We start from the raw sequence: 100,614 nt of genomic DNA, 5'->3' as shown, positions 1-100,614 counted from the left end.
CGGGTGGAGCGATGATGCCGCGAGCTCGCCCGCGAGGGCTAGGAGTTGAGCGCGGGGATGACCGACGTGCCGTACGCGTCGATCACGGCTTCCTGCGCGTCGTGCATGTCGTAGACGGCGAACTGGTCGACGCCCAGCTCACGCAGGGCGTTCAGCTTCTCGATGTGCTTCTCGACCGGGCCGATGAGACAGAACCGGTCGACGATCTCGTCGGGCACGAACGCGGTGTCGGGGTTGTCGGCGCGTCCGTGGTGGGAGTAGTCGTACCCCTCACGGGCCTTGATGTATTCGGTGAGTTCGTCCGGTACGGCGGCGGAGTGCTGGCCGTACTTGCTGACCAGGTCGGCCACGTGGTTGCCGACCATCCCGCCGAACCACCGGCACTGCTCGCGCGCGTGGGCGAGCGCTTCGGGTGAGTCGTCCTCGGTGACGTACGCCGGGGCGGCCACGCAGATCTTCACCTCGGACGGGTCACGGCCGGCCGCGACCGCCGCGTCCTTCACGGCCTTGACCATGTACTCGGTCAGATAGAGGTCCGCGAGCTGAAGGATGAACCCGTCGGCCTCCTCGCCGGTCATCTTCAGGGCCTTCGGACCGTACGCCGCCATCCACACGGGGAGTTCGGCGCCTTCCTTGATCCAGGGGAACCTGACGACCGTTCCCCCGCCCAGGTCGGCCTCCCGGCCGCTGCCGAGGGCCCGGATGACCTTCATGGCCTCGCTGATCCGGGCCAGGGTGTTGGGCTTGCGGCCGGCGACGCGCATGGCCGAGTCACCGCGTCCGATGCCGCAGACCGTGCGGTTGCCGAACATGTCGTTGAGGGTGGCGAACGTGGAGGCGGTGACCTCCCAGGTTCGGGTGCCCGGGTTGGTCACCATCGGGCCGACCGTCAGCTTCTGCGTGTTGGCCAGGATCTGGCTGTAGATGACGAACGGCTCCTGCCACAGCACGGCCGAGTCGAAGGTCCAGCCGTAGCTGAACCCGCTGCGCTCGGCGCGTTTCATCAGGCTGACGACCCGCGAGGCCGGCGGGTCGGTCTGCAGGACGAGTCCGAAGTCCATGTGCTCCGCTCCTAGTTGAGGTACTGACAGGTGGAGCGGGGCGTGTAGACACCGTGCCCGGCGTGACCGGTGTACTCCCGCTCGGTGATGACGAGTTCGCCGCGCGAGAGGACCGTCTCGACCCGGCCGGTGGTCTGCTTGCCCTCGTAGGCCGAGTAGTCGACGTTCATGTGGTGCGTGTCGGCCGACATGACCTGCTGGGCCCCCGGGTCGTAGATCACGACGTCGGCGTCGGCGCCCGGAGCGATGGTGCCCTTCTTCGGGTACATGCCGAACATCCGGGCCGGGGTCGCGCAGGCGATCTCGATCCAGCGGCGGCGCGTGATGTGCCCGTCGACGACGGCCTGGTGGAGCAGGTCCATGCGGTTCTCGACGCCCGGCAGACCGTTGGGGATCTTGGAGAAGTCGCCCCGGCCGAGCTCTTTCTGGCCCACGAAACAGAACGGGCAGTGGTCGGTGGAGACGACCTGGAGGTCGTTCGTCCTGAGGCCCTTCCACAGCTGCGCCTGGTGCTCGCGCGGTCGAAGCGGCGTCGAGCACACGTACTTCGAGCCCTCGAAGTCCGGCTCGGCGAGGTTGTCGGTGGACAGGAACAGGTACTGCGGGCAGGTCTCGCCGAACACGTTCAGACCCTCGTCGCGCGCCCGTGTCAGCTCGGCCACCGCCTCCATGGCCGAGACGTGCACGACGTACAGGGGCGCGCCCGCGACCTGGGCCAGCCGGATGGCCCGGTGGGTGGCCTCGGCTTCGAGGAGCGCCTTGCGTACCTCACCGTGGAAGCGGGGGTCGGTCTCCCCCCTTGCCAGCGCCTGCTCCACCAGAACGTCGATCGCGATGCCGTTCTCGGCGTGCATCATGATCAGACCGCCGTTCTCGGCGGAGCGCTGCATGGCGCGCAGGATCTGGCCGTCGTCGGAGTAGAAGACGCCGGGGTAGGCCATGAACTGCTTGAAGGAGGTGACGCCTTCCTCGACGAGGTGGTCCATCTCCTTGAGCGTCCCCTCGTTCACATCGGAGACGATCATGTGGAAGCCGTAGTCGATGGCGCAGTTGCCCTCGGCCTTGGAGTGCCAGGCATCGAGGCCCTCGCGCAGTGAGTGGCCCACGCTCTGCACCGCGAAGTCGACGATCGTGGTGGTACCGCCCCAGGCGGCGGCCCGGGTGCCGGTCTCGAAGGTGTCGGAGGCGAAGGTGCCGCCGAACGGCAGCTCCATATGGGTATGGACGTCGACGCCGCCCGGGATGACGTACTTCCCGGTGGCCTCGATGGTCCGCTCGGCCGTCCAGGCCTCGGCGGCCGGGGTGCCGCTGGCGGCGAGGGCGGCGATACGGCCGTCCTCGATCAGGACGTCGGCGTGCATCTCGTCGGACGCGGTGATGACGAGACCGCCGCGGATGACGGTACGGCTGGTCATGGTCCCTCTTCTCGCAGTGTGACTCGCGATGTGAACGGTGCGGTCGATGCGATCAGGGTGCCGTCAGCGGCGTGTAGGCCCCCGGCGCCCGGTCGCGGTAGAACTGCCAGCGGTCGCGGACCTCGCGGAGCTTGGCCAGGTCCAGGTCGCGCACGACGAGTTCGGTCTCCTTGTCGCTCGCCACCTCCCCGACGAACTGGGCCTCCGGGTCCACGAAGTAGGTGGTGCCGTAGAAGTCGTTGTCGCCGAGGTCCTCCACACCGACCCGGTTGATCGCGCCCACGAAGTACTCGTTGGCGACGGCCGCCGCCGGCTGCTCCAGCTGCCACAGGTAGCGGGAGAGCCCGCGCGAGGTGGCCGAGGGGTTGAACACGATCTCGGCGCCGCCCAGGCCCAGTGCCCGCCAGCCCTCCGGGAAGTGACGGTCGTAGCAGATGTAGACGCCGATCTTCCCGACGGCCGTCTCGAAGATCGGCCAGCCGCTGTTCCCCGGACGGAAGTAGAACTTCTCCCAGAATCCCTCGACCTGGGGGATGTGGGTCTTGCGGTACTTGCCCAGGTAGGAGCCGTCCGCGTCGATCACGGCCGCGGTGTTGTACAGGACGCCCGGCTGCTCCTCCTCGTACATCGGCAGCACGAGGACGATGCCCAGTTCCTTGGCGAGCGCCTGGAAGCGGCGGACGGTCGGGCCCTCGGGGATCTGTTCGGCGTACTCGTAGAACGCCTTGTCCTGCACTTGGCAGAAGTAGGGCCCGTAGAACAGCTCCTGGAAGCACAGCACTTGAGCACCTTGCGCGGCCGCGTCGCGGGCCGCCTGCTCGTGTACCTGGATCATCGATTCCTTGTCGCCCGTCCACGCGGTCTGGAAAAGGGCGGCACGGATCACTCGGCTCATCGGGACCTCCGGTCGCTCGGTGTTCGAGGAGCCTAAGAAGTCCGTGGCGGCGGATTGAGTGGCACGGTGTCACGTCTGAGGGCGTGCGGCGTGCCACGGTGTCACCCTGTCGTGGTCCCATGTTTCACCGCCGTTTTCCCAGGTCGTGGCAGGTTTCAGCTCTGTTGCGCGTCGTGCGCGAGGAGTGCGATGTGCACGGATGCGGCCTGTTCGAAGTCGTCGAGGTCGACGCCGAGCCGCGTCTGTATCGCCTCCAGGCGGCGGTAGAGCGCGGGCCGCGAGACATGGTGGAGCTGGGCGGTGCGGGACTTGTTCCGGCCGGTCGCGAGGTAGGTGCGCAGCACGGACAGCATGTCCTCGTCGGCCGCGCACAGCAGCCCGTCCAACTCCCGCTCCGCGAACGACTGGACATGCGGGTCGTCGCGCAACAGCCGGATCAGGCCGCGCAGATGGACGTCCCTGAGGCGTACGACGGCCGGGAGGTCGAGCACGGCCGAGGAGTCGGCGACGGCGTCGGCGACATGCCGGGCCTCGCGCAGTCCGGTGGGCACGTCGTCCCAGGCGGTACGGGGGTCGGCGGCGGCCACGACGGTGCGGGCGGCCTCCGAGTGCACCCGGGCCGCGAAGTTCGCCGTCAGCACCGAGGCGTCCTGGTCCCGGGCGAGGCTCAGCAGCACCGCCACGGCCCCTTCGGCCAGCTCGGCGACGAGCCCGGACAGCCCCACCATCCGCAGTACGCGGTCGAGTTGGTCGGGTTCGACGTCCCGCACGACCAGCGGGACGAACGTCCGCCGGTTGACGGGCAGCCCGGCCGCCCGCGCCCGCGGCAGCAGTTGCCGTGCCGGTACGACCCCGCTGACGAGGTCGGTCAGCAGGCTCTGCGCGGACTGCTCCTCCCAGGTGTGCGCGGAGTTCCCGCCGAGCATGCGGTGCAGGACGAGGGCTTCGGCGGCGCGGTCGGCCAGCAGCCGCCCGGTGGCGGTGTCGCCGCGGTACCCGCACAGCACGATCTGGCCCCAGCGCTCCCCGCGCCCGTCGAGTTCGGCGCGGATCCAGCCGTCGCCCTCGCTGCCGCCGGCCTGCCGGGAGATGCGCTCCCAGTCGCGCAGCACGTCGTCCACCGCCGGCCGCTCGCCGGCAGTGGCGAGGACGCGGTGGGCGAGGTTGGTGACGACGACGGGGCAGGCGCTGTGCGAGGCGACCTCGTCGAGCAGCCGTTGCAGCGGGGCGCCGGCGGTGATGAGTCCGGTCAGCGCGGTCCGTACCGCCTCCGAGAGGCTGACGGCGGCGAACTTGCGGCGCACGAGCCGGCACTGGACCTCTTCGGTCAGTTCGGCGAAGGGGAAGGGCCGGTGCAGGACGACCATGGGCAGCCCGCACCGCTCGGCCGCCCGGCGCATCACGTCCGGCGGGGTGGGGAACGCCCGGCCGAGTCCGAGCACGACGGCCGCCGCCTCGGCCCGGTGCAGGGAGCGGATGTACTCGGCCTGCTTGTCCTCGTCCCCGGCGAGCAGCACCCCGGTGGTGAGCACCATCTCGCCGCCAGTGAGCATCACGCCGACGTCCGGCGCCTCGGCGACGTGCACCCAGCGCACCGGCCGGTCGAGCTGACCGGCGCCGGCCACCACCTCGGGCTCCCCGGCCAGCACCCGCTCCAGGGTGAGGACCTGCCGGACCGACAGAGCGGGTTCCAGGGTGTGCGTGGGCTCCGAGGTGGTGGTCATGGCGGCGTTCCTTACTCAGGCACCAGGTACTCAGGTGGTCCCTGCTAGATGCTCCTCAGAGCGTTCTCGAGGATCGCGGCGCCTTCCTCGGCCTCCGCGACGGTGAGGGACAGGGGCGGGGCGATACGCAGGGACGTGGTGTTGTGGCCGCCGCCCTTGCCGATGAGGAGGCCGCCCTCGCGGGCCGCCTCCAGGACGGCGGACGCGGCGGCGGGGTCGGCCTCGTCGGTGCCGGGGCGGGTCAGCTCGATGCCCAGCATCAGGCCCCGGCCGCGCACCTCCCGTACGTGCGGCACCTGCGCGGCGACGGCCCGCAGTCGCTCCAGGAGCAGCCCGCCGACGCGCCGGGCGTTGCCCTGGAGGTCGTGTTCCAGCAGGTAGGAGAGGTTGGCGAGGCCGGCCGCCATGGTGATCTGGGTGCCGCCGAAGGTCGAGATGCTGTTGGAGTCGAGGCAGTTCATGATCTCGGCGCGGGCGACGACGCCGCCGATGGACATGCCGTTTCCGATGCCCTTGGCGAAGGTCAGTATGTCCGGCGGGCCGGAGCGCGCGTGCGCCTGCCAGCCCCAGAAGTGGTCGCCGGTGCGGCCCCAGCCGGTCTGCACCTCGTCGGCGATCCACAGGATGCCGCGCTCGGCGAGCACGTCACGGAAGGCGGCGTACAGCCCGTCCGGACCGGAGGTGAAGCCGCCGACGCCCTGGATGGGCTCGGCGATCAGCGCGGCCGGCGGGCGGGTGTGGCCGAGGAGGTCCACCAGGTCGTCGACGCAGGCGGCGATGAAGTCGTCGTCGGAGAGATGGGCGTAGGGGCCCCGGGTGCGGACGCCGCCGTGGACGTACAGCGTCTGGAGCGGCGACAGCGAGGTCGGCGACCAGCCGCGGTTGCCGGTGATACCGACGGCGCTGAAGGAGCGGCCGTGGTAGCTGTTGCGCATCGCGAGGATCGAGTTGCTCTGCCGGTGGGTCGTCGCGAGCAGCAGGGCGGTGTCGTTGGCCTCGGTGCCGGAGGTGGTGAAGAAGACGCGGGCATCCGGGATGCCGCTCAACTGGGCGATGCGCTCGGCGAGTTCGACCATGGGCCGGTTGAGGTACAGGGTCGAGGAGTGGATGATCCGTCCGGCCTGCTCGCTCACCGCCTTGGTGACCTCGGGCAGCGCGTGCGCGGTCATCGTGGTGAGGATGCCGCCGAAGAAGTCGAGGTAGCGGTTGCCGGCGGCGTCCCAGACGTGGCGGCCCTCGCCGTGGGTGATCTCCAGCGGCTCCTCGTAGTACAGGGCGAGCCAGTCCGGCATGACGGCTCGGTGGCGTCCCATCAGGTCCTTGGTCACGGCTGCACCAGTCCTTCGTACGCGTCGGGGCGGCGGTCGCGGTAGAAGGCCCACTGCTGCCGCACCTCGTCGATCAGGTCGAAGTCGAGGTCGCGCACGACGAGCTCCTCGCTCTTGTCGCTGGCGATCTCCCCGACAACCTGCCCACGCGGATCGACGAAATAGCTCGTCCCGTAGAAGTCGTTGTCGCCGTACGGCTCCTGTCCCACCCGGTTGATCGCGGCGATGAAGTACTCGTTGGCGACGGCCGCCGCGGGCTGCTCCAGCTGCCACAGGTAGGAGGACAGGCCGCGCGAGGTGGCCGACGGGTTGTACACCAACTGGGCGCCGTTCAGACCGAGTTGCCGCCAGCCCTCCGGGAAGTGACGGTCGTAGCAGATATAGACACCCACCTTCCCGACGGCGGTGTCGAAGACGGGCCAGCCGATGTTTCCCGGCTTGAAGTAGTACTTCTCCCAGAAGCCCTTGACCTGCGGGATGTGGTGCTTGCGGTACTTGCCGAGGAAGGTGCCGTCGGAGTCGATGACGGCGGCGGTGTTGTAGTAGAAGCCGGCCCCCTCGACTTCGAACACCGGTACGACGATGACCATCCCGGTCTCGCGGGCCAGCTCCTGCATACGACGCACGGTCGGCCCGTCGGGGACGGGCTCGGCCCAGCTGTAGTGCTCGGGTTCCTGGACCTGGCAGAAGTACGGGGCGTTGAAGACTTCCTGGAAGCCAATGATCTTGGCGCCCTGCCGGGCCGCCTCGCGTGCGTGCTCCTCGTGTTTCGCCACCATGGACTCGGTGTCGCCGGTCCAGGTGGCCTGGACCAGAGCGGCGCGTACGACGTTGGCCATGAGCTGCTCCTTCGACGGGACGTCAGAGCCTCTACGCCCGTAGAGGGGGGCCGTAGAGGCTCGAAAGTAAGCCCCCGGGAGAGCCTTGCCAAGACCATCGTCGTTAACCCGCTGAGTCGATCAGGTTTCACCCTCCTGTGGGTGATGGATGGGGCCGGTGGGAGGGGTGTGACGCCGTGACACAAGGGGTCACGCGGTGAAGCCGGCCACCCTCAGGGCGTGCACGAGATCCCACTGGCACTCGTCGGAGACCCCCTGGGCGGCCTCCAGCAGGAGGGGTACGAGCGTCCTCGGGTCGGGCGCGACGCTGCGGGCCGCCTCCTCCGGGGTGCGCACGCGGACGTACGCGTCGAGCAGCGCGCGGACCTCGCGGCGGCGCCCCTCGCCGGCCAGCCCCAGCACGGCCTGCCCGATCTCGGGCGCGGGCCGCGACACGCCCTGCCGCAGGATCTGCTCCCCGTCCTCGGCCCGCCCCGCCGCGGTCAGCGCGTCGGCGGCGGCGACCAGCCGCTCGGCGGGCAGCGAGGCGGCCTCCCACAGCAGCGTCGCCCAGTCGGCCCCGAGCCCGGCGCGCTGCATCTCCGCGGCGAGCAGCGGAAAGCGCGCGGCGGGCCAGTACGCGGCCTCGACGAGCAGCACATGCGCCTCGCCACTGCGCCCCTCGCCCCGCAGTCGTACCAGCGCCCCCACGGTGGCGGCGACCTCCTGCCGGGCGACCGGGTCCAGGGGTTCGGCCCACGACTGCGCCGACGCCGCGCTCCCCCCGTCCTCGGCCCCGGCGAACCGGGCCCCACGCGGGGTGCGTCCCGTACGGTCGGCCTGCGCAGGCAGGGTAGGCAGCACGGGCGCCTCGGTCGGGGGTACGACGACGGGGGCGGACTCCTCCTCGACCATCCCGGCGAACCGGGCACCGCCTCGACGGCGTTTGCGCTGCTTGGGGGTGGGGGCGCTGGTACGACTGCGGGGCGAGGGGCGCAGTGGCGAGGCGCATGTGCTGCTCGTCGAGGCCGCGTACTGGCCGCCCTCGCCGCGTACGACGCCCGTCCCGGCGCGCGCGAGGCCCTCGGTGACCGCCTCGACGGCATGCTCCGCGAACAGCGCTACGCCACCGAACGGCAGACGGAACTGGGCCGGTTGCTCGCCTCCGCCATGAGCTCGGAAGCCGTCCCCATCCCCCACCCGATCCCGCAGTACCGCCTGCCCCCGTGCCCTCGCTGCCCGGTGGTCCAGGTCGGCCGCGCGGGTTCGGAGTTCGGCGCAGCGGGACGTCGCGCGTTCGTGGTCGTCGCGAGCCCAGGCGAGGTCGAGGCGGATGGCGTCGGCCTCCTCCCTGCTGGTGGCGGAGGCGAGCAACCGGCCCAGTTCCGTCTGCCGTTCGGTGGCGTAGCGCTGTTCGCGGAGCATGCCGTCGAGGCGGTCACCGAGGGCCTCGCGCGCGCCGGGACGGGCGTCGTACGCGGCGAGGGCGGCGGCGTGCAGAGCGCGGGCGCGTTCCGTCTCGGGGTCGGCGCCGCCGGGGCCGTACTGGGCGGCGAGGTCGTGCAGCAGGGACTCGACCACGTCCCAGGGCGGCATCTCGCGGCCGTCGAGGCAGGCCCGCATGCCTTCCGGGTCACGCTGCCAGAACACCCCGCACCAGCCGTCGCCCTGATCCAGGCGCGCCATCAGGCCGTCCAGGTAGTTCACGAACTCCCGAACCCGTGCCGGAAGTTGATCCACTGACATGCCAACTCCCACCAGACCGGAGCACTCCGGTCCGTTAGGCAACACCAGCCGTGTTACGGGCGCGCTACGGGAAGTTTTCCGACTGAACGCAGAGTACGCCGCAGCTGCCGGAACGTGACGTGCGTGCCGCTCAGGCGGCGGCCTCGACAACCGGCGCACACCGGCTGTGGAGTTCGTCCATCGACAGCCCGAGGGCGTCCGCCAGCGCGGCGACGGTGAAGAAGGCGGGTGTCGGCGCCCGGCCGGTCTCGATCTTGCGCAGCGTCTCGGCGGAGACGCCGGCGCTCGCCGCGACGTCCGTCATGCTGCGGCCGCCGCGGGCCTCGCGGAGCAGCCGGCCGAGCCGCTCGCCGCGTTCACGTTCTTCGGGAGTGAGAGGGGTGCGCACCATGGCGCCCATTCTAATACCGGTATAGTAATTGGCATGGTGGAGCTGAAGACGGACACGTCGATCAAGGCGATGTACGCGGCCGGGCAGGTCGTGGGCCAGGCCCTCACGGCCGTACGCAAGGCGGCTGACGTGGGGGTTTCCCTGCAAGAGCTGGACGAGGTGGCGCGCGAGGTGCTGCGCGGGGCCGGTGCGACGTCCCCGTTCCTCGGCTATCGCCCCTCCTTCGCGCCCGTCCCGTTCCCCGCCGTCATCTGCGCCTCGGTGAACGACGCGATCGTGCACGGCATCCCCACCGGCTACCGCCTGCGCGACGGCGACCTGGTCTCCATCGACTGCGGCGCCGAACTGGACGGCTGGGTGGGCGACTCGGCGATCAGTTTCACCGTGGGCAGGGCCCGCCCGGCCGACGTACGCCTCATCGAGACGGCGGAGCGGGCGCTGGCCGCGGGCATCGGGGCGGCCGTCGTCGGCAACCGCATCGGCGACATCGCGCATGCGATCGGCTCGGTGTGCCGCACGGCCGGTTACGGCATCCCGGACGGTTTCGGCGGGCACGGCGTGGGCCGCAAGATGCACGAGGACCCCTCGGTGCCCAACGAGGGCCGCCCGGGCCGGGGCCTGCCACTGCGGCACGGCATGGTCCTCGCCATCGAGCCGATGCTCGTGGCGAGCGGCAAGGACGGCTACCACGCGGCCTCCGACGGCTGGACCCTGCGCACGAACGACGGTTCCCGCGCGGCCCACACCGAGCACACGGTGGCGATCACCCGGGCGGGGCCGCGGATCCTGACGGCCCGCTGAGCCCGGGGCGCGGTGGGGCTGCGTCCCTCGTCCCCGGCCGTCGTGACGTCGGGACGGCATCGCGACGGAGGCGACGTCGGCAGCCGCGTGCCGCATGCCTCGGCCCGGCTGCCGGTGCCCGCATCCATGTCCGGCGCGCCGTCCGCCTGTCCGCAACGACGCTCCCGCGGACCGCCCTGCTCGACGACCGCTGATCGAGCAGGAGCGGCGCGGTCGTCCCCCGGCGTTCCTTGAGGTGCCCCCGGCCACCGTTCGTGCGAAGGTGTTTTACGAACGCGGCCAGGTGTAACCGGCTTCCGCCCGGGTTACCCGACTCCGGCACGTCGATCAGCGAGGGTGACCCTGCCCGCGCAGGGACGCCGGATGGGAACGCCATGACCAGCGGCTTCACTGGTGGTCCGGAGGACTACGACCCCTTCGGAGAATTCCTCGCCCGCTTCTTCGGCGGCCCGCGCCCCGGCCCCCGGCAGATCGACATCGGCCGCCTGCTCAGTCAGCCGGCCCGGGAACTGGTGCGGGGCGCCGCGCAGTACGCCGCCGAGCACGGCAGCCGCGACCTGGACACCCAGCACCTGCTGCGCGCCGCGCTGTCCGCCGAGCCGACCCGGAGTCTGCTCACCCGGGCGGGTGCGGACCCGGACTCGCTGGCGACGGAGATCGACGAGCGTTCGGGCCCGGTCCAGCACCCGCCGGGCGAGGCCCCGCCGCCGACCTCGCTGTCCCTGACCCCGGCCGCCAAGCGGGCCCTGCTGGACGCGCACGACCTGGCCAGGACGCGGGGAGCCGGTTACATCGGCCCGGAGCACGTGCTCAGCGCCCTCGCCGCAAACCCCGACTCGGCGGCCGGGCACATCCTGAACGCGGCCCGGTTCGCCTCCTCGGGCATGCCGCCCGAGGCCCCGGACGCGGCCCAGCCCAGGCCGGGCGTCGATCAGCGGCCACGCGTCGACAGCGGTACGCCCACCCTCGACAAGTACGGCCGCGACCTCACCGAACTGGCCCGCCAGGGCCGTATCGACCCGGTGATCGGCCGTGACGAGGAGATCGAGCAGACCATCGAGGTGCTCTCCCGGCGCGGCAAGAACAACCCGGTGCTGATCGGCGACGCGGGCGTCGGCAAGACCGCGATCGTGGAGGGCCTGGCCCAGCGGATCACCGACGGCGACGTGCCCGACGTGCTCAGCGGCCGCCGGGTCATCGCGCTGGACCTGACGGGCGTGGTCGCAGGCACCCGCTACCGGGGTGACTTCGAGGAGCGGCTCACCAACATCGTGGACGAGATCCGCGCGCACTCCGACCGGCTGATCGTCTTCATCGACGAGTTGCACACCGTCGTGGGCGCCGGAGGCGGCGGCGAGGGCGGGTCCATGGACGCCGGGAACATCCTCAAGCCGGCCCTCGCGCGCGGCGAACTGCACGTCGTGGGCGCGACCACGCTGGAGGAGTACCGCCGCATCGAGAAGGACGCGGCGCTCTCCCGCCGCTTCCAGCCGATCCTGGTTCCCGAGCCGACGACCGCCGACACGATCGAGATCCTGCGCGGCCTGCGCGACCGCTACGAGGCCCACCACCAGGTCCGCTACAGCGACGAGGCGCTCGTCGCCGCCGTGGAGCTGTCCGACCGCTACCTCACCGACCGGCGTCTGCCGGACAAGGCCATCGACCTGATCGACCAGGCGGGCGCCAGGGTACGACTGGGCGCCCGCTCCAAGGGCACGGACGTACGGGCCATGGAGCGCGAGGTCGAGCAGCTGACCCGGGACAAGGACCAGGCGGTCGCCGACGAGAGCTACGAGCAGGCGACCCAACTGCGTGACCGGATCGTCGATCTGAAGCAGCGCATCGCGGACGCCTCCGGCGACGAGGAGGTCGACGAGGGCATCGACCTGACGGTCACCGCCGAGGCCATCGCGGAGGTCGTGTCCCGGCAGACCGGCATCCCGGTGAGCAGCCTCACCGAGGAGGAGAAGGACCGGCTGCTCGGCCTGGAGGAGCATCTGCACGAGCGGGTCGTCGGGCAGGAGGAGGCGGTGCGCGTGGTCTCCGACGCGGTGCTGCGCTCCCGGGCCGGACTCGCCAGCCCCGACCGGCCGATCGGCAGTTTCCTGTTCCTCGGCCCGACCGGGGTCGGCAAGACCGAGCTGGCCCGGGCGCTCGCCGAGGCGCTGTTCGGCAGCGAGGAGCGCATGGTCCGCCTCGACATGAGCGAGTACCAGGAGCGCCACACGGTCAGCCGGCTGATCGGCGCCCCGCCCGGCTACGTCGGCCACGAGGAGGCCGGCCAGCTCACCGAGGTGGTGCGCCGGCACCCGTACTCGCTGCTCCTGCTCGACGAGATCGAGAAGGCCCACCCGGACGTCTTCAACATCCTGCTCCAGGTGCTGGACGACGGGCGACTGACCGACTCACAGGGCCGCACCGTGGACTTCACCAACGCGGTCGTCGTGATGACCAGCAACCTCGGCTCGGAGGCGATCGGCCGCGGCGGCACCGGCATCGGGTTCGGCTCGGGCGACGAGGTGGCCGAGGAGGAGGCTCGCAGCGAGCGGATCCTGCGGCCGCTGCGCCAGCAGTTCCGGCCCGAGTTCCTCAACCGCATCGACGAGATCGTCGTCTTCCGCCGGCTGACTCCCGACCAGTTGGAGCGGATCACGAACCTGCTGCTGGACAGGACCCGCCGTCTGCTGCACGCCCAGGGCGTCGCGGTCGAGTTCACCGGCGCGGCCGTCGACTGGCTCTCCGAGCGCGGCTACCAGCCCGAGTACGGCGCCCGCCCGCTGCGCCGCACCATTCAGCGGGAGGTCGACAACCAGCTGTCCCGGCTGCTCCTGGACGGCCGGATCGGCGAGGGCGGCCGGGTCACGGTGGACGTGGCGGACGGGCGGCTCGCCTTCCGCACGGAAGACCTGCCGCCCGCCCCCGAGTTGTGAACCAGGTGGGCCCAGGCGCTACGACGCCGGGCGCACCACCATCGCCGAGCCGCCGCCGCGCCGTACCTTCTCGGCGGCGGCGAGCCACTGGCCGTTCGGAAGTCGCTGCACGCCGGTGGCCGCGCCGATCTCGGGGTTGAGCCGGAAGCCGTGCCCGATGGCCTCCAGCTGAGCCCTCAACGGACTGTTGTACAGGCCCGGTTCGAGCTCGGTGGTGGTCTGGTTGCGCTGGCTGGCGCGCGGCGCGGCGATCGCGTCGACCAGCGGCAGCCCCCGGTCGAGGAATCCGGTCAGCGACTGGAGCACGGTGGTGATGATCGTGGCCCCGCCGGGCGAACCGAGCGCCACCACAGGCCTGTTGTGCTGGTCCAGGACGATCGTCGGGGACATCGAGGAGCGCGGACGCTTGCCCGGACCCGGCAGGTTCGGGTCGTGGACGGCCGGGCTGGCGGGGGTGAAGGAGAAGTCCGTCAGCTCGTTGTTGAGGAGGAAGCCGCGGCCCGGCACGGTGATGCCGCTGCCGCCGGTCTGCTCGATGGTGAGGGTGTACGAGACGACGTTGCCCCACTTGTCGGCCACGGTGAGGTGGGTGGTGCTGTCGCCCTCGTAGGTGGTCGGGGCCGCCGTACCGCTCGCGTCACAGGCCGCCGGATCGCGCGGGTCGCCCGGCGCGACCGGGCTCGTCAGCACCGCGTCGTCCTTGATCAGGCACGTCCGGGAGTCGGCGTAGCGCTGCGACAGCAGCTCCTTGGTCGGTACGTCCTCGAAGGCGGGGTCGCCGACCCAGCGCCCGCGGTCGGCGAACGCGATGCGGCTGGCCTCGATGTAGCGGTGCAGGTACTGGGCCTCGCTCGCCTTCGAGAGGTCGGTACTCTCCAGGATGTTGAGGGCCTCGCCGACGGTCGTGCCGCCGGAGGAGGAGGGCGCCATGGAGTAGACGCCGAGACCGTGGTACGAGGTCTTGGAGGGTGCCTGGGACTTGACCCGGTAGGCGGCCAGGTCCTTGGCGGTCACATCGCCGCGGCGGGCGTTCCAGCCGGAGGCCGGGTCCACGGGCGGGTTGTCGACCGTGTCGACGATGTCGTCGGCGATGTCGCCCCGGTAGAGCGCGCCGACGCCCTCGCGTGCCAGCTCGGCGTAGGTGCGGGCGAGGTCGGGGTTCTTGAAGGTGGAGCCGACGACCGGGAGCGATCCGCCCGGCAGGAACAGCTTCGCGGTGTCCGGGAAGTAGCGGAACCGGGTCTCGTTGGCCGCGGTCTGCGAGCGGAAGGTGTCGTCGACGGTGAAGCCGTCGCGGGCGAGGCGCTCGGCGGGCTTCAGCACCGACCCGAGGCTCCTGCTCCCCCACTTGTCGAGCGCCTGCTGCCAGGTGGCGGGCGTGCCCGGGGTCCCGACGCTCAGACCGCTGCTGACGGCCTCGGCGAACGGAATCGCCGTGCCGTTCTCCAGGAACAGGTCGGCGTCGGCGCTCAGCGGCGCGGTCTCCCGGCCGTCGAGGGTGCGCACCGTACGGGACTTGGCGGCGTAGTAGACGAAGTAGCCGCCACCGCCGACGCCGGCGGAGTAGGGCTCGGTGACGCCGAGCGCGGCGGCCGTGGCGACGGCGGCGTCGACGGCGTTGCCGCCCTTGCGCAGGACCTCGATGCCGGCGGCGGAGGCGTCCGCGTCGACGCTGGAGACGGCGCCGCCGTATCCGACGGCCACGGGAACCTTTTCGACGGGGCTGCCGTGCGCCGTGGGCGGCGCCGCTCCCACCGACACCACAGCAGCCGAGATCGCCAGGATCGACAGTTTCCGCGCGACAGGGCGACGCATCCGCACCTCCAGCCAGGGACCGTCCGCGCAGCCTATTCGATCGGCATGCCCCCGTCAGCCCGCCCTCGGCAAGCTCTCATCGAACGCGGGTTTGCGTTGGCCCGCTAGCATGCGCGCCCATGAATGACGACGTGCGCAACATAGTCCTGGGCGTGGTCGCGGCGGCCATCAGCGCCGGACTGGGCTGGCTCGCCCGTACCTATCTGTGGAAGCGCAAGCTGCGGCGCAAGCAGGCGTTCTTCGGGCTGCCCGACAATGCCGAGTCCTTGCTGGTGGTCAACCGCGGGGCGGGCGGGCCCGAGTTGACGGTGATGCGCTACGACGTGTTCGCGCTGCTGGAGCTCGCCGCTCTGATCAAGGACTGCAACGCCCACGCGCAGATCATCCCGCACGACGCGGCGCGCCAGGGCTTCGGTGAGCGCACCGAGTTCTGCGTGGGCGGCCCGGCGTCGAACCGCCGCATGATGGCGCACCTGGCGTCCCTGCTGCCCGGGGTCGGAGTGAACGTCGACGCCGACCCCGGCCCCGACCGGGGCGCCCTCCAGATCGGCTCCGAGCGCTATCGGGTGGAGGTCGGCAAGGAGGAGTACGCGCTCCTCGCCCGGCTCACCGTCGGCGAGAGCCAGGGCCCGCGCCCCGTCTTCCTCTTCTGCGGGCAGACCGCGATCACCAACCAGGCCGCCACCCGCTACCTCGCCCGCAACCACGAGCGGCTGACCCGCAAGCACGGCACCGGCTCCTTCGTGCTGTTGCTGAAGGTGGTCAACTCGCAGGCGTACGGCCCGGATGTGGTGGAGCTGGTCGCGGACGTGACACGGGCGGCGCAGGCACCCCTGCCGACACCGGCGGCTCCGCGCAACGCACACCGAGCCTCCTGAGGTCCGTTACATTCCGGTAATCGTTACTGCCACGTAACTTACCGACGGGTTACTTGCGGTAAGGAGCCGAGGTTACCGTCGGGTCACTTTGCATTGACACGAGTGAGGAGTGACCCGTGGGACTCCATCGCAAGGCCCTGCGTACGACCGCCGTGGGCGCCGTCTCCGCGACTCTGGTCGCCGGTAGCGCCCTCGGGCTCGCCCCCGCCGCCCAAGCCGCCCCGAACAGCGTGCGCTTCGTCGACATCACCGGCGACGGCGGCACGACCCTCAAGGCGAACGTCGTCACGCCGGCCGGCGCCGACGGCAAGCGCAGCTACCCGCTGCTCGTCATGCCCACGAGCTGGGGCCTGCCCCAGGTCGAGTATTTCGCGCAGGCCCAGAAGCTCGCGAACTCGGGCTATGTCGTGGTCAGTTACAACGTGCGCGGCTTCTGGCAGTCGGGCGGCGAGATAGAAGTGGCCGGACCGCCCGACATAGCCGACGCGTCCAAGGTCATCGACTGGGCGCTCGCCAACACCCCGGCCGACGCGCGGCACATCGGCATGGCGGGCGTCTCGTACGGCGCCGGCATCAGCCTGCTGACCGCCGCGCACGACAAGCGGGTCAGGGCGGTCGCCTCGCTCAGCGGCTGGGCCGACCTGATCGACTCGATCTACTCCGGCCGCACCCAGCACGTCCAGGCGGCCGCACTGCTCGACGGCGCGGGCCTCGTCACCGGCCGCCAGAGCGCCGAACTCCGGCAGATCTTCAACGACCTCTACGCCTCCAACCTGTCCAAGGAACAGGACATGATCAATTGGGGGAAGAAACGTTCGGTCGCTACATACCTGGACCAACTCAACGACAGTGGCTCCGCGGTCATGATGGCCAACGCCTGGGGCGACACGATCTTCCCGCCCAACCAGTACGCGGACTTCTACGAGAAGCTCACCGGCCCCAAGCGGCTGGAGTTCCGCCCCGGCGACCACGCCACCGCCGAACTGACCGGGCTGTTCGGCCTGCCCAACGACGTGTGGACGGACACCGAACGCTGGTTCGACCACTACCTCAAGGGCGAGGACAACGGCATCAACCGCGAGCTGCCGGTCCAGCTCAAGTCCCGGGCCGGCGGCGGCTACGAGGGCTACCCGGACTGGAAGTCGGTCGGCGCGGCGAACCGGAAGATCGACCTCGCGGGCACGACCACGATCCGCACGAACGTCGACTCGGGCGCGAACGGCGGGGTCGTCTTCCTGTCCAGCATCCTCGACCAGGTGGCCCAACTGCCCCCGATGGCCTCGATCCCGCTGATCCCCCGGATCTGGGCGGGCGTCTGGCAGTCGGAGAAGTACGCCACGGCCCAGCACGTACGCGGCACCGCGAAGTTGCACACCACCGTCACCCCGACCAAGGAGAGCGGCACCCTCGTCGCCTATCTCTACGACGTGGGCCCGCTCGGCCTCGGCAAGCTGGTCAGCAACGCGCCGTACACCTTCCACGGACGCACGCCCGGACAGCCGTTCGGCGTCGACCTGGAGCTGTACTCCACGGCCTACGACGTCCCGGCAGGGCACCGTCTCGCCCTGGTCGTCGACACGGTCGACCCGCTCTACATCGAGCACAACCCGTCCGGCGCGCGGCTGACCTTCTCCTCGCCGGCGAACGACCCGTCGTACGTGTCGATTCCACTGCGCGAACAGTGATCTCCGGCCGGCGCCGGACGGGTATGGCTCTGTGACTGCTGCCCCCTGCTGCCCCTGTCCCCAGGGGCCGTGGGGGGATCCCCACCCGGCAGCAGCGTCCCTGGGGACGGACGGAACATCGTAGTCGAGGTCGGACACGGCGAGGATTTCGGCGTAGCGATGGCCGCAAGCTACCCAGGCGAGAGCGGACTTAATACGCGACACGCACTTTTCGGACATAAGCCGTATTTACTCGGTTCTTATGTCATTCCATACGCCAGGAGCTCAGGCTTCCGAGACCTCCGCGTACAGCTGCGACAGCTCCGGCACCCCGCTCGCGGCCCACTCCCGCCCCGAGGTCACGACGTCGAACTCCCGTCCGGAGGCGAGCCGGACGACCGGCTGACCGTCCGGCCAGATCTCCCAGGCGGCTCCGGGTACGGTGCGCACGATGACGGTGCCGAGGTACAGCCCGGCGTCGTTGCCCAGCCAGGGCAGGCTCTCCTCGTCGTCCCGCCAGCGCGGCAGCAGCTGGTCGAGGGCCTCCAACGAGGCCACGGTGTCATCGAGTTGGATCCCCGCCCGGGACGCGTGTGAGCGCAGGAGTTCGCACTCGGCGAGCAGATCGGCGATGCCCTCGGCGTCGGGGGCCCCGCGCTTCTCGGGCCGGTGGCCCAGAAAAGGGATCTTCATACCCACAGCGTGTCATTCGCACGGCCGAACGCACCACAGGCGCGCTGGCCGTCGATTCCGGTCGAGTTCACGCCGACTTGTGGCATGGCTCGTTGACGGGTCACGGGTGCCTCTCTACGTTCGCGGTGCGTCCTGCGTCTCGTCTGAACGGCTCATCTCACCCGAACTTGTCATGCGCGGTCATACGCAGTCCTGAACGGTCGTGAACGGGAGGAGTCGGCCGTGCGCCGATGTGTGTGGATTTCAGCGGTCGTCCTTGCCCTTTTCGCGGCCCTGGTGCCGGCGGCCTCCGCACACGCGGCCGGCGAGCGCAGAGCCACGCCGCTCCCGCTGGAGCGGCTCTTCGACAACACGGCCGTCAGCGACGACGCCCGGCCGGCCGAGGCGGACTTCGACGGGGCGGGCGCCTCTCTGTCGGCGCAGGACCTCGCGGCCGCCGGGTGGACGCCCGGCCGTGCGCTGACCGTGCAGGGCGCCCGGCTGACCTGGCCGAACCGGCAGTCCGGCGAGCCGGACAACGTCCTGGCCGCCGGGCAGGACGTGCGGGTGCGCGGCCGCGGCGACGCGCTGGCCTTCCTGGTGGCGGGCACGGCCGACATCGACGTCGGCGCGGCGGGGACGGTGCTGTACGCCGACGGCACCCGGTCCGCCTACCGGCTGACCGCCCCCGACTGGCGTACCGGCCCGCTCGCCACCAAGGCGGTCGCCCTGCCACACCTCAACACACCCGGCGGCCAACTCGCCGAGCGAGCGCGGCTGTACGTCGTGACCGTGCCGATCGTGGCGGGCCGCGCGGTCGCCTCCGTACGGCTGCCGCAGGCGGCCGGACTGCATGTGTTCGCGGTGACGGTACGGGCCGCGACCACGGGCTGGACGGGGAGTTGGGCGACGGCGACGGGCGGCTATCCGACCGTGGGGCCGTGGACCGACCGGACGCTGCGCCTGGTGGTGCACACCTCGGCGGGCGGGCCGCGGGTGCGGCTGCGGTTCGACAACACCTTCGCGGCGGGGCCGGTGCGGATCGGGAGCGCCACGGTGGCCGTGCAGCAGTCGGGCGCGGCGGCGAAGGCGACGCCGGTCCGGGTCTCCTTCCGGGGTGCGGCCGGCGTCGAGATCCCGGCGGGAGCGCAGGCGTACAGCGATCCGCTCGGCTTCGCCGTGCCGGCTGACGCCAACCTGCTGGTGAGCTTCCACCTGCCGGGGACCGTGCCGGCGGCGCCCGTGCACCGGCTCGCGCAGCAGCGTTCGTACGTGAGCGGGCCGGGCGACCATACGGCGGACGCCTCCGCGACACCGTACGGCACCATCCTGACCAGCTGGCCGCTGCTGACGGGCGTCGACGTGGGCGGTGGGCCGGGGTCCGTGGTGCTGCTGGGGGACTCGATCACCGACGGCGACAAGTCCACGACGGACGCGAACCGGCGGTGGCCCAACGTGCTGGCCACCCGGCTGCTGAACCAGAGTGCGGTCCCGCGCTACGGGGTGCTCAACCAGGGGATCTCCGGCAACCGTGTGGTCTCCGACCGCTATCCCGGGGACGGCGTCTCCACGGACACGGCCGGGGTGAGCGCCCTGTACCGGTTCGACCGGGATGTCGTGGCCCAGACGTCGGTGCGGACGGCGGTGGTGTTCGAGGGCATCAACGATGTGCGGGCGGGCACGACCGCAGAGCAGGTGATCGCCGGGCTGCGCGCGATCGCGGACCGTGGGCATGCCCGGGGGCTGCGGATGCTGGCGGCGACGGTACTGCCGTGTGAGGGGGAGGTGCGGTGCACGGCGGCCGTGGACGTGGAGCGGGCCGAGATCAATGCCTGGATCCGCGGTGCCGGGGTGTACGACGGGGTGCTCGACTTCGATGCCGTGGTGCGGGACCCGGCGCGGCCGTCCCGGATGCTGCCCGCGTACGACAGCGGGGACCACCTGCATCCGGGCGACACGGGACTCGCGGCGCTGGCCGAGTCGGTGGACCTGCGGCTGCTCGGCAGCTGAGCGGACCGGTGACTACACGTCGAGATCCACGACCACCGGCGCATGGTCCGACGCGCCCTTGCCCTTGCGCTCCTCGCGGTCCACGTAGGCGTCGGTGACCGCCTTCGCGAACGGCTCGTTGCCGTAGACCAGGTCGATGCGCATGCCACGGTTCTTGGGGAAGGCGAGCTGGCGGTAGTCCCAGTACGTGTACGGGTGGTCGTACTTCAAGGGGCGCGGAACCACGTCGGACAGGCCGGACTCGCGCAGGGACGTGAGGGCGGCGCGCTCGGCGGGGGTGACGTGGGTGAGGCCCTCGAAGGCGGCCACGTCGTAGACGTCGTCGTCGGTCGGGGCCACGTTGTAGTCCCCCATCACCGCGAAGGGGCGGCTGCCGCCCGCGTCGCCGGCGACGGCCGCCTTGAGGGCCTCGAACCACTGGAGCTTGTAGGCGTAGTGGGGGTGGTCCACCTCGCGGCCGTTCGGCACGTACACCGACCAGACGCGGACCGGGCCGCAGGTCGCGGAGATGGCGCGGGGCTCCTCGGCGCCGTCGTAGCCGGGGTCGCCCGGCAGGCCCTTGACGACGTCCTTGAGGCCGACGCGGGAGAGCACCGCCACGCCGTTCCACCGGCCGGTCGCGTTGACCGCCGCCTCGTAGCCGAGGTCGCGCAGCGGGTCGAACGGGAAAGCGTCCTCGGCGACCTTGGCCTCCTGGAGGCAGAGCACGTCGGTGCCACTGCTCTCCAGCCAGGCAAGGAGCCTCGGCAGGCGGGCGGTGATCGAGTTCACGTTCCAGGTCGCGATGCGCATGCCTGACAACCTACCGGGCGGGACTGACAACCCGGCCCCGCCCGGGGTGGGACCGGTCACAGCTCCGCGGAGTCCCCCGGCGTCAGACGCAGGTGCTCCGAGCCGCCCAGGCCGCCGATCTGGCGGTCGTAGATCGGCCGGGCCAGGTCGGTGAGGAGGGCGTCGTGGATGTCGTAGGCGCGCTGCGGCTTGACCTCGCGGACGTAGTCGATGACTTCCGCGATCTTGTTCCACGGCGCCATCACGGGGAGCATCAGCGTCTCGACGGGGCGGTCCGGCACGGTGAATGCGTCGCCGGGGTGGAAGACGCGCCCGCGGTCGATGAGGTAGCCGACGTTGGTGATGCGCGGGATGTCCGGGTGGATGACGGCGTGCAGTTCCCCGTGGACCTGGACGTCGAAGCCGGCGGCGGTGAAGGTGTCGCCGTGGCCGACGGTGTGCACACGGCCCGGGAACGCCGCCGAGATCTTCTCGGCGACGGACTTCAGCGTCCAGATCCGCGCGGCCGGGTTGGCCTCCATGGCCGCCCGCAGCCGGGCCTCGTCGAAGTGGTCGGGGTGCTCGTGTGTGACGAGGATCGCGTCCGCGCCGAGGGCGGCGTCCTCCTCGCTGAACCCGCCGGGATCGAGAACGAGCGTCTGTCCGTCCTTTTCGAGCCGGACGCAGGCGTGCGACTTCTTCGTGAGCTTCATGGCTCCATCCTGGCGCGCACCCACTGCGGATGCTCCCCCACCCCGGATGCTCACTCCTGCGGAGTGGTCTCCTCGCGTATGACCTGCTGGGCGACCTTGAACGCGCTGTTGGCCGCCGGTACACCGCAGTAGACGGCCGCCTGGAGCAGCACTTCCTTGATCTCGTCCGGGGTGAGGCCGTTGCGCAGGGCGGCGCGGGTGTGGAAGGCGAGTTCGTCGAGGTGACCGCCCGCGACCAGGGCGGTGAGGGTGACACAGCTGCGGGCGCGCCGGTCGAGGCCGGGTCTGTCCCAGATCTCGCCCCACGCGTAGCGGGTGATGAACTCCTGGAAGTCGCCGGAGAACTCGTCCGCCTGCGCCAGCGCCCGGTCGACGTGCGCGTCGCCGAGTACCTCGCGACGGACCTTGATGCCGGCGTCGTACGGGTCCGGCCGTCCGGTGGTCCGCGGCGACACGACAGCCGGGGCGATCTCGGCGATGGGCGTGGGCTGGGGCGGTGCGGCAGCCAGGACCGGCTTGGCGGGGGCGGCGACGATGGCCATCTGGCCGGTGGTGGAGTCGTAGGCGGGCTGCCAGGCGGTGGAGAAGTGCCGGACCAGCAGGTCGGTGACGGCGGCGGGCTGCTCGACCGGGACGAGGTGGGAGGCGCCGGGGACGACGGCGAGGCGGGCGTCCGGTATGCCCGCGACCAGGGTGCGGGCCTCTGCGGGGCCGGTGACCTGGTCGTCCGAGCCGACGAGGACGAGCGTCGGCACGGCGACGCCGGAGAGCTGCGACCGTACGTCGAAGGAGGCGAGGGCCTCGCAGGCGGCGATGTAGCAGCCGGGGTCGGTGGTGCGCACCATCTGCACGGCCCACTCGGTGATGGCGGGCTGGGCGGCGGCGAAGCCGGTGGTGAACCAACGGTCGGGCGAGGTGCGGGCGATGGGGTCGAGGCCGTTCGTGCGCACGATCACGCCCCGCTGGCGGAACTCGTCGGCCGTGCCGAAGCGGGGCGACGCGGCGATCAGCGCCAGCGAGGCGATGCGCTCGGGGTGGCGCAGCGCGAGTTCGATGCCGAGGGCACCGCCGAACGCGCAGCCCGCGTAGCCGAAGCGCTGCACGCCGAGGCTGTCGAGGGTGGCGAGCAGCCGTGCGGCGAGGTCGCTGACGGAGCCGGCCGGGTAGGCGGGCGCGCCGCCGTGTCCGGGCAGGTCGAACCGGAAGACACGCCACTGCTGGGTCAGCTCGGGGACCTGGCGGTCCCACATGTGCCAGGTGGTACCCAGGGAGGGGCCCAGGATCAGGACGGGAGCCTCTTCTGGCCCGTCAAAGCGGTATTGCAAGGTGTTCGGGGGCGTCTCACTCACCCGTCAGACCCTCTCATCTCTCACGGGATCTCACATGGCCGGTCCTTAACCTAACGGCTCTTGTCCCTGTCGCTGCGACAGGCCCGGCATGGCCGGAATCCTCGAGGGTCCAAATATGTGTTCTCCGGCGTGTACGCGTGGCCGTGCCGACAGTAGGTCCTCTGGGCGCGCGCCCGCTTCCAGTCCCTGCGCCCAAGAGCTTCCTCCCTCCTCACCGCTTCCAAGTGGACCGGGTTGCAGCATCGCGTGTGGTGAGGCCGGCGAGACTCGGCACGACTCACCTGGAAACCTTCCGGAATCTCGCCCACCAGCAGCCTGAACACCACACGATGAACCAGGTCGGTCTTCCCCTCGTAAGAGACTAGGCAAATCGCTCGGCTGATAGGCCGCCGCGCTCACGCTTGCCCCTCCATGGCGTCTTCCGAAGATCCGCGCAATCCGTCCCACGTTGTGGCGGCTTCGCGAAGATTCTCGACATCCGGCTTCACATACCACTTCTTCGTGGTCTTCACGTTCGTGTGCCCGGCCCACCGCGCAAGGATGTGATCTGGCACACCATTGTTTGCCAGGTACGTGAGGCACGACGAACGAGCGTCGTAGAGACGAACGCGGCGAAGACCGAGGATTTCCATGAGCCGGTACGCACGTCGCCGGAGCTGCTTGATCGTGAAGGCTTCTCCGGTCTCGTGCACCAGGACATAGCCGGAGTCCGCGTAAGCCTCACCCAGAGCCAGCTTCTCCTTGGCCTGGACAGCCTTGAACGACTTGAGAGCAGCCAGCACCGGAGCCGGCAACGGGAGCACCGGCTGCCCATCATGGTGCGCGTGTTGGCAATGGTGATCGTGGCGTTGTCCGGGTCGACGTCTTCCCACCGGAGTCCGCAGACTTCAGCCGGACGCAGACCCATGAGGGACAGCAGAAGCGGAGCGTAGAGCCGTTTATCGCTGACGCCACGGACGAACGTCTGAACCTCCAGGACGTTCCAGGGCTTCACCTCCTGCTTGTTCTTCCGCTCTGCCTTGCGTGCCCTACGCGGAATGGTCACGTGCTGGGCCACGTTCATGGGCACCAACCGACGCGTCACGGCTCGGTTCAGAGCGTCCTTCAGCCGAGCCAGGCTCATGTCCACACTGGTCACTCCGAGCGGAGTGCCGGCCTTACCACCCTGTACGCGCCCGTGCTTCAGAGCCCAGTGCATCCACTCTTCTACGTCCTCTTCAGTGAGTTCCTGAAGACGGATATTGCCCAGCCTCCCCCGCACCCGGTCCAGGGTGTTCTGGTAGTTGTAGATGGTGGTCTCTTCCAGGTCCTCCGCCTTCATGGCTAGCCACTGCTCGAGCCACTTATTCACGGTGCCCTTATTCGGCGATACCAACGTCCCTTCCTGGCGACGGTTGGTGATGCGCGCGGTATTCGGCCTTCGCTTCCTTCAGCGTGCCGAACGTACGGGTTAGCTGCTTTCGCTTCCCGGTGGTGGGGTCAATGCCCACATCGACCACGAACCGGTACCGGACTTGCCCCTTTGCGTGGGGTGGCAACTTCTTGATCGGGTCGGGCAGGATTACTCACTCTCCTTCAGGACGTGAAAACGTCAAATCCGACGGGCGGCGCTCGCGGCGCGGGCGATCCCGGATACGGTGACCTCCGCATCGCCTCGCAGGGCAGGGCAGCATCGAAATCTTGGAGGACGCGTTCGCGACCGCGTCGGGGGGCGGCTGGTAGAACCGACGCCACCACTGGTCCAGGGCCCTTCACACCGGAGGGCCCTGCACCATGCCCGCAGCGGACAACGGACAGAACAAAACCCCATCCATAATTTCGGCTCACCCGCCCATCCCGGCAGCAGAGCCGGGTCGGACACAGGGGCGGCGAGCATCGGTTCCGGCAGCGCCCGCGTCACAGCCCCATGCCTTCCACCCAGCCCGCCCGTCGGCAAAGCGAGCGTACGCACCCGACTATCGGCCCGACCATGGCAGGTCAGCGCACTACAACACCTCGCCGGGGACTGTGTGTTGAGCTCCTGGAGCACGTCCAGGTAGCAGTGCAGCCGGACACCGGGCTGTCCCGGATCCCGTGTCGTACGGCCTAAGTCGCGGTTGCCCACCATCCGCACGGATCTCACCGAACCCGGCGGTGCCGCCGGTACGGCCGAAAGATCTGAGCCAATACCGGGAATCAGGCCGCGACGAGCTCCTGCTCGCGGGCCGGCGTTTTGACCTTGGGCTTCCTGTTCGGCAGCGAGAGCCGGAAGACCTTGTGCCACGCGGAGAACACCTGCTTGGGCAGCGGGCCGGTGACGTACTCCAGCTCGTACTTTTCGAACAGCGCGCGCACCTTCACCGCGACCTCGGCGTACCGGTTGCTCGGCAGGTCCGGGAACAGGTGGTGCTCGATCTGGTGCGACAGGTTGCCGGTCATGAAGTGCATGGCTCTGCTGCCGCTGATGTTCGCCGAGCCCATCATCTGGCGCAGGTACCACTGGCCGCGCGTCTCGCCCTTGATCGACCGGCGCTCGAAGACCTGCACGCCCTCGGGGAAGTGCCCGCACATGATCACCGAGTGGGACCAGATGTTGCGGACCAGGTTCGCGGTAAACGTGGCGGCGAGCGTGGTGAGGAACGACGGGCCTGCCAGCAGCGGGTGGATCACGTAGTCCTTGAGCACCTGCTTGCGGATCTTGCGGCCCACGGCCTTGGCCCGCGCGCGGAACTCCGGGTTCTTGCGGCGGCGTTTGTGCAGGTTCTTGCCGAGCTCCAGGTCGTACGCTGCGATGCCGTACTCGAAGAAGCAGGCGTTGATGAAGTTCCACAGGGGCTGGCCGAGGTGGATCGGGTGCCACTTCTGGTCCTCGTCGACGCGCATGATGCCGTAGCCGAGGTCGTTGTCCTTGCCGATCACGTTGGTGTACGTGTGGTGCAGCTCGTTGTGCGAGTGCTTCCACTGGTCGGACGGCGAGACGTGATCCCATTCCCACGTGGTGGAGTGAATCTTCGGGTCTCGCATCCAGTCCCACTGGCCGTGCAGGACGTTGTGACCGATCTCCATGTTGTCCATGATCTTCGCCACGGACAGCCCGGCGGTGCCGAGCAGCCACGCGGGCGGGAAGAACGAGAACAGCAGCACGCCCCTGCTGACCAACTCGAGCTTGCGCTGCGCCGAGATGACCTTGCGGATGTAGGCGGCGTCCTTCTCGCCACGGCTGGCGATCACCTCGTCGCGGATCGCGTCCAGCTCTCGGCCGAGCTCCTCGATCTGCTCCGCTGTCAGGTGGGCGGTGCGGACGGCTCGGCGGATGGTGGCGCCCATGTGGCCCGAGAGGGCGTTGGCGTAGGGAGGGACGCCCTGCTGGACAAGGAGATGCCGCAGTCCCTCGCCGAGTGTGGCGTGCCACTGTTGCCGGGACCGGGCGACCTGGAGTCGACGGTCCGGGGTGAGGGCGTCGGTGGCCCGCACGCCCGCCAGGGGCGCCGGCTCCTGTTCCTGTGCGGCACGGGCCGCGCGGGCGGCGCTCAGGCGGGACAGCGAGTCGAGCAACTCGCGCTCACCGCGGCCGCGCAGCAGAAGCAGGACGAAGGGGTCGGCGTCCAGCAGGCGTGCGGTCTGATAGCAGAGGGCGGCGGCGTGTTTGCAGGGGTGGCCGCGGTCGGGGCAGCTGCAACGGGGCTCCAGGTCGCCCGGTCCCGGCAACAGTGGCACGCCACACTCGGCGAGGGACTGCGGCATCTCCTTGTCCAGCAGGGCCGCGATGTGCCCCGGCCGCTCCGCGACGGCGTCGAGGAACCGCGCCCAGTCCGCGTCGTCCAGCGTCCGCAGCCGCACCTGCACGCGATACGGCCGCGGCCGGCTGCCGCGCACATACGCCAGCACGAGGCCCGGCGTCACGGTGATGGCATCGACATGCCCCTCCTGCGCGTAACCTCGGCCCCGCACAAGCCGCTTGGCATCGAGGGCGCCCTCCTCCAACGCGGTCACCCAGGCGTCGCCCCACCAACTCTCGGCGATGCGGTCGTCGTCGGACGGGCGGGGCGCGAAGGCGGGGAAGGTACGCCGGAGTTCACCGTCTCGGGCGGGGACGGCCATGGAGCGGGGTACTTGGGGTGCCGCAGGAGCGGGTGAGTGATCGCTGCCGGCCCATGAGGACGGCGCCGTGGGAGGCGTAACGGCCGAAGACGCGGCGTCGGTGGGTGCCGGGTGCCGGTCGGTCGGATCGGGCGGCCCCGAGTCGTCCCCCTGGGGCGCGTCCGACGGCGAGTCCGACGACGGCATCCGGAAGGCACCGGCGAGCAGGCTCTGTACGTCACGGACACGCATGCTCTCGGCACGACCACGCAGGCTGTCGGTACGCCCCTCCCCTCCACGTCGGCCATCGGAACCGGTCGTCACCGCGGGCCGACGCACCCGTCGCGCGCCCTGAGCACCCCGGTCGGGTTCCTCCGCCTCGGCCCGTCGCCGGTCCTCCATGGCAGCGCGCAACGCCTCTCGGGCGACATCCGCGGGGCGCGCCCCTCGCCGGTCGGACGCGGGGTCGGGTACGTCGGCGGCCGAACCCGCCCCCGCACCGGGCCGGTCCGAGTCCTCGCCCCCGCCGGCGGTGCGGGGTACCGCGGGCCGTGTCACGCCACGGTCGCCCTCCGCATCGTCCTCGTCCGCAGCACTCCGCGCCGCGACGGAACCACCCTCGGAAACGGCCTTCTCACCGTCCGAGGCAGCCCCCGGCTCAGCTCCCTTGCTGTCCTCCCCGGCCTCCTCCTCGGCGCCCTCACTCCCACCCCGCCTGGCAACTACCGCCCGCCGCAGTGCCGCACGTGCGGCGTCACCCGGCCGGGCTCCCCGGCGCTCGTACTCACCCGCCGCCAACTCCTCACTCGCAGGCGCCCCTCGCTCCGAATCCCGCCCGTCGGAGGGCTCCGCCAGGCCCTGGTCCCCCGCTGCGCCCGGAGCCGCCTCCCGCCGCTCCCGGGCAGCCCGCAGCGCTCGGCGTACCGCGTCGGCCGGGCTGGGCTCAGGCTCGCCGCCCGCCGCACGCCCCGGCTCGGCCGGCCCCGTCACGACTCCCTCCTCAGCGACACGAGGTCGGACAGCTCACGGTCCGTCAGTTCCGTGAGGGCCGACTCGCCGGAGCCGAGGATCGCGTCGGCCAGGGCCCGCTTGGATTCGAGCATCTCGGCGATGCGGTCCTCGACCGTGCCCTCGGTGATGAGGCGGTGGACCTGGACGGGCTGGGTCTGGCCGATGCGGTAGGCGCGGTCGGTGGCCTGCTCCTCGACGGCCGGGTTCCACCAGCGGTCGAAGTGGACGACATGGCCCGCGCGGGTCAGGTTCAGACCGGTGCCGGCGGCCTTCAGGGACAGGACCAGGACTGGCGTCGCGCCCGCCTGGAAGCGGTCCACCATCCGCTCGCGCTCCGGGACGGGCGTACCGCCGTGGAGCAGCTCCACCGGGACCGCCCGGGCCTCGAGGTGCGCGGCGATCATGCGGGCCATGCCCACGTACTGCGTGAACACCAGCGCCGAACCGTCCTCGGCCAGCAAGGTGTCCAGCAGTTCGTCGAGCAGGGTCAACTTCCCTGAGCGGACGGCGAGTCGCTCGGTCGCCGCTGTCTCCTCCTTCAGGTAGAGCGCAGGGTGGTCGCAGACCTGTTTCAGGGACGTGAGGAGCTTCAGGACCAGGCCCCGGCGGGCCATGCCGTCCGCCGTCTCGATGGCGTACATCGACTCGCGCACCACCGCCTCGTAGAGCGCCGCCTGTTCACGGGTGAGCGGGACCGGGTGGTCCGTCTCGGTCTTGGGCGGCAGCTCCGGGACGATGCCGGGGTCGGACTTCTTGCGGCGCAGGAGGAAGGGGCGCACGAGGCGGGCCAGCCGGGTCACCGCTTCCTCGTCCTCGCCGTTCTCCACGGCGCGCGCGTGCCGGGCGCGGAAGGACTTCAGGGGGCCGAGCAGACCCGGGGTCGTCCAGTCGAGCAGGGCCCACAGCTCGGAGAGGTTGTTCTCCACCGGTGTGCCGGTCAGCGCCACGCGCGCGGGCGTCGGGATCGTGCGCAGGGCCTTCGCGGTCGCCGAGTACGGGTTCTTGACGTGCTGTGCCTCGTCGGCGACGACCATGCCCCAGGTGTGCTGGGCCAGCGTCGGCGCCGTCGACCGCATGGTGCCGTACGTCGTGAGGACGAAGCCGTCGTCCGGGTCCTCCAGGGTGCGGTCCGGGCCGTGGAAGCGGCGGACGGGGACGCCGGGCGCGAAACGGGTGATCTCCCGCTGCCAGTTGCCGAGCAGCGAGGCCGGGCAGACCACCAGGGTCGGGGCCGTGCGGGCGCGCTTGAGGTGCAGGGCGATGACCGTGATCGTCTTGCCCAGTCCCATGTCGTCGGCAAGGCAGCCGCCGAGTCCCAGGGACGTCATGAGCTCCAGCCAGGCCAGGCCGCGCAGTTGGTAGTCCCGCAGGGTCGCCCGCAGTCCCGGTGGCGGCTGTGCCGGTCCTACGCCCACCGTCAGCCGGTCGCGCAGGGTGGCCAGGGCGCCGACCGGCACCGCCTCGACCGTCTCGCCGTCGACCTCCGCGGTGCCGGTGAGGGCGACGGACAGCGCGTCGACCGGGTCGAGCAGGCCCAGTTCGCGCTTGCGGGCCTTGCGGACCAGGGCCGGGTCGACCAGGACCCAGCGGTCCCGCAGCCGGACGACCGGGCGGTGCGCCTCGGCGAGCGCGTCCATCTCACCCTCGCTGAGCGGGTCGCCGCCGATCGCCAACTGCCAGCAGAACTGCAGCAGTTCCTCGCTCTCGAAGAACCCGGTGCCGTCGGTCGCCGAGCCCGGCGCGGGCCGTACGACCGCCGCCGCGCTGAGGTCCTGCGCCAGGTCGCGGGGCCAGTGCACCGCCACCCCGGCCGCCGCGAGCCGGGTCGTGGCCACCCCCAGCAGGTCGCCCAACTCCTCGTCGGACAGGGCCAGCACATCGGGCACGTCCTGCTCGGCCAGCCGGTCGAGCGGCCCCCACACCCGGGCCGCGCGCCGCACGGCCAGCGCCGCGTCGACCCGCGCGCGGGGCCCGAAGGCCGCGTCCGCCTCACCGGACCACAGGGCGGCCGCGTCGGCCACCAGGGTGGGGTCGGCGAGGCTGTGCACCTGGACGATGGCCGCTCCCGCGCTGCGTGCGCCGTCGTCGCGGTCGTCGAAGAGGTCGTACGCCGACAGGTCCAGGCGCAGCGAGATCCGCACGCCCGCGTCCATGCCGGCGGCGACCTCGGCCGCCCAGTCCTGGGCGTCGGGCAGGCGCTGGGCCTCGCGCGCGGCGAAGGGCTTTCCCGAGACGTGCGGTGCGGCGGGGGTGCGGGGCAGGGTGTCGGCGACCGCGTCCAGGAAGGCGCGCATCAGCGCCTCCGGCTCGGGCAGCCGCAGGGGCCCCGGACCGGGCAGGGGGACCGCATGGCCCTCGTACGGCAGGGCCGCGGCGACCGCGCGCAGATGCGCGATGTCGTCCGGGTCGAGAGGGCCGGCCCGCCAGGCGTCGTGGCCGGTGGGGGTCAGGCCGGGCAGCAGCCGGCCGCGCGCGGTGAGCCGCAGGGCGTGCAGCGCGGCCGCGCCCCAGCAGGCGGTGGCGGGATGGGCGGCCGGGTCGCGCCGGGCCCGCACGAGCAGCGGCAGCGCCTCGCCGACCGGCAGGGACAGCGCGGGGGCGGTCCTGCGGCGCACTCCCGCTCCATGGCGTCGTACGACAGTGAGCTCCGTGTCCTCGGCGGGCAGCGGGCCGCCCTCCGGGTCCCAGAAGGCGATCCGGCCTTCGCGCGGGAGGGGCGCGGGCAGGAAGACGGCCGCGAGCCGCACGGGGACGCTCTCCCCCGCTCGCTCGGCCACCGCGGCCCTGTCGCTCATACGCCCTGTCACCTCCCGCCCTCGAATCGGATCAACCGTCTTCGACTCTACGGGCGGGGTCTGACAATCGGTCGCGGCGACCGGCGTGGGCCGCGGCACCTCATGGAGTCGTCAAGGGGTCGTGCGCGAGACGACGTAGACGAACGGGTGGTCCGGGTCGGAAAGGTTGACCACGACGTCCTTCGTGGGCGCCGGGTCCTTCTGCTTGTGGACGAGGCCGTACCACGGACCGGATCCGGTGAAGTCCCAGCCGGTGATCTTCTGGTCGCGGGCGTTGATGGTGATGTCGTCCTTCTTCAGGCCGTCCCGGTGGACGCCCATGGACTTCAGGAAGGGGTCCAGGTTCTCGCCGGTCGTCTCGAACTGGACGTAGAGACGGCTGGTGCGCCAGTTGTTCGTCTCGTAGTACGCGACCTTGTACGACGGCACCGGGATCGGGATCTGGTAGATCCGGCGCTGGACCCTGGACGGCCAGCCCTCGGACAGGCCGGTCGCGGAGTACTTCTCCTCCTTGTCCTTGCCGCTGTTGCGGCTCTGGTTGGCGGAGATCACCAGGTAGCCGGCGGGGACGCCGATGAGCAGCACGATGATGAGCAGGGTGAGCGCCCTGCGCCGGATCTTGTGGCGACGGTCCTCGCCCGGCTGGGACTGCTCGCCCGGGGAGTCGGTCTGGCGGGGTACGGACACGGTCACGCCGACCCCTGGGACGTCCGGCGGGCTTCTGCGAAGCGCGCGTAGCGCTCGTAGCGCTCCACCCGGCGCCGGTTGGCGCGCCGGAAGCGGCGGGCGACCAGGCGGGCCAGGTCGGCGGCGCCGACCATGCCGGCCTCGGGGCCGAGCTGGGCGCGGGTGATGCGGGCCTCGGGACGGTAGCCGCGGCCGGTGAGGTGGCGCTTGAAGGCGTCCCGCGCGGGGACGATCAGCAGGTCGTCGGCGGCCGACACACCGCCGCCGATCACGAAGCAGGACGGGTCCAGGGCGGCCGCGAGGTTGGCGATGCCGACGCCGAGCCACTGGCCGATGTCCTGCAGCAGCTCGATGCACATGGCGTCGCCGTCGCGGGCCAGTTCGGTGATCATCGGGCCGGTGATGTCGGAGATCTGTCCCTTGACGTGCTCGATGATCCCGTACGCCACCGGCGAGTCGGCGGCGGCCAGCTCGCGTGCCTCCCTGACCAGCGCGTTGCCCGAGCTGTACTGCTCCCAGCAGCCGCGGTTGCCGCACGGGCAGCGGTGGCCGCCGGGCACGACCTGCATATGGCCGAACTCACCGGCGACGCCGTACTTGCCGCGCTTGACCTGGCCGTCCTCCAGGATCGCGCCGCCGATGCCGGTGCCCAGCGTGATCATGACGAGGTGGTCCTCGCCGCGGCCGGCGCCGAAGCGCCACTCGGCCCAGGCGGCGGTGTTGGCGTCGTTGTCGACCAGGACGGGGACCGCGAGGCGGCCGGCGATGCGGTCCCGCAGGGGCTCGTTGCGCCAGGACAGGTGGGGCGCGAACAGGACGCGGTTGCGATCGGCGTCGACCCAGCCGGCCGCGCCGATGCCGACGGCGTGCACGTCGTGGCGGTCGGACAGGTCCAGGACCAGTTCGACGATGGTGTCCTCGACGACCTTGGGGCTCTTGGACTTGTCCGGGGTCTCGGTGCGGACCTTCTCGAGGATGTTGCCGTCGGCGTCCACGACGCCCGCCATCACCTTGGTGCCGCCGATGTCGATGCCCACGGTGGGGACTCTGGGCGCCGACAGGTGTGACCGGCGCTCCCGGGGGCCGACCGTTCGGAGCACGGGGGCTCGGCGGGAGCCGATGGGGGCGGTGAGGTCGCGGTAGGTGCTCATCAGGCCCGATTCTGCCGCACGCTCACGCTGGGTGCCGAACGGGGCGACAAATGGGGGTGCGCGTCACACGCCGGGTGCCGGTTCGCCGTGGCGGGTCGGGCCCAGACGGCGGAGCCGCGCATCGATACGGCCCCGCACCCCTGCGGCACGTTGCGGTTCAGGGCGTTACTTTGTCCTGACATTGCAACCTACCGGCCGGTCCGTCGGTGTCCTCACGACCGTACGAGCAGCTGGAACTCGAACGAGTAGCGCGTCGGGCGATATGTATGCGTGCCGTACTCCACCGCCCGGCCCGTGTCGTCGAACGTCACGCGCTGCATCGTGAGCAGCGGGGCGCCCTCCTCCTCGGCCAGGCGCTCGGCCTCGGCGGCGGACGCGGCGCGGGCGCCGATGGTCTGGCGGGCGCTGTGCAGGGTGATGCCGGCGGCGCGCATCAGCCGGTACAGGCCGGTGGACTCCAGTTGCGCGGTGTCCAGACCCAGCAGGCCGGGCGGCAGGAAGTTGCACAGGTACGCCATCGGCTCGCCGTGCGCGAGGCGCAGCCGCTCGATGCGGTGCACGTCGCTGTCCTCGGCCACCCCGAGCGCCGCCGCGACCTCGGCGGACGCCGGGACGACGGTGTTGACGATCACCCTGGTCGCCGGGCGCTGGCCGGCCGACTCCAGGTCGTCGTAGAGGCTGCTGAGTTCCAGCGGGCGCTTGACCTGGCTGTGCACGACCTGGGTGCCGACGCCCCGGCGGCGCACCAGCAGGCCCTTGTCCACCAGCGACTGAATGGCCTGGCGGACGGTAGGCCGGGACAGGCCGAGGCGTGCGGCGAGTTCGATCTCGTTGCCCAGCAGGCTGCCGGGCGTGAGCGCCCCGTGCTCGATCGCGGCTTCGAGCTGTTGGGACAGCTGGAAGTACAAGGGCACCGGACTGCTCCGGTCCACGCTGAGCTCGAGTTCCACGGTCGGGTCCACTTCTGGTTTCGGCACGGGCCGACTGTAGCTCTACGCGTTGTTGACGGGAAGTCGTGTAGTTTGATTGTCCGGACATTTGCATTGACAGCTTACGCACTGAACCCGCACTTTGTTTCCATGCGCATCGGGGTCATCGGTACGGGCCGCATCGGCACCATCCACGCCAACACACTCAGCCGCCATCGCGACGTCGGCTCCTTGATCCTCACGGACGCGGACGTCTCGCGTGCCCAGGAGCTGGCCAACCGGCTGGGCGAGACGGCCGCGCCCGGGGTGGACGAGATCTTCAGGTGGGGCGTGGACGCCGTGGTGATCACGACGGCGACATCGGCCCACGCCGAACTGATCGGTCGGGCAGCACGGGCGGGGCTTCCGGTGTTCTGCGAGAAGCCCATAGCGCTCGACCTGCCGGGCACGCTGCACGCGATCGGGGAGGTGGAGACCGCCGGGACGATCCTCCAGATGGGCTTCCAGCGGCGCTTCGACGCGGGCTACGAGGGCGCGCGCGAGGCAGTGCGCTCCGGCCGGCTCGGGCGGCTGCACACGGTGCGGGCGCTGACCAGCGACCAGGCACCGCCGCCGGTCGCCTGGCTGCCGCTGTCCGGCGGGCTGTACCGGGACACGCTGATCCACGACTTCGACATGCTGCGCTGGGTGACCGGGCGCGAGGTCGTCGACGTCTACGCGGCCGGGTCGGACGCCGGGCCCGCGATGTTCCGTGAGGCCGGTGACGTGGACACGGCCGCTGTGGTGCTCACCCTGGACGACGGCATGCTCGCCACGGCCACGGCGACACGGCTGAACGGCGCCGGGTACGACGTACGCATGGAGCTGGCCGGGGAGTTGGACCAGGTCGTGGTGGGCCTGGACGACCGGACGCCGATCGCGTCCACGGAGCCGACCGGGCCGCCCGCGGCGGACAAGCCCTGGGCCGGGTTCCTGGAGCGGTTCGGACCCGCGTACGAGGCGGAGCTGAACGCGTTCGTGGAGGTCGTGCGGGGCGAGCGGGCCAACCCCTGTGACGGCCGGGAGGCCTTGCAGGCGCTGCGGATCTCGGAGGCGTGCGAGCTGTCGAGACGCGACCGAAGACCGGTCGCGATCGCCGAACTGCTGGGCGGGACCCAGAACGCGGCGCTGTGAGGAGGGCGCCCGAAGGGCCTCGGCACTTACGCCGCTACCAGCGCACCGGCAGACTCCGCATCCCGCGTATCAGCATCCCCGGCAGCCACTCCCCCGGTGGGCCGTCCAGCGCCAGGCCGGGAGCGCGTTCCAGGAGGGAGCGCAGGGCCGTGCGGGCCTCCAGGCGGGCCAAGGGAGCGCCCAGGCAGTAGTGGATGCCGTGGCCGAAGGCGAGGTGGCCCCGGGTGTCGCGGTGGATGTCGAAGGTGTCCGGCGCGGCATAGCGGCCGGCGTCCCGGTTGGCCGCCGTGAGACCGACCATCACCGCTTCGCCCTTCTCGATGTGATTGCCCGCGATCTCCAGGGGCTCGGCGGCATACCGGAACGTCGCCGTCTCCACCGGGCCCTCGTGGCGCAGCATCTCCTCGACGGCGCCGTCCACAAGGGTCATGTCGGCTCGCAGGGCGGCGAGTTGGTCCGGGTGGGTGAGCAGGGCGTGGACGCCGCTGGTGATGAGGTTGACCGTCGTCTCGTGACCGGCGATCAGCAGGATGAAGGCCATGCCCCGCAGTTCGTCCGGGGAGAGCCTGTCGCCGTCCTCGGCCGTGGTGCGGATCAGGTCGCTGAGCAGGTCACCGGTGGGCCCGGCGCACCTCTTGTCCTCGATCAGGTCGGTGAAGTACGCACCGAGGCTGGTGAAAGCCTCGACCTCACTGCCCGGGCTGGTCGGTGCGATCGCCTCCGTCGACATCCTGCGGAACTGGCCGCGGTCCATCTCGGGCACCCCGAGCAGTTCGCAGATGACGGTGAGCGGCAGCGGGTAGGCGAGCGACTCCACGAGGTCGGCGTGGCCCCGCGGCAGCATGGCGTCGAGCAGGTCGTCGGTGATCTGCTGGATTCTCGGTCGCAGCTCCTCCACGCGGCGCATGGTGAAGGCGCGTGAGATCAGCCCGCGCAGTCGGGTGTGCTGGGGCGGATCGGTGGCCAGCAGGCTCTTCCCGATCATCCCCTCTTCGAGCGACTTCAGGCCGATCTTGGATCCGTCCTTGGACAGCCGCTGATCGGCGAGCGCCGCGCGTGCCTCGTCATGCCCGACGACGAGCCAGACCTCGGACTGCCAGTCGGGCAGCAGGACCCGGTGGACCGGGCCCCGTTCGCGCAGGCGCGCGTACACAGGATGCGGGTTGACCCGGAACCCGTCTCCGAACTCCCCCAGGTCGATGACTTCCACCATGACGCTCCCCCTTCCGTCACACCGACAACGCGCGGGCATCCCGACTAGTGCCCGCCGTCCTCCAGTTCCTCCAGGAGTCCCGCGTCGTACGCCAACAGGGCGATCTGCACCCGGTTGTTGAGGTCGAGCTTGGCCAGGACGCGGGAGACGTGGGTCTTGACGGTGGCGACGCTCATGAACAGTCCGGCGGCGATGTCGGCGTTGGACAGGCCACGGCCCACCGCGACGGCGACCTCGCGCTCGCGGTCGTTCAGGGCGGTGAGCCGCGCGCGTGCGCGCGTGCGGCGGGTGTCGGCGGCGGAGCCGGCCGCGTGGTCCATCAACTGCCGTGTGACGGTGGGCGACAGGACCGGGTCGCCGGCCGCGACGCGGCAGACCGCGGCGACGATCTCGGCGGGCGGGGTGTCCTTGAGCACGAACCCGGCGGCTCCGGCGCGCAGGGCCCGCAGCACCTGGTCGTCGGCGTGGAAGGTGGTCAGCAGCACGACCTGCGGGGCGTCCTTCCTGGCGCGCAGCCGCTCCGTGGCGGTGAGGCCGTCGACCGACGGCATCCGGATGTCCATCAGGACCACGTCCGGCCGGGTGCGGTCGACCAGCGCCTCGACCTCCGCGCCGTCCGCCGCCTCGCCGACGATCTCGATGTCGTCGGCGCCGCCCAGCATGAAGGACAGACCGGCCCTGACCAACGGGTCGTCGTCGACGAGGAGGAGTCTGATCGCAGTCATGTGCCTCACGTAATCACGGTTGCACGGCGTTCAGGTGCCGGACGGCGTGGAGTGCCCGATCTCCGCGGCGCACAACAGGGCGCATCGGGGCGGCCGTTGGGTGCCATGGCGCCGACCCGGCGGGCGTCACCCCCACGGCAGCCGGCCCCGTACCTCGAACCCCCCGTCCGCCGCGGGCCCGTGCTCCAGGGTTCCGCCCGTCAGCGTCGCCCGTTCCGTCAGGCCGATCAGGCCCTGTCCCGAGCCGGGAACGTGCGGTACCGGGCCCTCGGGCGCGGGGTTGCGCACCGACACGGACAGGCCCTCGCCCGGCGCCCCGGTCACCGTCACCGTGACCTCGGTGCCGGGGGCGTGCTTGCGGGCGTTGGTGAGGCCCTCCTGGGCGATGCGGTAGGCGGTGCGGCCGACGGAGGCGGGCACGGCGCCCGGGTCGGTGACGCGCTGGTCGAGAGTGACCTTCATGCCGGCCTCCCGGGACTCGGTGACCAGCGCCTCCAGCCCGCCGAGGGTCGGCTGCGGTCGGCCGCCGTCATCGGGCTCGCCCGCCCGCAGTACGCCGATGATCTCCCGCAGGTCCTGGAGGGCCTCGTGGGCGCTCTCCCGGATCACGCCCGCCGCCCGCTGGATCTCCTCGCGGGGTGCGTCGGGCCGGAACTCCAGTGCGCCCGCATGCACGCTGAGCAGCGTCAGCCGGTGGGCGAGGACGTCGTGCATCTCCCGGGCGATGGCCTCGCGGGCGAGCCGCTGCGCCTGCTCGGCCCGCAGCTGCGCCTCCGTCTCGGCGCGCCGGGCCCGGTCGCGCAGGCTCACCATGAGCTGGCGCTTGGACCGTGCGAGCATGCCCCAGCCGACCACCGCGGCGGTCAGCAGCGTGGCCAGGAAGACCGACCAGCCGTAGGACATGTCGGGCTCGGGGCGGACCAGGAAGTACAGCGGATTCAGCACCGCGTACGTCCCGGCCATCCAGGCCACGTACCGGAAGGGCCGGTGCACGGCCAGCGTGAACAGGGCGACCAGGCTCGCGCCGCCCGCGGTGTTGGACACGAGGGCGGCCGGGACCATCGCTGCGGCGAGCCCGACCGGCCAGCGGCGGCGCAGCCACACCGCGGCGCAGGAGAGGGCGCCGACCAGCTGGTCGAAGACGGCGTAGCCGTCGGGGAGGTTCTCGTCCTGCAGCGTGTCGGCGGCCAGCAGGCCGATGAACACGGCCACCAGGAAGCAGGAGAAGTCGACCACCCAGTCGCGCGCGGTGCGCCGGGGCCGTCCGGAACGCTCGGGGTCGAGCTCGAACTCCTTCACCAGGGCGGAGGGCAGCAGCCAGCGCCGCCCCTCGAACGCCGGCTGTGCGAACTCCGGCTTGTCACCACTCACGGTCGACAAATCTACGCAGGGACGGGCGCCGATGCGCTTCCTTGGGCGCGATCGCCGACCAAAGTCGCGCCACCATCGACTTTGGACGTACCGGCCCGCACGGAATTTGGACTTCCGTCGGCCATGGCTCGCCCCGCGGCCGATGGGCGTGGGGGGTCCGCGGGGCGAGAGTCATGGCATGAAGCAGTTCCTGGAGATCCTCGGATTCATCGCCCTCGTACAGGGCATCGCCGGCCTGGTGCACGAGTTCACCGACTGGGACTGGGGTCTCGTACAGCGGATCGGGTTCCTCGACGGCTTCGAGATCTACGCGAGCATCGCCTTGATCGTGCTGGCGATCGCGCTGTTCGCCGCCGCCGAGAGCCGGAAGTCCGGCTGAGCGCGGACCGGACTCCCGGCTGGTCGCACCGTTCCTGGGCGTCAACCTCGGCCGGCAGGCTCAGCAGCCGTAGTCGACCAGGTCGAACGACGCGTAGTGGTCGGCCGTGTAGTAGTCCTCCTGGTTCTCCTCACCGGTGACGATCCGGCGCGCGCCTCGCGTGGGGGAACCAGGCGTGATGACCGTGTACTCGTGGTAATCCGACCGCACCCCTCTGACCTGGACTCATGGAGGCCGAAACGGCTGTGACCTGCTAGGACGGGTTGCAGAGGCGATCCCTCTGCGACTTGCCTCTGCGCGACCTGAGTTGGCAGGTGTCGATCAGGAGCGGCGACCTCGATGGCTCTCTGGTCCCGCCTTGGTCGAGTTGCGATGGGGACGCCTGCCTCCGGATGGGAGCCAGGCATACGAGAGCCTCCGGGACGGCAATCCTGGAAGCTTCGCTGGCACCGATTGGAGGTCGGTTCCGGGCATCACCCGTGGTTTTAGCGGGCCTGGGTGGCGCCCTTGACCTTGCGAGACGACCCCACGGTGCCACACCACAGCCACCAGGCAGAACCACAGCGTCAGACCCCTCACACGTTCGGCCGACTGGGCCTTCACCAGCTTCACCCGGCTGCGGCCGAGCTCGTCCTACTCGGCGACCTCACCGGCCGGTATGCGACGGGCAGTTACAGCAGGCTCGGCTCCGACGGCCGCACCGTAACCCTGCGCCAGGACCGGCAGGGCGCGGCCGAGCACGGGCACCGCATCACTGCGGCCATCTCCTGCCACGTCGCTCGGGCCGGCGGCTCCGGCGACGAGCTGACCCGGCTACTACTGCACCCCGACCACGAGGGCGGTCGGCACGCCCGGCACATCGCGCTGCGCTCGGGGCAGGCGCGCGCCCTGGACTACATCCGACGGGTGTGGGACAGCGCCTCAGCGGCGGTCGCCGGATCGCGGGTGCTGGAGTCGCGTCCCCACGCGTACGAGGTCCTTGCCGCGCTTCGGGACCGTATCGAGACCACGCCCTGGCGCGGTGAGCGGGGGCGGACCGCGCTGCGGGTGCTACGGGCGCATCTCAACTTCGCCGAGACAGCGGGCGGCCCTTTGCACCACGCCAGCGAGCGGCAGACCGCGGAGGAAGCCGGTGTCTCGCGGACAACGCTGCGGGTGGTCTACGCGACCGTCCTCAAGCCACAGGGCTGGCTGCGTCGGCTGCGGGTCGGTCACGGCCGGGAGGGCTCCACCTGGTACCTCGACCACGGCAGCTCCTGCGGCCGTCCTGCCCCGGCTTCGCTGTCCCGTTTCCGGACCACTCAGTACCCCCCCGACCTGGCACTTGAGGAGTGGGCCACGTCTGAGACAGGCATGACGGCCGACATCGACTCCACCGGCATCGGCCGGTTGATGGGCCAGGATGCCTTCGCCCACCGCGGCCTCGGCAGCTCCGCCCTCATGATCATCGGAGCGCTGCACGTCCGGCCTGCCCAGACGGTCAGCGAGCTCGTCGGTACGGCCTCGGTGTCCCGGGCCAGTGCTTATCGGACCTTGGGGCGTCTGGCCGACCACGGTCTCGTCCACCAYGACGGCGAGACCTGGAGCCTCGCTGCTCGTGCGGTGGATGGCTTCGGTGACAGCCTGCTGGATGCCGTTCCCGAACCGGACACACGGCTTGCCCAGGGCTGGGACGACATAGCCCAGCTATACGGGACGGTCGGCGTCGTGGTTCGGCGCAAGACCCGGCACGCGGCCGAGCGGGCGGTGTACCGGGAAGCACTGGACCGGCGTGCGGAGCACCGCAGCAAGGCCGTGGTGATCGTCCGCGACGGCCGCCGGGTCCTGGTCCCTGCCCCCCGCCCCGATGAGATCCCGTGCGGTTGGCAAGCCCCTGGCGGGAGCGTCCTTGACCCGGTCGCTGGCCGTCCTGCCACCGACTGGCGTATCGCCACCGACGGCCGGCTCATCCTCATCACCCCTGCCGACCAGCGCAGTTACGACGAGCTGGCCGCCGCCCATGCCGAAGCCCTCAACGAATGGAACTCCGCCGCATGAATCCAGAACCGCCAGTTACCTCCGACGCGAGTGCGGTGACCCCCGAGGCCCTGCGCAAGCGGTCTGATGCAGGAGCCGGTAGACCGTGGCGAGGGAGTAATTGCACTCCTTGGCGAGCTCTTGTCGGTCTGGCGGTCCACGTCATCTGCAACAACCTCTCCGCCCACAAGGCGCCCGTGGTGCACAAGTGGCTGCTCGCGCACCCCCGCTTCCAGCTCCACTTCACCCCGACCTACTCGTCCTGGATAAACCAGGTCGAACGGTGGTTCGCCGAGCTGGAACGACGCTGCCTCACACGCGGGGTGTTCTGCTCACTCGACGACTTCAAGACCGCACTCGAAGAGTGGATCAAGACCTGGAACGAACAGGCTCGGCCCTTCAAATGGACCAAGACCGCCGACCAGATCCTCGACCGCATCTGCCGCTACTGCGACAGGATCTCCGAACCAGATCACTAGCTGGTGACATGCGTCAGCGCGTCGCCAACTGGGCTCCGCGCGAGCGGAGGTGAACCGGACCGGACGCGGGGGGATCTGAGCAGTACGCACGTGAGCGTGGACTCTACTGTGTGCCGTGCTCACCAGCACGCTGCTGGCGCACGCAAGCAGGCGCCGCGCAATGTTGGGAAGCGCGCCCAGCCCGCCCAGCACCGTTCAGATGAAGCCCTTGGCCGCTCACGCGGTGGGCTGACGACGAAGATCCACCTGGCCGGTGAGGGCGGGTTACGACCGTTGGCCATGCTGATCACGCCCGGACAATGGGGCGACGCCCCGCAGATGATCCCGGTCCTGGAGCGCATTCGTGTGGCCCGTCCGGCTAGCGGCCGTCCTCGCACCCGGCCGGACCACCTGAGCGGAGACAAGGCGTACTCATCACGCCGAAATCGCCGGTACCTGCGGCGTCGACAGATCAAACACACCATCCCCGAACGCCGTGATCAACAGGCTCACCGCCAACGCCGTGGCAGCTGCGGTGGCAGGCCCATCGGCTTTGACCCGGCACGCTATGCCCGCAGGAACGAGGTCGAGCGCCCGATCAACCGCTTGAAGATCTACCGGGCCGTCGCCACACGCTTTGACAAGAGGGCGTACGTCTTTCACGGCACCGTGACCGTCGCCGCCGTACGTCTCTGGCTCCGCTCCTGACTCGCTGCAACTCCAGCAGCACTTYCGTATCTGCCCGTCAGAGGCGTCGTCGGGAGTGACGCTCGTTGATGGTGCGTCAGGGGCGATCCTGCGGAAACGCCCCGCTAGCGGTGAGGGCGTAGTGGTCGCTGAGGTCGGTGGTGTCGGTTTGGCGCCCGCCGGCTGTGAGCCTGATCGGCTGACTGCCGCGGGGACGGACAACCTGGCTCGCCCAGCCGGTCAGCCTGGTGTGGCTGGTGCGCTGGAGGGCGAAGTCGAGATCCTCGGCTGCATCGGTGGAGTAGCGCAGTCGTGCGATGTCATTGTTGTGCGTGTCAAAGGAGTATCGCTCGCCGCTGCGGCTGCCGTCGCCAGCCTGGAGGAGCCGGAGCATGTCCTCGTATTCRGCGGTACTGCGGTCGACGTTCATGTCGCCGAGCAGGAGGACCGGTTCGTCCTGGGAGATCTGGTTCTTCCTTTCTTTGTAGGTGAGGAATTCGTCGATCTCACGGAACTGCTTGGCGCGGATGTCGGCTGCGTCCTTGCTGCTTCCACAGCCGGAGTCGGTGGACTGCGGGTGCGTGCCGATGATGCTGAACTGCCGCCCGTTCTTGTTGATTTTTGTATAGGCAAAGCCGGCAGCGTGTTTGTCTGAGCCACAGCCGTCCTTGAACACTGTCTGTTCCGCGACCTGGATCGGGTACCTGCTGACGATGGCCACGCCGCCGTTATCCGGCTCGGTCCCGGTGCTGTGCCAGTGCTCTGCGTCCCAGTCCTCTGCATAGGTTCCGCCCCACTCAGAGGCACCGACCACCCTGGTCTGGTAGATGTAGCCGAGGTCGTGAAGGCCATTCAGGAGCTGCTTGGAGGAATCGATGTGGAACAAACCCTCCAAGACGATGACGTCGACGTCCTCGTCCCGGAGGAAGTCCTGGCTGAGCATTTCCTTGACCCGCGCGGTGTTCATGGAGTTGGTCCCGGTGCCCATCTGCATCAGATTTGACAGCAGCATCGTGTCGTAGTTGACAGCCTTGAAACTGTCGGCTGAAGCATGTGCGGGTTCCGAGACTGCGACGGCGTGTTGGGGGGCAGCCGCCATACCCGTCATCAGGGCGACTGCGGCGATACCAGTACGTACGAGCATGGGTTCCTCCTGCTGCGCAGAGATGTCTGTCCTGAGCATGGGCCGCAGGAGGATCATGAAAACCACCCTCACAGGGGCGCAGGAGGCGCACGCAGTGTCCGGTCGTGATCCCCGCGCGGCTTTCCTGGCACGAACGCGTCCTATCAGACACGTCCTAGAGGGCACGGCATCGATCTGCCCGGACCAGACGGTTACGTACGAACCCGCTCCCTGAGACCGCCATCGCTCAGAGCCGAAATCATCAGAGGGAGGGGAACAGAGCGGCCCTGACGTAGCTCGGCRGCTGTGGGGAGAGGGCGGCCGCGATGTCTGGCGGTCCAGAAGGCTGCCGCCGACCGCGGTGGCGGCGTGCGGCTTCCTGAGCGCCGCGTCCCGCAGGACAACGTAGGGAGCCTTTTCCATCCTCACTCTGAGCTGGTCAGATGAAGGGTCAGGACGGCCTGGACGAGTTCGGTGATCCGGGTGGTCGAGAACCGTGGTTTGCGGAGGAGTCGCCAAGACTTGAGGGTGGCGATTGCCTGCTCGACGAGGGCCCGGATCTTTGCGTGGGACCGGTTCACCGCCTTCTGGCCTGGGGACAGGGTCTCCCACCGTCCCCAGCGAGGCGGCGGCCCAGCTCGGTGACGTGCGGGGCGTACGGAGGCTTGACGGGGCGGCGGCGTCATGCCGGCTCGGCCGACGCTATGAAGCTTTCCGTCCGGTCCGGTCGCGAAGGTTCGCGCGGGACTCGTGCATGAGCTCGCGGGCACGCCCGGCGATGGCCCCCGTGAGCATGCCGTCGGCTTTGACGACCTGTCCGCCGACGACGACCATCTCGATATCCGCGGTGCCCGCCCCCATCACGAGTGTGGTGACCGGGTCACCGAAACCGTCGAGATGCGGCGGCCGCATGTCGACCACGGCCACATCTGCCCGCTTGCCGGGCGTGAGACTGCCGACCTCGTCCTCCAGATGCCACACGCGTGCCGCGTCGAGCGTCGCCAGTCTGAGCATGTCGCGCTGGTTCAGTTCGACTGACTCGACTGCCTCGTTGCGGCTCACCGCGCTGGCGTTGGCGCGAGACCGCTCGGCCGCCAGTGCCAGGCGCATCTCTGTGAACAGGTCGGTTCCGCTGCCGGTCGTCGTGTCGACGCTCAAACCGGCAGGAATGCCTCGGGCGAGCGCATGGCCCGTGGCCGGGTAGGTGCCCAGCGCCATCAGCATGTCCACCGACGGGCTCAGAGAGATGGAACCGCCGCTGTCCGCGATCAGGCCGAACTCGCGGTCACTGAGCTGCGCGGCGTGGGCATGATTGACGTCCGGCCCGAGCAGGCCGAGCTTGTCCAGGGCCACTACCGCACCGGGGAATCCGGCCATACCCACGTGAACAGAGATCGGGAGCCCGAGGTCGCGGGCGAACGCAAAGTCGTCCCTGGTGGCCTCGGGCGTGGTGAACGAGGGGCCGCGCAGCGCCAGTCCCATGCGCAGCCGGCCGTTGATCCCGCGGGGGAAGTGCTCTGCCTGCAGGCGCCGGGCGTCGGCGGGGTGCCGCGGCGCGGGGGCACCGAAGAACCCCAGGCCGTCAGGGCCCGGTCCGCCATAGAGGAATACAGCGCGGATCCCGGAGTCATGGAGTGCGCGCACGTTCGCGTCGGCGTGCTCGGGTGTGGACAGGTTGTGTGCCCAGTCCGCGACGGTCGTGATCCCGGCGTTGAGTGCCTGCAGCGCGCCCCACAGCGTTCCCGCGTAGAGGTCTTCGGGCGTGTAGCGGGGCGCCAGGTCTGCGATCACCGCACCGGAGTACCCGGTAAGTGAGACCTGGCCGGTGTGGCCACCGAGCGCTCCCTGCCAGAGGTGGCGGTGCGTGTCGACCAGGCCGGGGATCACCAGGCGCCCGCGCGCGTCCACCACACGCGTGCCCGGCACCTGGGGCGCGAGAGCGGGACCGACCGCCGTGATGATGCCGTCGCGGATGAGTACGTCGCCCTGCGGGAGGTCGCCGATCCCGGGGTCGAGCGTCACGACGTGCCCGCCACTGATCAGAAGGTCGTGCCCGTGCATGTGGATGTCGCTTTCATCAGACCCACGCCGAACCAACCGACGCAAGAAGCCTCTAGGTATACGATGAATACCGCCGATTTCATGGTCGACCGGTGGCTCGGCATCGGCAAGGAGGCACTTTCAACTGCCCACGTTCCCTGGAGGGAACCGGTGACAACCTCGACAAACGCTGACAACGGCGCACTGCTGCGGGACGTGCTCGCCCGGATCGGTGACAAGTGGTCGGTGATCGTGATCTGCCGCCTGCACGGCCAGCCTCGTCGCTTCAACGAGCTCCGTCGCCTGACCGAGGCCATCACACAGCGCATGCTGAGCGCCACCCTGCGCAACCTTGAACGTGACGGCCTGGTGACGCGAACCGTCTACCCGACTGTCCCGCCACAGGTCGAATACGCCCTCACCGAGCGCGGCGGCAGTCTCCATGCCGTCCTGTACCAGCTGGTCGACTGGACCGATGCCCACCTACCCGGCATCCAAGCTTCGCGTGCCGACTACGACTCGACTCACGCGACCGTGCCGGCCGGCCCGGCAGCAAGTGGGCCGGACGGCCGCTAGGTGTATTGATCACAAGCGCTGTTGACGCCGGCTGGGCTTGATCATGGCGAAGACCTCCGGTGCGGTGGAGGCGCCAAAGCGTGTAGCAGAAGGCCCGGACGCTCTCTCACGTGCCCGTATCGAGCACTCCGAAGCAACTTCCCCATCGAAAGAAGCGGCCACACAGCAGGGCCGTTGACCCGACCGTCAGTGAGTTGACTTCAGCCTGAACGTGCAGGYCACGGGGGTGGCGTGGGCGGGTGATGTCGTACGCGTGCTGCCCGTCGGGGATTGTCTGCGGTGAAGATCGTCGGCCACCGGGCGATTCGGTGCTGGTTGAGGATCATCAGCGCGCGTATGAGCCGGGCGGCCCACTTCACATCGAGACCTAGCTCGGCTGGCACCCGCCAGCTCTTCACTGTGCGAACGCGTGCTCGCCCGTATGTTCCGCCACGATCAGCTGGTTGACCAGCCTCTTCGCAAGTGGGAGCTCCTTGCCAGTCAGGAGTAACGGCGCAGAAGAGACGGAGCCCGACGCGGAGTTCTGCAGTTACCCCGCGATCGGAGAGGATACGAGGTCGTGRCGGAACATGCAGTAGACCCCTGGTGGACGGTGCTTGCCCAGTCAGTGTCTCTGGCAACGGCTCCTGTGATTCAGGTTGCCGCCGACGGCAGGTGGGAGACGGCGGAAGTGGTCAGCCCGGTGAAGCATCGGGCCCACGCTCTGGGCGTGGTCGAGCAGGCCGCTCGAACGGCTCGGCATGACGTCGCCGTAGAAGTACTGTGGCCGGCTAACGCCTTCTGCGGCGTGCGCTGGGGTGTCGATCAGTGGGACGAGGCCGTCGCCGGTACTGCCCGGGCGTATGACGCACTGGCCGGGGGGAACGCCGCGGTGACACTGGTGTCCGCATTGCTAGGCGATGCACCGAGTTCGGTTGTGGAGTTCGCTGAACTGGGCGCGGTAAACGCCTGGACGTCAGTCGGTTCGGAGGTTCTGTGGCGTCACGGGGAGGGGTTCACGCAGGAGGCGCTCGACGCCACGTTGCTTCGGCGCCCTGAGCTCACGGTGTGTGAACATCCGCTGGCGGTCGAACTTGCGGTGACCATACCTCGCCCCTGCTGGGTCGGTATCTACGTCTCATCGCAACGTGGCTCGCTGCACCACCTCGACCCACGAGCCATCACCAGCCTCCTCGGCCAGGTCGTCCGGTGAGGCACTAGCAATACCGCTGAGATCGCCCGCTGACGGACAATCTTCACGACAGACAAACSCCGACGACCAGCACGAGCACGGCATCACCCATCCCACGCCACCCCGTGRCCTGCACGTTCAGGTCGAACAACACAACTCAGTGGCCAGACCCAAGCGTGATCACCGTTCCGCGACACGCTTCAGGCTCAGGAAAGCCGGGGGCCGCCTTTCAGATCTCCCTGCCGTTGCGGCGAGCCAGCCGATCCCACCTCCCTGCCACCCTGACGAGCACCGCCCGCAGTGGAATGGAACCTTCACCTACGCCGGAGGGTCCACGCCAAGGCGGACGGGTCCTCGGGTGATCTCCGCAGGCCAGTAGCCACCCATCCGCTACGCTGAACGATCTGTTCAATAAATAGTTGATTGCGTGCAACGGGGAGCACTCATGGGCATGGCAGGCGAGCGAGACGAGACAGTCGGCGGCACTCCCGTGCGCCCGGGACGCCCCCGCAGCGAGAAACGACGTGCCGCGATCCTGGCGGCCGCCGGCGACCTCATGATCGAGGGTGGCCTGCGGGCGGCCACCATGGAGGCGATCGCCTCCCGAGCAGGGGTGGGCAAGGCCACGGTCTACAAGTGGTGGCCTTCGCGCGGGGCGGTCGCCCTGGAGGGGTTCATGCTCCGGGCGGCCAGCTCCTGGTCCCTTCCTGAAGGCGCCTCTGCGCCGGAGGCGTTGCGGATTCTCGCGGTCGCCGCGGTGCATCTGTTTACCCGCTCACCCGCGGGCCCCCTCATGCGCGCGTTGGCCGCGGACGCCCAGTCGGACCCCGAGATCGCCCAGGCACTGCGCGAGCAGTGGTTCGGGCCGCGTCGCGCCGTGGCCGCCGAGATCATCCGCGAGGGCATCGAACGCGGCGAACTGCGCGCGAACCTGGACCTGGCCGCCACCTTGGACCTGGTCTTCGCCCCCGTCTACTACCGACTGCTGTTCAGCCACGAGCCTCTGGACGAGGCCTTCGCCGAACACTGCATCGATCAGGTACTGACGGGGATCGCCCTGAGCGGGAATACCCGGGCACAGTAGCCGCCTTATTCTGAACGCAATGTTCAGTAACTAGCTGCGGAGTGCTCATATGCGGCCTCACACCACGCCTGGCACCGCGRCGACCGACACCGAGCCGCCGGGCGGACCGGTGCGACTTCGCTCGCTGCGATGGATCACGATCACCCTGGCGTTCGCCTGCGGGGCGAGCGTGGCCAATCTCTACTACGCCCAGCCCCTGCTCAGTCTCATCGGCCGCGCCTTCGATGTCGGTCAGGGCACGGCGACCATGGTCGTCACGGCAACCCAGGTCGGATACGCACTGGGCTTGGCCCTCCTGCTGCCCCTGGGTGACTTGCTGGAGAACCGGCGGCTTGCCTCGCGCACGCTTGTGCTGACCGCGGCCGCCTTGGCGGTGGCCGCTTTCGCGCCCACCTTCTGGGTCTTCCTCGCCATGTCAGCCATGATCGGCGTGACCTCGGTGGTCGCGCAGATCCTGATCCCCCTCGCTGCGCACCTGGCGCCGCCGAAGGAACGCGGGAAGCTCGTCGGGCAGGTCACCAGCGGACTATTGCTGGGCATCATGCTCGCCCGATCGGTGTCCAGCTTCGCCGCAGCGGCCTGGGGCTGGCGCAGCATCTATGCCATCTCCGCAGTCGCCATGCTGATCACTTCCTTCGCGCTGGCCAAGATGCTGCCGGTCCGCGAACCTGCCCACACCGCCCGCTACGGGGCGCTTCTGGCGTCGGTCATCGAGCTGGCCCGCACGGAACGGGTCCTCAGGCGGCGGGCGCTCACTCAGGCGTGCCTGTTCGGGGCCTTCACCGCGTACTGGACCGGCGTCTCCTACGAACTGGTCGGACGCCACCATCTGTCCCAGACAGGCGTCGCCGTCTTCGCGCTCGTCGGCGCGGCAGGAGCCGCCGCAGCCCCGATCGCCGGACGCCTGGGGGACGCCGGACACGGAACGGGGGCCCGCGCAACTGCCCTCGTCCTGGGCCTGGCGTCCATGCTCGTGGCCGGCTTGGGCGCATCAAGCCTGATTGCGCTGGCCCTGGGCGGAGTGCTGCTGGACTTCGCCGTGCAGAGCCACCAGGTCCTCAGCCAGCGGGACATCTACGCCCTGCGCCCGGACGCGCGCGCACGGATCAACTCGGTCTACATGACCAGCGTCTTCCTCGGCGGAGCCGTCTCCTCGGCAGTAACCGGAGCCGTCCTGACGCTCTGGGGCTGGAGCGGCGTCACCGTCATGGCGGCCGCACTGATCGCCGTGGGCCTGGTGATCTGGGTCTGGGAGCGACGAACTGCACGACAGACGACGAACTCCCCCGCTCGGAGTGTGGCCGAGGTCAGCCCAGAAGCCGCCACCGGCGTCGGCGCCGCCGAGGACGCGACCTACGTCAGCTCGCCAAGGTAGTCGGGGAGGTGATCATCCGGGCGTTGCGCTGTCCACGTGCCCGCAGCCGGTACCGGGATCCGGAACAGCGGCTGTGAGCGTGACGCCTTCGCGTACCCGCTTTTGAGGCATGACCCAGATACGCCAGAGCGTGTCGGCGAGAGTGGTGATGAGCGGCTCGTCGACGTTGTCAAAGAGGACGACGGGCTCGACGGCCAGTTGGCCATCGGTTCGGCGCATGCCGTCAACGGGGGTAGCCCAGCCGACGATTGGCACCACCAGATTCAGGCCGTCGTCGGGGGCATTTGATCGCCACTCGCCACCCGTCCGGGGCAGCAGCAAAGGGGAACGGGAACGCGGTCATGACGGCAGACTCTCGCCCCGCGGTTCGGGCATCTGCCCGGGCGTGACGGGCACGATGTCCACGCCGCTGCACCCGTCGGCCTCGATCTTCTCCTCACGCAGCCAACTGACCGCGCCGCAGTTGCTCCGCTGGGCAGCGGAGCAACTGCCTCAATCGAGCGCGGCCGTGGCACCAATGTCATGAGATGGCACAGCTAGCACGGTGAACACGATGCCGGAGGGATCATGCGAGCCCTTCAGCTCCCCGGTGAGGAACTCCAGGCCGCCGTCGCTCGCTTTCAGTTCCTCTGCGAGCACGGCTAGTTCGATGCCGCGGCCGAGCCATTTGTGTTGGGTGCGGCAACTCGCAGCGTCGACATGGCGCAAGTATGGACTTGCGAGTCCAATTTTGTCGGCGCACAGTGGCACTCCGTCCTGGCCGTCCAGGGCCCCGCTCGGCCGAAACGTCGCATGTGGCTCGGTCCTGCGGGTTCGCAGCAGAGAACCAAACAACGGAGTGGACCATGTCGAGGCGCCTAGAGGGCAAGACCGCCCTGGTGACTGGAGCAACCAGCAACATCGGGTGGGCCATCGCGGAGGCGTTCGCAGCCGAGGGAGCGCATGTCGTCGTCACAGGCCGCAGCGCCGGGCGCGGCCTGGAGGTCGTCGAAGGCATCCGCACGCGCGGCGGCCACGCCGACTTTGTACAGGCGGCCCTGGACGGGAGTGCAACCGCCTCGCAGGCACTGGCTCAGGAGGCGACGCGGATCCTCGGCGGCCGTATCGACGTCCTGGTCAACAATGCGGGGATCTACCCCGGAGACACCACGGCAGCCACCGATGAGAAGACCTTTGACCAGGTATACGCAGTCAACGTGAAGGCGCCGTTCTTCCTCACCGCTGCGGTCGCCCCCGCCATGGCGCAGGCCGGCAGCGGAGCGATCATCAACCTGGGCTCGTGGATCGCGCGTCTGGGCATTCCGGTCGGTGCCCTCTACAGCTCCACCAAGGGAGCCGTCGAAACCCTGACCCGGGCCTGGGCGGCAGAGTTCGGGCCGCAGGGCGTACGCGTGAACGCGATCTCCCCGGGTGTCGTGCAGACACCTGTCCCCGGTGAAACCCATCCCGGCGAGGTCATGATGAAGGGCACCCCCGCAGGCCGGATGGGCACCCCCGACGCCATCGCGAACGCCGCGGTGTACCTCGCCAGCGACGAGTCGGTTTTTGTGCACGGCATCGTGCTCGACGTCGACGGGGGTCGCACCACCGCTGCCGTCATCGCCGGCTGAATCGCTCAGGAGGGTCACGGCACCGCGCTGCCCACGCGGCGCAGGTCCGTGATCCCTTGGTCGAGAGCCGCGCGCAGGTGGGTGGTCTGCCCCGTCGACAGAAGGATCGACACGCCCCCTTGAGTCGCGGCCAACAGCGCGGCAGCCCTGGCATCGACATCGAGGTCGGCGGGAAGCCGGCCAGCCGCCTGTAGCGACCGGATGCCCACCGCCAGGCTCTCCTGCCAACGGCGCATCAACTCGATCACGATCGCGCGCGCTCCTGGCGTCGAGCGCCCGATCTGCAGAAACAGCGACCCGAGCGGACATTCGTCCCCTTGGGCTTCGTAACGAGTGATCACCACATCCCGCCACTGCTCCCAGGCTTCCCAGGAGTCCAGGCGCCCCAGATAGGGCTGTTGGTCCTCCAGCACCTGATCCGCCTCGAACTGGGCGACCGCGAGCAGCAGTTCATCCTTGCCGGCCGGGAAGTAGTGGAACAGCTGGCTCTTGCTGGTGCTCGTCCGCGCCATGACGTCGTCCAGGGTTACCGAATTGACCCCCTTCTCCCGCAGTACTGCCGCAGCACCCTCGATGATCCGGCTCCGCGTCGCCTTCCCCTTCGCCGTCAGTTCCCCGCGCACGACCCGCCTCCTCAAAATGGACTACTGAGTCCACTGTACTTGGGGCCCCTGTCGCGATCGTTCACAGTGGGCGCCGGCAGAGAACCAGCTCAGGTGCACCCGCGGCGGCCACCACGCCCCAAGCGCACCCGGAGCCCCCTGACGACTCCGGATGACCTTCTCCGCTCTCCAGAGATCGGCCTGCCGTGCCTGCTGCCTCCGCGCGCCCCGTCGTCCCGACCGCCACGGAACGGCACCGGCTGAAGGACGCCGCCTGGGGGCACAGGACCGAGCACCAGGCCAGGGTGCGTGCGCGGATCCTGCTCCTGGCGGCCCAGGGCAGGTCCAACGCTCGGATCGCCGTCGAGCGAACGGTGAGCGGGGGCCGTCACTGTCTCTTCGTCGCTGCGTGCGACCCGCCGGCGAAACCGTCAAGGAATCGTCAGGTTGAGCGGGGCTGGACCGTCAAGCCGCCGAGGTCCGATGGGGCTTCGTTGCTGTCGTTGACGGAAGTGGGCTGGGAATCATGGCTGTGCTGTTGCATCGATGGGGGGTGTTCGCGGTACGCCGCCGCCGTACGGTCGTGACGGTTTGGCTGTTCATCGTCGCCGTGATCGCCGCTGTGGGAGTCACCTTCGCGGGGAGCTTCGACTCCAAGTCGGACATCCCCGGATCCGCTGCCCAGAGCGCCCTGACCAAGATGGACCATCACTTCGGATCGTCCGACCACCAGAGCGCAGAAATCGTCTTCGAGGCGCCGGCGGGCACCTCGTTCAAGGACCCGGCCAAGGCCACCGCGCTGAAGGAGTCGCTGACCGCTGCGGCCACCGTGCCCGGGGTCACGTCGGTCAGTGACCCGATGCGCAGCCGCACCGTGTCGCCGGACGGAAAGACGGCGCTCGCCCAGGTCGAGTTCTCCACGGCCAAGGACCAGGACGTTCCCCAAGCCGGCCTGGACGCCCTCAAGGACACCGGCGCCAGCAGCCGCGCCGCGGGCATCGACGTGCTCTTCGGCGGTGACGCCTACAAGGCGTCCAAGCCGCCGGTCGGTCCGATGGAAGGGATCGGCGTGCTGGTGGCTCTCGCGGTCCTGGCCATCACCTTCGGCTCCCTGCTCTCCGCCGGAATGCCCCTGCTCACGGCCCTGATCGCGGTGGTGACGAGCATGGCCGCCCTGATGGGCCTGTCGTCCGCCGTCGGCATTTCCGACAAGGCGCCGACCCTCGCCATCATGCTGGGCCTTGCGGTCGGCATCGACTACGCCCTGTTCATCGTCTCGCGGCACCGCGCCGAGCTGGCGCAGGGCCGCAGCGTGAAGGAGGCGGCTGCGCGAGCGGCCGCGACCGCAGGGAGCGCCGTGGCGTTCGCCGGGCTGACCGTGATCATTGCGCTGGCCGGACTGACGGTCGCCGGAGTCCCTGTCCTCACCTCTATGGGGCTGAGCGCGGCAGGCGCCGTCGCTGTCGCGGTGGCCATGTCCCTGGGCCTGCTGCCGGCACTGCTGGCCATGGCCGGCGAACGGCTGCGCCCCAGGCCCGGCACACGCGCGGCGCGCCGGGCGCAGCATGCGGACGACCCTGCCGCCAAGCCGTCGATGGGAGCGCGGTGGGTCGGGGCCGTGGTGCGCCGTCCGTGGCGGGCGGTCATCACCGTCACTCTGGCTCTGGCCGCGCTCGCCCTTCCCGCCAGCCAGCTCCAGCTCGCGCTGAGCGACGACGGCAGCGAACCCACGTCGACCGCTGTGCGGCAGGTCTACGACAAGATCGGTGACGCCTTCGGCCCCGGCGCCAACGGCCCGCTGGTCGTCCTGGTCACCGGCGCGCCGGAGGGCACCCTCAAGACCACCAGCCAGGATGTCGCCAAGGATCTGTCCGGGGTCAGCGGCATCGGGCGCATCAGCCCTGTCGACTACTCCCCGGACGGAGCCGCCGCCCGGGTACAGGTGATCCCGACGACGGGGCCCCGCGATCCGGCGACCAGCACCCTGGTCACCCAGCTGCAGGACCGTGTGGCGCCCCTGGCCCAGGACAGCGGCAGCGACATCGCCGTCACCGGCCAGACCGCCGTCAGCATCGAGGTCTCCAACAAGCTCAGTGCCTCCCTGCTGCCTTTCGCCCTCGTCGTGGTCGGACTCTCTCTCCTGCTGCTGATGGCCGCATTCCGCTCCATCGCCGTCCCCATCAAGGCCACCGTCGGCTTCCTGCTGTCGGTCGGCGCGTCGTTCGGCGCGATCGTCGCCGTCTTCCAGTGGGGCTGGCTCGCCGGAGCGCTCGGTGTGCCCTCCACCGGGCCGGTCGCCAGCTTCGTGCCCATCATCGTGATGGCCGTCCTGTTCGGCCTGGCCATGGACTACGAGGTGTTCATGGTCTCGGCCATGCGCGAGGAGTACGTGAAGACCGGGCGGCCCCACACTTCGATCATCGGCGGCGCCCGGCACGCCGCCCGGGTCGTCACCGCCGCCGCACTGATCATGGTGGCCGTGTTCGCGAGTTTCCTGTTCAGCCACGATCCGGCGATCATGCCGATCGCCCTTGCCCTGGCGGTCGGTGTCCTCATCGACGCGTTCGCGGTCCGGATGACACTGGTCCCGGCCGTCATGTCGCTGCTGGGCCATCGCGCGTGGTGGCTGCCGCGCCGGCTGGACAAGTGGCTGCCCGACATGGATGTTGAAGGGGCACGCCTGGACACGAATGAACCGGCACCCGCCCCCATGGCATACCACCACAGTCCCCGGCAGGACGTCTCCTCATGAACCCCCCGGACACGGTCCTCGTCGTCGAAGACGACGCCGGCATCCGCGACCTGATGGCCTCAGCCCTCAACTTCGCCGGATTCGACGTCCAGCTCGCCGAAGACGTGCCCCAGGCCCTCACCCGTCTCGCGCAGCACACTCCGGACGTCATCGTCCTGGACGTGGGCCTGCCCGGAGGCGACGGCTTCGAGGTCCTGCAGCTGATCCGCTCGCGCGGCGTCACCGTGCCGGTGCTGTTCCTGACCTCCAGGGATGCCATCGAGGACCGTGTCCGGGGATTCAAGCTCGGCGGCGACGACTACGTCACCAAGCCCTTCAGCGTCGYCGAAGTCGCCGCCCGCCTCCAGGCCCTGATCCGCCGCTCCCGCGGCAGCGYCGGCCCCGCGGCCGACGAGGGCATCCTGCGCTACGCCGACCTGGAACTCGACGACAAACGCCACACCGTCACCCGCGCCGGCGACCCGGTCGACCTGTCACCCACCGAATTCCGGCTCCTGCGCTTCCTGCTCTCCCACCCCGGCCACGTGATGACCCGCTCCCAGATCCTGGAGGCGGTCTGGCAGTACGACTTCGGCGGTGACTCCGTCGTCGTGGAACGCTTCGTGTCCAACCTGCGCCGCAAACTCGACCACGGCCGCGAACCCCTCATCCACACCGTCCGCGGCATCGGCTACAGCCTCCGCCGCCCCACCTCATGAACCGGCCCCGCCTGTCCGCCCTCCGGCCTCGCCTGCTCGCCACCATCCGCGGGCGGATCCTCATCGGCGTCCTCGTACTGCTGGCCGCCGGGCTCATCGGCAACTCCGTCGCCAGCGCCATCACCCTGCGCCACTACCTCGACCACCGGGCAGAGGCGTCCCTGCGCGAATCCGGCGACCGCGTCCACCAGATGCTCGCCACCGGCCCCCAGACGGTCAACGGAAGCCAACTGGCGGCCCTGATCTCGCCCATCCTCGGCATGACCGTGATCAGCCCCGACGGCACGGTCGCCGACCAGGCAGGCAACGGCGTTCCCGAGGCGATCAACGGCCTGACCGCCGACCGACTCGACCAGGTCGTCACCATCAAGGACGACCCAGCGGTGCCCGACCTGATCGCACTGCGCATCCCCACCAACGGCCTGACCGTGAAGACCTCCGAAGGGGAGATGACCGCCTCCGCTGTCATCCTCACCGTGCGCACCGACCTCGACCGGGTCACCGTCACCGACTTCGTCTCCAGCCAGGCCACCATCGTCGGCGTCACCCTCGTCCTGGCTTTCGCCACCGCGCTGCTGATACTCAAGTTCGGTCTGCGGCCGCTGGGGCGTATGGCCAATGCCGCCGCCGCCATCGCCTCCGGCGCCCGTAAGGAGCGCCTGCCCACCTACGGGGACCACAGTGAGACCGACCGTCTGGCCACAGCCGTCAACGACGCCTTCGACGCCCAGTCCCGCGCGGAGGACAACATCCGCGCATTCGCGGCCGACGCCTCCCACGAACTGCGCACGCCCCTTGCGACCATCTCCGGCTGGCTCGACCTCTACCACCAGGGCGGCCTCACCACCCCCGCCGAGCTCGACCGGGCCCTGGAACGGGTCGACGGCGAGGTCGGCCGCATGCGACTGCTCGTCGAGGAACTCTCCCTGCTCGCCCGCCTGGACGCCGGACGCCCCCTGGAAGCACAACCCGTCGACCTGCGGCGCCTGGCCACCGATGTGGTCGACGACGCCGGAGTCGTCGCCGCGGACCGCACCATCCGCCTGCACGCCGACGCGCCCGTCCACGTACGCGGAGACGCCCCACGGCTCCAGCAGATCCTCAACAACCTCGTCGGCAACGCCATCCAGCACACTCCGGCCGGCACCCCGATCGACGTCTCCCTCGAGGCGTCCGGCGGTATGGCCGTCATCCGGGTGGCCGACCAGGGGCCCGGGATCGCACAGCAAGACCTCTCCCGCGTGTTCGACCGGTTCTGGCGGGCCGAGGCCAGCCGCAACCGGGCCCGCGGCGGCTCCGGACTCGGCCTGGCCATCGTCCAGGCGGTCGTCCACGCGCACCACGGCACCGTGCGCATCACCTCGCACACCGGCTCAGGGACCACCGTCACCGTTACGCTCCCCGCCCTGCCGCCGGCACGCTAACCACGTGAAGCCGTGGTGACCAGGGAGGAGTCGCGGCACCCTCCCGGAGAAAGGAATCAGCGATGAACCCATTGACTGTTTGCTATAGCAGGAGTCAGTCTTGGCAACATGACCAAGGACACCCTCGGCCCCATGGAGACGACCTCGCTGGCCGACCAGGCTTACCGGCGGCTGCGCGACGCGATCCGCGGGGGCGCCCTGCGGCCTGGCGAGAAGATCACCGAGCGGGATCTCGCGGCTCGTCTGGGAGTGAGCCCCACCCCGATCCGGGAGGCGCTGCGCCAGCTGGTCCACGAGAAGGTCGTCGAGCGGGTCGGCCCGCGCTCGCTGCGGATCGCCGACCACTCCGCCGCCGCCCGCAGCGAGATCGTCGAGGCCGAGGTCCGCCTGTCCGCCCTGATGGCCAGGCTCGCGGCCCGCAACGCCACGGCCGCCCAGCTGACCGAGCTCGTCGGCCTGCTGGACCACGCCGACCACCTGGTCGCGGGGATCGAGCAGACACTGGCCGACCAGGGGATCGACGCTCCGGTGGCCGACCAGGTCACCGCCGTGTTCCGGCTGCTGCGCGAATTCCACCACCAGGTCGAGGCATGCGTGGCCAATCCGGTGCTGGAGGGCCTGCTGGCCCAGGCCCGCGCCTTCAGCGACGAGGAGCGCCTCGACCTGACCATGAAACTCGCCGCTGATCGGGCCGAGAGTTTCCGCAGCCGCTATCGCGAGCACCGCGCGCTACTGGACGCCCTTCTGGAGCGCGACGAGGACCGCGCCGAACAGCTCGCCGCCGCCCACCACCGCGCAGCACTCGTCCAGCTGTCCACCGCCTAACCCCTTCCTTCAGCTGTCTGCGCGTCGGCCCCTCGGGAGGTCGCCGGCACGCAGACGCCACAATGTTGCTATAGCATATGGCATAGGAGCCGCCATGCTGCACGACGAACCACCCCAGCCCCCCGCCTCGGCGGCTGCACCGGCCGCGCTCGAGGCCGCCCCCGCGGCCGAACGGCCAGAGCGCATGAGCGGAAGCGCCGTCCTGTGGGTCGCCCTCGCGATCTTCGCCCAGGAATCGGTGTGGAACTTCTACGACGCCCAAGTCCCCGCCCAGCTGCGTCACTTCATGTCCTCCGCCACTGTCATCGGCCTGATCATGGGCCTGGACACCGGGCTCGGCGTCATCATCCAGCCCTGGATGGGCCTGATCTCCGACCGGCTGGCCATGCGCCGCACCGGACGCTGGCCCATCGTGGTAGCCGGGGCGTGCGTGGCGGCCGTGCCCTTCGCGCTGATCCCGTGGGCCACCAGCCTGCCGATGCTCATGCTCTGCATCTTCGCGTTCGGCCTGACTGCCAACTCCTTCAAGGGCGTCACCGAAACCCTGGTCTCCGACTATGTCGCACCCCAACAGCGCGGCAAGGCCCAGGGGTTCATCAAGGCCGGCGTCAGCCTCACCATCATCGTCTCGGCCCTCATCAGCCTGCTGGTGGTGGACCACAGCCTCAAGGCCGCCTTCGCCATCCCACCGGTCCTGATGATCGTCATGGTGGCCCTGTCCTACCGCTTCCTGGGTCGCCGCCACCCCACAGCGCWGCGCCGCGAGGACACTGCCGACGAACAGGCCGACCCGTTCTCCTCACCGTGGGCGATCCTCAAGGACCTCGCACTGGAACCGAGCCGAGCCCGCCTGCTGCTCATGGCCGGCATCTTCTGCTTCGCCGGCATGTGGGCGGCGCTGCGCTCGCTGACCACCCCGTACGGCACCGAGGTCCTCGGCATGACCCGGGGCGCGGCGGGCGGCATCGCCCTGCCCGGCGCGATCGCCTTCCTCATCTGCGTCGTCCCACTCGCCTACCTCTCGCACCGCCTCGGCGAGCTCCGCATGATCCGCTACGGCATCGCCCTGTTCGTCGCGGGCCTGCTCGTCGGCTTCGCCGAACCCACCCCAGCCTTCACCGCCGCCTCCGTGGCCATCGCCTCGATCGGCTACGCCGTCTTTTCCGTCAACGGCCTGATCGCCCTGTGGAGCCTGGCGCCCAACAACCGTGTCCTGGGCGCCTACACCGGCCTCTACACGGTGGCCTCCGCCTCCGGCATGGCGCTCGGCCCCGCCCTGCTCGGCGCCACCGTCGACCTCACCGGCTGGCGCTACATGCTCCTGAACGCCGCCGTGTTCGGCGCGGTCACCTTCGCCGTCTTCACCCTCGTGGGCCGCCGCGCCGAGCGGCCGCTCGAAACCGCTTCCTGACCCTCACCCGCACAACAGAAGGCCGCCCTCATGGACCTGCGTATCCTCGCCCCGACCGGAGCCCTCGGCGCCGGTTTCGAGACCGATGCCCTCGGCCGCGGAGTCGCCGCCCGCCCACACGTGATCGCCTGCGACGCCGGCTCCACCGACTCCGGTCCCGCAGCGCTCGGCTCCGGCACCCCCAAACTCTCCGCCCAGGCCGTCACACGTGACCTGCGCCTGCTCCTCCAGGCCCGCGAAACCCTCCAAGTGCCGCTGATCATCGGCTCCTGCGGCACCAGCGGACGCGACGACGGCGTCGACCTGGTCGCCGACCTGGCCCGTGCCATCGCGGCCGAGGACAACCTGCACTTCAAGCTCGGCCTCATCTACAGCGACCAACCGGCAGAACGCCTCCAACACCTGTACGACCAGGGCCGCATCAGGGCGCTCACCAACGCCCCCGTCATCGAGCGGGAGTTGTTCCAGCGCAGCCACACCGTCGCCATGATGGGCGTGGAACCCATCCAGGAAGCCCTGCGCGACGGCTGCGACGTCATCCTTGCCGGACGGGCCAGCGACACCGCTCTGTTCGCCGCCCTGCCCCACCTGAACGGCGCCGACCCCGGCCTGACCTGGCACATGGCCAAGACCATCGAATGCGGCGCCGCCTGCGCGATCCCGCCGGACGCCAACGGCCTCCTGGTAACCCTGCGAGACGACCACTTCGACGTCACCACGCTCGCCGAGGGCAGCCGCCTCACCCCGCGCTCGGTCGCCGCCCACACGCTGTACGAGAACGCCGACCCATTCCACATCACCGAGCCCTCCGGCATCCTCGACACCACCCACGCCACCTACGAGGCCGTCGACGAACGGACCGTCCGCGTCCAAGGCTCCCGCTACATCGAGGCCGACGGCTACACCAACAAGCTCGAAGGCGCCGAACTCGTCGGCTACCAGACCGTCATCGTCGGCGGCGTCCGCGACAAGGTCGTCATCAAACGCCTCCCCGAGCTCCTGCCCATGGCCAAGAAATACTTCGACGCCAAGATCCTCGACGTGTTCGACGGCCGGGTCGACCCGGACACCATCGACATCAACTACCGCCTCTACGGCACCGGGACGGTCCTGGCCGGCATCGAACCCACCCCCCTGCAGCCCCAGGAACTCGGCGTGCTGATCACCATCACCGCACCCGACCAGGACACCGCCCACGCCATCTCCACGTTCGTCGCCCACGCCTCCTCGCACCTGCCCATCCCCGAGTACGACGGCCTGGTCTCCACCCTCGCCTACCCCTACTCGCCTCCCGAAATGGACCGCGGCCCGCTCTACCGCTTCACCCTCAACCACGTCGCCACCGGCATCACCCCCACCGAACKGTTCCGCACCACCACCGAAGAGGTCTGACCATGGCCACCCTGCTCGACTACTGCTCCCTCGTCCGCTCCAAGAACGCCGGACCCTTCACCCTCACCTTCGACTTCATGTGCCGCGACCAGCACACCTACGAGGCGCTCACCAACACCGGAATCCTCAACCGGACCCTGTTCGCCACACTGTTCAACGCCAGCGAGAACGAGATCCTCGTGGTCAACCACCCCCGCGCCCTCGCGGTCAAAGTCTCCCTGCCACGCCCCTCCATACAAGGCGACCAGCACGACGCCGACTGCTACGCCGGCCAGCAGTACGCCCCCCTGATGGAACTCCAACTGCCCGAACTCCCATGAGCCTGTTCATCGTGCGATCAGGCGCACACCGAGCGAGGTCGCCGAAGCTTGGCTCTGGACCAGCCGACGGGCGTCGTGCCGGCCCAAACCCTCGTCGTGAGACCTGGCGTTCGGAGCCATCGGCCGGTGCGGAATTGACACCGGTCTGACACTGGTGCGCACCGGCAACCGCAGGGTGGAGATCCTCGTTGGGGGGTGATCCGACGTACGAGCGCATTCCAGCCTCGGAGGAGCTGTTCCTTGTGCTGGAGCACGCGCAGACGGGATCAAGCATCGGGAACCGTTCAGGCCATTCGCCCCGGCGGTCCTCGCCGACCACACCGACGCCTGGTTCGATCTGGACGTGCCCAGCCCGTTGATGCTGCTCGCCCCGCCTGTCCGCCCCGACCACGCCGACAAGATCGCCGGAGTCGTGCACATCGACGGCACCGCCCGCGTCCAGACCGTCGACCCCGCCGTGGCACGCGCGTACGGGGCGCTCATCGAGCACTTCCACCAGCTCACCGGCCTGCCCGTCATCCTGAACACCAGCTACAACGACCGCGAGTCCATCGTCGAGACGCCCGCCCACGCACTCGCCACGCCCCAGGCCTGCGACCTGGACGCGGCATGCATAGGCGAATACCTCGTCGAACGGTCCTGACCACCTCCGGGGGCTGCCACACTGGGAACATGCCGACCGCCACTCCGCCGCTGCGGGAACTCGCCGTCGACCCGCCCAGGCCCGGCTCAGCATCCTCGGCCTGCGGCCCGCCGTGGGGCGTCCAGCGAGGGCTGTGGTGAACCACGTCTTGAGGTGACGTCGTGACCATGGCCTGGTGTTACCTGCTGCGCCTCCGCCGCCGGGAGGAGACCCCAGCACCGGAGACGAATCGCAGCTCGTAAGCGCTGTCCGACAAATGATCTTCGGCGGGCTGGGTGACCTAGCCGTTTACCTGTTGTCCCAATGAGCAAGGGACATTGCCGAGCGCCGGGAGACAGTCGAGGCCCAAGGAACCGGTCAGACCTTGGAGGTTGACAGGGATCAGGCCACTTAGCAGGTTGCTCGCAGGGGCTGAGGCACCCGAGGATCCGTCGCCGACGGCGGCTCCTGCGCTGGTCGCGCCCCCGAGGGCCGCTGTGGCGGCAAGGGCGATGGCGGCGAGAAGGGTGCGTACGCGCATAGCGCACTCCTTTGCGTTAAAGGGATCAGACGCATCAGGAGCTGTCCACCAGGCAGTCTGGAAAAACTGACCGGGGTTGAAGATCACTCGATGGGTATTGCACGCGCACCGCACGGGCGGCGGTCCTACGGGCCCGCGCCTGCTCCGGCGTCCGGGAGGGTCGCAGCCCGGCCCTGGTTGGAGCACGAGTATCGCCGTCGCAGGCCCGTGTGCCGGCGTCGCGGTCGTTCGATTCATCAATCTGCGCCAGTGCCTCCCGAAGTCGTGAACAAACGCTGCTCCTGCTCGTGAACAAAGCCAGGGTGTCGGTAAGAGCCGTGTCACCAGCCGTAAATGGTGACTGACCGACCCCGTGAGCTGCGGGTCAGGTGAAGGTGCGAGCGCGTCCATCCGGGGTGTACCGCCACTCGCGGCTCGGAGTGGCGCCACAATCTCGCCGCGGCTTCCCCTAGGCAGGAAGTGTGATGATTGCGCTCCATCAGCGGCGGGCCCAGGCACGTCGCATGCGGCGACTGAGCCGGATTGGGACCTGGGTGCTCGCTCTGGGGGGTGCCCTAGTGCTCGCGGTCGGTTTGCCCTGGCTGGTGTGGCGAGGTCCGTACCTGCTCGATAAGGGGTACATCAACACGGCCACGCTGGGTGAAGCCAGCGGTTCGGCCACGCTGATCACTGGCCTGCGCACCGCCCTCGTGGCGTGCGCGGCCGCGATCGGGGCCGGAGTAGCCCTGGTGTACACGATCCGTAACTACCGGCTGACTCGGCGCGGGCAGGTCACCGACCGGTTTACCAAAGCCCTGGAGCGCCTCGGGTCCGACCACAGGTATGTGCGGATCGGCGGAGTGTTGGCGCTAGAGCAGATCGTCCAGGATGCCCCCGAGCAGGCCACCCACGCTGCCCAAGTACTGGGCCACTTCGTGCGCGACCGCGCTCCGGCCCGCCCAGGCTCACCGAATGGCCCGGACGGCCCGCCAACTACGACGGACACTTCGCTCCCCATGCTTCTGGAGGCAGACGTCCAGGTGGCCTTGACTGCTCTAACGCGTCCCCAATCGCGCACGCACGTCGACGATTTCGAAAGGCTCTACCTCGAAACCCTTCACCTTCCCCGCGCTCTCCTGGACGGGGCCGACCTCACCGGCGCCAAGCTGGTCGGGACGAACCTCACCGACGCCAGACTGTTCACGGCGAACCTCATGGGCGCCGACCTGAGCCAGGCGGACCTTACCCGCGCCTACATGTCCGGGGTGAACCTCACCAGCGACCCCACCAATCCCGAACTGTTCACGGCGAACCTCACCGGCCCCAACCTGAGCCAGGCGGACCTCACCCGCGCTTACCGGTCCGGGGTGAACATCACCGGCGACCTCACCAGGGACATGGCCAGGGCAAAGCTGGTCGGGACGAACCTCACTGGCGCCGACCTGAGCCAGGCGGACCTCACTGGCGCCGACCTGAGCCAGGCAGACCTCACCGACGCCAACCTGAGGCAGGCAGACCTCACCGACGCCAACCTGCGCGAGGCTAACCTCACCCACGCCAACCTGGGCGACGCTATCCTCACCCGCGCCAAGCTGGTGGGGGCGCACCTCACCGACGCCCACCTGGCCCAGGCGAACCTCACCGGCGCGGACCTGAGCCAGGCAGACCTCACCCGCGCCGACTTGCTCCATGCGAACCTCACCGGTACCTCCCTGCCCGGGGCGAATCTCACCGGTGCCTCCCTGCTCGGGGCGAATCTCGTCGGGGTGTACCTCGGAAATGTCGTGGGATTGACAACGGAGCAAGTCAGGTATGCGTATGTCAGTGCGGAGACGGTGCTGCCGCCCGGCCTCAGGATGGATGGGGGGCCGTCCACCACCTGAGGAGCAGATCCCGGCGCCTCCGGGCAGTCCCACACGTGGACGACGATTCCGCCAGGCGGCCGCCGACGTCGACGCGCTGCACCCTTCACGCCCACCGATCGGAGTTGTCCGCCGTCGGCGCCTCCCGCTTCAGCGGCGTCGTGGGCACCTGGTCGTAGTTGACGCCCGGGATGGGGTGCGCCTGGTCCGGCGTCAGCCATACCCGGTACTCGCGGGGTTCGACGGTCTCCGTCTCCGGGACGTCGGCCCACATCGGCAGCCCGACTCAATACGTCCACCCGGCCCGGGGGAACTGCGCCCGGGCGTGGAGGAGGCCGCGGAGCTCCTGGCCGTCCGGGAGCACTACGCGCACCGGGGGCGGGGCGGGACGGCGGAGGGCACGCACGCCACCGTACGAGACGGCTCCCGGGTGCCGGCGCCTGCCCGGGCTGTACGTCAWCGCGWTGACGTACAGCGGCCGCCAATGACGTACGCGGCGGCCCCGGCCGGGACCGCGCTCGAGGTACCGCCGCCGTGGCGCTCGGCAGGGTGGGGCCAGAATCTCCGTCATGTCAGAGACCTTCTGGACCGCCGTCGGCTCGATCGGCACGGCGCTCGCCCTGGGCTTCGTCGCGTGGCAGGCGTACCTCACCCGCGCCGCGCTCAGGGTCAGCCAGCTCATGACTGCGGGCGCGATCCGCAGTCGGCTCGACTCCCAGGCCCCGGGCGTCACCCTCAAGCTGACCGCCCCGCGTTGGGAGCCGCTGGCCGCGGTCCCCGCCAGCTTTGTGAAGTGAGCGGTCCAGCAGCCCCGACCGCGTTGCCGAGCCCGAGCCACTGGCACGGGTCAGGAACTGTGAAACAGGCACTTAAAGGTGGTTTCAGAAAGGCGGATCGTCGGCAAAGCCTTCAGCGTGCGCGCGGACGTCAGCGGGTGTGTGCCTGTGCTGCTGGAAGGGCGTGATGTCCTCGCCCCATCTGGCGAGTGTGTCGATCGCGCGCTGCCGGTAAGGGGCGCTGTTGGCGGCGAGAGCCCACACGTCATCACGCAGGCCTTCAGCCTGGTGGGCGAGCTCTGGTGAGGTAAGCAACGGAAGTACAGCGGCTAGGGCGGCATCGCGGATCTTTAGCTCTTCGGCTGTGAGGAAGGGCTGGATGGCGTCGTAGAGGGTCGGCCGAAGGGCGTGGAACGCTTCAATGTCGGCGTCGTACCCGTCAGRTGCCTCTTCGTTGGCGTCCCAGGCAGTGCTGCCGAGCCAGTTCAGGAGACCGACACGAAGGAGAAGTCGTGGTTCCTCACCGAAGTCAGCGGCCTCCCATGGCCTCTGGTCAGTGACTTCGGCGAGAGTCCGCGGGTGCCCGAGAATGGCCGCCACGAACGATGCCGCAGGGGCCGTGGCACTGTAGAAGGTGTTCGAATGCGTGACAGCTTGTTGCAGGTCGCGGAGAGCAGCGCCCTGCTTGCCCGCGTCGTTGTCGAGAAGTTGTCGCAAGATCTCAGGCGTCGCTGGCGCAACGTTCGGGCAGCAGTGCTCCACCGAGCCCCAGTCTGTCCGCAGCAGCAGCTCTTCCGGATCAGCGGAATGACCTTGCTGACTGTTCATGCTCATCGGGCGAGTGTGACAGCTGGCCAGTGCATCACTGCACTCAGGTCCGGACAGCCTGCTCATGGGGCAGGTGCTTGGACAGTTGGAGCAGGCAGATGACGCAGCACGCAAGTTGCAGAAGTCCTAGATGCAAGTCAGCGCGGCGCTCGTAGCGCGTTCGCAGTCGCTTGAACTGATGGAGCCAGGCAAAAGTGCGCTCGACCACCCACCGGGTCTTGCCCAGGCCTGAACCGTGGGCGACACCGCGCCGGGCGATGAGGGGCTTGATGCCACGCTTCCACAGCAGGCGGCGGTACTTGTCGTAGTCGTATCCGCGGTCGGCGTACAACCGCTTTGGCTTGTTCCGGGGTCGGCCTCGCAGTCCTCGTATGCGGGGAACCGCATCGAGAAGAGGGATCAGCTGGGTGACGTCGTGCCGGTTCCCACCGGTCAGCAAGACAGCGAGTGGGGTGCCGCGGCGATCGACGAGCACATGGTGCTTGGAGCCGGGACGGCCTCGGTCGACCGGCGACGGTCCAACATGGTCCCCCCTTTGAGAGACCTGACATGGGAGCCGTCGACCGCGCAGTCGTCCATCTCCGCAGCGAAGTACAGCAACCTCGCCGACCAGCCCTGCCTCTCACCGTTCGTCTGACCAGCCCGGCGGACCTCAGCAACCGCCCCGCCCGTAGTTCGCATCGAGGGGCAGTTCGACGCAAGGTCTGCCAGGGGAGCCGTTCTTAGCTCATGGACGGCGCCCCGCCGGCTTGACTCGGTCGTCGAGACTCCGTCGACCTCATGCGGCATCCGCGCGCGAACCACGGCGCCACTGTCAGTGCCAGTCATTAGCATGCCGCCATGAGCGAGCGACCTGCCATCCCGCGTGAGCTACGACGCCGTGTCCTCCTTGAGGCTGGCCATCGTTGCGCAATTCCCACATGCCGAACCACGCCAGTGGAAGTCGCACACATAATCCCTTGGTCCAAAGTGAAGAAGCATGAATTCAAGAATTTGATTGCCTTATGCCCTACATGCCACACGCGATTCGATGATCCGCACAACCCGCTGGATCGCAAGGCCATGCGGCAATACAAGGCAAACCTGAACCCCCTTCTTTCGCTCAGTGTCAGCAAAAAGGGCGACCAGATCATGCGGATCGCTGCATACCAAGATTTTCGCATGAAGGTCGGCACGTGGCTGCGCAGCGCTCAGGCGCTCGGTTTGGTGAAGTCTAAGCGCCGCTCCACTGCACAGGGAATTGCAAGCGCCGAGAAAGAAGTCAACGAAAGGTTTGCCGATGCGCTAATTTCGGGACTGGATTTCAACTCCAGCTGGAAAGGGACCTACGCCGAAGCAATCGCGGGCGCAATCTTCTATCACATAGCAGATTGGGTTGACGAACTCTTCGATAGCGAGTTCCCTGCACCCCGGAAGCTGGCCAAACGGGACGTCGTTGATGAGCTTTCGGAGGCGTCGATCAATTTGCATCTTGCAGTGTGTGAAGAGGTTGGCATCCTGGAAGCGGAAGACACTGATGCAGCGGCGAGGTAGAGCGGGCGACGAGACCCCTCCTGTGATCGAACTCCCAAGGCTGTGGTCGGCACACCGTGGACTATCTGTGGACGGAACCGCCCTAAACAAAGTACCCATAAGGCCCTGACCAGCTGCCTTTCCTGGGAGTGAAAGGCCCTCCGGATCCGTTTCGCTACCTCGGAAAAACTCGACCACCTAGTGGTAAAGCGTGAGATCATGCCTATCAGGAATTCTGCCATATAGCCAAGGAGCAGCACGTGCATAATTCCGGGGGAACGCCACAGGAAGAAGCAGCGGCGACTGAGAGTCGAGAGGGTCCGTTGGATTCGCGTGAGAGGTTCCTGGCGCGAGTGCAGGCCGTGGAAGACTTTCTTGAGCTCGCCGATCGCCTGATCGTGGTGGGCGAGCTCAAGTGGTCGAATGTTGACGCCGACTATCGACTGCTTGCAGTGAATTCATGCCTGCGGCGGCAGATTGAGAGCATGAAGGCGGCCACTCTTCTCGCACGGCAGGACCTTGGACATCTGGCGGTTTCCTTTGTTCGCGCCTCGCTTGAGGACGTCTTGTACCTTGGTTTCTTTGGGTCACTGCCGCTTGAGGAATCGCAGGAACTTTTCCTGCTGCTCAGTAACTGGGATACCGTGCGGTCCCTGCTCGCTCAGCGTGCCTATGTTGGCGACGACGTGATGAGGAATCTCTGGTACCCGGCGGGGTTCCTTGACGCAGTGGAGATCAAGCGAGATGAGGTGCGATCCGCCCTGATGGATCTCCAAAAGAAGTACAGGTGGCCAGGAGGTGTCATTCCGTCCGCCGATTGGATTGCAGAGAGGGCAGGAAAGGGAGAGCTGTACCGATATCTTCACGCTGCTACGAGTCGAGCATTGCACTTTTCTGCCGGCGAAATTATGCGCCGAGGCTGGGGGCACCCGGCCGGAAAGATGGTCACGGACAAGGCGGAGTTCAGAGACCACCTAGCATCTTTCGCGCTTGACCAACTTTGGCGACTCCACGTGGAGTCTTGGGAAGTTACATCGCCTTTTTGGGAAGGTGCAGCCGTTAGCGGTGACGACACGTTGAGCTTTGCCGATACGGAACCTGTACTGAATCGGCTGCTGGCTCTAGGGAAAGTTCCACTCGTACATGCTCATGAGTGGAACCTGACTCCCAACGGGCCCCTGCGCTGAGGTCTCTGACTCAACAGTGACCAAGACAAGCTGCGTAGTAGCCATGAGTATCTAACTGCGTGACAACGCCCACGAACAGCGGGGGACGAGCGCGGACGCCTGCGGACCATCAGCGCAGGTGGGAGCCACACCAGCCCAGAGCACCGCCCCCACCCAGGTTGCTTCGGGACGAAGAGGTCCAACCGTGTTTGTCCGCACGGACGTGCCAGACTTCCGCGCAGGGAACGAGGCAACCAGCCCATCGGGGGACGACCATGTCGACATCGTTTGCGGGTCTCCTGCTGCCGCCACTGATTCTGGTCGGGACCCTCTGGCTCGCGTGTGTTGTTCTCGGCCTGCATGGCCTGCTGCTCGGACGTATGCCGGGCCGATGGCTGCAGCGCCACGTTCGACAGCCGAGACTCTGGGGAGCGGACGCTCTACTCGTTGCAGGCGGCGGGTTTGAGCATCCATCAGTGACAGCGGTCGGAATCGGCCTTGTCGCCTTGGGCCATGCAGTGAAACCATCGTGATCAAGCCCGTGCAGATGCGTGCCAGGTCGTCCGGGGAACCACAGGGAACACCCGGGAACCAATCGACCATCCACCAGGCGTCTGTGCCTCTCCGTCGCAGGTCAGGCCCAGAGCAAGGGCCAGATGCCCTTAGCTTCCCAAGCTCAGGGCTCGTCTACGTGACCGTTCAGATGGAAGAGAAGCCACTCAAGCCAGTCCGCGGTGACTTCCAGAGACGAGGCCCAGCGGTGCATGGAACTGACGTAGGTGGCGTATCGGGCGGGCCAATGACGAGTGCCGGCCGCCTTCCAACTGGACCACCCGAGGGCGTTCAGTGAACGAAAGACCCGGTCGTCGAGGATCAAGGCCCGGTCGCACGTGGCGTTTTCTCAGCAACTGCTGGTCATTGAGGTCAGCGAGAGCAGCCAGGTACGCAGCGGGCTTGCTTCCAAGATCGAAAATGCTGTTGTAGTCAGCGAAGAGCGCGCGAACATCTGTGGTGCTCCTGACCTGCAACGATGTGACTTGTCTAGGGTCCTGTTGGCTGCACGGAAAGAAGCACTTTGCGTCGAGGGCGGTAGCAGCGGGGTGGTCTCGCAGGCCGGGGCGGTGCTGCTGGTCGAGACGGTCCGCAAGTCCGGTCTGGATACCGCGATATCGACGGCACTAGCGCCGTGGCGCAAGCGGCGGCTGTGCACGATCCGGGCAAGACCCTGCTGGATGTGGCGCTGTCCGTTGCGCTCGGCGGCGACTGTCTGGCCGACGTCGGCATGCTGCGTGCTGCCTGGTTCGGGTGAAGCCCAACAGACCTGCCACTTACGGGGCGAATGCCAGACCGTGGTGAGTGCAGCTAGCCGGGCTGCCTCATTGTTGCCTTGTTCCCTGACGAAGGGGCAGCCCGCCGGCGCGATAGATGTCGTCGAGGATCCCCATGGTCACCACGGCGTCCGCCGCCGACGTGATCACCGGTCCGTGGTCGAGGACCGCGTCCGTGAACGCCGACAGTTGCGCGGCATAGCTCGACGGGTGCCCGGACATCCGCTCGCGACGCACGACACGGCCATCAGCACCGCGGATCGTCAGGCGGTGGAAGAGCTGGGGCATCACGAAGTTGGTCACGTGCATCTCGCCGGCCGTGCCCACCGCCCCGGCCCGGATCGATAGCAGGCGGCGTGACCACATCGAGGCGCGGACCCTGCCGGTGGCCCCGCCCGGGAAGAGGAGTTGAGCGCTCATCGCGCGGTCGATCCGACGGTCCCTGCGCAGGGTCTGCAGTTCTGCTTCCGTTACCGCGGGGATCGAACCACCGAGCAGGCGGGCGACGTGCACGGCGTAGCATCCGGCGTCCGCTGTCCCCGATGCGCCATCGGCGGTCCCTGGACCGCATCGGCGCGTGGCCGACCGATCGCCGCACTGGGCCCGGCCCGAAAACCCGGCGGGCGGTGGAGGTGGACGGCAAGAGCCTGCGCGGCGCCGCCAGAGCCGACACACCATGGTCGTCACGGGGGTGGGTGAGTCGGCGATGTCGTGCCTGTGGAGCCGGAAAACCTGAGGTCAGCTGCTACGGATCAAGGTGACGGGCACTGGTGCGGCACGGTCATGGTCCGGTCACATTCGCCGCACGGAACGGTCATGGGCCTCTGTGAGCCTCCTGTGTGGCCCCGCGACAGGTCGGGGGAGAAGGAAAGGCTCAGACTGTGTCAGCGCTGCTCGTTCTGCCCCTGCCACGTGCGCCATGCAGGGAACCGGGGTGTGGTCCTGCGAACTATCACCGCGGAGACGCACCGCGCCTTCCTCGCGTTCCCCGACGGCGCCGCCCTCGGCGCCATTTGGTATGCGTAGCTGCGAGGGTCCAGCCGTTAATGATCAACATCTGGGGGATTCCATGCTGAAGTCAATTCGCCTGTTGCTGCTCACTTCACTGGCAGTGGGCACGCTGATGACCACCTCCGTCGGGCCGGCCAGCGCCGCGCCGGAGAAGATCAACCGGGATCAGGTGCTTTCGATCTCGGACAAAAAGACGGCCGAGTGGACGTCGATCGGCGGGTTCCAGGTTCAGCTGCGCTATGGCACCTACGACGGTTCCCAGTACGGCTGGGCCAAGTTGGACAGCTTCCCGGCGGACCGGCAGGGTGGCATCTGGCTGGAGACCAGTTCCGACGGCGGCGCGAACTGGGTCACCCGGTCCATCTACAGCACGACGGTGAGTGTGTTTACCGAAGGAGTCCAAACCAGGTCGGACAGCAGCTTCGTGATGCGTGCCTGCTACCGGGGCCCGGAAACGAACAAGTGGTGCACCGACAAGTGGTGACCGGCTAGCCTCGATCGTTCATGAGGGGCCGTCAGCTTGCTGACGGCCCTTTGTGGTGGGTGTTGTTGGGGATTTCGGGCTCTGGCACAGATCTTGGGCTCTGTCGCTGATTTGGGGGTGCGTGACGATCAAGAGCAGGTGGGCATCACCTCTGCGTGGGGGATGTGGTTCGCCTCGCCGACCTTCTTCTTCCGGGGGTTGGGGTGGCGGTAGAAGGAGTGGTTCTCGGGGACGCTGAGGTTCGTCTTACTGTGCGGTCCACTGTGGGGTCGGCCGCCTGCCCGGGATGCGGATGGAGATCCTCGCGTGTGCACTGCTACTACCAGCGGTCTCTGGCGGACCGTCCCGTCGCCGGCCGACAGGTGCGACTCGATGTGGGCACGCCGTCTTGTGTGCGGCACGGCAGTTGCGGGCGTCGGACGTTCGGCGAGCAGGTACCGGACCTGACGCGTCGACACGCACGCCGCACGAATTCCCTCACCGCCTTGCTCACGGACATCGCACTGTTCCTGGGCGGACGTGCCGGAGCCAATCTGTGCGGACGCACGGCCGTCACCACCGGCAAGGACACCCTGCTCCGCCTCCTTCGCGCACTGCCCGTCCCCGCAGCGAGCACCTGGCCCTCGACGTCTGGCTCGCCGACGTCCGCCTTGACGGGCAACGAGCAATCCGCACCCTGGCTGCCGGCATGCGGCGCGATCACGCAGCAGTACTCGCCGCCCTGACCACCACGTTCACCTCGGGAGCGGTCGAGGGCAACGTCACCAGAATCAAGCTGCTGAAGAGACAGATGTACGGCCGGGCCAACTTCGACCTCCTGTGACGCCGCATCCTCCTGTCACCTTGATCAACCGGCTGACACCCCCAAATCAGCGACAGAGCCCAAGATCTGTGCCAGAACCCACGACTCGTGAATACAGCCACTCCTCCTATCTGCGCTGGCGCTTGGTCCGTCACGACGGGGGAATGAGCGACGGCCCAAGCCGCTCCACATTGCCGCATCCACCCCCAGGCGGCGCTGTCCCTGGCGAGTAGGGAGGCCGCGCTACTCTCGCTGCGTGGCTGAATTCTCCTCTGGTGGCTCGACTTCCAACGTTCCTCCCCTGCGACTGATTGTCACGGGCGGTGGTACCGGCGGGCATACGTATCCGGCGCTCACGGCGGTCCGGACGCTTCAGAACCGGCTGGCTGCCGAGGGCAGGGCCCTTGATGTGCTGTGGATCGGCACGGCCGAAGGCCTGGAAGCACGTGTCGCGCCGGCCGAGGGCATCGCTTTCGCCACGGTGGCCACGGGGAAGATCCGCCGCTCGGCCAACCCGCTGAAGATGATGTCGGTGGCGAACATGCGGGACATGGCGCGGGTGCCGCTCGGCGTGGCCCAGGCACGCAAGCTGGTCGCGGACTTCCGGCCGGACGTGGTCCTCGCCACCGGCGGCTATGTTGCCGTTCCCGCGGGGCTGGCCGCGCGTATGTGCCGGGTGCCGCTGGTGCTGCACGAGCAGACCGTGCGTCTCGGCCTGGCCAACCGGAAACTGGCCGGCTCGGCGACTCGGATCGCAGAGTCCTCCGAGTCGACGGTGCCCCTTCTCCCGCAGGAAGTGCGGGGCGCGGCGGTGGTCACCGGCAACCCGATCCGGCCGGAGGTGCTGGCCGGGCACGCGGACAAGGCGGTGCAGGCTCTCGGGCTTCACGGCTTCGACCGTCGGCTGCCGACCGTGTACGTCACCGGCGGCGCGCAAGGGTCTCAGCAGATCAACGGCGTCGTACGGGATGCGCTGCCCTGGCTGTTGGAGCGTGCGAACGTGATCCACCAGTGCGGCCCGGACAATGTCGGGGAGCTGCGGCAGCACGCAGCGGCACTGCCCGCCGGATCGGCAGGCCGGTACTACCTCGCCGGGTTCGTCGGCCCGGAGCTGCCCGACGTCCTCGCGCTCGCGGACATCGTCGTGTCCAGGAGCGGGGCCGGAACCCTGGCCGAGCTCACCGCGCTCGGTAAACCGGCCGTGTTCATCCCGCTCGCCTCTTCGGCGGGCAACGAACAAGCGCACAACGCCCGCCACTTGGAGGAGGCCGGGGCCGCCGTGGCTCTGCTCGGTGACGTCACCGCAGACCGGCTCCAGCATGCGGTAGGCCCGCTCCTCGCCGATCCCGCACGGCGGGAAGAGATGGCGCAGCGGGCCCGGGCGCACGGAAGGCCCGATGCGGCAGACCGGCTCGTGGACGTGATCCTTTCCGCCGCATCCGGCTGACCCGCCTTCGGCTACCGGTGGCTGCGTTAGTGGACGCCCACGCCGATGCCCGCGGCCCGTGGCCCGGACGAGGGACGAGGTTCCCCGAATCGCGTACGGCGACTTGTTTCTCCTCGCTTCGGCACGGGCGTGGGCGTGCCAGGGAGGACTCCCGATGACCCGTGACCGCCGTCGCAAACAAGACGTCCGCTCCCTCCGTGACGACAATGATCCTCGGTACACCCGTGCACGCCGCGGGACGGCCAGCGCCCCGGGTGCGGGTATCCGCGACTACCCCGGTGAGATCTACATCTGCACGAGCTGCGGACAGCTGGCATACGCCAGCTGACCTGGGCCCCCTGATTGCATCGGCCGACACAGGGGGCTGACGTCGGCGTTTGGGGACGCTGGCTTCCCGACCCGGAGCAGTGTTGGCTGATCAGGCGTGTTCGGAGTCTGCTGCGCTGAACCTGATGTGTCGGCTATGGGGGATGCGGGTGCGCGTCGGGAGGGTGTTGCGGGTGCGGCGGTGAAAGGCGGCGAGGCTGATGAGTGCGGCGGCGGTGAACCAGAGCATCTGGATGCCGAGGTAGCTGGGCAGGGCGGTGGTGGAGAAGCCGGCGGCGGTGCTGGCCTGCATGGACCCGTAGGAGGGCAATAGGCGTACGACGGGGCTGTCGGAGCCGGAGTTCGCGATCGGGTTCTGTAGGGCGAGGTCGATGACGCTGATCATGACGATGGTGAACATGCCCTCGACTTCCTTCCTCAGAAGTGAACCCAGGGCGACACCGATGGCGCCGTAGGTCATGGCGGCGCTGAACAGGGCGGCGGCGAGGAAGAGGGGCTGCTCGGGGGTCCAGAGCAGGTAGGTGAGAGCGGTGGCGTAGCCGGTGACGGCACCAGAGGCGAGGGTGAGAGAGGTGATTTTGGCGAGGAGGAGGTGGGCGCGGGGGTAGCCGGCCAGTGCGAGGCGTCGGTCGAAGCTGCCGCCGGCAAAGGCGGAGGCGAACATCATGAAGCCGATGATCAGGGTGACCGCGTTCAGGGCGCCGGTGATTTCGGTGAGCTGGTTGCCCGCCGGGGTCAGGATGTCCTTGGTGGCGCTGAGCTGGAATCTAGTCCGGGTGCTGGGGATCGAAAGGTAGGCGAGGGTGGTCCACAGCGGGATGAAGCCAGCGACGAGAACCATCGCGAAGCGGTTGCGCAGATGCTCGGCCAGCGCGTACCGGGTCGCGGTGACAAACAGCCCTGTGTGGCCGTGCCCCCTCATGAGACCAACGCCTCCTGCACAGGCTGCAGGAGGCCGTCTTCCAAGCGCCACAGCTCGTCCAGGCGGGCGGTGTCGTAGGCCAGGTGGGAGACGACCAGGACGGAGCGACCTTCCTGGCGCAGCAGCGCGGCCAGGTCCCAGAAGCGTTGGTAGGTCTCCCAGTCGAAGCCCTGGTAGGGCTCGTCCAGCAGCAGCACCTGCGGGTCGTGTATCAGAGCGAGGGTGAGGTTGAGTTTCTGGCGGGTGCCGCCGCTGAGCGTTTTGGCCTGCTGCTGGTCGTACTTACGAAAGTGCAGCCGGTCCATCACTTCTTCGGCGCGGTGCAGGTCGGGGAGTGCGTAGGCGGCCCTGAAAAACTCGAGGTGCTGACGGACGGTGAGCGCGTCGTTGAGGACGGCCGCCTGCGGACAGTAGCCGAACCTGCCGTTGTGGCGGACCGTGCCGTGGTCCGCGCGCAGCTCACCGGAGAGGATCTTCAGCAGAGTGGTCTTGCCCGCCCCGTTCTCCCCGACGATCCCAGCCAGTACCCCGCCGCGCASCCGCAGGTCCACCCCGCGCAGCACCTCGCGCCGACGGCGGTAGGCGTGGCGCACACCTCTGACCTCCACCGGGCCCCCTTCCGAAGTCTTCGCTGTTGCCGGCCGGGTGCCCAACGCCACGACGGCGGCGAGGTCACGGGGTATGCGGCAGGCCGGCCCATGAACCATCCGTACGGTGAGAACCCTGGCTCGTAGGGCAGCGGCTGGTCACGAGCGCCCTAGGTTTTGTCCGTGACCCACGACACCCGCTCCGCTCCCGCGGTGCCGCTGCCCGCACCTCGCGCCGATGCTGCCACCGCACCGTTCGGCACGCCGCACCCTGAGGCCGACATGGAGGCATGGTGTCTCAGCGGTGATCTTCACAGCGAGAGCGGCGGTGCTTACCGTTGGGCAGCCGCCCTCTTCCGGGAGGGCCACGGCTGCGGGTCGGGCACCGGCCCCGGTTATGGGCTGCTCTTCACGTGCAGCGGCCCGGAGGGATCGGTGTGCGGCAGCTGGTTGAGTCCTGATCTTGTGGAAACCATCCGTGCCTCGGTCCGCGGGGACGAGGCGATGGATCCTCGGGTCCGCAATGCCCTGACGGACGTTCTGGCCGAGGGAGTTCCCCTGCCCGACCGCCTGCTCGAGGGGGAGGTCGCCGACTGTGCCGAGCGGCTGGATCTTATGCTGGGCGAACAGGCCGCGCTGCGTGTCGAGGACGACGGGGGTTTCCTCTTCACCGTCCGGGGCGAGGTGGAACTGGAACTGCGTCTGACGCCACAGAAGCCGGCCGTCCCACAGTTCGACGTCCATGGCCACTACCCCGGGCCTCGCCCCGACGGGAGCGATGCGACGACTTCGTACTTCATCCCCCGCCTACGTACCAGCGGTCGTTTGCGCACCCAAGGCAGCACCTGGGAATGCGTCGAGGGGCGTTCCTGGTTGGAAAACGACTGGGGCGGTAGGGTCCGCCGCTCCAGTCGGGCGCAGGGTATTGCCGACCGCTCCTGGCTGTGGAGTGGTATGCAGTTCGACAACGGCTGGGACATCGCCGTCATCCGAGCCCAGCACACCGATCCCGTCACCGCAGAAAGCACGTCGTTGTTCACCAGGGCGACCGCCGTCGCCCCCGACGGCTCGGTCAGCTATCACCACGACCTTACCTGGCAGGCCACCCAGCACTGGACTTCCCTGGCCAGCCTGGAGAGTTACCCCACCACCGCCGTGCTCGGCATTCCCGGCCTCGGCCTGGACGTTGTGGTCGCGGGCCCTGCTGCCGGTCATGAGACCCGCACCGTTCTGACCGGCCGCGCCTTCTGCGAGTCCCCCGCCACCGTCAGCGGCACCATGAACGGCACGCGCGTCTCTGGAAACGCTTTCGTGGAAACCCTGCGCTCCGGCACGGTCGGCGACGTGGAACGCTACATGCGTCGGATCTCCCAGATTTCCATCTCCGAGGCCGCCGCCGTCTATCCGGCGAGCCCCGACGTTGCTTCCGTCTATGCGCTCACCGGCGCCGACAGTAGCCCCCCGCTCGACCATGACACCCTCGACCGACTGCACCAGTCCCTTATCGCCCCGCTGCGCCATCTCTTGGACAACCCGGGACGCTCCTGGCGCCCCTACATCACCGGCGCCGTCTTCTGCCTCCTGGGCGTCGACCCAGAGCCCTACCGGCCGCTGACCGCTGTGTCCGAACTCCTCCACACCGCCTCCGCCGTCATCGACGACATCGAAGACGCCTCCCTGCTGCGCCGCGGGCGGCCCGCCGTCCACCACCGCTTCGGTATCCCCACCGCTATCAATGCCGGCACTCTCGCCTACCTCACCTTCGATCCCATCCTGCAGCGCATCCCTCAGCACGACGGGGCCACGATGCTGCGCGTTTACCGCCTCTGCCTCCAGGCCCTACGCACCGGACACACAGGGCAGGCCCTCGATCTGACCGGACCCCGCAGCGCCTTCGAACACGCTGTGGCCACCGGCAACCACCACCTTCTCCTCTCCCAGGTCCACACCGCCCACCGGCTCAAGACCGGCGTCCCTGTCCGGTGCATGGCCGAAGCCACCGCGACACTGGCCGGTGCCACCGAGGAACAGATCACGGCGCTGGGCCGGTACTTCGAAGCTGTCGGCACCGCCTACCAGATCAGCGACGACGTCGCAGACCTCGACGGTGTCACCAGCGCGGAAGACCGAAAGCAGGGCCGATCTTCCAAGACACCCGCCGAGGACCTCCTCAACGGTCGCATCACCTACCCTGTCGCACACGCCACCGGCCTCCTCGATCACGACGACCGCCACCGCCTGCGCGACAGCCTCTACCAGCAAAGTCCCGACGGCGCCGCCCACGCCGCGGAACTCCTCACCCGCAGCGGCGCCTTGGAAGCCTGCCTGGACGACGGCCGGACACTCGTCAACGAGGCGTGGAAACCCCTCAATGACCTTCTCCCGTCCAGTCAGCACAAAGCCCTCATCCGAGCCCTGGGCTGGTACGCAGCCCAACGCCAAACCGACCCCGCCACCAAGAGGCCGGGCACGGTGGCTGTCAGAGTGCGGTAGGCAGGGTAATGCCCGTTTCGGGCTTGGAGTTGGGTGAGGGTCGGTGGGGTGAGCCGGTGGTCAGGTGCGGGGCTGCTCGTGTCTCACAGCGTCGCGCCATGCGTGCCGCCCGTACTCTCAACAACACCCGTGCCTTGTCGACCAGTACAGGTACGAGTTCGCGCACGGGCCGGTCCGCGAAGGCCCCGTGAACCTTGGCTACGGCAAGCCTCGACCTCGGCTGGACTGCGCGTCGCGCTGAAAGAGTCCGTCAGGCGCTCCACCACCCCACGGATGGCTTCGTCCTCGCGTACCTTGTCAGCCACAACTCCACCTGCCTGAAAGGTGCTTCTCAGCCTCCGCCGAGATTCTCACGCGGACCGACCGCGCTGCGGTGATCATTGCATTCCGCTCGCGGAACGTCGTCTGGAACCGGCCACGCATGATGCGTCTGGAGGGCGAGGCTGACCAGGGTCATGAGCAGATGGACGTCCGCGGTCACGTCGAGGCGCAGCGTCACCCACTGCGAGCCGGGCACTAGCTGGACGGCAGGCGCTGCCGTGAGGTGTTCTTCGAACCGTCCGATGGCCCGGGCCGTGAGGTAGACGTCGACGTGGTCGTCGGAGTGGAAATGGGCGATCTCGCCGTGAGCCGTACGGAGAGCTCGACCAATACCGCAGCTCGGCTCCGCCTCGGCGAGATCGGACCAGGTCGCCAGTTGCGCGAGGGCACTCGCTGCCAACGTCATGCGCCCATCATGACCAGCTCACCCCCCGGCCACCAGAAAGTGAGGGATCCGTAACCGATCCGCAGCGCCGGAAAGGCCAGATACCGCCTCGATATACACGGCTGGCCAGCTGCGATGACCGATAGTCAACTATCTCTGGACGTGTGGCTGAGCACCTTCAGTTGGCCGCTATGAGCGTGGGAGTCGGCCAGGAAGTCCACCCGGCCAAAGGCTCTTGGCACGGCAGGGGAGCCGACAGTGACGCCCGGGAAAACTTCCGGTGACGCGATGGTGGGCCACCGCAACCGGCCTGGAGTTACAGCGGTCACACAGGTAACACAATGGGCCCCGCATCCGAGGTGTGGTCATGAATAGCCGTCCGCCGCTACTCGTCACCGCCGCCGTGTTGCTCACGGCGGCGGTGTTAACCGGCACCACCGCACATGCCGCCGACACGCCGACGCCCACGGATCCGATCACGTCCGGCGCGCCCTTCTCGTCCGCGTCCGCTCCCGAAGCCGCCCCTCCGGTACAGCCGCCGTCGCCGACCACGTCCGTACCGGCGTCCACGCCGCAGATTGCCTCTCCCTCCACATTCCCGCCGCGGTGGACCGAGGAGGACTGTGACCGGCATTGGCCGTCGTATAGGGACCACGGCCTGAAGCTCACACTCTCCGGCCTGCCTGCGGACATCACGGCAGGCAGCGGCTGGCACGATTTCGCCATGCGCGTCGAAAACCTCACGGACACAACCTTCGAGGACCTGTTCTTCATCGTCCTCAGGAACGCGACCGATCGCATGGACGACCCGGACGAGATGTACTCATCAGCCCAGATGGTCGGCCAGTACCTCGACCTTCAGCGCCAGGATCCGACGACGCATGTCTGGGTCGACCTCACCTTCAGACCGACCCTGGGGAAGAGCGACCACGACCGACTCCCCAGGACCGGCATCGCCCAGCGTGAGACGCTCACGTTCCAGCTCCGCCTACGCATCAGCAACGCCATACCCCTCAGGGAGACATCCAACGGCAGCATCGTCGTGCACATGCTGCGCCCGGAAGCGGACGGCAGGTGCAAGCTGACGGTCGGCAGGGACTCGTTCCGCATCCACAAGCCCCGCACGTCCGCCGGGAACGGGATCGCGTCCACGCCCGGCTCCTCCTCCGCGTTTCCCTGGCTCGCCCTCGCCGGCGGCGCGGCCGTCACGGTCGGCGGCGGCGCGGTGTACGCGGTACGGCGCCGCAGGTCGGACCAGCAAAGCTGACCAGGTCGCCTGACCGGGACCCCACCTCCTCACACCACCACCATGCAAAAGCCTGCACCCGAGCGCGCTGGCCGCCCCGGCAAGGTCTCAGGGCTGATGACCATGTGACACAGCCGGTCCCCACGTCTCGCCCGGTCGTGAGCCATGGACCCGGTGGCCGTCGAGGGCGACCCCAACCGGGATTCGATGCAAGATCCGGTTCCGCTCAGGACAGTCATTGCACCCGGCTGCTGCGGACGACATGCCTTAAACCGGCTCTGAGCACAGAGCGGCCAACCGAGGCACCCGACCACAGGACGTCACATACGCGTTGTGACTCGCAGCAATGGTTGGCCAGAGGCGGCGGGAACGCCGCTGACGAGCGGACCGCGCTCACGGACGGTTGGCCAGTTTGCCCAGAGATAGTTGGCCACCGAGGTCTCGTCCCATAGCGGACTACCCTCACGGAGGCGCCGCCGCAGGCGCCCTTCGACGAGCGATGCCGACAGCGGTGGCGGCGAAAGATTGGTCGTTTGCTGGTCTGCTGCTGTCGGTTCTCTGGGCTTGCTCTCGACGGCGTGTTCCTAGGGTCGTTGACGTTCCCCCGGAAGTCCGGCCCGCCCGGACTCCGCACCCCGTACCGCTCTGGAGACACCTGATGCGTGCAATGCCCCGTCGTGCCCTGGCCGCCGTTCCCTCCGCTGTGCTGATGTTCGCGCTCGTCGCGTGCGGCGGCGGATCCGACTCCGGTGATTCCGCCGCCAGTGGTACGCAGGCCGCTGCTCCCGCCCAGGACGGAGCTGCGGCGGGAGGCGGTGACCCGGTGGAGACGCCGCTGACCGGCGAGGCGAAGGAGAAGGCCGAGGCGGCGGCGCTGGCCGCCTACCCGGGCACGGTGGTCAAGTCCGAGGAGGACGCGGAGAACCCCGGCCTGTACGCGGTGGAGGTCAAGAAGGCCGATGGCAGTGAGGTCGAGGTGTACCTCGACCCGAAGACGTACAAGGTCGTCAAGACCAAGGACGAGGCGGCTGACGACGACGGCAGCTGATCCCTGGCCGGTCCGAAGGAAAGAGCGCGATGCCCACCGACCCCGCACGCCCCGCGCCCGCCCAGCAGTCGGATCCCGATGCCACGGCGGTGCTCCCCGCCGGTGCCTTCGACCCGGCTGAGGGCGGGTACGGAGACCGCTACGCGGAGGACTCCTTCGACTACCCCGTCCACCCCTCGCCCGGGCCGGCGCAGTCCTGGTCGCAGGGTGGACCGCCGCCCGACTTCACGCCGACTGCGGGTCCCGCCGCGGAGTCGGACGGCGCAGACGTGGGGCAGCGGCGCGCGGACCAAGACCGCTCGCGCCCGGCGGGCCGGGGGCAGCAGGTGGCCGCCCGACGCAGGCCGGCTCTGATGGCGGCTGCCGCGCTGGTGGCGATGGGTGGCTTCGGTGCCGCTCTGTCGATGGTGAGTGACACGCTCTCCTCCGACGCGGTGCCCAGCGGCTCCGGCGGTACCGCGCAGGTTTCCGCGCCGAAGCCGCCCATCGAGCCGTCTCCTGCGCCGGATGCCACGGCCTCCGCCTCGCCCCCGGCCGCTGGTGGAGCTGGCGGAGCCGGTACGTCTGCTGCGCCGAGCCCGACCGGTCTCCTGCCCAGCGCTCGTGAGCAGCACGGCGACGAGCACGGGGAAGGTGGACGGGAGGAACACGACCGCGAGGACGGCGACCGCGCCGACGACGACTGACTCCCCTCGGCGTCCGGCATTGTCGCTGCCCCGCTTTCGCCGCCCGGCCGGTCCCTCACTCCCGCTCGACCGGCCGGGCGGTTCCCCTTGGCATTGCTGTCACCGTCGCGTCGCATCATCCGTTTCCCCAGGTCCCAGGCGGGTTCTCATGAACACCCCAACCCCCATGGCACAGCTGTGCGAGCCTTTCGGCATGCGGCTGCTGCTGATAGAAGACGACGACCGGATCGCCGGGCCACTCACCGAGGGGCTGGGCCGCTACGGCTTCACCGTGGACCGGGCGCGCACCGGCGCCGCCGGACTCGCGGACTCCGCCGACACCGCGGACCTGGTCCTGCTCGACCTCGGGCTGCCGGACATGGACGGCCTGGACGTGTGCCGCAGCCTGCGGGCCCGCTCGCCCATCCCGATCATCATGATCACTGCCCGGGGCGAGGAAGCCGACCGGGTGGCGGGGCTGGAACTCGGCGCGGACGACTACATGGCCAAGCCGTTCGGCGTACGGGAGTTGGTGGCCCGTATCCGCGCGGTCACCCGCCGCACCGGCGCCCTGCCCGCTGCCCCGGCGGGACCGGACCCGACCGCGATACCCGCGGCGGCGCCCGCACCGCAGCAGCTCGGCCCGTTGCAGATCGACCGGCGCAGCCGCCAGGTCCGTGTCGGCGGACGCGAAGTGGCCCTGTCCCCGAGGGAATTCGACCTGCTCGGCTACCTCGCCCAGGATCCCGGAGCCGTGCACTCCCGTCAGCAGATCATGGACGCGGTGTGGGACCCGCACTTCTTCGGCCCCACCAAGACCCTCGACGCCCATGTCGCCGCCCTGCGCCGCAAGCTCGGCGATCCCGGCTGGGTCACGACCGCGCGCGGTGTCGGCTTCCGCCTGACCCTGCCCGGGGATCCGCCGCCCGAGGCCGCCCGATGACCCGGCGCCTGCTGTACAGCTATCTCGGCCTGGCCCTGCTGGTGCTGGCCGGCCTGGAGATCCCGCTCGGCTACCTCTACGCCCGTGGCGAGACCGACCGCTTCGCCCAGAGCGTCGAGCGGGACGCGACGATGCTCGCCGAGGTCACCGAGGAGAACATCGAAGAGGGCAACACCGCCGAACTGCCCACTCTGATTGGCGACTACACCACCCGCACCGGCGGCCAGGTCATCGTGGTCGACCGCACAGGTGTCGTGCTGGCCGCCTCCGGCTCCGCCGTCCCCGCCGGCACGAACCTGTCCGCCGAGCCGGACATCGCCACCGCCCTGAACAACCAGCCCACCACCGGCACCCGCACCGGCACCGACGGTGCAGAGGCGCTCTACGCCACCCAGCCCGGCGCCTCCGGCACCACGATCCGCGGCGCGCTGCGGCTGACGTACCCGATGACGATGGTCACCGACCGCATCCACACCATCTGGCTCGCCCTCGCACTGGCCGGGGCCTGCGTCCTGGCCGTGGTCGCCCTGGTCGCCTTCACCCTCGCCCGCTGGATCACCCGCCCGCTGCGCACCCTGCACCGTGCCACCACCCAGCTCGCCGACGGCCGCCTGACCAACCCGCCCGATGTCACCAACGGCCCGCCCGAACTGCGCGAACTGGCCGCAGCCTTCACGCACACCGCCACCCGCCTGCAACAACTGCTGGACGCCCAGCAGGCGTTCGCCGGCGAAGCCTCCCACCAGCTCAAGACCCCGCTGACCGCGCTGCGCCTGCGACTGGAGAACTTCGAGCCCTACCTCGACCCGCGCGCCCACGACAGCCTCGACGAAACCATCGGGGAGGTCGAGCGGCTCGGCCGGATGGTGCACGGGCTGCTGGCCCTGGCGCGCCTGGAGAACTCGGCCACCACCCCGGAGCCGACCGACCTGGACGCCGTGCTCGCAGAGCGCGCCGCGATGTGGGAGTCGCTGGCCGCCGAACAGTACGTCGCCGTCACGGTCACCGGCACGACGGCGGGCAGGGTCTGGGCGATCCCGGGGGCACTGGAGCAGGTCATCGACAACCTCGTCGCCAACGCGCTCCGCGTCTCCCCGCCCGGCACCACCCTCACCCTCACCCGAACCCCCGGCGCCGAACTCCACGTCATCGACCAGGGCCCCGGCATGCCGCCGGCCGACCGGGAACGGGCCTTCGACCGGTTCTGGCGCGCCTCGGACTCCCACCACGACGGCACCGGCCTCGGCCTGCCCATCGTCCGCCACCTGGTTCGCGCCTCCGGCGGAGAGATCACCCTGCACGCCTCCCCCGGCGGCGGCCTGGACGCCCGAGTCCGCCTCCACCCCGCCCCACCCACAAACGGATCCCGGGGGAAGCGACGCCTCGCCAGCGCCTCGCCTCCATCAGCACGGTCAGCAACGACAGCGCGGTGACAGCCCGATCCACAGGGGGCCGACCCTGCGCGCGCACTCCGCGCCCGGCGGGGACGGGTTCGAGGACATCACCGTCGACGTGTCCACCAACGGCGATGACCGGTCGGGTCCTGGTCGCGTGGGGCAGCTCGTAGGGATCAGCATCGCCTGTCGCCAGGCGCGAGCAGACTGGTGGCTTCGGCGATCGCCTCCGCCGAGGGATGGAAGTACTTCCGCACGTTCTCCGGCTTCTTGTCCCGGGACTTCGCCATCAGCATCAGCAGACTCGCCCCGCCCTCGCCGAGGTGCGTGAGCCCTGAATGCCGCCATTCGTGCAGGTCCCAGCCGGTGCCGCTCGCCGCCGATCATGGTGTGCTCGTCCAGCAGCATGCGGGCCTGCCCGTACGACAGCCGGACCAGCCCGGTGTCCGGGCACACGTCACGCGGGCTGACGACCTTTCCCGGGCCCGGCCTGCGGGGGGTGACGAACACCGGGCCTCGCGTACGGCCCTTGAGCAGGCGGGACAGCAGCCGGGCGGTGCCCGCGTACCAGTACACGGTCTCCAGCACGAAGTCCTCGCGCACCGTGCCGCGGCGGCGGGTGCGCGGCCGGGCTCCCTTCGCCTTCACCCGGGCCCGGCGGCCGGCGAGGTCCAGCTCCTCGATGTTGATGCCGAGGATCTCCTCCGACCGCGCCACGGTCTCGTAGAGCATCCGCCACAGCGTCTTCTCCCGAGGATGGATATCGCGGCGGGCGATCAGCCGATCGATGGCCATCTTCGAGCGGGCCGGGGTCTCGGAGTCCGGTGGGCGTTCCAGGTGTTGACCGCCGCCTCACCCCACAGCTGTTCCAGGGCGCCGCCGATCTCGTCGTCCGCGACCGTGGCGAGCGGGCGGCCTTCGCCGAGCTGTTCGGCGGTCTTGCCGACCCCGATCCCGTAGTTGCGGACCGTGTTCGCATTGCCGAGCGAGTCGAGGAACGCGTCCGCCGCGCTCCGTATGGTCAACGCCTTCCCGGCGGGCAGTCGTACGAGCCTTGGCACCGCTTCCCCTCCTGCCGCAGATAATAGGACGTTATCTACGGAACGACTTCAGACGGGTCCCGCCGTCGACGCTCCGTCAGCCGCCCACCAGGACCGATCGAGGCTTAGCGCCGGTTTCGTTCCGATGTTCTTCAACCCCCGACAGCGCGCCAATTGGAGGAGCAACGACGACTGGTGGGAGAGCGATATCGCCGATGAGGACTCCTCCTGGGCCAACCATGGCATCTCCGGCCCGGGCATCAAGGACCACATGAAGGTCTACTCCCGGCCCCGTCGGGGCGGGCACGTGTGCATCTGCCTCGCCCCCGGCCAGGAGGTCCGCTACAACGGCGCTGCCAGCGACAACGGCCGGCAAACTCATCGCCCCGGCGCGCCGGCCCTGCTGCCGGGCCGAAGCCGCTTCCTGAAGCGGGCGGCCGACTTATCTGGTGGCATCCGTCGCACGCTCCCCGGCGAGGGCTTCGGTACCGCCGATGATGATCTCGACGCTCACGTCGAGCTGGGTGCGCGCTGAGACGTCGGGCAGGTCAGCGGCGATGCGCGCCAGGTGCGGGAAGCCGTCGGCATCGCGTTCGGCCAGCGCCTGGCGCAGCGCGGTAAGGAGCGGACCCTGTTTCCTGGCCGAGGCCGCGATGTGGTCGTGGGCGTACTGCAGGCAGACGTTGTTGAGGAGGGCCAGCATGCGGATCGCGGTGTCGCTGTCGATGCCGCCGTCGACCATCGCGCCGAGCATGGCCTCGGCTGCGTGCAGGACCGTGCCTTGGAATGGAGCACCGCTCACGAGATGCTGCGCGAGCGGGCCGGTCGCGATCACACTGTCGGCGAATCCGCGTGCGTACTGACGGCAGACGTCTTGCCAGCTACGGTGTGCACCGATCCGGACGGTAGCGAAGGACTCCGCGAAGACGTCCAGGGCAACGTCCCGGAGCAACGCGTCCTTGTTCGCGACGTGGTTGTTGATCGCTGAACGGTCAACGCCCAGCACGTCGGCGACCGCTTGCATGGTAATTGCGCCCGGTTCCAGCGACCGGGCGGCCGCGACGATGCGCGCCCGGTCCAGGCCCGCGCTCTGCCCGCGTGTGCGTCGCGCGCGGCCGCCGCGGGATGGGTCGACCTCGGTCGGGTGGTCCGTCGGCAGTCCTTGCGTAATCACGTCCGTGATTCTACATTGCCCCGAGAGAATCACGCTCGTGATTTAGGAGGCTTGATCATGGTCCAGGACGGACGAGAGCACGTCGCCGATACTGCGGTCATCACCAAGGAACAGGTCCTGGGGACGGAGCGCCGCTGGCGCCGCTTCGGCGAACCGGCACCGGCCGGCTCGTCGATCACGGCCGACGGCTCGCCCGACTACGGGCTGTTCGGACCCGGCAGCGTTGCGTGGGAAGTGCTGCTGCATCCGGCTACGACGGTGTTCCTCAACACCGCGCAGGTGCTGATGCAGACGCGCGGCTACAAGGGAACGGCCGCGGGCCTGCGAGATCGTGACCCGGTTTCGCGCAAGGGCCGAGCAGGGACCGCGACGTTCTTCGACTTCTTCGAGCGAATCTCACGCAACCTGGGCATGCACGCGCCCATGTGGTTCGGCGATACGCCGACGGCGCAGCTGATGGCCAAGCACCTGGATCGCTTCCACCGGAAGGTCACCGGCGACGTCATCGACATCGGTCGGCCGGAGCTCGGTGGGTACTCCGCCACCAGTCCACGCGAGACCATGTGGGCCGCCCTGACCGAGCTTCACCCCGCCCTTTGGATGTATGAGAGCTTCGCCTTCCGTGACGGCCGCCTCCCGCACCGGCTGAGGCCCGAGCAGCGTGACCAGTTCGTCGCCGAGGCCGGTGCTTACCTGCGACTCGTCGGCGCCGACGAGGACGAGATCCCGACCACCATGGCCGAGCTGCGAGCCCTCTATGCGAAGTACGAGGCGCTGTTTGCGCCGAGCAAGACGTTCGACATCAGCCCCGAGACAGGACAGCTGAACTACCGGACCGGCCTCACCACCATGTTCAAGAACATGAACCTGTCCCAGCGGCACGCCTTCATCCCTGTGTTCGTCGAAGTGATGCTGCTGGAGCTCCCCGTCCTGGGCGCGATGCCCGGCAAGGCGCGATGGTCCATGGGCATCGGCCCCGTGCGCTCCTGCCTGTCCGTCATGGCCCGGCGAGTCGCGATGCCGCTGATGTGGCTGATGCAACAGCCCTCGATCGAGCGCAAGTTCCTGCGCCTGATGTGGGGACCCGACGGCACCAACCTCATCGAGTCCGCACGTGCACTGCATCGCCAGGCGCTGGCCGAGCGGGCGGTCGGTGAGCGCACCCCATGAGCACGGGAGATCGGGCCAGAGGAGCCTGGTCATGAGCGAGTCGTCGGGAGGCAGCCGTGCGACCAACCACGAAGGAAACTCGATGCGCGCAGCGATGTACGACCGTTACGGATCGGCGAATGTGTTGACGATCGTTGAGCGACCCGAACCGGCGATGCAGGACCTGATGGTCGAAGTCGTCGCGTCCAGCGTGAATCCCAAGGACACGTTCGTACGTAAGGGTCGATTCAAGCACCAGGCAGGAGCTCGGTTTCCCAAGGGCACCGGTTACGACTTCGCCGGGATCGTGATCGACAGTCGCGTCGATGACATGCCGGTCGGCACCCCCGTTTACGGCATGCTGAGAGGGTGGGAAGGGCGGGCAGCAGCGGACCTGGTGTCGTGCCGTCGTCAGGAGGCGGCGCCGGCCCCCCGGTCTCTGCCACTGGTTGACTCGGCGGCGATGCCGCTCGCCGGCCTGACCGCCCTGCAAGCCCTTCGCGACAACGCATCACTTAAGCCGGGCCAGTCCGTGCTCATCAACGGAGCCAGTGGCGGGGTTGGCACATACGCGATTCAGATCGCCAAAGCCCTCGGCGCAGAAGTGACCTCCGTGTCGAGCTCGGCCAGCCAGGAACACTGCCGACGACTTGGTGCTGACCACACTCACGACTACGGACGCGGACGACTCCCCCCGGGGCAACGGTACGACGCAGTCTTCGATGTATTCGGCAACCTGTCGCGCCGCGAGGTGAGCGCTGTTCTCAAGCGGACTGGTCGCCACATCACGACCGTGCCGTCGGCTGCCAATATGGCTGCGACAGCGCTTACGCGGTTCCTGCCGCAGAGGACGTCACTCGTTGTCGTGCGCTCCAACCACGACGACCTGCGTGAGCTCAGCCGGTTCGTGCAAGATGGCGTACTGGTTCCGGAGGTCCAACGGCGCTATCCCTTGACCGAAGTCGCGGCGGCCCATGCGCACGTCGAGAGCAAGCACACCCGAGGAAAGGTTCTTCTCGTCAACTAAGGGCCGTCCCGTAAGTGATCTTGATGTGCGATGGTCTTGGACTGTGGCTGGTGTAATCACGGCGTCAGAGCCGTCTTGGATAGCCCCGTTCACCGGGCTGAGCCCACGCACCTTCGGCAAGTTGGTGACTCAACTGCGCCACGAGGGCGCCGGCGCGCCGGGCCGTGGCAGGCCTTGGAAGCTCCCGCTTCAGGACCGGGTGCTGCTGGTGGCCGCGTACTGGCGCACCAACCTGACGCTGAGGCAACTGGCGCCCCTGTTCGGGGTGTCGAAGTCGGCGGCGGACCGGGTCATTGACCACCTCGGACCGAAGCTCGCGCTCCCGCCGCGGCGCCGCTTCCGCAAGGACGCCGTGCTGATCGTGGACGGCACCCTGGTGCCGACCCGCGATCGCACCGTGGCTGAGCAGTCGAAGAACTATCGGTACTCGACGAACCATCAGGTGGTCGTCGACTCCGACACCCGGCTGGTGGTCGTGCTCAGCCAGCCACTGCCGGGCAACCGCAATGACTGCCGGGCCTGGGCCGAGTCCGGCGCGAAGGAAGCCGTCGGGAAGACCATAACGATCGCCGACGGCGGCTACCGCGGAACCGGACTGGTCATCCCTCACCGCCGTCGCAGCGCGGACGAAGAACTCCCCGACTGGAAGCAGGCGTACGACAAGAGCCACAGGCAGGTCCGGGCCCGTGTCGAGCACGTCTTTGCCCGCATGAAGACCTGGAAGATCTTGCGCGACTGCCGCCTCCGCGGCGACGGCGTGCACCACGCGATGCGCGGCATAGCCCGCCTGCACAACCTCAACCTCGCCGGACAGGCGAACCGGCCACCCTGCGGCCGCTGACATGAGCTGCCGGTGAACGAGCCGACCCACGCCAGTCCCGAAGTCATTTCGTCTGCCGGCGGGCCTGCTTCACCTCGCGGTCGACAGCCCAGGCGTCAGCGACCGGCCCGAGGTGGCCGAGCTTGTCGGGGTTGATCACCGAGCGGATGGTCTGGATCTGCCCATCGAGCACCTCGAGGGCCAAGATGTGGAGCACCTTGGCGTCCCGGTCGCGGAAGATCGCTCCGGGCTGGCCGTTGACCTCGTGCGGCTCGAAGGACACGTCGATCCGGGCCATCCGGGGGAAGACGGAGGCGAGCAGCCGGGCCACGTTCTCGGCACCGATGACGGCCCTGGCCAACTGCGGGGCCTTGCCGCCGCCGTCCCCGACCATCGACACGTCGGCGGCGAGCAGATCCCGCAGGCCGACGACATCGCCTTCGCGGAGGGCGTCCAAGAATCGCGTCGCCAACTCCTGCCGCTCCTGACGGTCCGCTTCGAACCGTGGCCGTCCGGCCTGCATGTGCCGCCGCGCCCGCACCAGCAGCTGTCGGCACGCCGCCTCCGACCGCTCCACCGCCGACGCGACCTCGTCGAAGCCGAAGCCGAACACCTCCCGCAGCACGAACACCGACCGCTCCAGCGGGCTGAGCCGCTCCATGAGCAGCAGCGCCGCCATCGACACAGAGTCGGCCAGTTCCGCTGAGCGTGCCGGATCCTGATAGGGATCGGTGAGCAGCGGCTCGGGGAACCACGGCCCCACGTACTCCTCCCGCCTCACCCGTGCGGAGCGCAGCACGTCGATCGAGATCCGCGTCACCGTGGCGGACAAGAAGGCCTTGGTCGACGTGGGCCGGGTCGCCGAGCCGTCGAAGCGCAGCCAGGTCTCCTGTACCGCGTCCTCGGCCTCACCCACGCCGCCCAGAATCCGGTAGGCGATCGAGAACAGCAGCGGCCGCAGCTCCTCGAACTCCTCGACCTTGCTCACACCGACTCCCCCTTGCAGTCCTCCCGTCCGCCGTACTCGTCGGCGCGGGCATCTTCTGGTGATCATCCGGTCCACCGGCGGCGCAGAACAAGGCCCCATGGGCCCGGAGCCCGCGGCCCSGGGCCGCGGGCTCCGGGCCGGTTGCCGACGACCGCTTTCAGTGGAACTGCCCGACCTCGTAGTCGCCGGCCGGCTGCTGGGTGATGATGTTCAGCCGGTTCACCGCGTTCATGAAGGACACCAACATCACCAGGGCCGTGAGCTGCTCCTCGTCGTAGTGCTCGGCGGCACGCGCCCAGACCTCGTCGCCGACCCCGCCGGCCGCGTCCGCGACCCGGGTCCCCTGCTCCGCCAGCTCCAGCGCGACGCGTTCGGCCTCGGTGAAGACCGTGGCCTCCCGCCACGCCGCAACCAGGTTCAGCCGCACCGGGGCCTCCCCGGCAGCAGCGGCCTCCTTTGTGTGCATGTCGATGCAGACGGCGCAGCCGTTGATCTGGCTCACGCGCAGCGCCACCAACTCCTGCGTCGCGGCCGGCAGCGGAGCTTCCTTGAGCGCCTTGCCCGCCGACATGAAGTACTTGAGGGCCTTGCCGGGGTTCGGGCCGGCGAAGTAGTTCAGTCGCGCGTCCATCGTGTGCTCCTCCGTGGTCGTCAGTGGCTACACCCCCTGAGACGAGGTAGCCCGGCGCCCTGTGACACGGACGCGTGTGACCCACATCTCCCTGCTGCCGGGGTGTTCGGAGATGCACAGGGGTCGAGGACTCCAGCCCCGGCGCCCTCTAGGCCATTGGCGCTTGAACTCCTGGCTACGGCAGGCCTGGTCCTGCCCGCCATGCCAGACATCGCACCGGTTCTGGTGCCGCTGGCCGCCACCAGCCTGGTGTTGCTGTTCGTTGGCGCCGTGATCACGCGCCTCCGCCATGCCGAGAAGCTGACGATCGCGGGCGACCTGGTCTATCTCGCCCTGGCCGCCTTCGTAGCATGGGCCGCTTCGGCCCAGATCCCTTCACCGCGCTGGGCCACCAAGGAACGGCCGATCCAGCCAGGCCGGCGAGGCGACGACCAGGATCTCGGAGTCCAGGAGCCGGTCGTGCACTCGGGCCATTCGTCGCCCTCCCCCGCGTCCGTGACCACACACGGGACTGCACCAGCCAGACCAGTTATGCATCCCGTACTCCGGCAGGTGTTGGGCAGGCCCGCCGCCATTGGGCGGACTCGCCTGTGTGCCGCGAGTGAGCGGCCGCACGCCAGCGCGGGGTGTGCGCACCGTTGCGGGGCTGGAGAACGAGCAGCTCCGTCGGTGCGACACAGGCGGCAGCCTGTGTGTGGGCGGCGTGGTGGTGTTCGATCGCAAGTTAACTCTCCGAAAACTCATCGGACTYGAWGGGAAAATCTGCGGAGTTGTCATTGACATGCCACTGTCTACGCGCGTCATCATGAAGGCATGAGATTCCCCCCACGAATCACTCGCATCGGCGCTTCAGCCGCCGTCCTGTCCGCCCTCCTCGTCGGCGGCACCGTCACCGCCACTCCGGCCGCCGCGGCGGTGGGCAGCATCTGCTACGGCGACCTGCCCTCCCAGGCCCACGACACGCTCGACCTGATCGAGCAGGGCGGTCCCTTCCCCTACGACCAGGACGGCACCGTCTTCCAGAACCGGGAAGGCGTCCTGCCGAGCCAGTCGAGCGGGTACTACCACGAGTAAAGACCCGTGGCCTCCGCCGCACCCCATCTTCCCTGGTCAGAGCGCTGATCTGCTCTGCCGGTACTCACGGAGTCGAATCGGGGTCGAATCGACGGCACCGGTCGTTCCACGGACCGGTACCCCCTCGCGCTGCGATGGGTAGCCTCGAACTGACAGTGAGTCTTGCACAACAAGGTCGGGTCGGGTCAAGCCCCCACAAGGGTGGCCGGCCGGGCCCCGACGGTCGTGATCATGTTGCGGCGAACAGGGAGCCGAATGTCCTGACCTTGACGCCCTGGACCGCAAGCGGGGGATGAGCGTACGTGTCCCACGTCTCGGAGAACTCCGCGTGACGCGACAGCGCTTGGACCGTCTTCGGATCGAATTCGCCTGAAGAGCCGAGCCGAGTCGTGTAACAAGTACCCCAACATCGTCCCGTTCGCGGGGGAGTCTCGGGACTTCCTGCACGTGCCACCACGTTCCTGGTAAGGGAAGCCGGGATCCGGCAATTCATCGACCTGGGTGCCGGGTTGCCCACGAGCAACAACACCCATGAAGTCGCACAGCGGATCTCCCCCGACTGCCGTGTCGTCTACTTAGATCACGACCCGATCGTGCTGCTCCACGTTCATGCACTGCTCACCAGTACCCCCGAGGGTGCAACGGCCTATGTGCAGGCAGATATGCGTGACACGGGCGCCGTCTTGGCCGGCGCAGCACGCTGGTGAGGCGATGCACTACGGCCTCACCCGCCAAGCCCGCTACAGCCCACAGAAGTTGACGAACTGCGGGGGAGGGCGCCGTCGGCCGCGCGAGGCGACCGTGACGGACTCCCCAGAGATTCCGCGGCGACTGTCGGCGCCGTATCAGGGAGGAGGAACTGGCCAGTCGGTGGGGACACGCTGCCCCCTTGTTGTAAACACGCTCACGTCAACTGCGGATGGCAAGCGACGGTCCGCCTGCACCGTTCGGGCTGGGACGACGCATCGCACCGTGACCACGGCACCCATCATCACCCCGACGCCGTGAGGCGCCGACGACGGCGAGGAGTCCGCCGCATTCGCCATCGGGAGGTCTGGATGGTTCGCGCCGTCAGCGGCCGGCAGCTCTGCGAGCACCTGTGCGACGGCATCTTGTTGCAGATCTTTCTGGCCCCGCTCCAGTTGAACGGCAAACTTGGCCGTCGCCGCTTCAAGTTCCTGTCTTGCTCCGCAGTCTGTGGCGAAGGGGAATATGCGGGGCAAGGAGCTCTGCGGCCAGGAACTCGGTCGACGCCTATCCGCGCCGTTGTCGCACAGAGGTGGCGAACAGCGAGGCTGCGGGTTCGGCGAGCGACGGGCCAGTTTCACCTGTCGGGTGCCACATGCACCTGCGCTGATGCAGACCACTTGCTAGTGGTAGCTGGAGGCCCGGTTGCACGCAGAGCCGGACCTCCAGCGCGTTGCGCCATCCCTCTGGCTGAGTCGTGGGGGGTACTCAGCAGCCGTAGTTGATCAGGTCGAAGGACTCGTAGTGGTCGGCCGTGTAGTAGTCCTCCTGGTTCTCCTCACCGGTGACGATGCGGCGCGCGCCTCGCGTGGGGGAACCAGGCGTGATGACCGTGTACTCGTGGTAGTACCCGCTCGACTGGCTCGGCAGGACGCCTTCCCGGTTCTGGAAGACGGTGCCGTCCTGGTCGTAGGGGAAGGGACCGCCCTGCTCGATCAGGTCGAGCGTGTCGTGGGCCTGGGAGGGCAGGTCGCCGTAGCAGATGCTGCCCACCGCCGCGGCGGCCGGAGTGGCGGTGACGGTGCCGCCGACGAGGAGGGCGGACAGGACGGCGGCTGAAGCGCCGATGCGAGTGATTCGTGGGGGGAATCTCATGCCTTCATGATGACGCGCGTAGACASTGGCATGTCAATGTCAAGGTGGGAGATTTTCCCTTCGAGTCCGATGAGTTTTCGGGAAGTTAACGTGCGCCCCAGCGCTCTCACCCGATCTCCATGAAGGCCGTGCGAGAGCGCCGCGCAGGGATGCCTCACGCGTTCTCGGGGAGCTCGTACGTGCCGTACTCGGGGCGGCCCGCCAGGTCGTAGGAGTTGATGGCGACACCGGTGCTCGTGCTGCTGCCTCCGGCGTGCTTGAAGGCGGTGGGCACGGCCCCCTCCGTGAACAGCCGGTGACCCGAGCCGAGCACGACCGGGAAGGTCAGCAGGTGGAGGGTGTCCACGAGGCCGAGGGCCAGCAGCGACCTGACGAGGGCGCCGCTGCCGTGCACCTGGAGCTCACCGTCGGTGCGCTCCTTGAGGGCGGTGACCTCCTTGCCGAGATCGCCGCTGACGACGGTGGTGCCGGCCCACTCGGGGTCGGTCAGCGTCGAGGAGGCGACGTACTTCGGGAGCGCGTTGAGCTTGGAGGCGACCGGGTCGGCGGGGTCGGTCACCTTCGGCCAGAAGGACGCGAAGATGTCGTACGTACGGCGTCCCAGGAGGAAGGCGGCCGGGCGCTGGAAGACGCCGTTCATGAACTGCCCGAAGTCGTCGTCGGCGTACGGAAAGCTCCAGCCGCCGTGCTCGAAGCCGCCGCGGGTGTCCTCCTCCCGGCCACCGGGCGCCTGGTAGACGCCGTCGAGCGTGACGAAGAGGGTGGAAACGAGCTTGCCCATGGGAGTGCCTCTTTTCCGGGGTGGGGCCTGCTGTCATCAGCTCAGACCCCACCGGCACCCGCAACTCATCGGTGATGACCTCGGTGTCCGTTCGCCGCCAGCGCCCCGGCACGCGCGGCGCTGGGATGGACGCATGACAACCACTACGACAACGACTCACGGATCCCTGCAGGACAAGGTGGCCCTGGTCACGGGCGGCAGCCGCGGCATCGGCGCGGCCACGGCCCTGCGGCTGGCTCGGGAGGGCGCGGACGTCGCCGTGACGTACGTGCACGGCAAGGAGGCGGCCGAGGAGGTCGTACGGGCCGTTCAGGCACTGGGCCGGCGGGCCGTGGCCCTGCGGGCGGACGCCGGCGACGCGGCGGAGGCGCAGGGCGCGGTGGGGCGTACGGCCGAGGCGCTCGGGGGCCTGGACGTGCTGGTGAACAACGCCGGCGTCGGTGTGCTGGGCCCGCTGGAGGGCCTGTCGCTCGCCGATGTGGACCGGGTCCTCGCGGTGAACGTCCGGGGCGTCCTCCTGGCGTCCCGTGCCGCGGCCGCCCGCATGGGCGCCGGAGGCAGGATCATCACGATCGGCAGCTGCATGGCACAGCGCGTGCCGGGCCCCGGCGGAACGCTCTACGCGACCAGCAAGTCGGCCCTGATCGGCCTGACGAAAGCACTGGCGCGCGAGCTCGGCCCGCGCGGGATCACGGCGAACATCGTCCACCCCGGCCCGATCGACACGGACATGAACCCTGCGCAGGGCCCGTACGCGTCCGACCAGGCAGCCATGACCGCACTGGGACGCTTCGGCACGGCCGACGAGGTGGCGCCGACCGTCGCCTACCTGGCCGCGGCGGACTACGTCACCGGCACGGAGTTCGCCGTGGACGGCGGCCACGCCGCATGACTGACGTGGGGCGCACCGGTGCTGTCGGGCCGGTACGCCCCACGGGTTCAGCCGCCCAGCTCCTGGTGGCGTGCCGCCAGGGCTGCCGTGCCCTGCTCCGTCAGCGAGCCGTGCAGGCGCAGGCGGGAGATGCCGCCGTCCGGGAAGATGTCCACGCGTGCGTGCGTGCCGACGGCCGGGGTCGGCAGGACGAAGCGGTGGTTGGTGTCGGGCTGGAGGCGGGTACGGGGAAGGATCTCCGTCCACTCGCCGTCCTCGCCGTCCTTCACCGACACCGACGCCCAGCCCGCGCTGTTGCCCTTCAGGTAGGCCGTGTCGATCTCGACCGCCCTGATCACGGACTGCGCCACCAGCTGGTAGCGGATCCAGTCGTTGCCCCGGTCGCGGCGCCGGCGGGTCTCCCAGCCGTCGTCCATCTTGCGCGAGCGGCCCGGCTGGATGGTGTTCGTGGCCGGCGAGTAGAAGAGGTCGGAGGCGTCCTCGACCTGGCCGCCGTTCTCCAGGGCGACCACGTCGAAGGTGCCGAGCACCGACAGCCACTCGGGGTCGGGTACGACCTCGCCGTGCACGCGCAGGCGCGCGATGCCGCCGTCGGGGTGCTGGCTGACCCGCAGATGGGTGAAGCGCTGCTCGACCGAGACGGCGAAACCGTTCGCCGCGTGACCGCCGATCGACGTGCGCGGGACCAGCGTCGTCCACTTGACGTCGTCGCCGAGCAGTTCCTCCGGGGACGGCGAACCCGCTACCGACGTGCCCTCGACGGACACCGCCTGCGGGTAGTTGCCGCGGAAGTGGGCCGTGTCGACGACGATGCCGCGGATCACGCCGGGCGCGCCGAGACGCACCAGCGCCCAGTCGTGGTCCTCGGCCGTCGGCCACGGGTGCCCGGCGGACGCGCCGCGCCGGCGCCGGGTCTCCCAGCCGTCCATGATCTTGCCCTTGTGCCCGAAGTGCTCGGGGTCGAACTCGGCACGCTCGGGCACCAGCAGGTTCTCGCGCTGGGCGAAGAACTCGTCGTTGGCGGCGATGACTCCGGCACCCAGCCGGCGGTCGGCGAGGTTGGCGTACTGGGTGAACGGGAAGTCGGCGGTGCGGTAGTCCGCGTAAGGGTCGCCGCCGCCGTAGGGGTTCGCGTCGCCGGTGAAGCTCGGTATCGCCGTCACGGTGATCAGGTCTGCCTTTCGAGATCGATGGGTGGGATTCAGCTGGTCCGGGTGAGGAGTCGCCCCTTCGGGTCGGTGAACTCGCCGTCCGCGACGATGCGTTCGCCGCGCAGCCAGGTGGACTTCACGACGCCGTACAGGGTCTTGCCGGCGTACGCCGTCACGCGGTTGCGGTGCTGGAGGGCGGCCGGGTCCACGGTGAAGGTCTCGTCGGGCGCGAGGACGGCGAAGTCGGCGTCACGGCCGGCCTCGATGGCGCCCTTCTGATCCAGTCCGACGAGCTGCGCCGTCCGCGCGGACATCCAGCGGACCACGTCCTCCAGGCCGTGCCCGCGCCTGCGGGCCTCGGTCCAGACGGCCGCCAGGCTCAGCTGAAGTCCGGAGATGCCGCCCCAGGCGGTGGCGAAGTCGCCGGTCTTCAGGTCGGCCGTGGAGGGCGAGTGGTCGGTCACCACGCAGTCGATCGTGCCGTCGGCCAGCGCCTGCCACAGCAGGTCCTGGTTGGCGGACTCGCGGATCGGCGGGCAGCACTTGAACTCGCTCGCGCCGTCCGGGACTTCCTCGGCGGTCAGCGTGAGGTAGTGCGGGCAGGTCTCGACGGTGAGCCGTACGCCCTCCCGCTTGGCCTCGGCGATCAGCGGCAGGGCGTCGCTGGAGGACAGGTGAAGCACGTGCACGCGCGCGTGGAGCCGCTTCGCCTGGGCGATCAGCTGGGCGATCGCCGTGTCCTCCGCGTCGCGCGGGCGCGAGGCGAGGAAGTCGGCGTACTTGGGGCCGCCGTGCTGCGGGGCGGCGTCGAGGTGGTGCGGGTCCTCGGCGTGCACGATCAGCAGGCCGCCGAAGGAGGCGATCTCGGCCAGGGACTGGGCGAGTTGTTCCTGGTTCAGGTGCGGGAACTCGTCCACGCCGGAAGGCGACAGGAACGCCTTGAAGCCGAAGACGCCGGCCTCGTGCAGCGGGCGCAGGTCCTTGACGTTGTCGGGCAGGGCGCCGCCCCAGAAGCCGACGTCGATGTGCGCCTTGTCGGCGGCGACCTCCTGCTTGGTGCGGAGGTTGTCGACCGTCGTGGTCGGCGGGAGGGAGTTGAGCGGCATGTCGACGAGGGTGGTGATGCCGCCGGCGGCCGCGGCGCGGGTGGCGGTCCAAAAGCCCTCCCACTCGGTGCGGCCGGGGTCGTTGACGTGCACGTGCGTGTCGACCAGGCCGGGCAGCAGGACGTCGTCGCCGAGGTCCACCAGCCGGGCGCCGGACGGGACTTCGGCGTCGTGGCCGAGTACGGCCGTGATCTTGCCGGCGGCGACGGCGACCGAGGCGGCGCGCGTCCCTTCCGGAGTGATGACGCGCGTCGAGCGCAGCACCAGTTCAGCGTCGGACACCCGGACCCCTCTCTGCCGCACCTCCGTGTCACGGAGACTTCCGCGAAACGGAATTCAACTTTCTGTTGAAGGAGTCTTCACTCCCGTTCCGGCGCCGTCAAGGGCACACTTCTCCACAGTGCACCCGTGCGACACTCTCTGGACGTTTCCACAAAGCGGAATTACAATTCCATCAAGCAGAACGTAGCTATACACAAACAGGGAGTCAACCGACCCACGGGTAGGCTTCTGCCCTCCCACCGGTCCCGAAAGGAACGCGCCGTGCCGACGTCCAGCGCCAGCACCACCGACTCCGCCAAGTCCAACGGTGGCGGAGTCCAGTCCCTCGAGCGCGCCTTCGACCTGCTGGAGCGGATGGCCGATGCGGGCGGCGAGGTCGGCCTGAGCGAGCTCTCCGCGAGCAGCGGGCTGCCGCTGCCCACCATCCACCGCCTCATGCGGACGCTGGTGGCCTGCGGATACGTACGCCAGCAGCCCAACCGCCGCTACGCCCTCGGCCCGCGCCTGATCCGCCTCGGCGAGTCCTCCGCCCGGCTGCTGGGCACCTGGGCCCGCCCCTACCTCGCCCGGCTGGTCGAGGAGACCGGCGAGACGGCGAACATGGCACTGCTCGACGGCGACGAGATCGTCTACGTCGCCCAGGTGCCGTCCAAGCACTCGATGCGCATGTTCACCGAGGTCGGCCGCCGGGTGCTGCCGCACTCCACCGGCGTCGGCAAGGCGCTGCTCGCCTCCTTCCCGCCGGAGGAGGTACGCGCGCTGCTGTCCCGCACCGGGATGCCCGCCGCCACGGAGAAGACGATCACCACCGCGGACGGCTTCCTCGCGGCACTGGAGGACGTGCGCGAGCAGGGTTACGCCATCGACGACAACGAGCAGGAGATCGGCGTCCGCTGCCTCGCGGTCCCGGTGCCCGACTCCCCGACCGCGGCGGCCATCTCGATCTCCGGCCCGGCCGGCCGGGTCACCGAGGCGGCCACGGACAAGATCGTGCCGGTGCTCCAGCAGGTCGCGCTGGAACTGTCGCAGGCACTGGCCAGCTCGGGGCCGGCCGCCTGAATCCCACCCGCGAGGACACGCAGAGCGGCGGCCACGAAGCGGCCGTCCAGATCTGGGCGACCTCCGTCCTGAGCGGGCTCAGCGGCGCGGGTGTTCCCCGAACAGCTCCACCGCGTCCCGCACTTGGGACAGCCCTCGGGCCAGCGCGCTGACGGATCCGATCGCGCCGGCGACCAGCAGTAACGAGCGGCGCAGGCGCGGGATTTCGGGGCGGCCGCTGACCGTCATCGCGGCCAGCGCGGCCAGTTCGTCCTCAGCGATCGCCCGGTCCCGGAACTCGCCCGGGTGCGCGGCGAGTTCGCGGCGCAGACGGGACACCGCCGTCCGCAGTTCCGCCACCCTAGGGTCCTCGTCGCTGCCCGTCACCGACCTCTGCCCCAAGCTCCGCAACAAAGCTCTCCCCCCTCGCACGCCGTTGTGCGCCAGTGGTCTCGCATCCCCCGTCGAGCCCCCCTGGCGGTGGTCGGGCGCCGGGGACGCGGGTCAGTAAACGCCACCCCTGCCGGGGGCGCCACCGTACGGACCGAAATTCAGCCCAACGAAGCCCGGCGCGCCCGCGGGCGTCAGGTATGCAGGACGCATGACTGAGAAAGAAGCCTCGCCGGTCGCCGGACTCCTCCTCGCCGCCGGCGGTGGGCGCAGGCTCGGGGGACGGCCCAAGGCCCTGCTCCGGCACCGCGGCCGGCCACTCGTGGAGTACGCGGCCTGGGTGCTGCGCGCGGCCGGCTGTGCCCGCGTCCACGTGGTGCTGGGCGCCGGCGCCGATGCCGTACGGGAGCAGGCGGAACTCGGCACGTGCGTCCTGGTGGAGAACCCGGACTGGGCCGACGGAATGGGCTCGTCGCTGCGTGCCGGGCTCGACTCGCTCGCCGGGACGCAGGCGCGGGCGGCGCTCGTATCGCTCGTCGACCAGCCCGGCATCGGGCCGGAGGCGGTCGCGCGCGTGCTGGCCGCCTACGAGGACGAGACCTCGCTCGCCTCGGCCGCCTACGCCGGGGTACGCGGGCATCCCGTCCTGTTCGGCGCCGCCCACTGGACGGGCATCGCGGCGTCCGCGACCGGCGACCGGGGCGCACGCGCCTACCTGAAGCAGCACGAGGAGGCGGTGCGGCTCGTCGAGTGCGGGGATGTGGCACAGCCCTACGACATCGACACGGTGGCCGATCTCGCCCACCTTGAGTGAAAGTGGTGGCACCCAGAGCCACCTTCCCTCGACTCAGAGAATCTCGACATCAACAAACCATTGAACTTCCACCATGAGGAAACTAGTATCCACTGTTCAGAAGCGCCCGACCGCTCCACGGGCGCCGCTCGCCGTATCCGGGAAGACTGGCACCCGGTGCCAGAAGCTCGACAGCTCGTCCACGTAGCTCGCTGAAGGAAGTGACAGCTCATGTCCGCACCAGCGCCGTCCCCGCTGGCCATCGTCGACGCCGAGCCCCTGCCCCGGCAGGAGGAGGTCCTCACGGACGCGGCCCTCGCCTTCGTGGCCGAGCTGCACCGCCGGTTCACGCCCAGGCGTGACGAACTCCTCGCCCGTCGGGCCGAGCGCCGCGCCGAGATCGCCCGCACCTCCACGCTCGACTTCCTCCCGGAGACCGCCGCGATCCGCGCGGACGACTCCTGGCAGGTGGCCCCGTGTCCGCCCGCGCTTCAGGACCGCCGCGTCGAGATCACCGGCCCCACCGACCGCAAGATGACCATCAACGCCCTCAATTCGGGCGCGCGCATCTGGCTCGCCGACTTCGAGGACGCCTCGGCGCCCACCTGGGAGAACGTGATTCTCGGCCAGGTGAACATGGCCGCCGCGTACACCCGGAACATCGACTTCACGGACGAGCGCACCGGCAAGTCCTACGCCCTGCGGCCGAGCGAGGAGCTGGCGACGGTCGTCATGCGCCCCCGCGGCTGGCACCTGAACGAGCGCCACCTCCTCGACGCGGACGGCACCCCGGTCCCCGGCGCGCTGGTCGACTTCGGCCTGTACTTCTTCCACAACGCCCAGCGCCTCATCGACCTCGGCAAGGGCCCGTACTTCTACCTCCCGAAGACGGAGTCGCACCTGGAGGCCCGCCTCTGGAACGAGGTGTTCGTCTTCGCGCAGGACTACGTCGGCATCCCGCAGGGCACCGTCCGCGCGACCGTCCTGATCGAGACGATCACGGCGGCGTACGAGATGGAGGAGATCCTCTACGAACTGCGCGACCACGCCTCCGGGTTGAACGCCGGCCGCTGGGACTACCTGTTCTCCATCGTGAAGAACTTCCGTGACGGCGGCGCCAAGTTCGTCCTGCCGGACCGCAACGCGGTCACGATGACGGCCCCCTTCATGCGCGCGTACACCGAACTCCTCGTCCGCAGCTGCCACAAGCGCGGCGCGCACGCGATCGGCGGCATGGCGGCGTTCATCCCGTCCCGCCGCGACGCCGAGGTCAACAAGGTCGCCTTCGAGAAGGTCCGCGCCGACAAGGACCGCGAGGCCGGCGACGGCTTCGACGGCTCCTGGGTGGCCCACCCCGACCTGGTCCCGATCGCCATGGAGTCCTTCGACAAGGTCCTCGGCGACAAGCCCAACCAGAAGGACCGGCTGCGCGAGGACGTCCACGTCGAGGCGGCCGACCTGATCGCCGTCGACTCCCTGCACGCCAAGCCGACGTACCCGGGCCTGGTGAACGCCGTCCAGGTCGGCATCCGCTACATCGAGGCCTGGCTGCGCGGCCTCGGCGCGGTCGCCATCTTCAACCTCATGGAGGACGCGGCCACCGCCGAGATCTCCCGCTCCCAGATCTGGCAGTGGATCAACGCGGGCGTCGAGTTCGAGAACGGCGAGAAGGCCACGCCCGAGCTGGCCCGCAAGGTCGCCGCCGAGGA

General features: G+C 69.3%; 87 protein-coding genes and 11 pseudogenes. 48 read left to right on the top strand and 50 right to left on the bottom strand.

The genetic code is table 11. The features are described from left to right. Positions 1–38: 38 nt before the first annotated feature. The 8 genes from EAO75_RS16600 to EAO75_RS16565 form a co-directional block, all read right to left on the bottom strand. A complete protein-coding gene (locus EAO75_RS16600; RefSeq protein WP_147995820.1) occupies positions 39–1,061 on the bottom strand; it encodes a TIGR03842 family LLM class F420-dependent oxidoreductase in 1,023 nt (340 codons plus the stop codon). Between the two features lie 11 nt (positions 1,062–1,072). Next, complete coding sequence (gene hydA, locus EAO75_RS16595) at positions 1,073–2,476, bottom strand: dihydropyrimidinase (RefSeq protein ID WP_147995819.1); 1,404 nt, start codon at positions 2,474–2,476, stop codon at positions 1,073–1,075. A 52-nt stretch (positions 2,477–2,528) separates the two neighbouring features. After that, a complete protein-coding gene (locus EAO75_RS16590; protein ID WP_147995818.1) occupies positions 2,529–3,371 on the bottom strand; it encodes a nitrilase-related carbon-nitrogen hydrolase in 843 nt (280 codons plus the stop codon). A gap of 155 nt (positions 3,372–3,526) precedes the next feature. Further along, on the bottom strand, positions 3,527–5,095 hold the full coding sequence (locus EAO75_RS16585; RefSeq protein WP_147995817.1) for a PucR family transcriptional regulator: 1,569 nt from the start codon (positions 5,093–5,095) through the stop codon (positions 3,527–3,529). Between the two features lie 44 nt (positions 5,096–5,139). Continuing rightward, on the bottom strand, positions 5,140–6,423 hold the full coding sequence (locus EAO75_RS16580; protein WP_147995816.1) for an aspartate aminotransferase family protein: 1,284 nt from the start codon (positions 6,421–6,423) through the stop codon (positions 5,140–5,142). Then, a complete protein-coding gene (locus EAO75_RS16575; RefSeq protein WP_147995815.1) occupies positions 6,420–7,262 on the bottom strand; it encodes a nitrilase-related carbon-nitrogen hydrolase in 843 nt (280 codons plus the stop codon). Before EAO75_RS16575 ends, EAO75_RS16580 begins: the two co-directional genes overlap by 4 nt. A 189-nt stretch (positions 7,263–7,451) precedes the next feature. Continuing rightward, positions 7,452–8,987 carry a hypothetical protein gene (locus tag EAO75_RS47400; protein ID WP_147995814.1) on the bottom strand — a complete coding sequence of 512 codons (1,536 nt, stop codon included), beginning with the start codon at positions 8,985–8,987 and terminating at the stop codon, positions 7,452–7,454. A 130-nt stretch (positions 8,988–9,117) separates the two neighbouring features. Next, positions 9,118–9,378 (bottom strand): helix-turn-helix domain-containing protein, encoded by a 261-nt coding sequence (locus EAO75_RS16565; RefSeq protein ID WP_147995813.1) that lies wholly within the window; start codon positions 9,376–9,378, stop codon positions 9,118–9,120. A gap of 33 nt (positions 9,379–9,411) precedes the next feature. Here EAO75_RS16565 and map point away from each other — a divergent pair, with 33 nt between their 5' ends. Further along, positions 9,412–10,179, top strand: coding sequence for a type I methionyl aminopeptidase (gene map / locus EAO75_RS16560; protein WP_147995812.1), 768 nt, complete (start codon positions 9,412–9,414; stop codon positions 10,177–10,179). Positions 10,180–10,553: 374 nt separating this feature from the next. After that, on the top strand, positions 10,554–13,109 hold the full coding sequence (locus EAO75_RS16555) for an ATP-dependent Clp protease ATP-binding subunit (protein WP_147995811.1): 2,556 nt from the start codon (positions 10,554–10,556) through the stop codon (positions 13,107–13,109). 18 nt (positions 13,110–13,127) lie between these two features. Here the strand turns inward: EAO75_RS16555 and ggt are convergent, their stop codons facing one another. After that, positions 13,128–14,924 (bottom strand): gamma-glutamyltransferase, encoded by a 1,797-nt coding sequence (gene ggt, locus EAO75_RS16550; RefSeq protein ID WP_147995810.1) that lies wholly within the window; start codon positions 14,922–14,924, stop codon positions 13,128–13,130. 119 nt (positions 14,925–15,043) lie between these two features. Here ggt and EAO75_RS16545 point away from each other — a divergent pair, with 119 nt between their 5' ends. Both EAO75_RS16545 and EAO75_RS16540 read left to right on the top strand, forming a co-directional pair. Then, positions 15,044–15,802 (top strand): hypothetical protein, encoded by a 759-nt coding sequence (locus EAO75_RS16545; RefSeq protein ID WP_187284465.1) that lies wholly within the window; start codon positions 15,044–15,046, stop codon positions 15,800–15,802. Between the two features lie 116 nt (positions 15,803–15,918). Further along, complete coding sequence (locus EAO75_RS16540) at positions 15,919–17,487, top strand: CocE/NonD family hydrolase (RefSeq protein WP_147995809.1); 1,569 nt, start codon at positions 15,919–15,921, stop codon at positions 17,485–17,487. Between the two features lie 264 nt (positions 17,488–17,751). Here the strand turns inward: EAO75_RS16540 and EAO75_RS16535 are convergent, their stop codons facing one another. Continuing rightward, entirely contained in the window at positions 17,752–18,159 is a 408-nt protein-coding gene (locus tag EAO75_RS16535) for a DUF6278 family protein (protein WP_147995808.1), read from the bottom strand. 222 nt (positions 18,160–18,381) lie between these two features. Here EAO75_RS16535 and EAO75_RS16530 point away from each other — a divergent pair, with 222 nt between their 5' ends. After that, positions 18,382–20,148: an SGNH/GDSL hydrolase family protein gene (locus tag EAO75_RS16530; protein WP_147995807.1), complete on the top strand. Its 1,767-nt coding sequence runs from the start codon at positions 18,382–18,384 to the stop codon at positions 20,146–20,148. Positions 20,149–20,160: 12 nt separating this feature from the next. On the opposite strand, the gene EAO75_RS16525 is transcribed toward EAO75_RS16530, so the two are convergent. The 13 genes and pseudogenes from EAO75_RS16525 to EAO75_RS16465 all read right to left on the bottom strand — a co-directional run bounded on the left by EAO75_RS16525 (position 20,161) and on the right by EAO75_RS16465 (position 33,634). Then, the gene (locus EAO75_RS16525; protein WP_147995806.1) at positions 20,161–20,940 is read right to left on the bottom strand and encodes an exodeoxyribonuclease III; all 780 of its coding nucleotides are present in this window, start codon (positions 20,938–20,940) and stop codon (positions 20,161–20,163) included. Positions 20,941–20,996: 56 nt separating this feature from the next. Then, complete coding sequence (locus tag EAO75_RS16520) at positions 20,997–21,632, bottom strand: MBL fold metallo-hydrolase (RefSeq protein ID WP_147995805.1); 636 nt, start codon at positions 21,630–21,632, stop codon at positions 20,997–20,999. A 50-nt stretch (positions 21,633–21,682) separates the two neighbouring features. Then, positions 21,683–22,981, bottom strand: coding sequence for a 4-carboxymuconolactone decarboxylase (gene pcaC / locus EAO75_RS16515; RefSeq protein WP_147995804.1), 1,299 nt, complete (start codon positions 22,979–22,981; stop codon positions 21,683–21,685). Positions 22,982–23,376: 395 nt separating this feature from the next. After that, positions 23,377–23,763 (bottom strand): tyrosine-type recombinase/integrase, encoded by a 387-nt coding sequence (locus EAO75_RS47395; protein WP_261989320.1) that lies wholly within the window; start codon positions 23,761–23,763, stop codon positions 23,377–23,379. A gap of 329 nt (positions 23,764–24,092) precedes the next feature. Then, positions 24,093–24,302 (bottom strand): annotated as a pseudogene (locus tag EAO75_RS47390) (site-specific integrase); the annotation flags it as partial. Between the two features lie 37 nt (positions 24,303–24,339). Beyond that, on the bottom strand, positions 24,340–24,480 hold the full coding sequence (locus EAO75_RS16495) for an Arm DNA-binding domain-containing protein (protein WP_222723958.1): 141 nt from the start codon (positions 24,478–24,480) through the stop codon (positions 24,340–24,342). Between the two features lie 92 nt (positions 24,481–24,572). Further along, positions 24,573–25,088, bottom strand: a complete 516-nt coding sequence (locus EAO75_RS47385) for a DUF6207 family protein (protein WP_261989329.1) — start codon at positions 25,086–25,088, stop codon at positions 24,573–24,575. 68 nt (positions 25,089–25,156) lie between these two features. Next, the gene (locus EAO75_RS16490) at positions 25,157–26,287 is read right to left on the bottom strand and encodes a fatty acid desaturase family protein (RefSeq protein ID WP_147996039.1); all 1,131 of its coding nucleotides are present in this window, start codon (positions 26,285–26,287) and stop codon (positions 25,157–25,159) included. 125 nt (positions 26,288–26,412) lie between these two features. Further along, positions 26,413–27,598: pseudogene (locus EAO75_RS48590) on the bottom strand (SWIM zinc finger family protein); the annotation flags it as partial. Positions 27,599–28,026: 428 nt separating this feature from the next. Beyond that, positions 28,027–30,846 (bottom strand): DEAD/DEAH box helicase, encoded by a 2,820-nt coding sequence (locus tag EAO75_RS16480; protein WP_147995803.1) that lies wholly within the window; start codon positions 30,844–30,846, stop codon positions 28,027–28,029. Between the two features lie 111 nt (positions 30,847–30,957). Then, entirely contained in the window at positions 30,958–31,539 is a 582-nt protein-coding gene (locus EAO75_RS16475; protein WP_147995802.1) for a sugar kinase, read from the bottom strand. After that, the gene (locus tag EAO75_RS16470) at positions 31,536–32,684 is read right to left on the bottom strand and encodes an ROK family glucokinase (protein WP_147995801.1); all 1,149 of its coding nucleotides are present in this window, start codon (positions 32,682–32,684) and stop codon (positions 31,536–31,538) included. Before EAO75_RS16470 ends, EAO75_RS16475 begins: the two co-directional genes overlap by 4 nt. Positions 32,685–32,896: 212 nt before the next feature. Beyond that, positions 32,897–33,634, bottom strand: a complete 738-nt coding sequence (locus tag EAO75_RS16465; protein WP_187284484.1) for a GntR family transcriptional regulator — start codon at positions 33,632–33,634, stop codon at positions 32,897–32,899. A 129-nt stretch (positions 33,635–33,763) separates the two neighbouring features. On the opposite strand from EAO75_RS16465, the gene EAO75_RS16460 reads away from it, so the two are divergent. Further along, a complete protein-coding gene (locus EAO75_RS16460) occupies positions 33,764–34,786 on the top strand; it encodes a Gfo/Idh/MocA family oxidoreductase (RefSeq protein WP_147995800.1) in 1,023 nt (340 codons plus the stop codon). 34 nt (positions 34,787–34,820) lie between these two features. Here EAO75_RS16460 and EAO75_RS16455 read toward each other — a convergent pair whose 3' ends face one another. The 3 genes from EAO75_RS16455 to EAO75_RS16445 form a co-directional block, all read right to left on the bottom strand. Next, the gene (locus EAO75_RS16455; protein WP_147995799.1) at positions 34,821–35,999 is read right to left on the bottom strand and encodes a cytochrome P450 family protein; all 1,179 of its coding nucleotides are present in this window, start codon (positions 35,997–35,999) and stop codon (positions 34,821–34,823) included. Between the two features lie 44 nt (positions 36,000–36,043). Continuing rightward, the gene (locus EAO75_RS16450) at positions 36,044–36,724 is read right to left on the bottom strand and encodes a response regulator transcription factor (RefSeq protein WP_147995798.1); all 681 of its coding nucleotides are present in this window, start codon (positions 36,722–36,724) and stop codon (positions 36,044–36,046) included. A gap of 126 nt (positions 36,725–36,850) precedes the next feature. Further along, positions 36,851–38,095, bottom strand: coding sequence for a sensor histidine kinase (locus tag EAO75_RS16445; protein WP_147995797.1), 1,245 nt, complete (start codon positions 38,093–38,095; stop codon positions 36,851–36,853). A 178-nt stretch (positions 38,096–38,273) separates the two neighbouring features. On the opposite strand from EAO75_RS16445, the gene EAO75_RS16440 reads away from it, so the two are divergent. Then, positions 38,274–38,474, top strand: coding sequence for a hypothetical protein (locus EAO75_RS16440; RefSeq protein ID WP_147995796.1), 201 nt, complete (start codon positions 38,274–38,276; stop codon positions 38,472–38,474). Between the two features lie 60 nt (positions 38,475–38,534). On the opposite strand, the pseudogene EAO75_RS16435 reads toward EAO75_RS16440, so the two are convergent. Further along, positions 38,535–38,672 (bottom strand): annotated as a pseudogene (locus tag EAO75_RS16435) (ribonuclease domain-containing protein); the annotation flags it as partial. A gap of 333 nt (positions 38,673–39,005) precedes the next feature. Here EAO75_RS16435 and EAO75_RS16430 point away from each other — a divergent pair. From EAO75_RS16430 to EAO75_RS16420, 3 genes and pseudogenes are all read left to right on the top strand, one after another. After that, positions 39,006–40,511, top strand: coding sequence for a helix-turn-helix domain-containing protein (locus EAO75_RS16430; protein WP_261989319.1), 1,506 nt, complete (start codon positions 39,006–39,008; stop codon positions 40,509–40,511). Further along, positions 40,493–40,969, top strand: a complete 477-nt coding sequence (locus tag EAO75_RS16425; protein ID WP_315987110.1) for a transposase — start codon at positions 40,493–40,495, stop codon at positions 40,967–40,969. Before EAO75_RS16430 ends, EAO75_RS16425 begins: the two co-directional genes overlap by 19 nt. A gap of 87 nt (positions 40,970–41,056) precedes the next feature. After that, positions 41,057–41,656 (top strand): annotated as a pseudogene (locus tag EAO75_RS16420) (IS5 family transposase); the annotation flags it as partial. Between the two features lie 76 nt (positions 41,657–41,732). On the opposite strand, the gene EAO75_RS16415 reads toward EAO75_RS16420, so the two are convergent. From EAO75_RS16415 to EAO75_RS16405, 3 genes and pseudogenes are all read right to left on the bottom strand, one after another. Then, positions 41,733–42,836: an endonuclease/exonuclease/phosphatase family protein gene (locus EAO75_RS16415; RefSeq protein WP_187284464.1), complete on the bottom strand. Its 1,104-nt coding sequence runs from the start codon at positions 42,834–42,836 to the stop codon at positions 41,733–41,735. Positions 42,837–43,183: 347 nt separating this feature from the next. Beyond that, a pseudogene (locus EAO75_RS16410) lies at positions 43,184–43,384 on the bottom strand (transposase family protein); the annotation flags it as partial. 76 nt (positions 43,385–43,460) lie between these two features. After that, complete coding sequence (locus EAO75_RS16405) at positions 43,461–44,780, bottom strand: amidohydrolase family protein (protein WP_187284463.1); 1,320 nt, start codon at positions 44,778–44,780, stop codon at positions 43,461–43,463. Positions 44,781–44,783: 3 nt separating this feature from the next. On the opposite strand from EAO75_RS16405, the gene EAO75_RS16400 reads away from it, so the two are divergent. From EAO75_RS16400 to EAO75_RS16385, 4 genes are all read left to right on the top strand, one after another. After that, the gene (locus tag EAO75_RS16400; RefSeq protein WP_261989317.1) at positions 44,784–45,374 is read left to right on the top strand and encodes a winged helix-turn-helix transcriptional regulator; all 591 of its coding nucleotides are present in this window, start codon (positions 44,784–44,786) and stop codon (positions 45,372–45,374) included. Between the two features lie 709 nt (positions 45,375–46,083). Further along, positions 46,084–46,566: a hypothetical protein gene (locus tag EAO75_RS16395; RefSeq protein ID WP_147995793.1), complete on the top strand. Its 483-nt coding sequence runs from the start codon at positions 46,084–46,086 to the stop codon at positions 46,564–46,566. A 430-nt stretch (positions 46,567–46,996) separates the two neighbouring features. Continuing rightward, complete coding sequence (locus tag EAO75_RS16390) at positions 46,997–47,629, top strand: TetR/AcrR family transcriptional regulator (protein ID WP_187284462.1); 633 nt, start codon at positions 46,997–46,999, stop codon at positions 47,627–47,629. 109 nt (positions 47,630–47,738) lie between these two features. Continuing rightward, positions 47,739–49,004 carry an MFS transporter gene (locus EAO75_RS16385; RefSeq protein ID WP_222723957.1) on the top strand — a complete coding sequence of 422 codons (1,266 nt, stop codon included), beginning with the start codon at positions 47,739–47,741 and terminating at the stop codon, positions 49,002–49,004. Between the two features lie 12 nt (positions 49,005–49,016). On the opposite strand, the gene EAO75_RS16380 is transcribed toward EAO75_RS16385, so the two are convergent. Both EAO75_RS16380 and EAO75_RS16375 read right to left on the bottom strand, forming a co-directional pair. After that, the gene (locus EAO75_RS16380) at positions 49,017–49,325 is read right to left on the bottom strand and encodes a hypothetical protein (RefSeq protein WP_147995790.1); all 309 of its coding nucleotides are present in this window, start codon (positions 49,323–49,325) and stop codon (positions 49,017–49,019) included. Positions 49,326–49,496: 171 nt separating this feature from the next. Beyond that, complete coding sequence (locus EAO75_RS16375; protein ID WP_261989316.1) at positions 49,497–49,712, bottom strand: hypothetical protein; 216 nt, start codon at positions 49,710–49,712, stop codon at positions 49,497–49,499. 137 nt (positions 49,713–49,849) lie between these two features. On the opposite strand from EAO75_RS16375, the gene EAO75_RS16370 reads away from it, so the two are divergent. Then, positions 49,850–50,614, top strand: coding sequence for an SDR family NAD(P)-dependent oxidoreductase (locus EAO75_RS16370; RefSeq protein WP_147995789.1), 765 nt, complete (start codon positions 49,850–49,852; stop codon positions 50,612–50,614). Between the two features lie 14 nt (positions 50,615–50,628). Here EAO75_RS16370 and EAO75_RS16365 read toward each other — a convergent pair whose 3' ends face one another. After that, on the bottom strand, positions 50,629–51,237 hold the full coding sequence (locus EAO75_RS16365; RefSeq protein WP_147995788.1) for a TetR/AcrR family transcriptional regulator: 609 nt from the start codon (positions 51,235–51,237) through the stop codon (positions 50,629–50,631). A gap of 505 nt (positions 51,238–51,742) precedes the next feature. Between EAO75_RS16365 and EAO75_RS16360 the strand changes: the two genes are divergently transcribed. The 9 genes from EAO75_RS16360 (at position 51,743) to EAO75_RS48240 (ending at position 63,063) form a co-directional block, all read left to right on the top strand. After that, positions 51,743–53,968, top strand: a complete 2,226-nt coding sequence (locus tag EAO75_RS16360; RefSeq protein ID WP_147995787.1) for an MMPL family transporter — start codon at positions 51,743–51,745, stop codon at positions 53,966–53,968. Further along, positions 53,965–54,666 (top strand): response regulator transcription factor, encoded by a 702-nt coding sequence (locus EAO75_RS16355; protein ID WP_147995786.1) that lies wholly within the window; start codon positions 53,965–53,967, stop codon positions 54,664–54,666. The genes EAO75_RS16360 and EAO75_RS16355 overlap by 4 nt, the downstream gene beginning before the upstream one ends. Beyond that, positions 54,663–56,090 carry a sensor histidine kinase gene (locus EAO75_RS16350; protein WP_147995785.1) on the top strand — a complete coding sequence of 476 codons (1,428 nt, stop codon included), beginning with the start codon at positions 54,663–54,665 and terminating at the stop codon, positions 56,088–56,090. Before EAO75_RS16355 ends, EAO75_RS16350 begins: the two co-directional genes overlap by 4 nt. A 108-nt stretch (positions 56,091–56,198) precedes the next feature. Further along, positions 56,199–56,915 (top strand): GntR family transcriptional regulator, encoded by a 717-nt coding sequence (locus tag EAO75_RS16345; RefSeq protein ID WP_147995784.1) that lies wholly within the window; start codon positions 56,199–56,201, stop codon positions 56,913–56,915. 94 nt (positions 56,916–57,009) lie between these two features. After that, complete coding sequence (locus EAO75_RS16340; protein WP_147995783.1) at positions 57,010–58,326, top strand: MFS transporter; 1,317 nt, start codon at positions 57,010–57,012, stop codon at positions 58,324–58,326. A gap of 30 nt (positions 58,327–58,356) precedes the next feature. Continuing rightward, positions 58,357–59,718, top strand: a complete 1,362-nt coding sequence (locus EAO75_RS16335) for an acyclic terpene utilization AtuA family protein (RefSeq protein WP_147995782.1) — start codon at positions 58,357–58,359, stop codon at positions 59,716–59,718. Positions 59,719–59,720: 2 nt separating this feature from the next. After that, entirely contained in the window at positions 59,721–60,038 is a 318-nt protein-coding gene (locus tag EAO75_RS16330) for a DUF4387 domain-containing protein (protein ID WP_147995781.1), read from the top strand. A gap of 265 nt (positions 60,039–60,303) precedes the next feature. Then, the gene (locus EAO75_RS16325; RefSeq protein ID WP_147995780.1) at positions 60,304–60,681 is read left to right on the top strand and encodes a carbamoyltransferase C-terminal domain-containing protein; all 378 of its coding nucleotides are present in this window, start codon (positions 60,304–60,306) and stop codon (positions 60,679–60,681) included. Between the two features lie 1,077 nt (positions 60,682–61,758). Then, on the top strand, positions 61,759–63,063 hold the full coding sequence (locus EAO75_RS48240) for a pentapeptide repeat-containing protein (protein ID WP_147995779.1): 1,305 nt from the start codon (positions 61,759–61,761) through the stop codon (positions 63,061–63,063). Positions 63,064–63,148: 85 nt separating this feature from the next. Here the strand turns inward: EAO75_RS48240 and EAO75_RS45885 are convergent, their stop codons facing one another. Beyond that, entirely contained in the window at positions 63,149–63,316 is a 168-nt protein-coding gene (locus tag EAO75_RS45885; RefSeq protein WP_187284461.1) for a hypothetical protein, read from the bottom strand. Between the two features lie 295 nt (positions 63,317–63,611). Between EAO75_RS45885 and EAO75_RS16315 the strand changes: the two genes are divergently transcribed. Further along, positions 63,612–63,839 (top strand): hypothetical protein, encoded by a 228-nt coding sequence (locus EAO75_RS16315; RefSeq protein WP_147995778.1) that lies wholly within the window; start codon positions 63,612–63,614, stop codon positions 63,837–63,839. A gap of 84 nt (positions 63,840–63,923) precedes the next feature. Here the strand turns inward: EAO75_RS16315 and EAO75_RS16310 are convergent, their stop codons facing one another. Together EAO75_RS16310 and EAO75_RS16305 are read right to left on the bottom strand one after the other, a co-directional pair. Then, the gene (locus EAO75_RS16310; protein ID WP_147995777.1) at positions 63,924–64,652 is read right to left on the bottom strand and encodes a hypothetical protein; all 729 of its coding nucleotides are present in this window, start codon (positions 64,650–64,652) and stop codon (positions 63,924–63,926) included. 37 nt (positions 64,653–64,689) lie between these two features. After that, positions 64,690–65,228 (bottom strand): annotated as a pseudogene (locus EAO75_RS16305) (IS5 family transposase); the annotation flags it as partial. 258 nt (positions 65,229–65,486) lie between these two features. Between EAO75_RS16305 and EAO75_RS16300 the strand changes: the two are divergent. Continuing rightward, a complete protein-coding gene (locus EAO75_RS16300; protein WP_147995776.1) occupies positions 65,487–66,179 on the top strand; it encodes an HNH endonuclease in 693 nt (230 codons plus the stop codon). A gap of 239 nt (positions 66,180–66,418) precedes the next feature. Next, positions 66,419–67,345, top strand: a complete 927-nt coding sequence (locus EAO75_RS16295) for a DUF5677 domain-containing protein (protein ID WP_261989315.1) — start codon at positions 66,419–66,421, stop codon at positions 67,343–67,345. 655 nt (positions 67,346–68,000) lie between these two features. Here EAO75_RS16295 and EAO75_RS48585 read toward each other — a convergent pair. After that, complete coding sequence (locus EAO75_RS48585; protein WP_410092362.1) at positions 68,001–68,201, bottom strand: hypothetical protein; 201 nt, start codon at positions 68,199–68,201, stop codon at positions 68,001–68,003. A gap of 172 nt (positions 68,202–68,373) precedes the next feature. Between EAO75_RS48585 and EAO75_RS16285 the strand changes: the two are divergent. Beyond that, positions 68,374–68,618, top strand: a pseudogene (locus EAO75_RS16285) (transposase); the annotation flags it as partial. An 82-nt stretch (positions 68,619–68,700) separates the two neighbouring features. On the opposite strand, the gene EAO75_RS16280 reads toward EAO75_RS16285, so the two are convergent. Next, positions 68,701–69,330 (bottom strand): hypothetical protein, encoded by a 630-nt coding sequence (locus EAO75_RS16280; protein ID WP_410092405.1) that lies wholly within the window; start codon positions 69,328–69,330, stop codon positions 68,701–68,703. Positions 69,331–69,721: 391 nt separating this feature from the next. Here EAO75_RS16280 and EAO75_RS16275 point away from each other — a divergent pair, with 391 nt between their 5' ends. From EAO75_RS16275 to EAO75_RS16265, 3 genes are all read left to right on the top strand, one after another. Continuing rightward, positions 69,722–70,147, top strand: coding sequence for a hypothetical protein (locus EAO75_RS16275; protein WP_147995774.1), 426 nt, complete (start codon positions 69,722–69,724; stop codon positions 70,145–70,147). A gap of 286 nt (positions 70,148–70,433) precedes the next feature. Beyond that, the gene (locus EAO75_RS47365) at positions 70,434–70,970 is read left to right on the top strand and encodes a transposase (RefSeq protein ID WP_147995773.1); all 537 of its coding nucleotides are present in this window, start codon (positions 70,434–70,436) and stop codon (positions 70,968–70,970) included. A gap of 235 nt (positions 70,971–71,205) precedes the next feature. After that, positions 71,206–72,396, top strand: a complete 1,191-nt coding sequence (locus tag EAO75_RS16265) for a UDP-N-acetylglucosamine--N-acetylmuramyl-(pentapeptide) pyrophosphoryl-undecaprenol N-acetylglucosamine transferase (RefSeq protein ID WP_261989313.1) — start codon at positions 71,206–71,208, stop codon at positions 72,394–72,396. A gap of 418 nt (positions 72,397–72,814) precedes the next feature. On the opposite strand, the gene EAO75_RS16260 is transcribed toward EAO75_RS16265, so the two are convergent. Together EAO75_RS16260 and EAO75_RS16255 are read right to left on the bottom strand one after the other, a co-directional pair. After that, positions 72,815–73,645 carry an ABC transporter permease gene (locus EAO75_RS16260; RefSeq protein ID WP_147995772.1) on the bottom strand — a complete coding sequence of 277 codons (831 nt, stop codon included), beginning with the start codon at positions 73,643–73,645 and terminating at the stop codon, positions 72,815–72,817. Continuing rightward, positions 73,642–74,253, bottom strand: coding sequence for an ATP-binding cassette domain-containing protein (locus EAO75_RS16255; protein WP_187284459.1), 612 nt, complete (start codon positions 74,251–74,253; stop codon positions 73,642–73,644). Before EAO75_RS16255 ends, EAO75_RS16260 begins: the two co-directional genes overlap by 4 nt. Positions 74,254–74,415: 162 nt before the next feature. Here EAO75_RS16255 and EAO75_RS16250 point away from each other — a divergent pair, with 162 nt between their 5' ends. Further along, entirely contained in the window at positions 74,416–76,725 is a 2,310-nt protein-coding gene (locus EAO75_RS16250) for a polyprenyl synthetase family protein (RefSeq protein WP_261989312.1), read from the top strand. 331 nt (positions 76,726–77,056) lie between these two features. Here EAO75_RS16250 and EAO75_RS16245 read toward each other — a convergent pair whose 3' ends face one another. After that, positions 77,057–77,452, bottom strand: a complete 396-nt coding sequence (locus tag EAO75_RS16245) for a luciferase family protein (RefSeq protein WP_147995771.1) — start codon at positions 77,450–77,452, stop codon at positions 77,057–77,059. 346 nt (positions 77,453–77,798) lie between these two features. Between EAO75_RS16245 and EAO75_RS16240 the strand changes: the two genes are divergently transcribed. The 5 genes from EAO75_RS16240 (at position 77,799) to EAO75_RS16220 (ending at position 82,766) form a co-directional block, all read left to right on the top strand. Beyond that, positions 77,799–78,698, top strand: a complete 900-nt coding sequence (locus EAO75_RS16240; RefSeq protein WP_147995770.1) for a hypothetical protein — start codon at positions 77,799–77,801, stop codon at positions 78,696–78,698. 637 nt (positions 78,699–79,335) lie between these two features. Continuing rightward, a complete protein-coding gene (locus EAO75_RS16235; RefSeq protein ID WP_147995769.1) occupies positions 79,336–79,725 on the top strand; it encodes a PepSY domain-containing protein in 390 nt (129 codons plus the stop codon). 29 nt (positions 79,726–79,754) lie between these two features. Next, entirely contained in the window at positions 79,755–80,411 is a 657-nt protein-coding gene (locus EAO75_RS16230; protein WP_147995768.1) for a hypothetical protein, read from the top strand. A 193-nt stretch (positions 80,412–80,604) separates the two neighbouring features. Beyond that, positions 80,605–81,333: a response regulator transcription factor gene (locus EAO75_RS16225; RefSeq protein ID WP_147996031.1), complete on the top strand. Its 729-nt coding sequence runs from the start codon at positions 80,605–80,607 to the stop codon at positions 81,331–81,333. Beyond that, positions 81,330–82,766, top strand: coding sequence for a sensor histidine kinase (locus EAO75_RS16220; protein ID WP_147995767.1), 1,437 nt, complete (start codon positions 81,330–81,332; stop codon positions 82,764–82,766). The genes EAO75_RS16225 and EAO75_RS16220 overlap by 4 nt, the downstream gene beginning before the upstream one ends. Before the next feature lie 137 nt (positions 82,767–82,903). Here EAO75_RS16220 and EAO75_RS16215 read toward each other — a convergent pair. After that, a pseudogene (locus tag EAO75_RS16215) lies at positions 82,904–83,788 on the bottom strand (site-specific integrase). A 142-nt stretch (positions 83,789–83,930) separates the two neighbouring features. Here EAO75_RS16215 and EAO75_RS47360 point away from each other — a divergent pair. Then, positions 83,931–84,137 (top strand): annotated as a pseudogene (locus EAO75_RS47360) (hypothetical protein); the annotation flags it as partial. 72 nt (positions 84,138–84,209) lie between these two features. Here the strand turns inward: EAO75_RS47360 and EAO75_RS16205 are convergent. Beyond that, positions 84,210–84,941 (bottom strand): TetR/AcrR family transcriptional regulator, encoded by a 732-nt coding sequence (locus tag EAO75_RS16205; RefSeq protein ID WP_147995766.1) that lies wholly within the window; start codon positions 84,939–84,941, stop codon positions 84,210–84,212. A gap of 15 nt (positions 84,942–84,956) precedes the next feature. On the opposite strand from EAO75_RS16205, the gene EAO75_RS16200 reads away from it, so the two are divergent. The 3 genes from EAO75_RS16200 to EAO75_RS16190 are packed head-to-tail and all read left to right on the top strand — an operon-like array spanning position 84,957 to position 87,958. After that, positions 84,957–86,111, top strand: a complete 1,155-nt coding sequence (locus EAO75_RS16200) for an oxygenase MpaB family protein (protein WP_222723956.1) — start codon at positions 84,957–84,959, stop codon at positions 86,109–86,111. Between the two features lie 31 nt (positions 86,112–86,142). Further along, positions 86,143–87,117, top strand: coding sequence for an NADP-dependent oxidoreductase (locus EAO75_RS16195; protein WP_147995764.1), 975 nt, complete (start codon positions 86,143–86,145; stop codon positions 87,115–87,117). A 43-nt stretch (positions 87,118–87,160) separates the two neighbouring features. After that, on the top strand, positions 87,161–87,958 hold the full coding sequence (locus EAO75_RS16190; RefSeq protein ID WP_147995763.1) for a transposase: 798 nt from the start codon (positions 87,161–87,163) through the stop codon (positions 87,956–87,958). A 43-nt stretch (positions 87,959–88,001) separates the two neighbouring features. Here the strand turns inward: EAO75_RS16190 and EAO75_RS16185 are convergent, their stop codons facing one another. Both EAO75_RS16185 and EAO75_RS16180 read right to left on the bottom strand, forming a co-directional pair. Beyond that, positions 88,002–88,925, bottom strand: a complete 924-nt coding sequence (locus tag EAO75_RS16185) for an RNA polymerase sigma-70 factor (protein ID WP_147995762.1) — start codon at positions 88,923–88,925, stop codon at positions 88,002–88,004. 157 nt (positions 88,926–89,082) lie between these two features. Continuing rightward, positions 89,083–89,556, bottom strand: a complete 474-nt coding sequence (locus tag EAO75_RS16180) for a carboxymuconolactone decarboxylase family protein (protein ID WP_147995761.1) — start codon at positions 89,554–89,556, stop codon at positions 89,083–89,085. A 201-nt stretch (positions 89,557–89,757) separates the two neighbouring features. On the opposite strand from EAO75_RS16180, the gene EAO75_RS47355 reads away from it, so the two are divergent. The 3 genes and pseudogenes from EAO75_RS47355 to EAO75_RS16155 all read left to right on the top strand — a co-directional run. Then, positions 89,758–90,336 (top strand): DoxX family protein, encoded by a 579-nt coding sequence (locus EAO75_RS47355; protein WP_261989311.1) that lies wholly within the window; start codon positions 89,758–89,760, stop codon positions 90,334–90,336. A 33-nt stretch (positions 90,337–90,369) separates the two neighbouring features. Beyond that, a pseudogene (locus EAO75_RS16165) lies at positions 90,370–90,627 on the top strand (ribonuclease domain-containing protein); the annotation flags it as partial. Positions 90,628–91,026: 399 nt separating this feature from the next. Next, positions 91,027–91,331 (top strand): annotated as a pseudogene (locus EAO75_RS16155) (SAM-dependent methyltransferase); the annotation flags it as partial. 754 nt (positions 91,332–92,085) lie between these two features. On the opposite strand, the gene EAO75_RS16150 reads toward EAO75_RS16155, so the two are convergent. Both EAO75_RS16150 and EAO75_RS16145 read right to left on the bottom strand, forming a co-directional pair. After that, positions 92,086–92,472 carry a ribonuclease domain-containing protein gene (locus EAO75_RS16150; protein ID WP_147995760.1) on the bottom strand — a complete coding sequence of 129 codons (387 nt, stop codon included), beginning with the start codon at positions 92,470–92,472 and terminating at the stop codon, positions 92,086–92,088. A gap of 154 nt (positions 92,473–92,626) precedes the next feature. Continuing rightward, complete coding sequence (locus EAO75_RS16145; protein ID WP_147995759.1) at positions 92,627–93,253, bottom strand: dihydrofolate reductase family protein; 627 nt, start codon at positions 93,251–93,253, stop codon at positions 92,627–92,629. 133 nt (positions 93,254–93,386) lie between these two features. Between EAO75_RS16145 and EAO75_RS16140 the strand changes: the two genes are divergently transcribed. Next, positions 93,387–94,145, top strand: a complete 759-nt coding sequence (locus EAO75_RS16140; protein ID WP_147995758.1) for an SDR family oxidoreductase — start codon at positions 93,387–93,389, stop codon at positions 94,143–94,145. Between the two features lie 47 nt (positions 94,146–94,192). On the opposite strand, the gene alc is transcribed toward EAO75_RS16140, so the two are convergent. Beyond that, positions 94,193–95,308 (bottom strand): allantoicase, encoded by a 1,116-nt coding sequence (gene alc / locus EAO75_RS16135; RefSeq protein ID WP_147995757.1) that lies wholly within the window; start codon positions 95,306–95,308, stop codon positions 94,193–94,195. Between the two features lie 38 nt (positions 95,309–95,346). Next, positions 95,347–96,684 (bottom strand): allantoinase AllB, encoded by a 1,338-nt coding sequence (gene allB, locus EAO75_RS16130; protein ID WP_147995756.1) that lies wholly within the window; start codon positions 96,682–96,684, stop codon positions 95,347–95,349. A gap of 261 nt (positions 96,685–96,945) precedes the next feature. On the opposite strand from allB, the gene EAO75_RS16125 reads away from it, so the two are divergent. Continuing rightward, positions 96,946–97,743, top strand: coding sequence for an IclR family transcriptional regulator (locus tag EAO75_RS16125; RefSeq protein ID WP_147995755.1), 798 nt, complete (start codon positions 96,946–96,948; stop codon positions 97,741–97,743). A gap of 78 nt (positions 97,744–97,821) precedes the next feature. Here the strand turns inward: EAO75_RS16125 and EAO75_RS16120 are convergent, their stop codons facing one another. Then, complete coding sequence (locus tag EAO75_RS16120) at positions 97,822–98,136, bottom strand: DUF5955 family protein (protein ID WP_147995754.1); 315 nt, start codon at positions 98,134–98,136, stop codon at positions 97,822–97,824. A gap of 187 nt (positions 98,137–98,323) precedes the next feature. On the opposite strand from EAO75_RS16120, the gene EAO75_RS16115 reads away from it, so the two are divergent. After that, positions 98,324–98,926: an NTP transferase domain-containing protein gene (locus EAO75_RS16115; RefSeq protein ID WP_147995753.1), complete on the top strand. Its 603-nt coding sequence runs from the start codon at positions 98,324–98,326 to the stop codon at positions 98,924–98,926. A gap of 210 nt (positions 98,927–99,136) precedes the next feature. Next, a partial coding sequence (gene aceB, locus EAO75_RS16110) for a malate synthase A (protein WP_147996029.1) occupies positions 99,137–100,614 on the top strand: 1,478 nt, incomplete at its 3' end.

It is taken from the genome of Streptomyces sp. UW30 (assembly GCF_008042075.1).
GTDB lineage: Bacteria > Actinomycetota > Actinomycetes > Streptomycetales > Streptomycetaceae > Streptomyces.
This window is presented reverse-complemented; position numbering and strand designations above follow the sequence as displayed.

Excerpts from the sequence above, each read along its gene's own strand:
- EAO75_RS16600 (WP_147995820.1), bottom strand. The coding sequence starts at position 1,061 with ATGGACTTCGGACTCGTCCTGCAGACCGACCCGCCGGCCTCGCGGGTC.
- hydA (WP_147995819.1), bottom strand. The coding sequence starts at position 2,476 with ATGACCAGCCGTACCGTCATCCGCGGCGGTCTCGTCATCACCGCGTCC.
- EAO75_RS16590 (WP_147995818.1), bottom strand. The coding sequence starts at position 3,371 with ATGAGCCGAGTGATCCGTGCCGCCCTTTTCCAGACCGCGTGGACGGGC.
- EAO75_RS16585 (WP_147995817.1), bottom strand. The coding sequence starts at position 5,095 with ATGACCACCACCTCGGAGCCCACGCACACCCTGGAACCCGCTCTGTCG.
- EAO75_RS16575 (WP_147995815.1), bottom strand. The coding sequence starts at position 7,262 with ATGGCCAACGTCGTACGCGCCGCTCTGGTCCAGGCCACCTGGACCGGC.
- EAO75_RS47400 (WP_147995814.1), bottom strand. The coding sequence starts at position 8,987 with ATGTCAGTGGATCAACTTCCGGCACGGGTTCGGGAGTTCGTGAACTAC.
- EAO75_RS16565 (WP_147995813.1), bottom strand. The coding sequence starts at position 9,378 with ATGGTGCGCACCCCTCTCACTCCCGAAGAACGTGAACGCGGCGAGCGG.
- map (WP_147995812.1), top strand. The coding sequence starts at position 9,412 with ATGGTGGAGCTGAAGACGGACACGTCGATCAAGGCGATGTACGCGGCC.
- EAO75_RS16555 (WP_147995811.1), top strand. The coding sequence starts at position 10,554 with ATGACCAGCGGCTTCACTGGTGGTCCGGAGGACTACGACCCCTTCGGA.
- ggt (WP_147995810.1), bottom strand. The coding sequence starts at position 14,924 with ATGCGTCGCCCTGTCGCGCGGAAACTGTCGATCCTGGCGATCTCGGCT.
- EAO75_RS16545 (WP_187284465.1), top strand. The coding sequence starts at position 15,044 with ATGAATGACGACGTGCGCAACATAGTCCTGGGCGTGGTCGCGGCGGCC.
- EAO75_RS16535 (WP_147995808.1), bottom strand. The coding sequence starts at position 18,159 with ATGAAGATCCCTTTTCTGGGCCACCGGCCCGAGAAGCGCGGGGCCCCC.
- EAO75_RS16525 (WP_147995806.1), bottom strand. The coding sequence starts at position 20,940 with ATGCGCATCGCGACCTGGAACGTGAACTCGATCACCGCCCGCCTGCCG.
- EAO75_RS16520 (WP_147995805.1), bottom strand. The coding sequence starts at position 21,632 with ATGAAGCTCACGAAGAAGTCGCACGCCTGCGTCCGGCTCGAAAAGGAC.
- EAO75_RS47385 (WP_261989329.1), bottom strand. The coding sequence starts at position 25,088 with ATGGTGGGCAACCGCGACTTAGGCCGTACGACACGGGATCCGGGACAG.
- EAO75_RS16490 (WP_147996039.1), bottom strand. The coding sequence starts at position 26,287 with ATGGGCGCCACCATCCGCCGAGCCGTCCGCACCGCCCACCTGACAGCG.
- EAO75_RS16480 (WP_147995803.1), bottom strand. The coding sequence starts at position 30,846 with ATGAGCGACAGGGCCGCGGTGGCCGAGCGAGCGGGGGAGAGCGTCCCC.
- EAO75_RS16470 (WP_147995801.1), bottom strand. The coding sequence starts at position 32,684 with ATGAGCACCTACCGCGACCTCACCGCCCCCATCGGCTCCCGCCGAGCC.
- EAO75_RS16460 (WP_147995800.1), top strand. The coding sequence starts at position 33,764 with ATGCGCATCGGGGTCATCGGTACGGGCCGCATCGGCACCATCCACGCC.
- EAO75_RS16455 (WP_147995799.1), bottom strand. The coding sequence starts at position 35,999 with ATGGTGGAAGTCATCGACCTGGGGGAGTTCGGAGACGGGTTCCGGGTC.
- EAO75_RS16450 (WP_147995798.1), bottom strand. The coding sequence starts at position 36,724 with ATGACTGCGATCAGACTCCTCCTCGTCGACGACGACCCGTTGGTCAGG.
- EAO75_RS16440 (WP_147995796.1), top strand. The coding sequence starts at position 38,274 with ATGAAGCAGTTCCTGGAGATCCTCGGATTCATCGCCCTCGTACAGGGC.
- EAO75_RS16425 (WP_315987110.1), top strand. The coding sequence starts at position 40,493 with ATGGAACTCCGCCGCATGAATCCAGAACCGCCAGTTACCTCCGACGCG.
- EAO75_RS16390 (WP_187284462.1), top strand. The coding sequence starts at position 46,997 with ATGGCAGGCGAGCGAGACGAGACAGTCGGCGGCACTCCCGTGCGCCCG.
- EAO75_RS16370 (WP_147995789.1), top strand. The coding sequence starts at position 49,850 with ATGTCGAGGCGCCTAGAGGGCAAGACCGCCCTGGTGACTGGAGCAACC.
- EAO75_RS16360 (WP_147995787.1), top strand. The coding sequence starts at position 51,743 with ATGGCTGTGCTGTTGCATCGATGGGGGGTGTTCGCGGTACGCCGCCGC.
- EAO75_RS16350 (WP_147995785.1), top strand. The coding sequence starts at position 54,663 with ATGAACCGGCCCCGCCTGTCCGCCCTCCGGCCTCGCCTGCTCGCCACC.
- EAO75_RS16345 (WP_147995784.1), top strand. The coding sequence starts at position 56,199 with ATGACCAAGGACACCCTCGGCCCCATGGAGACGACCTCGCTGGCCGAC.
- EAO75_RS16330 (WP_147995781.1), top strand. The coding sequence starts at position 59,721 with ATGGCCACCCTGCTCGACTACTGCTCCCTCGTCCGCTCCAAGAACGCC.
- EAO75_RS45885 (WP_187284461.1), bottom strand. The coding sequence starts at position 63,316 with ATGTGGGCCGACGTCCCGGAGACGGAGACCGTCGAACCCCGCGAGTAC.
- EAO75_RS16315 (WP_147995778.1), top strand. The coding sequence starts at position 63,612 with ATGTCAGAGACCTTCTGGACCGCCGTCGGCTCGATCGGCACGGCGCTC.
- EAO75_RS16300 (WP_147995776.1), top strand. The coding sequence starts at position 65,487 with ATGAGCGAGCGACCTGCCATCCCGCGTGAGCTACGACGCCGTGTCCTC.
- EAO75_RS16280 (WP_410092405.1), bottom strand. The coding sequence starts at position 69,330 with ATGGTGTGTCGGCTCTGGCGGCGCCGCGCAGGCTCTTGCCGTCCACCT.
- EAO75_RS16275 (WP_147995774.1), top strand. The coding sequence starts at position 69,722 with ATGCTGAAGTCAATTCGCCTGTTGCTGCTCACTTCACTGGCAGTGGGC.
- EAO75_RS47365 (WP_147995773.1), top strand. The coding sequence starts at position 70,434 with ATGCGGATGGAGATCCTCGCGTGTGCACTGCTACTACCAGCGGTCTCT.
- EAO75_RS16260 (WP_147995772.1), bottom strand. The coding sequence starts at position 73,645 with ATGAGGGGGCACGGCCACACAGGGCTGTTTGTCACCGCGACCCGGTAC.
- EAO75_RS16245 (WP_147995771.1), bottom strand. The coding sequence starts at position 77,452 with ATGACGTTGGCAGCGAGTGCCCTCGCGCAACTGGCGACCTGGTCCGAT.
- EAO75_RS16240 (WP_147995770.1), top strand. The coding sequence starts at position 77,799 with ATGAATAGCCGTCCGCCGCTACTCGTCACCGCCGCCGTGTTGCTCACG.
- EAO75_RS16235 (WP_147995769.1), top strand. The coding sequence starts at position 79,336 with ATGCGTGCAATGCCCCGTCGTGCCCTGGCCGCCGTTCCCTCCGCTGTG.
- EAO75_RS16230 (WP_147995768.1), top strand. The coding sequence starts at position 79,755 with ATGCCCACCGACCCCGCACGCCCCGCGCCCGCCCAGCAGTCGGATCCC.
- EAO75_RS16225 (WP_147996031.1), top strand. The coding sequence starts at position 80,605 with ATGCGGCTGCTGCTGATAGAAGACGACGACCGGATCGCCGGGCCACTC.
- EAO75_RS16220 (WP_147995767.1), top strand. The coding sequence starts at position 81,330 with ATGACCCGGCGCCTGCTGTACAGCTATCTCGGCCTGGCCCTGCTGGTG.
- EAO75_RS16195 (WP_147995764.1), top strand. The coding sequence starts at position 86,143 with ATGAGCGAGTCGTCGGGAGGCAGCCGTGCGACCAACCACGAAGGAAAC.
- EAO75_RS16180 (WP_147995761.1), bottom strand. The coding sequence starts at position 89,556 with ATGGACGCGCGACTGAACTACTTCGCCGGCCCGAACCCCGGCAAGGCC.
- EAO75_RS16150 (WP_147995760.1), bottom strand. The coding sequence starts at position 92,472 with ATGAGATTCCCCCCACGAATCACTCGCATCGGCGCTTCAGCCGCCGTC.
- EAO75_RS16145 (WP_147995759.1), bottom strand. The coding sequence starts at position 93,253 with ATGGGCAAGCTCGTTTCCACCCTCTTCGTCACGCTCGACGGCGTCTAC.
- EAO75_RS16140 (WP_147995758.1), top strand. The coding sequence starts at position 93,387 with ATGACAACCACTACGACAACGACTCACGGATCCCTGCAGGACAAGGTG.
- EAO75_RS16115 (WP_147995753.1), top strand. The coding sequence starts at position 98,324 with ATGACTGAGAAAGAAGCCTCGCCGGTCGCCGGACTCCTCCTCGCCGCC.